This is a genomic window from Methylobacterium sp. J-067, from assembly GCF_022829465.1.
Taxonomy (GTDB): Bacteria; Pseudomonadota; Alphaproteobacteria; order Rhizobiales; family Beijerinckiaceae; genus Methylobacterium; species Methylobacterium litchii.
In genome coordinates this window covers 56139-143110 of the sequence record NZ_JAKSXZ010000144.1, presented here as the reverse complement: position 1 = coordinate 143110, position 86972 = coordinate 56139, and the positions used below count along the sequence as shown (strand labels likewise).

The window sequence follows — 86972 nt, the reverse complement described above, 5'->3', positions numbered from 1 at the left end:
TTGTTTTCGTGCGGCGCTTCAGTGAAACTCGGTTAATGACTTAACAACGCCGCCGCATCACGGCGTCGGCACACGGTTAGCGGAACGTTAACGCGGCTCTCCTACGACAGGGGCCTGCGAGGGAGGCCGCACCATGCCGCTGAAAATCGAGCTGAAGCCGGACGAGCGGCTGATCATCGGCAACGCCGCGATCCGCAACGGGCCGCGCCGGTCGAGCTTCGTGATCGAGACCAACACGAAGTTCCTGCGCGAGAGCGACATCATCACGGAGTCGGAAGCCGACACCCCGTGCAAGCGGCTCTATTTCGCGCTGACGCTGATGTACCTCGCGGACGATCCGACGCTTGCGGAGAACAGCTTCGTGGAGCAGTCGAACGCCCTGATGGAGGCGGCTCCGAGCACGCGGCCCTACATCGCCGCGATCTACGAGCAGGTGCAGGGCGGCGACCTGTATCGCGCCCTGAAGCGGGGCAAGGATCTCCTCGCCTACGAGGAGCAACTGCGCAGCCTGCTGGCGAACAAGGACGCGCCGGCCGACGCGTCCTGACGGCGCCTCACCGCCCGGCGAGGCCGGCGGCGAGGTTCAGGTTGATCGTGATGATCGGCGTCAGCTTCTCCGGCGCCGGATCGGCCATGGTCTCGATCATCTGACGAAACACGAACACGGCCAAGTTAGCCACGCCCTGCTTGACGTCGGCGGGGAGCTCGTTGGCCGGGTCCGTCGCGGAGGTCGCGAGGATCGTCCAGACCTTCTGGTTGAAGTTCAGCGCGGCAACCAACTCGCTGGATTGGTTCGCCCAATCGTCTCGCACCATCTGCAGCCGCTGCGACGCCTTGGTGAGCACGGCCGACTCCGCTTCTCGTGCCGTGAGGACGCTGCGCGAGGTCTTGGCGTAGGCGTTGGCGGCGTAGCTCATCGCGATCCTCGGTTTGCGCGGTTTGGGGTTCGTGGGTCTGTCGAACGAACCGCCTTCTCGCGCATCACCAGTTAAGACCGGGTGAGTTTGCAGGAGGACATCTGAAATCGGTTAGCACGGTGTGGAGCTGATCTGAGAAACTCGCAAATGCCATCTTTAGAGTACTGAATGGCGCTTATACCAATCACAAATCCATTATAGGCGCCGATACTTCATCTATAGGTTGCAGCTTGCGTTGAACGCTTGGCTCCCCGAAAGTCATGTGCCCACGACACTTCACAAACTGGCAAGAATCACGACCCATGCTAAGTCATGGGTTGAATCGGTGCGTCCGGTCCCGTCTGCCATCTTGCAGCCGACATATGGCGCGAGAAGGCACTAAGGCCGCAGATCGAGACCCGGCGGGTCGTAGCGCGTATGTTGAACTTTACCCTCGGCGCCATCGCAGGCGCCCTGATCGCCGGGATCCTCACCATCACGGCGGCGCGTCAGCCCGAATATCAGGCGAGGCTGGGTCTCGTGTCGGCTCCCCTGCCGATCACGCCGGCGGCGGCCTCAGGGCGTCCGCCCGAGCCGCAATGCCGTGCCGATCCGGTGTCGACCGCGTCGGTGCAAAAGGTCCAGGAAATCCTGTTCAACCGGCAGCGGTTCTGGTCTGTCGCCCCGTGAGGCGACGAGGCCCCCGGCATACCGGGGGCCGTGCTGGCCTTAGAGCGCCACGAGGAGCAGCACGAGGGCCGAGGCGGCCACCATGGAACTGACGAAGCCGCAGAGGGCGGCGACGAAGGACGGGCCGTTCGCAACGGCGATGTCGGTGCGGCTCGTGGCGTTGGACATGGTCGAACAAGCTCCCCGGCGGCGCTCAAGCCGTCCGTTGCGTCTGAATGTTAGAGAATGAACGGTCCCGCTGTGCGCGGGCACACGAATTCAGCGAATGCGGCGTATCATCAATCGCAGCGGTTAATCTTCTTTGCGATGCGGAGCTGCCGGAGTTCTCCCCGCAAATCGATCGCGACCACGCCCTCCCCGCAATCGTCGAAGGCGTCGCGGGCGTCGTTGTAGCGGTCGCCGATCTCATCGAGGGTGTCGCAGACCCGGTCGTGGTCCCCGAGCCGCATGTCCTGGCGGACCTGGAAGCGCAGAGCCGCCGCCTCATCGACCTTCTTGCGGGCCTCGATGCAGGCGGGAAGCGCCAACGCCGAGGTGGCAACGACCGAACCGGCGATGACGCCAAAGACGCAGGCCGAGAGACTGGATCTCAGGTTTCGCATGGCATCGACTGTTGCTAATCGTTAACATAAGACTCAGTGACGAATGCTTAGGCAGATCTAAAACCGCCCTCGTCTTCTGTCCGCTTCAACTGCGACGCTGCCGAAAGGGTTCCTCAATCCGCCGGCCGAGCTTTGCGCCGTCGAGAGGCGAGGATGGCCGGAAGCCCGACCGGCGCGAAGCCCATCGGATCGACCCCGACATCGTATTGCTTCGGCATCGGCGTCAGCTTGCCGTGGCTGTGTCCGTGTAGGTTCAGCGCCCCGCGCCCGATGCCGTTCCAAGTCCGGAAGGCGTAGTGGCACAGAACCAGAGCGCGACCCTCCACTGCAATTTCCGCATAGGCCCGCACCGAGGCCCATCCCGACGCGGCCAGCGTCCCCGGCCCGTCGTTGTTGCCGGTGATGAGGTGTTTCTCGCCATGGAGCCGCGCGAGGATTTCCGCGATCCGTTCGGGCGGCGGGCCGAGGGCGAAGTCACCGAGGTGCCAAACGACGTCGCCCGGTGCGACCGCCGCGTTCCAGGCCAAGATCAGCCCCTCGTCATGCGCGTCGAGGTCCGGGAAGGGCCGGTGATCGAAGCGCAGCGCCCGGGGATCGCCGAAATGTGTATCGGCGGTGAAATGCACCCTCACGCCGGACTCCTCCCTAGCCGCGGCTGGGACGGTATCCCTGCCGCGCCGCCCGCACTACCTTGCCGCCACGTCCAAGCCCCCGGCGGGGGCAACCGATCCGCCATGGAGCCCCTGCGATGACCGACAGCCCGCGCCTCACGAGCCTCGCCCACGGGGGCGGCTGCGGCTGCAAGCTCGATCCGGAGGTGCTGCGCACGTTGCTGGCCGACCAGCCGGCCGCCGCACAGTTCAAGCAGTTGCTCGTCGGCAACGAGACCGCCGACGACGCCGCCGTCTGGGAGCAGGAGGACGGCACCTGCATCATCGCCACTACGGACTTCTTCACGCCGATGGTGGACGACCCCGCCGATTTCGGCCGGATCGCCGCCACGAACGCGATCTCGGATGTCTACGCCATGGGCGGGCGGCCGATCTTCGCCCTGGCGATCCTCGGGATGCCGGTGGGCAAGATCGCGCCGGAGGTCGTCGCGAAGATCCTGCGCGGGGGCGCGGAGAAGTGCGGCGAGGCCGGCATCCCCGTGGCGGGCGGCCATTCCATCGACACGCCCGAGCCGATCTACGGGCTCGCCGTCATCGGCACCTGCCGCCGCGAGGCGGTGCGGCGCAACGCCGACGCGAAGGCCGGGGACGTGCTGATCCTCACCAAGCCCGTGGGGGTCGGCGTCTATTCCGCCGCGATCAAGCGCGAGGCCCTGAGCGCCGACGGCTATCGCGACTTCGTCGCCACCACGACGCTGCTGAACAAGGTCGGCACAGACCTCGCCGCCGACCCGGCGGTCCATGCCCTCACCGACGTGACCGGGTTCGGCATCCTCGGCCACGGGCTCGAACTCGCACGCGGCGCCGGCCTCACACTCGTGCTCGACACGGACAGGCTGCCCCTGCTCCCCCTGGCGGAGGGGCTGGCGCGGGACGGTTTCGTCACCGGAGCTTCGCACCGGAACTGGACGGCATTCGGCAGCCACGTCGACCTGCCGGCGGATCTGCCAGATTGGCGCCGCCATCTCCTGACCGATCCGCAGACCTCGGGCGGCCTCCTCGTTTCCTGCGAGGCCGACAGCGCCCATGCGATCCTCGACCGGATTCGTGCGGCCGGCTACCCGGCCGCGTCGATCATCGGTCGCATGGAGGAAGGGGCCCCACGCATCCGCGTCACGGCGTGACGCCTGTTTCGACAGGATATCTTCACGGATAGGCGATATATAGACTGCGAAACCCACGCTTTACTATGATCGAATTGGCTGCGGCCGTCACGATCCGGTGCGGCGAGGATCGTCACAGGCAAAGCACTGGTTAACCCTCTGTGATGCCGTTGCGAGCGAGTGGCAAACCGGACGTGTCGGGTTCCAGCACAGTTCCGCCTGCGGCATGCGGCATCTCGGGTTGGCCCTTCGCGGCCGCCCCGGGATGCCCCGTCCGCCCGGCGCGTCTGCCGGACGGACGGCCGTGGCCGACGATCCGCGTGCTGATCCCGGAAGACGCATCGCCCGAGACCCTGGCCTCGATCGAGCGGCAGGATTACCCCGAGCACCGCATCGAGAGTTCCACCGCGTCGACGGCACACGACGCGACCCTCGTCCTGCGCGAGGGCGACATGCTGGCGCCGGGGGGGCTGAGTGCGCTCGCCCTCGAACTCGCGCTGAGCGGGGCCTCGGCGGTCGCGGGCCTGCGCGTGCTCTATGGCGACACGGTGCATGGCCTTGACGTGCCCGGTCTCGACGCCCGGCTCGACGAGTCGGACGGCATCTTGTTCATGGCCGGTGCGGGGACCGACTGGTCGTCCCTCTCACCCGAGGCCAAGCGGCGGATCGGACGCCCCGTGATCCTGCGGCGCGGGCCGGCGCCTCTGGCCGGCGCCCCGCTCTCCATCGTCTCGGTCACGGGAACGGGCACGGTCGGCGGCGCGGGGGTCGCCCATCGCCGTCTGTCCGAGGCGCTGTCTCTCGCGCACCATCGGGTGACGCACGAGATCCTGAGCACCCGGACGGCTGCCGCCGAATGGACCGACCGCTTCCCGGAGGCCGAGGCACGCATCGCGGTGGCGCGGCCCGATTTCGTGCTGGTCGGCAACGTCCACGGCGCCACCCGCAGCCTCGACGTGGTCGGGCGTCTCGCGGGGGCCTACCCGACCGCGCTGGTCCTGCACGATCTCTTCGCCCTCACCGGGCGCTGCTGCCATCCGCGCGACTGCACCCGCGCCGAGACCGGCTGCGACGCCACCTGCCCCACCCCGGACGAATACCCGCCCCTCGCGCCGAGGCGGATCGCCGGGATGCACGCCCGCAAGCGCGCCGTGCTGGCCGCGCCGGAGGGCCCCCTGCTGCTCGCCAATTCCGCCTGGACGCAGGCGCGCAGCGAAGCCCTCGCCCCCGCCCCGGCTACGACGCGGCCCGTCAGCCTCGCCTTCCCCACGGGCATCTTCAGCCCCGGCGACAAGGCCGCGCTGCGGCGGCGCCTCGGCCTGCCCGAGGGCGACGTGCTTATCTTCGTCTCGTCGGTGATCGTGGACGGGCCGGACAAGGGCTTCGCCGATTTGCGCGATGCCCTGCGCGCGGTGGCACGGCCCGGCGTCGGCGTCGGCGTCGTTGCCATCGGCCGCCTGGACGATCCGTCCAAGTTCGGCATCGACAACCTGTTCGCGCCGGGCCTCGTCGCCAGCGAGGATGCGTTGGCGGCTTGGTATGGCGCCTGCGACCTCCACGTCACCGCGAGCCGTCACGAGACACTGGGCCAGACGCCCATCGAAGCCGGCCTGTGCGGCGTGCCGACCCTGGCCTACCGCACCTCCGGCCTGACCACCTCGGTGATCGATGGGGTGTCCGGCCGCCTCGTGGAGCCTCAGCCCGGTGCTTTGGCAGAAGCGCTCGCCGACCTCGTGGCGGACGAGGCCGTGCGTCAGGCGCTCGGTGCCTTTGCGCGGATCGCCATGGAGAACCGCTACAGCCCGGCCGCCGCCGCCCTGTCGCTCGACGCCGTGCTGCGCGAGCGCGGCCTGATCGCGGACGGGCCGGCGCGCACCGCCTTCGCCCCGATGATGCTCGGGCACTTCCCCTTCGCGGCCGAGCGCCTGCGCGGCGCCGAGGGCACCGTACAGGCCCCGTCCTCGCCCCTCGTCAGGCGGCTGCGGCGGACGAAGCAGGCTGTGCTGGGGCGGCGCATGCCGCTTATCGTGCGCCGCTGCCTCTATCTCGCCAGCACGTTGCGCGGGAGGGCGGTGTGATGCACGGCTCTCTCACCCGGCGGCAGCGGATCTACATCGACCGGACGCACCTGCGCGGGCGCGTCACCGGCATCGAGCGCGTCACGATGGACCTGTTCTCGGCGGAGGCCCTGGCCCCGCACGAGGTGCGGTCGGTGACGAGCCGATCCGTCCCGGAGATGATCCTCCGGCAGCAGGTCGATCTACCGTTGAGGGCGCTGCGCGATCCCGAAGCGCTGTTCTTGTTCCCCGGCTTTCCGCCTGGGCCCCTCTGCGCGCCGGCCGCCGGGCGCTGCCTGCTTTACATCCACGACACGTTCCTCGTGAGCCGCCCCGAGGACCTGAGCCTGCGCAGCCGGGTCTACCTCAGCCCGGCCTTCGCCCTGGCGATGCGCTGGGGCCGCAACCTGTTCGTGAACAGCCGCACGACGGGCGAGGACCTGCGCCGCTACTGCTCCCCCCAGGCGAGCGTGTTCCTGCTCCGCCCCCCGGTGCGCGACGTGTTCAAGCTCGCCAAGCGGGTCGGGCCGGGGCCGCGCCGCCCCAGCGACCCGCTGCGGCTGCTGGCCATCGGCACGGTCGAGCCGCGCAAGAATTACGCGGCCGCCCTCGCCGTCGTGGAAGCCCTGAACAGCATCGGCGTCCCGGCGGAACTGCACATCGTCGGCCGCACCGGCTGGGGGAAGCACGCCTTCCTCGATACGCCGCCGCCCTACCTGCATTGGCACGGCTACCTGCCGGATTCCGATCTGCTCGTGCTGGCGAACTCGTGCCACGCCCTGCTCTCCACCTCGAAGGCGGAAGGGCTCGGCCTGCCGCTGCTCGAAGTGCAGCACGGCGGCATCCCGGTCATCGCCCCGGATGCGCCCGTATTCCGCGAGGTGCTGGGCGAGTCCGGCCTGCTCATCCGCCCCGACGATGCCGAGCGCAGCGCGCGCGCCGTCGCGGCATGGGTCGCCTCGGACGAATTCCACCAGGGCGCCCAGGCGGCGCGGGACAATGTCGGACGCTGGAACGACCTCGCCGCGCAGGACGCGGCCCGGTTGCTGGCGCGGCTCGACGGCGACCCGCGCGCCTACGCGGCCCCCGGGTCCACGATTCCATGACCGCCCCTCTGCCAGCGACGAACGGGCGCTTTGGCAGAAGAAGCGGCACAGGTAACATTGGCCTTTGACGTATACGGTGCGGTACGCCGCTTGCGACATTGGTCTTGAGTAAGTCGTCGTAGTGGTTCAACTGTCTTGAAACGGGACACGGTGTTCCTGATCAAGACAGACGGGCGGCGAGACGGACAGTCAAGGAGCGAGGCGTATGTTCGACTTCTCGACACGCATCAGCGGCGAGCCGGTGCGTATGGTGCTGCCGGAGATGGAGCCGCGTACGGACGCGCGCACCATTGCCCGGCGGCTGTGGCGCGGCTCGCCCTTCATCGTGCTCGGTGGCCTCATCATGGTCGCCGCCGCCGTCATCGTGCTCGGGCTGCTGCCGCCGAGCTACACCTCGAACATCCAGGTGCTGGTCGATCCGACCGACCTGCGCGTGGTCGAGAACGATCTGAACGCCCGCGCCCCCCAGGCAGATAGCGGCGTCTCCATCGCCGAAAGCCAGGTGCGCGTGATCCAGTCGGACAACGTGCTGCGCCGGGTGGTCGAGAAGCTGCACCTCGACCGGGACGACGAATTCGTCCGCCCCGAGGCCAGCAACCCGTTCCTCTACTGGCTGCGCAGCGTCATGGGCACCCTGCCGCCGGACGTGAGCCGCGATCCGGTGAACATCGCCCTCGACACGCTGCAGCGGAACATCATCGTCCGCCGGCCGGAGCGCACCTTCGTCATCGACGTGGCGGTGCAGTCCCGCGATCCGGCAAAGGCCGCCAAGATCGCCAACGCCATCGGCGACGCCTACTTCGCCGAAGAGGCCGCCGCCCGCATGGATTCGGCCAAGCGCGCCTCCGATGCCCTGGCCGGGCGCCTCGCCAACCTGAAGCGCGACGTCGAGGACGCCGAGCGGCAGGTGGTGAAGTACCGCGAGGAGCATCGCCTCGTCGCGTCGAGCGGCCGTCTGTTGACCGACCAGCAGCTTGGCGACCTGAACCAGCAGCTCGTCAGCTCCGCGATCAAGACCGCCGAGTCGAAGTCGCGCCTGGAGCAGGCCCGGAAGATGCGCTCGTCGGACCCGAGCACCGCCCTGCCTGAGATGCTGCAATCCCTCGAGATGCAGGCCCTGCGGCAGCAATACGCCACGCTCTCGCGCAACACCGCCGAACTCGCCACCCGCCTCGGCGAGCGGCACCCGGCCATGGCCGAGCAATACGCCCAGCAGCGCGACCTGCAGCGCCTGATCCAGCGGGAGAAGGAGCGGATCATCGACACGCTCCAGAAGGACTACGACCGCGCTGCCGCCAGCGAGGCCGCCGTCCGCTCCAACCTCGACCGGGTGAAGACCGAAACCACCGTCAGCGACCGGGCCTATGTCGGCCTGCGCGAGCTGGAGCGGACGCTGGATGCCCGCAAGGGCGTGTACGAGGCCTATCTCCGCCGCGCCCGCGAGGCGAGCGAGCAGGAGCGGCTGAACACCACCAACGTGCGCATCATCTCGGTGGCGACCCCGGCGCTGCAGCGGACCTTCCCGCCCTCGCCGAAGATCGTGCTGCCGGTGGCGCTGCTCCTCGGCCTCGCCCTGGGTGCGGGCATCGCCCTGCTCCTCGGCGCCGATGCCGACCGCCGCCGCTCCCTGCGTCAGGCGGGGCAGCCGAACGGCCGCAGCCTGCGCGCCGCCGACGCCTGATCGCGAACGGCCGGGGCGTTCCGCGCCCCGGCCCTCACCCCTGCGGCGCGAACAGGTCCGGCCGGCGGATCTGCAGGGCGAAGAGCAGCACCAACGTCTTCATGTCGCTGAGCGCCCCGCGCCCCACCATCGCCGCGAGTTCCGCCAGCGGGATCTCGTGGACCGTGACCGCCTCGCTCTCGTCCGCCAAGCCGCCGCCGACGCCGATCCGGTCGGCCGCCGAATAGGCCCCCAGGAACAGGTCCATCCGTTCCGTCGAGATGCCGGGGGCCGACCACGCGCTCGCCACCAGATCGAGGGCGCCGAGCCGGATGCCGGTCTCCTCGCTGACCTCCCGCCGCGCTCCCTCCTCCGGGGCTTCGTCCTCCAACAGGCCGGCGGGCGCTTCGAGGATGCTCTCGGGGCCGCCGGCATAGAGGAGCGGCGCGCGCAGCTGCGAGACGAGCATCGCCACCCTGCGCTCGGGGTCGTAGGGGAAGACCGCCGTCGCCCGGCCGTGATCCTCCACCTCCCGACTGATCCGCGTGCCGTCGGGCTGGATGACTTCCGCTACGAGGTAGCGTGCCCATCCGTCATGGACGACGCGCACGCCGCCGATCTGTGCTGGCATTCTGTCGGTCCGCTCCAGGTCCTTCTCGGACCTAGCGGATCGGTCAAGAATGCGGCGGCATCGCGAAGGCGGTGATGGTGAAGCGCAGATCGCTCCCGTCCCGCTCGGCGCCATCGAGCCGTGCGCCCTCTTCCCGAACGAGGTTGGGGATGTCGATAGCCGCCATCGGATCGGTGCAGAGCACGACCAACGTGGCGCCGGCCGGCAGGGCGCGCAACGCCTTGCGCGTGCGCAGCACCGGCAGCGGGCATTTCAGCCCCGCGAGATCGAGGATCGTCGTGGCGGACCCGCTCAAACGCAAACTCCCCGCCCCGGAGCGAACCGGAGCGGGGAGTCCTACTCAACCGGACGAATACTTACCAGCCGTAGCCGTAGTAGCCGCCGCCGTACCCGCCGCCGTAGCCGTAGGCCGGGGCGTAGCCGTACCCGTAAGTCGCGGCCGGGGCGTAGCCGTAGCCATAGGCCGGGGCGTAACCGTAATCGTAGCCATAGCCGTAGCGCGGGGCGGCGCTGGCGGCGATGGCGCCACCGATCAGGCCGAGGGCGGCACCGGCGGCAAGGGCGCCGGCGGCGCGGCCGCCGTAGCCACGGCGATGACCGTAGCCGTAGCCGTACCGGTAGCCGCGGTAGCGGACGTGATCGATGCTGGCGTTCTCACCGGCGACCTTGACGGCGGTCTGGGCGGGGAGCGGGGCCGCCTGGGCGGCGGTGAGCGAGCCGGCGACGAGGGCCACCGAGGTGACGGCGCCGACGGCGAAGGTAGCGATGCGGGACATGGCCGGATCCTTCAGATTGATGTGTCCGGACCCAGAACAGCGTTCCCCGCAAAGACGTTCCACCTGAAATGACGCGGGCCGGCGCGCCACCGATGATCAGGATTAAAATACGCACTCCGTGAAGGAGGGATCGACTGACGATTCCCAGCGAGACTCGTACGCATCGAGGAGATCTTGTGCGCGGGTGCGTCCGGCGGCCACGATCATCTCCAAAGGCTGGAGATAGCCTGTCTCGTCATGGCCGTTGGCATCGCGGCGGGCGCGGGCCTTGAGGCCGGCGCGGGCGATGGCGAGGGCCTCGGCGGCGACCTCTCCAAGGGTCCGCTTGGCGACCGGCGTCGCGAGGCCGAGGCGGGGCGCCGTGGCGCGGGCGGCCTCCCGCTGCGAGGCGGTCCAGCCCTTCACGAGGTCGAGGGCGGCGTCGAGGGCGGCGTCGTCGTAAAGGAGGCCGGTCCAGAACGCCGCCTGCGCGGCGATCATGCCCGCATCGCCCACGTCGGCGCCGCGCATTTCGAGGAAGCGCTTCAGGCGCACCTCGGGGAAGGCGGTGGAGGCGTGGTTCGCCCAGTCCGAGACGGTGGCGCGCTCGCCCGGCAGTTGCGACAGGCGGCCTTCCATCAGGTCGCGGAACGAGGCGCCCGACACGTCGTGGTAGATGTCGCCGCGCTTCACGAAATACATCGGCATGTCGAGGAGCCAGTCGGCATAGGCCTCGTAGCCGAAGCCCGCGTCGAAGGCGAAGGGCAGCATCCCGGTGCGGTCGCCATCGGTGTCGCGCCAGATCTCCGAGCGGCGGGTGAGGAAGCCGTTCGGCCGCCCGTCCGTGAAGGGCGAGTTGGCGAAGAGGGCCGTCGCCACCGGCTGGAGCGCCAGGGAGGCGCGCATCTTGCGCGCCATGTCGGCCTCGGAGCTGAAATCGAGGTTCACCTGTACGGTGGCCGTGCGCAGCATCATGTCGAGGCCGAGGCTGCCGACCTTCGGCATGTAGCCAGCCATGATCTTGTAGCGGCTCTTGGGCATGACGGGCGTCTCGTCCCGCCGCCATTTCGGGCTCATGCCCAGGGTGAGGAAGCCGATGCCCATGGGCTCGGCCACACGCTTCACCGCCTCGAGATGCGTGGCAAGTTCGGCCGCCGTGGCGTGGACGTCCGGCAGGGCCGCGCCCGACAGTTCGAACTGCCCGCCCGGCTCGATCGAGATCGCCCCGCCCTCGTTTGCCGCGAGCCCGATCACGGCGCCCCGGTCGGTGATCGGCTCCCAGCCGGTGTCGCGGCCGAGACCTGCGAGCAGCGCGCCGATCCCCGTATCCCCGTCATAGGGCACGGGGCGCCGGTCGGCCCTGTAGAAGGGGATCTTCTCGTGCTCGGTGCCGATGGCGAACCGCTCGCGCGGTTTCTCGCCGGCAGCGAACCAGTCGATCAGTTCGGCACGCGTCGTCAGCGGCGTCGTGTCATCGGAGTCGCGCGCCATGCGCTGCCCACCCAGGAATTGTGATCCGTTCGGATGGCGGCGCGCCGGTCTCCCGGTCGTCCCGCCCGGTTAAAACCCCGTCCCGAGAACGGGACTTTGGACGGGCTACCGCCGCCCGCATGGAGGTCCACGCGGCCGGCGTCCTGACACGCACATAGTCGAGAGCGGACGGGGGGACAACGCGACGAAACCTGCGCGCCAAGCGTGGCTGTGGGCGAGAACGGGCCGATCGTTGCTTGAGCGGCGCGGCGTGTGCGCCGGCACACGTGCTTTCGCGGACTAGCGGCCGTCCCCCAGAACCGCCTGGACGAGCGCCAGGACCGCCACCGCCGCCGTGTCCGCCCGGAGGATGCGCGGGCCGAGGGACAGGGCCACCGTGTTCGGCCGGGCACGGATCGCCGCGCGCTCCTCCTCCGAGAAGCCGCCCTCCGGCCCGACCAGCACCGCGAGCGGCGGCGGGTTCGCCGGGTCGGCGGCCTCGGACAGGGCGCGCACCGGATCGGAGATGGGTGCGTCCTCGTCGCAGAAGACGAGGAGACGGGCCTCGTCCAGCCCGGCCAGGGCCTCGTCGAGGCGGAGCGGTGGCGCGAGTTCGGGAATCGCCAGGATGCCGCATTGCTCGGCGGCCTCGATGGCGTTGGCCTGGAGCCGGTCCATGTTGATGCGGTCGCCCTGGGTAAAGCGGGTGATGACCGGGCGGATCAGACCCGCGCCCATCTCCACGGCCTTCTGGGCGAGGTAGTCGAGCCGCGCGCTCTTTAGCGGTGCGAAGAGGTAATGGAGGTCCGAGGGCGGGTGCTGCGGGCGCGTCTGCGCCACGCAATGGAGCTGCCCGTCCTTACGGCCCGTCGCGACGAGGCGCGTGTGCCATTCGCCGTCGCGCCCGTTGAAGACGAGGACCGGATCGTCCTCCCCCCGCCGCAGCACGTTGATGAGGTAGTTCGCCTGCGCCCGTTCGAGCGGCAGCACGGTGCCGGCCGCGAGCGGCGTCTCCACGAAGAGGCGGGGGGCTTTGAAGTCGTAGGCCGGCATGGCCGGGTGGTCGCGCGTGCCCGCGCGGGTGTCAACGGACACGGCGGCGGCCGGTGTTGCAGCCCTGCGACAGCCGGTGGATTTCGCCCTCTTCCCCAGGGCCTCACACGAGATACACCCTACCGCTCGATTGACGCCACATTCCTATGGCGAAGGCGGTGGTAACGATCTCGTAACGCGTGGAGTGTGACGAGGCAGCGTGTCGAGGGGAGTCTCGGAATGACCTACAGGAGCTTCGTGCTGGGAGCGGCGTCGCTGGCGGCCGGTCTCCTGGTGTCCGGCCAGGTGAATGCCCAGAGCATGGCGACCACGATGCCGTCGTCGCCGATGCCGACGACGCCGATGTCGACCCAGCCGGCGGCCCCCGCGCCGACGGTCGCCAACGATTGCAACGGCATCCAGAAGACCCTGGCCGAGCGCAAGGCACTGGTTAGCCGGGCCAACGCGGCCTCGACCTCGAAGAAGAAGATGACCCCGGCTGAGGCGTGCAGCCTGTTCGGCCGCCTCGTGACCAACGGGTCCGAGGGCATGAAGTGGATCGCCGCCAACAAGGAATGGTGCTCGATCCCCGATTCGTTCGCCGAAGGCTTCAAGGCGGACCACACCAAGGTCTCCGGCATCCGCACGCAGATCTGCGGCGTCGCGGCCCAGGCGGCGAAGATGGAAGCGCAGGCCCGCGCCCAGGCACAGGCCGGCGGCGGTAGCAGTGGCCTCCTCGGCGGGCCCGGCCTGAGCGGATCGTTCAAGCTGCCGCAGGGCGCGCTCTGAGCACGCTGCCTCCCGCGAACGGGGCCGCCTTCCCAGACGGGCGGCCCGCCGATGCGGTCGCGGGTCATTGGGTCGATCGCCACGCTCCCCTGTCGTGGCGCCCCTACCTGCGCCTTGCCCGGATCGACCGGCCCATCGGCTGGTGGCTCCTGCTGCTCCCGTGCTGGTGGTCGGGCGCGCTGGCGGCCATCGCCGCCGACCGCACCTTCCCCGATCCGGTCGATTGCCTGCTGTTCCTGATCGGCGCCGTCGCCATGCGCGGGGCCGGCTCGACCTACAACGACATCGCCGACCGCGACCTCGACGCGAAGGTCGAGCGGACGCGGCTGCGCCCCCTCCCCTCGGGGCAGGTGCGGGTGCGCCACGCGGCCTTGTTCCTGCTGGCGCAGGCCCTCGTGGGCTTCGCGGTGCTGGTGCAGTTCAACGGCACGGCGATCCTCGTCGGGCTGTGCTCGCTGCTGCCGGTGGCGATCTATCCGTTCATGAAACGGATCATGTCCCTGCCGCAGCTCGTGCTCGGCTTCGCCTTCGGCTGGGGCGCGCTGATGGGCTGGGTCGCCGTGTTCGCGCATCTCGATGCGCCGCCGCTCCTGCTCTACGCCGCCTCCGTTGCCTGGATCGTCGGCTACGACACGATCTACGCGGTGCAGGACATCGAGGATGACGAGATGGCCGGCATCCGCTCCTCGGCGCGGCTGTTCGGCCGGCGTCTCAAGGGCGCGGTGGGGCTGTGCTACGGGCTGGCTGCGGTGCTGGTGGGGCTCGCCGCGTGGCAGGCCGGCGCGGGGCCGGTGGGCTTCCTGGGCGTCGCCGCCTTCGCCGGGCATCTGGCGTGGCAGGTCCTGCGTCTTCAGGAGCGCGACGGGGCCGGCGCTCTGCGGCTGTTCCGGTCGAACCGGGATGCGGGGCTGATTCTGTTCGCGGGCCTCACGGCCGATGCGCTGATCCGGGGCCTGTCCTAGGCCCGTCTCCCCTTACGAGCGGGCGATGATCTCGGCCTCGCCGCGGAAGATCTGCGGCCGGGCCGGCAGGCGGCCGGTCTTGCGGCGGACGAGGAAGCGCGGACGGCGGGCGCCGAGCCCGGCATGGCGGCGGCGGAAGCGGGTCTTGCCGAGCATCAGACGCCCGACCTGCTGCGACACCGGCACCAGCGCGCCGTCCTCGCGGACGATCATCCGCACAAGGCCCGCCCGGGTGGCGAGGTCGCGCCAGGTGGCCACGACGTCCTCTTCCATGAAGGGGCCGAGGCGCTGCAACGTCCGGCCCTCGGCATCCACGAGGATCAGGTGGAAGCAATCCTCGCCGCTGATGTCGGCATCGTCCTCGGCATAGGCGAGCGCCACGCCGACGGCGGGACGGGCGGCCGGGAGGCGGCCGATCAGCGGAAGGGGCGACACCGCGAAGGCGGGCATCGCCTGGATCGGGTCGTGGCTGTGGTCACGCATATCCATCGTCCGAGCCTCAGCGCCTTCCGGCGATTCTCGCAAGTGGCGGCCCGGTCAGGCCGTCCGTTATGCGCAGCAAATTCGCATCGCCCTCCCTTGTTACGCCTTAAGAGCTGCAGTTAAGCGATTCTGGACAGGGACTTCACTGATGGAATGCTCAATGCTTCCTTGAATGCTCAATGTTTTCTTGCGACGACCCTTCAACATCGATTCATCATGTGCCGGGACCACCACCATTGGCCGCGACACGGCCGCGCTTGTGGCACGGGGGCATGAGGCTTAAGCTGACCGGACGCATCTTTCCCCGAACTCGGAACCCGGCGCCCGTCGCTGCCCGCGCGACCCTTTCCGCGCTGTCGCCGGCACGTCCGAAGCAGGACCAGAATGTCGAAGCCCTTCACCGACGCGAGCGTGGCGGACATGATGCCCGAACTGCGCACGGTGATGCGCGAGGCCGCCTCGATCGCGAAGCCGTTCTTCCGGAAGGGCCAGCAGACCACGGCGCGGGTCTGGTCGAAGGCCGGCGGCTCGCCGGTCACGGAGGCCGATGTCGCCGTCGACACCTTCCTGAAGATCCGCCTCAGCGAGATGGTGCCCCAGGCGGCATGGCTGTCGGAGGAGACGGCGGACGACCACGCCCGGATCGGGCGGGACCTTGTGTGGATCGTGGATCCGATCGACGGCACCCGCGCCTTCCTCTCGGGGCATCCCGATTGGTCGATCGCCGTGGCTCTGCTCCATGCGGGCGAGCCGGTGATCGGCTTCGTGCACGCGCCGGCGCTCGGCGTCGCCTACGAGGCGGTGCGGGGCCAGGGCGCCTTTCGCGATGAGCAGAAGATCGTGGTGGACCCGCGCGAGAGCCTGCACGCGGCCCGCATCACCGGGCCGAAGCCGATGCTCGACCGGCTGACGCGGGGCGCGGGGCCGGAGCCCGATTTCGTGCGAATCGACCGGATCCCGTCGCTGGCGTTACGCCTCGTGCGGGTGGCCGAAGGCTCCGTCGATGTGGGGATGATCTCGTCGGACGCGCGGGATTGGGATCTCGCGGCGGCCGATCTGGTGTTGCGGGAAGCCGGCGGCACCGTGTGCAGCCTGCGGGGCGAGGGCGCGGTCTACAACCGCGCCGATCCCGTCCATGGCGAGCTGGTCGCCCTTTCCAACGCCTTGCGCGATCCGGTGATCGCGGCCTGGGGCGCCTGAAGCGCCCCGACCGTCAGGCGGCGATCGTCTCCCGCAGCGAGACCGCGTTCGGCGCGAGGCCGAGACGGTCGGCGAGATGCCAGTGCAGCTCGCGCGAGGAGTGGTAGTTGTAGGAGCGGTCGATCAGGTGGCTCATGTCCCGGCCGGTCTTGCCGGCATCAGCGAGGCGGCCGACCTTGAAGGTGGGCGCATCGGTGACGGGGGAGCGGACGCTGCGGCGCCGCGTGAACTCGAACTGCATTCTCGTGTCTGCTTTTCTTATCTGGACCGGCGCGTCCCTGCGCATCCGGCGTCGTTTCTCATTATGGGTCGTGCGCTGTCCCGGACGCCTCTGCGCCCGGGACGGCTGTCGATTGGGGCCGTTCAGGGTGCCCCGTCAGTCTGGCTTTGGATCAGGCGGCCTGAAGGTTGCTGGCGGCGTCCTTGCCGCTGCGCTTGTCCTGCAGGATCTCGTAGGAAATCCGTTGGCCCTCGACCAGGTTGCGCATTCCGGCGCGCTCGACTGCGGAAATGTGGACGAAGATGTCCTTGCCGCCGTCATCGGGCTGGATGAATCCATAGCCCTTGGTCTCGTTGAACCACTTTACAGTGCCGGTATTCACGTAGTGTACCTCGTTCGTCCATAGATCGTGCGCGCGGCATCATGGCCGCAAATGGCACGACGGTCTGTCTGGTGTTTTCCAGAGCGGCGGGGCGCGAGACACGTAACCTTTCGCGTGAGCGTCGGTCTCGACAGGTGTGCCCCCCGTTCACTTAGATAGGCTGACCCTGCGGCGGCAACAAGGCATCACCGGGGTCGCAACCGAGGCACGTCAGCGCCGCACCCCGCCGGCCCCTGTGTTTTCCCCGCCCGGCGGTGCATATAGAACAAAGGGAACAGCCGCTTACGGCTGGCACATCGGCCCGCCTCCGCACCGACCCTATCGGCCGGAGCGGGCGCATCGAAACGGCTTCCGGGCGGTATATGGCAGGCATCTCGGTCTCGCTGGACGGCGCGAACATCCAGCTCTCGTTCCAGAAGGACGATCAGGCGACGGCGGTGGTGATGGATGCGCGGGCCGCCCGCGCGTTGATGCGCGCGGTCGGCCAGTTGCTCACGGCCATCGACGAATCGGACGAGGGCGACGACCCGGAATCCGCCGACGCGCTGGGCGAGGACATCGCCATGCTCGACGTGACCTCGGCGGCCATCGAAGTCGGCACCGACGAGGAGGGACAGGCCGTCGTCGCCTTCCAGGCGGGCGCCCTCCCCCCGTTCCAGCTTCGCCTGACGGACGAAGAGGCCCGTCACGTGGCGACGAGCCTCTCCGAAATCCTCGCAGCGCCGAGGGACGTCCGCGCCTCGCATGGCGGGCACTGACATCCCGACGCGGATTACATCCGCGTGCCGGGGTCGGTCGGAGAGCCGGGGAACACGTCCGGCTCGGAGCCGGGACCGCCGGGTTCACCCACGCCGGGGTCGTTGACCGGGTAGGGCGTGCGCGGCCCGGTCGGCCCGATATCCGGCTCTTGATCGGGCGGCGGCGGGGGCAGCGGCAGATCGCCGGGGGTCGGATCGGGGATGCCTGGATTGGCCATGATCGGTGTCTCCTGACGCGTCCGGGTTCAGGGGGCCAACGGGTCCGGCACGGCCTTGTTCCGGGTGGAAACCCTGCTCGCCAATGGGGCGAACTGCCTCAATCGCTCAGGGAACAGGCAAGCGGTCAGGCGGTTGGGCGGGCAACTCCACGATTGGAAGATGCCCCATGACCGACATCAAGCAAGCCAAGATCCTCATCATCGCCACGGACGGTTTCGAGGAGACCGAACTCACCGTACCGCAGGCCAAGCTCTCCGAGGCCGGCGCCCAGGTCACCATCGCCGCGCCGAAGTCGCGCCAGAGCGAAGGCACCATCCGCAGCTGGGACAAGACCGACTGGGGCAAGGACGTGAAGGTCGATGCCGACATCGAGAGCCTCGATGCCTCCAGCTTCGATGCCCTCGTCCTGCCGGGTGGCCAGATCAACCCCGACAAGCTGCGCCTGGAGCCGAAAGCCCTTGAGATCATCAAGAGCTTCCTGACGAGCGGCAAGGTCGTCGCCGCGATCTGCCACGGCCCGTGGCTGCTGATCGAGGCCGGGGCGGTGAAGGGCCGTGACCTGACCTCGTTCCCGTCGATCAAAACCGACGTGATCAATGCGGGCGGCAACTGGCACGACAAGGACGTCGTGACGGATCAGGGCATCGTCACCAGCCGCAAGCCCGATGACCTCGACGCCTTCTGCAAGAAGATCATCGAGGAGATCGGCGAGGGCAATCACGGCCAGCGGCAGCTCGCCGCCTGAGGCGCCTCACACGCCACGGGTGATTTCCAGCACCGTGGCGGATCGGAAGGGGCGGCCGTACTCGTCGCTCCCTTCCACGGTGATCCGGTGCGCTCCCGGCGGCAGGTCCGCCGGGAGACGCGCCGTCCAGACATGGCTCGATGGGATCGCCTGGACCCAGGATTTCTTGGCCTCGGGATAGCGCGCGAAGAGTTCGGTGACGAACGGGTCCGGCCGGCGGGTGCGGACCATCGGTTCGGCCGAGCCATCGCCCACGCGCCACGTCACCGCCGTCTTCGGGCCGCCGTCGAAGACGTTGACCACCAGAGTGCTGTCGGCGAGCGCGTCCTGCGGGATCGGCGGGCGCAGGGCCTCCATCGGCCGGAGCGCGCGCACGACCTCCGGGGCGCCGCTCCGGATCTGGCTTTCGAAGGCGATGCGCATCGTGCCGTCCGGCTCGCCCTGCGCCGGGACGTAGCGGGTGGTGTAGTCGGTTCCCCGCACGGAGAGGACGTGGAAGCCGTTCGGCGTCCCGTCACGGCTGTCGGCCGAGGGGATGCCCGTGCGGGTGTCCGGCCCGCTCCACCATGAGCCCGAGACGGCCGTCAGAACGTGGTGGTGCAGCCCCTCCGCGAGGTAATGGTGCTCGGTCGTGTGGGTGTGGCCGCAGATGGCCAGCACCTTCCGTCCGCGCAGGATGTCGAGCAGCGCCGCGCGGTCGGCGGTGTTGTTGTGCGGCCCGCTCGGCGTGGCGTCCGTCTGCAGCGGGATATGGGTCGCGAGGACGATCAGCGTATCGGCGGGCACCTCCGCGAGGAGGTTGCGCAGGAGGGCGAGGTTCCGCTCACCGAGCCGCCCCTCGTAGGTGTTGCCGCCGACCGGAACCGGCGGCCCGAGCCAGACCACGTTGTCGAGCAGCACGAACAGCGCCCGCCCGTGCTGGAAGGCGAAGGACGGAGCGCCGAAGACGCGCTTCCACGTCTCGCGGCTGTAGCGGGCGTCGGGCGCCTGCATGTTCAGGTCGTGATTGCCGGGGAGATTGTACCAGGGGATCCCGATGCGCCCGACGATGGCGTTCGACCGCCCGTAGAGGGAAAGGTCATCGAACAGCACGTCACCCGTCGTGAGGCCGAAGGCCGCCGGGATGCCCATCGCCCGCGCGACCGCCGTATCGCGAACGTGGTCGAGTTCGTGTCGCGTCTCCGGCTGTGGATCGGTGAAGAGCAGGACGTCGAAATCCTCCGGCTCGTCCTGCTTCGTCAGGCTGAAGTCGATGGAGGTGGGCAGCGGGCCGGTCGGCGCGACGCCCCGGTAGCGCAGGCCGATCTCATGCGGCGTGCCCTCCGGCTGATGGATGTAGCTGTGCCGGACGACGTTGTCGGCATCGCGCGGCAGGGCGTAGCCCGGCGGCTTGACCACGAAGACCGTGCCGTCGCCCGGCATCGGCAGCCGGTAGCGCCCCTGGGCATCGGTGCGCACCACCTCCTGCCCGTTGGAGACGAGGACGTTCGGCAGCGGCGCGCGGGCGGCGCCGTCGAGGCCGAACACGATGCCGGTGGCCTCCTTCGCCTCGGCTTCGGCGCGTCCGGCGGCGAGCGTCAGGACGGCGGCGCCGGCGAGGGTCTCGCGGCGGGTCAGAGGCGGCATGGGTGGCTCCATTCTGGCCCGGCCGATGCAGCAGATTTCAGCGACCGGCGCATGACAGCTGCGCCCCATACGAGAAAGGCCCGCGCCTGGGGAGACGCGGGCCTTCGGATCGCGGTGCGTGTCGCGCTTAGTTGGCGTCTTCGTCGCCCGGCTCGAAGGTCTGCGGCATGGTCGACTCGGCGCTCGCCACCGGGGTCGGGGCGCTGATGGTCGAGGGAACGTTCACGCCGTCACGCTTGTAGATATCGTCGCGGAACTGCACGACGCCGTCCGGGGTCGCCCAGGCGGTGATGTAGGTCCAGTAGACCGGCACCGGCTGCGTGAGGGTGGCATCGACGCGCTTGCCGCTCTCGATGGCCTGCTCGACCTGCTCGCGGCCCCAACCGGGCGTGTCCTTCAGCAGCCACGTGATGTACTCGCGCACGTTCTGCACGCGGACGCAGCCCGAGGAGATGAAACGGAAATCGTCGCCGAACACGCCCTTGGTGTTCGTGTCGTGCATAAACACGCCGTAGGGGTTCGGGATGTTGATGCGGACGATGCCCATCGAGTTGAAGTCGGCGCCCGAATCCTGCCGGTAGGTGTAGCGGGTGCCCTCGTCGGAGTTCCAGTTCACCGCCTTCGGCGAGACTTCCTGGCCGTTCGACAGGATGCGGATCCGGTTATCCGTGAGGTAGTTCGGATCCTTCTGCATCTTCGGGATCAGGTCCTTCTTCACGATGGAAGCCGGGACCGTCCAGGTCGGGTTGAAATTGATCTGCGTCGCCTTGGTGTTCATGATCGGCGACTGCCGGTCGATCTTGCCGACGCCGGCCGCGTGCAGGGTGACGATGCGGCCGTCCTCGACGGTCTGCACCAGGGCCGCCGGGATGTTGGTGATGACGAAGCGGCGGCCGAGGTCGCCCGAGTAGGAGCGCAGGCGCAGCACGTTGGTCTCGAGCTGGCGCAGGCGGATCTCGGCGGGCACGTTCATCGCCTGCTCGGTCGCCGCGCTCATGGCGCCGGTCTGGCTCAGGCCGTGGCGGGCCTGGAAGCGCTTCACGCCGGCCGCGACGTAGGAATCGTACACGCCCGTGTTCGCAGAGGCCGGGTCGAGGTCGCCGGTCACGATCAGGCGCTGGCGCACGGCCGCCACGGCCGGGCCCTTCGAGCCGATGCGCAGGCGCTCGGCGCCGTTCACCGGACGCCAGCCGCCGCGCGAGACGATCTCGCGGTACTTCTCGGCCATCTGCTCGGTGGCCGCGACGGTCTGCGGCGAGAGGATCGGCACCGTCTCACGCTGGACCTGCATGGCGGCCGGCGCCGCGTAATCCTGCGCCCACTCGGCCTGCGCGTAGCCGGCCTGATCGCGGGCCGGGGCCGCCATCGCCACGCCGACGAGGGCGGTGCTCAGCGCAAGGCCAAGCACGGCCGTGGAGCGGAGGGGGGTGTACCGGTGATGTGCCTGTCTGCGCATGTGTCGCTGGCTCTGGTCCGGATGTCGTTTGGCCCGGGCGGCCTTCGGAGTGGTGGGCCGCACCGTGTCGTGATGGCGTTTAACACTCCCTATCGAAGGGGCCGGAATGTGGCGTCGCCGTGCGCCGCCGCACCTGAGGCGCGGCTTGATCGCCCCTGCGGCCTGCGCGCCACAGTCGATAAGGCCCATTCTCACCACCGGAGGTCGTCCACAGCGAGGGCGGCGCGGATCGGCGATCGCTCAAATTTGCAGGCGGACTCGGCGATCGGCGCTTCTGGCGGTTTAAGGTTAACGAGAGGTAACTTCGCCACGCCGCGCCCGAGGCGCTAGGATTGCCCCGCCACCGCAGAATCCGCTGGGCGATGGTCCGGCCTGGGACAGACGGGGCCGCTCTGCGGCACAGGAGGCAGGATGAACGGGTACGACGTCACGTTTCGGGACAACCGGGAGTGGGTGGAGTTCGGAGCCAGCTACGTTCACTCGGACGCGTTCAAGGCCCTGTTCCGCGACGGGATGGCCCTCGTGGAGGAGACGGCGGGCTATCTCGACGGCGACGGACGGGACGAATCGCGCCTCGTCTCGCGGGACGCGACCCTAAGCTACGCCGCCGAGAGCATGCGCCTGACGACGCTGCTCATGCAGATCGCGTCCTGGCTTCTGGTCCAGCGCGCCGTAGCCGAGGGCGAGATGACCCCCGCCCAGGCGACGGAGGAGAAGCACCGGGTGAAGCTCGGCGCCACGGAGCCGCCGAAGGCCGAGGCCTTCGCGCTTCTGCCGATGCGCCTGCAGCAACTGATCCTGCGCACGCGGCGGCTGCACTCGCGCATCCTGCACCTCGACGGGCTGATCACCGAGGACCGGCCGACGCCGCGCCCGGTGGCGAGCCCGGTCGCGGCCCAGCAGGGCCTGCTCCACGCGGTGTTCGGCCGGCGGGAGGGCTGACCTAGACCATCCCGTCGATGGCGACGGGAAGGTGCTGCGGCCCGCGCAGGGCCGCACCGGACCGGTAGGGCGGCGGGTCTTCCACGAGGCGCGGGTTCTTCAGCCGGCGCGTCAGGGCGGTCAGCGCCGATTCGGCCTCGAACCGCGCGAGGGGCGCGCCGACGCAGTAGTGCAGCGACCCGCCGAAGCCGAGATGGCGACTTCCGACCCGGTCGGGGTTGAACGTGTCGGGATCGGGGAAGACCGAGGCGTCGCGGTTGCCGGCGGCCAGCAGCAGCACGAGGTCCGCTCCTTTAGGAATCGTGACCCCGGCGATGTCGATGGGGCTGAGGGTCGTGCGGGTCCGGAACTGCACCGGGGGCTCGTAGCGCAGCAACTCCTCGATGACGCGGGGCGCCCGCGACGGATCAGCCTTTAGCTTCTCGAACTCGTCCGGGTGGCGCAGCAGCGTCAGGAGGCCGTTGGTGATGAGGTTCACCGTGGTCTCGTGCCCGGCCACCAGCATCAGCACGGAGGTGGCGATCAAGTCGTAATCGCCCATCTTCACGCCCTCCGGCGTCGCCTCGTTGGCGAGCCCCGAGAGCATGTCGTCCTTCGGGTGGCGGCGCTTGTCCTTGATGAGACCGGACATGTAATCGGCGATGGCGTCGAAGGTCCGGCTGTTCTCCGCGCGGTTCTCGTCGTCCGCGAGGCTGTCGGGCTCCAGGGCTGTGGCGAGCTGCGTCGCCCAGGAATGAAACTGCGCCTCGTCCTCGCGGGGCACGCCGAATAATTCGCAGATCACCGTCACCGGCAGGGGATAGGCGAGGTCGTCCACCGCGTCGAAGCGGTGCGCGTCGCGCTTGGCGTCCAGCAACTCCTCGACCAGCCGGTCGGAGCGGGCGCGCATCCCCTGCACCCGCTCGCGGGTGAACTGGTGCATCACCGCCGCCCGCAGGGAATCGTGGTCCGGCGGGTCGCGGAAGATGAAAGGGCGGTGCTGGTTGGTGATCCGGTCCTTGATCGGCTTGATCAGGAAGTCCTTTACCGGGTTGCCGGTCTTCGGCCGGTCGGCCGGCGGCAGAGTCTCTGAACTCACCCTCGGATCGCCGAGCAGGCTCGCGATGGCGCCATGCGTGGAGGCCACCCAGGTGCCCTCCGGCGAGCCGTCGTCCTGGTGCGAGACCGGGTTCTGCCGCAGCTTGGCGTAGATCGGGTACGGATCCGCCCGGTTGGCGAAGTCCTTGACTTGGTTGAGAAGAGTGGCGTCGGCCATAATGTCGGCTCCGTTGCCGGTCTGTCAGGCGAAGCCCGGATCCTGGATCTCGAGGTCGCGCAGGGGACGGTCGGTGGCCGTCTCGGTCGGGGGGAAGGGCGCGGCGGTGGCGACCTTTTCGGCGTAGATCGGCAGCCAGCGGGCGCTGTCGACGGCGACCGCCGCGACGCACCGCCCGGCCCGGCCGTAGACGGCGACGAAGCGGCGCTCGGCCGGATCGCCCTGCACGATGGCGACCGCGTCGGCGCCGTCCGTGAGGCCCGCCGACTTCACCACCATGGTGCCCTGGGTGGACCAGAAGTTCGGCACCGCCGCGTAGGGCGCGGCGGGTTCGAGCCCCGCGAGCAGCCGCCCGGCATACTCGGCCTGCGCGACCGCGTGACCCCAATGTTCCAGCGCTACCCGACGCCCGCCGTAGAGCGGGTGGGGAAAGCGCGCGACATCCCCCGCCGCCGTGATGGCGTGGTCGGGGCGGCTCTGATCGTCGAGGACGAAGCCGTGCTCGTCGCAATCGAGCCCGCCCGGATCGGCCGAGAGGCCGGAGCCGTCGAGCCATTCGATGTTGCGCACGGCCCCGAGGGCGACGACCACGACGTCGGCCTTGAGATGCTTGCCGTCGGCGAGCCGCACGCCGGTGACACGGCCGTTCTTGTGTTCGAGATGCTCGACCTCGCTGCCGAAGCGCATCTCGACGCCCGCCTTGCGATGCACCTCGCCGATCATCCCACCCACCGTGGTGCCGAGCACCCGCGAGAGCGTGGTGGCTGCGGGATCGATGAGGCTGACCTTCAGGTCGAGTTCGCGGCAGACGGCGGCGACCTCGCAGCCGATGAAGCCGGCGCCGATCACGACGACGCGCTTCGGCCGCGCGGCCAGGACCTCGCGAAGCGCGGCGGAATCGTCACGGGTGCGGATGGTGAAGACATTGGCGAGCTTCGCCTCGTCCTCGTGCACCCAGGGCCGCGCCCGCGTGCCGGTGGCGATGAGCAGGCGGTCGTAGGGAAGGCTGTCACCGTCGGTGAGGTGGACGATCCGCGCCTCCCGGTCGAGGGCGCGCGCGCCGACGCCGAGGCGCCACGTCACGTCGTCCGTCAGGTCCGAGGGCAAGCGGCTGGCATCGGCCGGCAGATGCCCGAGAAGGACATGCTTCGACAGGGGCGGCCGGTCGTAGGGGCGGTGCGGCTCGTCGCCGACGAGGGTGAGCTGGCCGCGATAGCCCGACGCGCGCAGGGCTTCGGCCCCGCGCAGGCCCGCGAGCCCGGCCCCGACCACGACAATGCGCTCCGGCGGAGGACGATCGGCCATGTCAGGCTTGGCTGTCTTCGACGCGGATCGCTTGGACCGGGCAGGCCAAGCGGGCGCGCTCGATGTCAACGCGGTCGGCCGCCGAGGGCGCCGGATCGTAGAACAGCGCCTCCCGCCCATCGATGCGGAAATGTCGCGGTGCCGCGTAGCAGCACTGCGCGTAAGCTTGGCAGAGGTTGAGATCGACGCTGACCCGCAAGGGAGCCGCGTCACGGGTCATGTCGGATGGCATCGGCTCGCAAACCGCTCCGGCGGGGTGGAGTTCCGTCGAAGGTCTTCGCGTCGCATCGAAAAACCGAACATCCGGTTTGCGCGTCCGCCTGTGCGCCGAAACAGCTCAATAATCCTCACAGAGCGGAATTAACTCACTTTCGTGTTCGATAGCGATTTGAGTTGTAGAAGTTTGCCGCTCATTGCGGCGCGCCATATCTCGAATCGTGTTGTTGCTGTATAGTCCTTGGCAATCCTGCCCCGCCTTCGTGGCAGCATCTTTCGGGAGGTCCCCATGCCGTACGGCGTGCGCAGCAGCCTCATCGCCGCCTTTCTCTGTACCGGTTTCGCCGCCCATGCGGCGGGTGGCTCGACTTGGACCGATCCGCCGGCCCGCCAGCCGGAGGCGGCCAAGCCCGCTCCCCAGGCTGCCAAGCCGGAGACGCCGGCCGCCGTCTCGGCGCCTGTGCGGAAGGAAGCGCGGGTGAAACGCCAGTCGGTCGAGGCGCCCCGCCGGGTCGCCGTGCGGAATCGCCGCGTCCGCGTCGCTCACGAGGCGCCCCCGCCCCGCATGGTCCATGCGCACGCGCCCCGGATCGTGGCGATGGCCCCGCCGCGTCGCTACGTCTACCGCACCTACAGCGAGGCCGGCTTCCCGCCCTCCTACGAGGATCAGCGCCTCGACCGGCTGAGCACGGCGGTGGGCTCGGGCTACCTCGTGATGCGCCGGCGCACCGTGGAATACCCGGATGGGCGGGTGATCCGCTATTACAGGCCGGTCGAGGATGACGGGATGGAGTGAGGCGCGAGCCTCACTGCGACGTCCGGAGCTTCACCGCCGCAGGACCGGTGAAGCGGTCGCCGAGCAGGGCGCCGTCGGGCACCTCCCGCGCGAAGCGGGTGGTGACGCGGGACGGCGCGTCGACCGGCAGGGCCGGGGCGACGGGTTGAGGCTTCGCGGTGGCCACGCGCACTGGCACGTTGCGGCCCGCCGGGGCGGCCACCGGCCCCATCGCCACCGCCTCGAACAGCGAACGCAATTGCATCTTCGAATCCGCATCCGGCCCCACGAGGGTCGCGTGCGGCGTCGGCGCGGGAGCCGCGGGAATCGCCGCGCGGAGCGGCAACGCCATCCCGCCGTCGAGGGCGGCAAGCTGCACCGGGCGCGGTGGCGGGAGCGGCATGGTGATCGCGGCGGCGGCGATGATGGACGCTTCGCTCGGGCGACGCGGCGGAAGGGGCGCCACGACGGAGGGCAGCGCGGATTCGGTGTCCGGCACGGCGGCGCGTTCGGCGGTCAGCATCGCTTTCGCGTCGGTCTGCGGCGCGGCGGCGGGCGCCGCGTAGGCCATGGCCGCCTTCGCCCCGCTCGTGTCCTCGGGATCGGCGCTCGCGACGGCGACGACCGGCGGCGCCTTGCCCCGGCGCGCGGCGACGACGGGCGCGGGCGGCGCGACGGGCTCCGGCTTCGAGCCACCGAACAGGCCGGCGAGGAAGCTCATCAGGCTCGGCCCGTCCTCCTCCTCGCCCCCGGCCAACTGGGTGGTGATGCCGGCGACCGTGCCGCCACGCGCCAGGATCTCGGCTTTCGCCTCCTCGTAGCGGGCCATCGGGTGGCCGTCGGCGGGCAGGTGGACGGTCTTCCCGTCCGGGAACAGGCGGGCCAACTGGTCGTGCGTCATGCGCGGCCACGAGCGCACCGAACCGACATCCATGTGGATGAACGGCGTGTTGGCGCGGGGATACCAGCCCACGCCGCCACGCGACATCAGAAACCCGACCTCGCGGATCCGGTCGATCGTCACGTCGGGCAGGTAGAAGTCCATTGCCTTGCCGAGCATGTGCTGGCTGTATTCGGCCACCGCCTTCGAGCGCCGCCGGAGCATGGCGTTGGTGCCGGGGGAGCGATAGGCCGAGACGATGTTGATCGGCTGGCTGGAGCCGACCTGCCGGTAGGCCTCCCACACCGTATCGAACAGGCGCGGATCCATCTTGGTGGGCTCGTTGACCCGCCAGTCGCGCAACAGCCAGTTCAATTGGTCGAGGGCGGCGCGGTCGTAGCGGCCGTCCCGCTTGAAGGTGACGGTCAGGCTCTCTTGCGTGTGGGTGTGATAGATCGAGAGGGTGCGGGTGTCGCCGTTGGCGACCGCGTTCTCCGTCTCCACCGTGCCTGCGACTATCGCCGCCAGGATGCCCGATGCGGCGACGACCCACCGGCGGATCGATCGGGTGGAGACGCGACTGGTCGGCACGGCACTCTCCTCCCGGAGCCCGCCCGAGGCGGGACGATCCGTGGCCGTACCTGGAGTCACTCCGCGCGGCCATCACGGCCGAACGGCTAAGCCTGGACCATGGCGAAATCGTGCCCGGCCGTGCGGGCGCGCACGCGTCGCTGGGGAGAAAGGCCTGCGCCTACCAGAAGGAGCGCGAGACCGGCGCGGGTGCGGGGGTCCAGAGCCCCGGCTCGCCGTATTCCGGCCGACCGGCGCGACCGCCCCGGGGCGAATCGAACACGTCCATCTCCGGCTCCGCGTAACGGCGGGGATGCGGGCGGGCATGGGTCGCGTGCCGCGTCGGCGCCGCCTGGCGGGGGCTGCCCTCCGCGACCTTGCGGGCGGGCTCCTTCGCCAGCTTCGCGATGGCAGGGCCGCCGCCCCCCGGCAAGCCGAGGGCGGCGCGCATCGGCGCGTCGTAGCCGTAGAGGTCGGGCGCCCGGCGCAGGGAGCCGAGGTCGTCCACCCAGGTGGTGAAGTAGGCGAGATGGACCGGCAGCTTCTGCGGCAGGCGGATCGTCCGCTCGCCCTTGCCGATCAGCTTCTTCAGGCGCTCCTCGCTCCAATCCGGCAGCACCGTGTCGGCGAAGCGGAACGGGTCGTCCACCCGCACGCAGCCATGGCTGAAGGCCCGCGTCGAGGCGGAGAACAGCGAGCGGTTCGGCGTGTCGTGCAGGTACACCGCGTGCTGGTTCGGGAACATGAACTTGATGAAACCAAGGGCATTCTTCTCGCCCGGCGGCTGCCGCAGGGAGATGTGGCCGCCCCGGCGGACGATCTCGTAACCGCCCCAGGTCTTGCCGCCATAGCTCGCGAGCTTGGGCGCCATCGTCTTCAGGATGGAGGGCGGCACGTACCAGGACGGGTTGACGACGGCGTATTCCATCATCCCCGAAAAGGTCGGCGTAGGCGATTCCGCCTTGCCGACGATCACGCGGGTCTCGTCACGGAGCTTGCTGTCCCGGAAGATGCGCAGGCGGAATTCCGGGATGTTCACCAGCACGTAATCCGGCCCGAGGGTTGGGGGCAGCCAGCGCCAGCGCTCCATGTTCACGAGCAATTCGGCCCCGTCGCCGGACTTCGTCGGGCGGCCGAGATTGGCCAGCGCCGCGAGCGTGCGCTTGTTCAGCGCGCCATCCCCCGGCAGGCCGCGCTCGCGCTGGAACCGCGTCACCGCGTCCGCGACGGAGGCATCGTAGAGGTCGGCCTCGCCCGGCCGGCTCTCCAGGCCGAAATGCGTCCGCAGGGCGGGCACGCGCGGGTCACGCATCCCCGTCTTGAGGGTCGGGCCCGGCGGCAGGGTCAGGGGCTTGGCCGCCGGCACCTTCGGGCCGCGCAGGCTCGCGAGCTGCGCCTTCAGGGCGCGGTAGCCCTCGGTGGCGGGGTTGTAGGAGGCGAGCGTGTCGCCAGCCTGCGGTCCCGCCTCGGCGAGCTTGGACAACACCGCGTCGGCGGCGGGCAGATCGAGGGTCGGGGTGATGAGCCGCGAGATCGAGGATGGGTTGATCCGCCCGCCCCGCGCATCCCGCGCATAGAGCACCGCCGCCGCCGAGAGGCGCAGGTCGGCATCGGCGACGGCCTTGTCGTCGGGCTTCTCGGCGAGGGTCGGCACGGGATAGGCGCGCGGATCGAGCCCGTCCTCGTCGGCCGCCCCGAGGCGCGCGGCGATGGCCTTGGCGGCCGGCGTCCAGGCCCCGTCCACGATCCAGACCGGCTTGTCGGCGCGGGCATCGTAGAAGGTCTTGATCGCCGCGCGCTCCTTCGAACCCAAGCGGGTGAGGAGCGGCGCGGGATCGTTCAGCCGCGCGAAGACGGACGCCGGAAGCGGCTCGGTCGGCTCGGCGGGGGCGGTGGCCGTGGGGGCCGGCGCGGGGGCGCTGTCCGGCGCCGGCTCCGGCGGCTTGTAATCGGAGACGGGGTTGGCGGGGGCGTCCTTGCCGTCGTCGCCCTTGGGCTCGGGGGTGGCGGCCACGGAGGGCTTGGCCGCCGCATCGACGGAGGTGGGGCTCGGCTCGGGAGAGGCGGCACGGACCGGTCCGCCGGCCATCAGCCCGGCGAGAAGGGCAGCCAGCGCGGCCTGGTTGGAGCGCGAGACGCGCATCGGATTCTCCACCGGCGGCCGAACTGCCGCGACCCAACGGGTAGCTGTATCCCCTTAAGCCAAGCTTTAAGCAACGCCGCCTGCGCGGAAAGCGTCCAGCCGGAGGTTGTCAGGGGCCGGTCACGGACCAGTATCCGATGGTTTCTGCTCCCGGAATGCGGCGAAGATCGGGGCCGAGCCACCGGCAACTGCAGTGAATGCTATCGCCGGCACGGGTATACTGTCCCGGCGGCGGCGTGCGGTGGCGCACGCCGTCCCCGGCTCAGACCGGGCGGGCGAGTCCGGCCGCGTCGAGGGCCTGCCCCTGGCGCACGGTGAGGGCTTCCGTGGAGAAGTGCTCGATCTCCGCCTCGAACAACTGATGGTAGTTCAGCTCGGAGCGCAGGTGCAGGAACACCGCGCCGAGGCCGACCGCCGCCCGGTCCATGAAGACGAATTCCTGCGGTACCGTCACCGGCCCCCGCTCCTTCAGCGCCTGATGGACCTCAAAGGCCTGCCGCCGCCCGTATTCGCCGGGCTTCACCCCGTCGGCGACGGTGCGGACCCGGTCCTCCAACAGCGGCCCATAGATGAACCGCGCCCAGATGTTAAGGATCTCGATCTTCTCCTTGTCGAGATCGCGGAAACCCCAGACCTCGTAGGCGTGGACGACACGGGCTTCGTCGTTCTCCAGGAGGCCACGATAGAGATCGACCACGCCGCCGACGAAGCGCGGGTGGAAGATGCGGACACAGCCGTAATCGAGCAGGTTGATGCCCGCCGGCTCACCGCCGTCGCGGAAGATCGTGTAATTGCCGAGGTGGGGATCGCCATGGATCACCGCTGCGCGGCTGAACGGGTGCCACCACGCCTTGAACATCGCCTGAGCGATGCGGTTGCGGGTCTCCACCGACCCCTCGGTGAAGCCGAGGATCTTCTCGCCGTCGAGCCAGCTGAGACTCAGGAGGCGGCCGGTGGAGAGTTCCGGGTACACCTCCGGGACGCGCACGGCGTCGATGTCGCGCAGCACGGCACCGTAGAGCTTCGCGTGCTTGGCCTCGCGCTCGTAATCCAGCTCCTCGCGCACCCGTTCGCCGATCTCCTTGGCGATCTCGCGGGTGTCGAGCCAGGAATTCATCCGGCGGTGCAGGGCGAAGGCGACTTCGAGCTGCTTGAGGTCGGCCTCCACGGCCGATTGCATGTCCGGGTATTGGAGCTTGCACGCGAGTTTCTGGCCATCCTTCGTGGTGGCGCGGTGCACCTGCCCCAGCGAGGCGGCGGCGGCGGGCTTCAGGTCGAAGCTGCCGAAGCGGTTCGACCAATCGGGCCCGAGTTCGGCCTGCATCCGGCGCTTCACGAAGGCCGCGCCCATGGGCGGCGCGTCGGCCTGGAGCTTCTGCAACTCGGCCGCGTATTCCGGCGGAAGCAGATCCGGCACGGTGGCAAGAAGCTGCGCCACCTTCATGATCGGCCCCTTCAGGCCGCCCAGGGCCTCCGCGAGGGCGGCGGCGTTGGTGGTGCCTTCCTTTCCGAACAGGCGCGACATGGCCATGCGCGCGGCAACGCCGCCGACATTGGCACCGACGCTGGCGTAGCGCCCGGCGCGGGCGGTGAAGCGGTTGGCTTCGCGGTCTCTGTAGGGGCTCGGCATCGGCTCGACATCTCGACTGCGTTTGACAACGAGATAAGCCTCACTCCCACCCACAGAAAGGCACCGGGACGCCGTAACGCGGGCGCTAGTCTTTCGTCCAGTTGTCCCGGATCCAGCGCGTGAGGCCCGCTTCGTCGATCTCGCCTGCGGCGAGGCTGCGAATCATCACCACGGCTTGCGCCTCGTCGGCCACGAACTCGATGTTGTTGAGTCCGAGGAACGTGACGAGGGCGAGTAGAGAAGCCCGCTTATTCCCGTCCACGAAGGGATGATTCTTGGCGATGCCGAAGGCGTAGGCTGCTGCCAACTCAGCGAGATCGGGCTCACCGTAGGCCGCCCGGTTGACCGGACGGCCGAGAGCGGATTCGAGTGCTCCTTCGTCGCGCAGGCCGGTCGGCCCGCCGAACAGACGAAGCTGCCGGCCGTGGATGGCTTGAACAAGTTCGCTTGTCAGCCAGACGATTCCACTCATCGTCGTCGTTCGCGAGTTGGCCTACTTGGCGAGTTCGGAGAGGGCGTTGCGGTAAGTCTTCATCGCCTTCTCGGCGATCTCCATGCCCTTCTCGAAAGTCGGGTCATAGGGCGACAGCCGCACAGACCCATCCGCGTTCTCGGTCACGTGCAGCCAATCCCCCTGCGAAAGGTTCAGCCGGCTCACGAATTCCTTTGGCAGGATCAGGCCCGTCGAGTTGCCAATCTTCTTCACCTCGATCTTCACGGCATCCTCCGCGATCCACGTTCAACTAACGTATAACGCCGCTGGAGAGACCCTGTCACCACCGAAAACGGGCGGCCCCGAAGGACCGCCCGCTGCCAGAACACTCGTAAGTCGAAGACAGCCTTAGCGGCGCGCGCCGAGGTTGCCGAAGCGCGAGGTGAAGCGCGAGACGCGGCCACCGCGGTCGAGCATCTTCTGCTCGCCGCCGGTCCAGGCCGGGTGCGTCAGCGGGTCGATGTCGAGGTTGAGCGTGTCGCCCTCGGCACCCCAGGTGGAGCGGGTCTGGTAGACCGTGCCGTCCGTCATCGCCACCTTGATGAAGTGGTAATCCGGGTGCTCCGTCGGCGCCGACGAGCGCTTCACCTTCTCGACGCTTCTCCCCGGAGCAATCGCCGGGGCCTTGTTCACCGGTGCCTTCGCCATGACTCGTGATCCCTATTGTTCTCGCAGCCGGCGGGAGGCACGAAGGGCGCCGCCCGACCCGGATGCCACTTTAAAACGGGTCTACGCTGTTGCGTCGAACGAGGCGTTCATGGCAACCGCGCGTCGGAAGCCGACCGAGTGACGGCCCGCGGCCATTGAACACACGCAATCGGATAAGGGGCGGCGTATACCCCAGCCGTCCCGCCGGAACAAGCGTCGGGGGAGTGAACGATGAGGCGTGATGGCCCGCAAAGGTAGAGCCGCCGCAGGCACCGCGGGTCCCGCGCGGCCGAAGGCGCCGATCAAGGCGCTGCGCCCGCTCATTCCCTTCGCCCTGCGCTATCGGGGCCGCATCGCCCTCGGCATCGCGGCTTTGGTCTGCGCCTCGGGCTCGACCCTCGTCGTGCCCATCGCCATGCGGCGGGTGATCGACCATGGCTTCACCGAGGATGGCAGCGGCGTCATCGACGCCTACTTCCTCGCCCTGCTCGGCGTGGTGCTGTGCTTCGCCCTGTCGAGCGCGGCGCGGGTCTACACCGTCGTCACCCTCGGCGAGCGCGTGGTGGCGGACCTGCGCTCCGCGGTGTTCGCCCGGCTGACGATCCTCGACCCCGCCTTCTTCGACAAGGCGCAATCCGGCGAGATCGTCTCGCGGCTCACCGCCGACGCCACGCAGATCAAGGCCGCCTTCGGTGTCTCGATCTCGATCCTGCTGCGCAACCTGTTCCTGTTCGTCGGCGCCATCGCGATGATGGTGATCACCAGCCCGAGCCTGTCCGTGCTGGTGCTCGCGGCGATCCCGGTGATCGTCTTTCCGCTCATCTTCTCGGGGCGGGGGGTGCGGCGGCGCTCGCGGGCGGCGCAGGACCGCCTCGCGGAGGCCTCGGCCTACGCGGCGGAAGCGGTCGGCGCGGTGCGCACCATGCAGGCCTTCGGGCGCTCGGCCGAGACGGCGGCACGCTTCCGCGCCGCGTCGGAAGAGGCCTACGGGGCCGCACAGGCCTCGATCCGGGCACGGGCCATCCTGACAGGCGTCGCGATCTTCCTCATCTCCGCCTCCGTCGTCGGGGTGATGTGGTACGGCGCGCAGGGCGTGCTGGCCCACACGATCACCGGCGGCCAGCTCTCGCAATTCGTGCTCTACGCGGTGTTCGGCGCCGGGGCGCTGGGCCAGCTCTCCGAGGTCTACGGCGACCTCGCCATGTCGGCCGGCGCCGCCGAACGGCTCACCGAGATCCTCTCCGCCGAGCCGGCGGTGAAGGCCCCCGTGCCCGCCCTGCCCCTGCCGGAGCCGGCGCGCGGCGGGGTGGAGTTCGACGCGGTGCGCTTCTCCTACCCGACGCGGCCGGACCATCTCGCCCTCGACAGGCTGAGCTTTACGGCGGCGCCCGGCGAGCGGATCGCCCTGGTCGGCCCCTCGGGGGCGGGCAAGTCGACGGTGCTGCAATTGCTCCTGCGCTTCTACGATCCGCAAGGCGGGCAAGTCCGCGTCGATGGTCTCGACATCGCGACGGTCGATCCGGAGGCCCTGCGCGCCCGCATCGCCCTGGTGCCGCAGGACCCGGTGGTGTTCTCGGGCACCGTCGCGGAGAACATCCGCTACGGTCGCGCCGCCGCCTCGGACGTACAGGTGCGCCGGGCGGCGGACCTCGCCAACGCCCACGCCTTCATCGAGGCCCTGCCGCAGGGCTACGACACCCAGGTGGGCGAGCGCGGTGTGACCCTCTCCGGCGGGCAGCGGCAGCGCATCGCCATCGCCCGCGCGATCCTGAAGGACGCGCCGATCCTGCTCCTCGACGAGGCGACCTCGGCGCTCGATGCCGAGTCCGAGCGCGCGGTGCAGGCGGCGCTGGGCACGCTCATGCGCGGGCGCACGACCATCGTGATCGCCCACCGCCTCGCGACGATCCGCGCGGCCGACCGCATCCTCGTCATCGATGACGGGCGGATCGTGGAATCGGGGACGCACGAGAGCCTGCTCGCCTACGGCGCGCTGTACGCGCAGCTGGCGAGCCTCCAGTTCACCGATGCCCTCGACGAGACGGCGCGGGGCCGGGAATCGGGGCGGAACCGCACGGTGCCAAGCGAGGCGGCGCAGTAGCGCGCCGCCTACCGCTCGGTCAGCTTCAGTTCGATCCGGCGGTTGCGGGCATAGGCCTCGTCCGTCGTCCCCGGGTCGAGGGGCTGGAACTCTCCGAAGGCGCCCGCCAGCAGGTTCTGCGGCGGGATGCCCTTGCTGGCGAGGTATTGCACCACCGCGATGGCGCGGGCGGCCGAGAGTGCCCAGTTCGACGGGAATTGCGAGGTCGCGATGGGCCGGGCATCCGTGTGCCCATCGACGCGCAGCACCCAGGGCAGGTCCGCCGGGATCTGCTTGGCGAGGTCGGCGATGGCGGCGGCGATCCGGTCGAGTTCCGGCGCGGCCTCGGGCTTCAGCGTCGCCGAGCCGCCGGGGAACAGCACCTCCGATTGCAGGACGAAGCGATCGCCCACCACGCGGATGTCGGAGCGGCTCCCCAGGATCTGCCGCAGGCGGCCGAAGAAGTCGGAGCGGTAGCGGGCGAGTTCCTGAACCTTCTGGGCCAGGGCCACGTTCAGGCGGCTGCCGAGTTCGGCGATGCGCGCTTGGCTCTCCCGGTCGCGGCTCTCCGAGGCGGCGAGCGCATCCTCCAGCGCCGCGAGCTGGCGGCGCATCGCGGCGATCTGCTCGTTCAGGAGATCGACCTGCGTCAGCGCCCGCTTGGTGGCGCCGCGCTCGGCTTCCAGTTGCTTGTCGAGGGTGCCGGCCGCGCCCTGGCTGACCGTGGCAGCCTCGGCCTGCGTCTTGGCCTGATCGCGCTCGGCCTGCACGGCGGCGAGCGTCGAGCGCAGGTCGCGCATCTCGGCCTCGTCGCCCTGCTTCTTGGAGCGTTCGAGGGCCAGGAGGTCGGTGAGGTCCGCGAGCTGGCGGTTCAGGCGGGCGAGCGTCGCGTCGCGCCCGGTCAACTCTTGCGACAGGAAGAACTGGCCGACCACGAAGACGGTCAGCAGGAAGACCACCGACAGCAGCAGCGTCGCCAGGGCGTCGACATAGCCCGGCCAGACGTTAAGGCTGCGCCGGCTGCGGGCGGCGGTGGACGCCATCAGACGCGCTCCCGGCCGAGCCGGTCGAGCACCTGCTTCAGTTCACGCTCGCGGCTGGCCTGGGCCTCCACCCAGTCGCGGATCATCTGCTGCTCGGCCCGCATGTGCTGGACGAGGCCTTGGATACCCTCGGCGAGGTTCGTCATGGCGAGCGTCGTCGCGCGGTTGCCGCCGCTCTCGGCCATGATCGCCGCGAGGTGATCCACCGCCTCCTTCAACTCCCGCGTCGAGGGGCCGGCATAGGCAGGCGCGGCGGCGACGGGGACGGTGAGGGTCGGCTCGGTGGCGACGCCGACGGCCATCAGCCAATCCTGCAATTCGTTGTGGAAACGTGCATGGGCCTGCCCCGCCTGCAACTCCAGGAACCCGGTGATCAAGGACGAGGCGAGGCCGAACAGCGAGGCGGAGAAGGCGAGGCCGATGCCCGAGAGCGGCACGGCGAGGCCGGATTTCAGTTCATCGAACATCACGCCGGCATCGCCGCCGCCGCGCATGCCCTTGATGACGCCGCCCACGGCCGACAGCGTGTCGATGAGGCCCCAGAAGGTACCGAGAAGGCCGAGCAGGATGAGGATGCCGGCGATGTAGCGCAGCATCTCACGCCCCTCGTCGAGGCGGGCGGCGATGGTGTCGAGCACGAGTCCCGTGCCGGGGACGGGGTTGCCGCCAGTGCGGGCGGCGATGGCACGGGAGAGCGGCTTGAGCAGGAGCGCGGGCTTGCGCGCGGTCTCCCCCGCCGCCGCCGCGTTGACGAAGGCCACCTCCCGCGAGAGCCGCATCACCTGCCCGAAGGCGATGATCACCGCGATGAGCAGCACGCCGAGGATTAGGCCGTTCAGGCCGGGATTGGCGAGGAAGGCCGGCGTGATCTGTTTGAACAGGATGAAGGCGAGAAATCCGACGAGGGCGAGGAAGATCACCATCCGCGCCAGGTAGATTCCGGGCTTAGAGAGCGGCCTGTACTGGGTTTCGCGGGTATCACGCGCAGCCATCGGTCGGTCTTGCTCAGGGAGTAAAAGTGCCGGTCGCGGATTGCCGGGCTCGTGGGCACTCTGGCGACATGCCGATGCCCAATCAAGTCGCGCTCTTTGCCCCGGTGCCCGCGTTCAACCCGTAGCCCCGGAAGCGTTCGACCGTCTCGGTGATCTCCGCGTCCGACAGAACCTGCGGCGCCCCGATCTGGAGGGCTACCGCGTATTGCTGGCACAGGGTCTCGAGTTCCTGCGCCAGCCACAGGGCACGGCGGAGATCCGAGCCGGCGGCGATCATGCCGTGGTTCGCGAGAAGGCAACAGGAGCGGCCCTCCAGTGCCTGAAGGGCGAGCCGCGACAGGGCCTCGGTGCCGTAGGGGGCGTAGGGCGCGCAGCGCACGTCCGGCCCGCCGAAGGCCGCGATCATGTAATGCACCGCCGGGATCGCCTTCCCGCACAGGGCGAAGGCGGTAGAATAGATCGGGTGCGCATGGACCACGGCGCCGACCTCCGGCCGCGCGGCGAGGATGTCGCGGTGGAAGCGCCATTCCGAAGAGGGCTTCATGCCCTCCGGATAGGACCCGTCGAGCCCCATCGGCACGATGCCCTCCGGGGTGAGATCGGCGGTCGGCACGCCCGACGGGGTGATGAGCAGCCCCCCGCCGAAGCGGCACGAGACGTTGCCCGACGTGCCCCGGTTGAGCCCCATCGCGTCGAGGTCCCGCGCGGCCGCGACCACGCCCTCCCGTGCCTGCCGCTCCTGCGCGTCCATTCCGATCCTCCGGTGCGCGGCGGCTCGCGCGGGAAGTGCTGCCGCCCGGCCACTACCTGTGAAACTTTGTGCTTTCGCCTATTCCCAAGGGCGCCTTTGGTCTAGGCCGGTCTTGGTCTCATGGAACACGTGACCTGATCGCAGGACGGCCGGACGAGGCATGGCGAATTCTGAACCGCTGAGCGTGAAGCCGATCGTCGTCAGTTCGAGCCTTCGGACCCTCGCCTACGAGGCGCTGAAGGCGGCGATCACCAACATGGACATCTACGGGCGGTCGGACGAGATCCGCCTGGACGAGCGCAAGCTCTCGCAAGACCTTGGTGTCAGCCGGACCCCCGTGCGGGAGGCCCTGACCGTGCTGGAACAGGAGGGCTTCGTGCGCTCCGAGGCGCGGCGCGGCGTCTTCGTCATCCGCAAGAGCAAGCGCGAGATCGTGGGGATGATCCAGGCCTGGGCGGCCCTGGAGAGCATGGCCGCGCGCCTCGCCTGCGCGCGGGCCAGCGACACGCAGCTGCAGGACCTGCGGGACGGCTTCCCGGAATTCTATTCCGGCAAGCCGGCCGAACACATCGACGAATACTCGGATGCGAACATCCGCTTCCACCAGACCATCATCCGCCTCGGCCATTGCGAGGCGATCACCGAACTAACGGGCAACCTGCTGATGCACGTGCGGGCGATCCGCAACGCCGCGCTGCGCCAGGGCGAGCGGGCCGAAAGCTCGATCCGAGAGCATCAGGCAATCATCGCCGCCCTGCAGGCGCGGGACACGGAACGGGCCGAGCGGCTGGTGCGCGACCACGGCCTCGGTCTCGCCCACCACGTGGACCTGTACGGCGACTATCTCGGCTAGGCCGAAAGCCGCACCGGCAGTCAAGCGCCTCCAACCCGCAGCAGAAATCGGCAACCACCACACGCGAAAGCTGTGCAGCTTCTCCGTGCGGCGGTAACGCGCAACCTCCTCCCAAATAAGCGGCCGCCGTAAGATAACTCCTCGGCTGGCGGGGGGAGTAGGCTATGAGCACATCGTCACATTCCTCGAAGCGACATACTTCCCATCCGCGCGAAAGAGGAAGATGGTTAATGTGTCGATAAGGCAAGCGTGCTAATGCCAAAGAACCGGCGGCCACCTTCAGACTCACGAGGTTCGCGTGTCTCCGTCTCCGGACAGACCGCTTCCTCTAGCGAGTGATGCGTTCGTCCTGCTGGTCTCCGACCGGCCCACCGAGCGAGCCGCGTTGGCCCGAGCCATCGCGTTCGTCACCGCCTGCCGCGCGCACGCCCCAGGGGAATCCCCCACGCGGGGTCGTCCGGTCCTGGCGGTGCTCGACCTCGCTCCCCCCGCCCTGGCGGACTGGACCCGCCGGCTCGACGTCTTCACCCCCGCCGTACCCCGCATCGTGCTCGCCCGTGGCGAGGGCGTGAAGCGGGATGCCAACACCATCGTCCTGCCGGCCGGCGCCTCGCGGGAGGTGATCCTCACCAAGACCTTCGCGCTGATCGAGGCCGCCAGCCGGGCGGCGGCGGCGCGGGCACGGCGCCTGAACGAGCGCGCACAGGCAGCCAGGAGCATCGTCACCGACCTGTTCGACAGTGCCGCCCTCGGCGGGACGCTGGCACCGGCCGATGTCGACAGGGGCACCGAAACGGTGCTCGCGGCCGTCTCGGAGGCCGGCATCTCGGCTTGGCTCGCGGAGCTGTGGCGCCACGATGCGGGCGTCTACGAGCATACGTTGAGCGTCGCGGGCCTCTGCGCGGCCTTCGGCGGGCGGATCGGCCTGTCGCGCACCGACCTCGCCCGGCTGGCGCGGGCGAGCCTGCTGCATGACCTCGGCAAGGCGCGCATCCCGAAGGAGATCCTCGACAAGCCGGGGCGCCTCGACAGCAACGAGTTGCGTCTGATGCGCCGCCACCCGGAGATCGGCGCCTCGCTCCTCATCGCGCAGGGCGGCTTCGATGCCGAGGTGATCGACGTCGTCCGCCACCATCACGAGCGGATCGACGGCACCGGCTATCCCGACCGGCTGAAGGGCAAGCAGATCAGCGATCTCGTGCGCATCGTCGCCATCTGCGACGTCTTCTCCGCCCTCACCGAGCGACGTGCCTACCGCCAGCCAGCGAGACCCGCCGAAGCGCTGGCCATCATGGTCGAGACGCCCGGCCATCTCGATCAGGCGCTGCTCTCGGCCTTCGCGCCGTCGATGCTGGCCTGCGAGCCCTACGTCACCTGAACCGGCGTGGCCCCCGCGCCACGGCCGGGCGGCGCGCGCCACCGTCGCTCCGTTCCGCCGTGCTTTCGCCGCAAGGGACCGAGAGGGACGCGCATCGCATTCGCTCAGCAGCCGATCCCGTGACGCCCACCCGCCTCCTGACCCTCGCCCTCACCCTATTGCCCCTCGCCGGCTGCGGAAGCCTTTCCCCCACGGAGGAGCCCTCCGCGCGCTATCCCACCAAGACGACGGTGCTCGATGAGGTCGCCGCCGCCGCCGCGATCTCGGCCTACCGCGTGCAGCACGGCCTGAGCCCGGTGATCGTCGATTCCGGTCTCGTGAAGGCCGCCGCCTTCCAGGCCGGGAACAACGCCCGCCACGGGCAGCTCAGCCACGATGTCGGCGGCAGCTTCACCTCGCGCATGGGCGCGGCGGGTCTCGCACGGTCCTATGCCGCCGAGAACCTGAGCGCCGGCTCGGAGACCTTCGAGCAGGTCTTCGCCCGCTGGAAGAACTCGCCAGAGCATAACAAGAACATGCTGATCCCGCAGATCCGCCGGATCGGCATCGCCCGCGTGGACGCGCCGGACACCCGCTACAAGCGGTTCTGGGCGCTGGTGATGGCGGGCGGCTAGCCCGTCACTCCGTCCGGTTCGGCTCCACGACGTTGCCGGTGCCGTTGTCCCGGTTGTCGAGGCTGCTGCCGAACGGGTAGCCGGCATCGGCCCCGCAATGGATGTCCCAGCCGTTGCGGGAGTTCACGACGATCGGCGCGGCGAAGAAGCCCGCGCCGCTGAAGGTGTTGCCGGTGACGACGTTGTCGGACGGCGTCTGGTGGCGCACCGTGCCGCCCTCCCCGCAATTGCGGTAGAGGCGCACCCCGCCCTCCCCGTGCAGGGCGAAACGGTTTCCGGTGATCCGGTTGCGGGCCGAGCCATCGACCGCGACGATCTCGCGACCGGTGCGGATGTCGAAGGTGTTGTCAGCAATCACGTTGTCCGCGCTCTCGGCATCGAGATAGACCGCCGTCGCGGATGACGTGCCGGTGATCGTGGAGCCCCGCAGGGTGAAGCCCGTCACCCCCGGCCCGAGATAGACCGGGATACGGCCGAAGGCGGTGATCGCCGCGTCGAGGATGCTCACGTGGGTCGGAGCGGCGGCCTGGGCCCGCTCGGTGTGGCCGAGGCTGTGCGAGGAATCCCGCACCCGCTCGCCCTGCCCGTTCATGCCCATGCCCCAGATGCGGACATGGCCGAGGATGGCGCAGCCCCGGAGGGTGATGCCCTCCGGCCGGTCCCAGCGGGTGGAGCCCGGCGCGGGCGGGCGGGAGCGGATCTCCACCGCGAAGTCGAGGAGGCCGGTCCCCGCCTCCCCCGGCCCGATGGTGCCGCCGTCGCAGGCGACGGTGACGCCCGAGGCCGCAGAGCCTTCGAGGAGCAGGCGCTTCGTCACATGCTCGCCCGGCCCAAGGCGCAGGGAGCAGGTGAGGGTCGCCACGTCGTCCCCCGGCCGGCGGGGGGCGAGGATGCGGGCGCGGCTCGCCGCGTCGCACTCCGGTGCCGGGCGTACGAGGGCAGGCGGCGGGGTCGCGTCCATGGGAGGGGTCAATCCGCCGGAGCGAGATCGACGATACGGACCTGCGCCCGCTCGGCGCCGCGCCACTGGTCCCGCGAAAGCGTGCCCGCGACGTGGACCTCGCGGCCAATGCTGTCGAGGATCGCCCGGCCGAGGGGGCGCTCGGCGGCGCGGAAGCAGATGGCGCCCACCGCCTGCCCGTCGCGGCTGCGCAGCCGGGCGCGGACATGGCCCGTCCCGACGATGCCGGCATCCACGATCCGGTGCCGCGCCAAAGCGAAGAGCGGCTCCGGCGCGCCTTGCCCGAAGGGCCCCGCCCGCTGGAGCAGCCGCACGGTCTCGGCCGTGGCGCCGCCGGCGCTGAGGGTGCCGTCGATGAGCAGGGCATCCGCCGCGCGGACCTTCTCCACCGCCGCCCCGAGATGGGTCGAGAGGTGTCGGCCGAAGGCGGTGATCGCGTCGCCGTCGAGGGTGACGCCCGCCGCCATAGCGTGGCCCCCGCCCTTGCGGGCCGTGCCGGCCTCGACGCAGGCGCGCACCGCATGGCCCAGATCGACCCCCGGCACCGAGCGCCCTGACCCCGTGGCGCTGCCGTCCGGCCGGATCGCGAAGGCGAAGGCCGGGCGGCCGAACCGCTCCTTGAGCCGCGCCGCCACCAAGCCGACGATGCCGGGGTGCCACTCGCTCTTGCCGATGACGAGGACCGGCAGGGCTGGATCCTCCGTCAGCGCCCGGTCCATCTCGGCCTCCGCCTCGGCGACGGCTTGCGCCTCGATGGCCTGCCGCTCGCGGTTCAGCCGGTCGAGATCGACCGCGATCCGCGCCGCCTCGGCCGCGTCGCGGGTGGAGAGCAGCCGCGCGCCGAGCCCGGCATCGCCGATCCGCCCGCCCGCGTTGATGCGCGGCCCCAGGACGAAGCCGAGATGCCACGCCTCCGGCGGCTCAGACAGCGACGACGCATCGAGGAGCGCCGCGAGGCCGGTGCGCCCGCGATGGCGCATCACCGACAGGCCCTGCACCACGAAGGCGCGGTTCAGGTCGCGCAGGGGCACCACGTCGGCTACCGTGGCCAGGGCCACGAGGTCGAGGCAATCGGTCAGGCGCGGCTCCGGCCGCTCGGATGTGAAGAAGCCCTCGATCCGCAGGAGGCGGTTGAGGGCCACGAGGGTGAGGAACACCACCCCCGCCGCGCAGAGATGGCCGAGGCCGGACAGGTCGTCCTGCCGGTTCGGGTTCACCACCGCATGGACCTGCGGCAGGATCTCCGAGGCGGCGTGGTGGTCGAGGACGATCACGTCGAGCCCGTTGCGCGCCGCCTGTTCCAGGGGCCCGTGGCCGCTCGTGCCGCAATCGACGCAGACGAGCACCCGCGCACCCTCGGTGGCCAGCGCCGCGATGGCGCCCTCGTTCGGGCCGTAGCCCTCGGCGATCCGGTCGGGGATATGGACGGGCACGGTCAGGCCGAGGCCGCGCAGGTATTCCGCGAGCATCGCCGCGCTCGCCGCGCCGTCCACGTCGTAATCGCCGAACACCGCGACGCGCTCGCCCTCGCGCACGGCGCGGGCGAGGCGGCGCACCGCCGGCTGCATGTCGAGGAGGGTGTCGGGGTCCGGCATCAGGTCGCGCAGGCGGGGCGCCAGGAAGGCGTCGGCCGCGTCGGGGCGCACGCCGCGCCCGGCCAGCACGCGGGCCAGGAGTTCCGGCAGCGCGTGGGCCTGGACCATGCGCGCGATGGCGAGATCGCTGTCGAGGCCCGCGCAACGCGTCGCCCAGCGCCGCCCCGTGACGGAGCAGTCGACGCCGAGGAGGGAGGCGGGTTCGATCAGGGCTGAGGCGGCAGACACGGGCGCATCCTACACCGCCGGCCGGGGCAATGCTGTGGCACCCTCACACGAAAAAGGGGCGGGCTCATCGCCCGCCCCCCGGTTCCGTCCATGCCGGGCGATCAGAACGCCTTGAGGATCTGATCGACCACCTTCTTGGCGTCGCCGAACAGCATCATCGTGTTGTCGCGGAAGAACACCTCGTTCTCCACGCCCGCGTAGCCCGAGCCCATGCCGCGCTTGATGAACAGCACGGTCTTGGCCCTCTCCACGTCGAGGATCGGCATGCCGTAGATCGGCGAGGCCTTGTCCGTCTTGGCGGCCGGGTTGGTGACGTCGTTGGCGCCGATCACGAAGGCCACGTCTGCCTGCGGGAACTCGCCGTTGATGTCCTCCAGCTCGAACACCTCGTCATAGGGCACGTTCGCCTCGGCGAGCAGCACGTTCATGTGGCCCGGCATGCGGCCCGCCACCGGATGGATGGCGTATTTCACGTCGACGCCTTCCTTCTTCAGCATGTCGGCCATCTCGCGCAGGCTGTGCTGCGCCTGGGCGACCGCCATGCCGTAGCCGGGGACGATGATGACGCGCTCGGCGTTCTTCATGATGTAGGCTGCGTCGTCCGACGAGCCCTGCTTCACGGGGCGCGTCTCGACCTGCCCACCGCCGGCCGCCGCGGCGGCATCACCGCCGAAGCCGCCGAGGATGACCGAGATGAACGAGCGGTTCATCGCGTGGCACATGATGTACGACAGGATCGCGCCCGAGGAGCCGACCAGCGAGCCCGTGATGATGAGCGCGAGGTTGCCCAGGGTGAAGCCGATGCCGGCCGCCGCCCAACCCGAGTAGGAGTTGAGCATCGACACGACGACGGGCATGTCGGCGCCGCCGATCGGGATGATGATCAGGCCGCCGAGCACCAGCGAGGCGAGGATGATCAGCCAGAAGATGGCCTTCGACTCGGTGCCGATGAACAGGGCGATCAGCAGCACGAGGCCGGCGGCGAGCAGCGCGTTGATGAGGTGGCGCTGCGGCAGCATGATCGGCTTGCCGGACATCCGGCCGTCGAGCTTCGCGAAGGCGATGACCGAGCCGGTGAAGGTGATGGCGCCGATGGCGACACCCAGGCCCATCTCGAACAGCGACTGCTTGTGGAAGTGGCCGTTCTCAATGATGCCGAAGGCCTGCGGGGCGTAGAGGGCGCCCGCCGCCACGAACACCGCCGCGAGGCCGACCAGCGAGTGGAAGGCCGCGACGAGCTGCGGCATGGCGGTCATCGGCACGCGCTTGGCGATCACCGCACCCGCGCCGCCGCCGAGGCCGAGGCCCAGCAGAACGAGGATCCAGGCGCCGAAGCCGGCCGGCGGATGGCCGACCAGGGTGGTCAGGATGGCCAGCCCCATGCCGACCATGCCGTACATGTTGCCCTGGCGGGACGTGGTCGGGTGCGAGAGCCCCCGCAGCGCCATGATGAACAGGACGCCGGCGACGATGTAGAGGAGTGAGGAGACGTTCTCGGACACCGGCTCAGCCCTTCTTCTTGTACATGCCGAGCATGCGCTGCGTGACGAGGAAGCCCCCGAAGATGTTCACGCTGGCCAACACGATGCCGATGAAGCCGAAGAAGCGGGCGACGCCCGTGCCCTTCTCGATGAGCGGCACGCCCACGGCGAGGAGCGCGCCGACGATGATCACCGACGAGATCGCGTTGGTGACGGACATCAGCGGCGTGTGGAGCGCCGGGGTCACCGACCACACGACGTAGTAGCCGACGAAGATCGCCAGCACGAAGATCGCGAGCCGGAACACGGTGGGATCGACAGCACCGCCGGTGGCGGCGGCCATGCCGTGGCCCATGCCGTCGGCGATGACCTGCGCCTGATCGGCGGCGTTACGGGCGACGGCGGCGGCGGCCCGGGCCGCATCGGCCAGGACGCGGGCCTGATCGGCCGCCTGGTCGGGAGGAACGACGACAACGTTTGCCATGACAGGAATCCCCTCGACGGATCAGGCGGCGCCGGTAGCCGGGGACTTGCCCGGCTCCGACTTGGCCAGGCCGACCGCGCCGGCCTCGGAGGCGGCGCCGTCGGTCTTCGGCTGGAAGGAGGCGTGAACGACGGACCCGTCGCGGGTGAGGTTGGTGGCCTTCACCAGTTCATCGTCCCACTTGATCGCCAGAGCCTTGGACTCCTTGTCGACCAGGGTCTCGATGAAGGCGTAAAGGTTGCGGGCGTAGAGGCTCGACGCCGTGGCGGCGAGGCGACCCGGCACGTTGAGGTGCCCGACGATCTTCACGCCCTTGTCCGTGACGACGATCTCGCCCGGCTTCGCGCCGACGACGTTGCCGCCGCGCTCCACCGCGAGGTCGACCAACACCGAGCCCGGCTTCATCGAGGCGACCATCTCTTCGGAGACGAGCTTCGGCGCCGGGCGGCCCGGGATGAGGGCCGTGGTGATGACGATGTCCTGCTTGGCGATGTGGCCCTTCACCAGCTCGGCCTGCTTCTTCTGGTAATCGGCCGACATCTCCTTGGCGTAGCCGCCGGAGGTCTCCGCCTGCTTGAACTCCTCGTCCTCGACGGCGACGAACTTCGCGCCGAGCGATTCGACCTGCTCCTTCGTGGCGGGGCGCACGTCGGTGGCGGTCACGACCGCGCCCATGCGGCGGGCGGTGGCGATGGCCTGGAGGCCGGCGACACCCACGCCCATCACGAAGACGCGGGCCGCCGGCACGGTGCCGGCCGCCGTCATCATCATCGGCATGGCGCGGCCGTATTCGGAAGCGCCGTCAACCACGGCGCGGTAGCCGGCGAGGTTCGCCTGCGAGGACAGCACGTCCATCACTTGCGCGCGGGTGATGCGGGGCATCAGCTCCATCGCGAAGGCATCGACGCCTGCGTCGGCGATGTCCTTCAGGGCCGCCTCGTTGCCGTAGGGGTCCATGATGGCGACCACGGTGGCGCCGCGCCGGAGATGCGGAAGCTCCTCCTTGGCGGGGCGGCGGACCTTCAGGACGAGGTCGGCGTCACGGGCGGCCTCCTCGGCGCTGGACGCGACGGTGGCGCCGGCGGCCTCGAACTCGCTGTCCGGGATGCCGGCGCGGGTGCCGGCCCCGGACTCGACCACCACGTCGGCGCCGAGCGCCTTGAATTTCTTGACCGTCTCCGGCACCGCCGCGACCCGCGGTTCCGCGGAGTCCCTTTCGGACAGCACAGCGATGCGCATGCGTCGACCCTCAGACAAAAGCGTGTGACTCCCCGCATGCGCCAAGCTCGGCGACATTTCGAGGGATCATGTCAGGTTGCGATAGGAGTTTCGGAGCGGTTGTAACCCGACGGCATTCCTGCCGCCGAGCGCTTCCGCTGAACCGACCGGGACCCGTTCGCCCGGCCGCGTGATGCGAACTAGGCGAACGCGAGGTACAGAGCGAGAAGTACGCCGACTACGAGCGGAGCCCGCCAACCGATGGCCGGGGCGAGCGCGCCGACAGCGCCGGCCGCGCCCGAGGCGACCACACCGAGGATGGCCATCAGCCACGCCTCGCGGATGCCGCCCACGGCGAGGGCGAGGACCCAGCAGATGACGACGCCGGTTCCGATTTCCACGAAGCGGACGAAGCCGCGATAGGTCTGCTCGTGAGTGGACCCATCCATAGCCGGGCTATAGGCGTGCCCTGAGACGGTTTGACTCTCGGCCATTTGAAGCGGATCCCTTGGGCGCAACTGTTTTTTCGTTGGTAGCGTATCTAGCCGACGGGCTCAATCGTCGCAATCGCCGGAACCCCCCTCCGCAGGGGTCTTCGACAGGCCCGTTCCCGTACCAAAGTGCAGTTGCGCCTGATGGTCCGGCCGATTCGCCCGGTCAGGCGGCGTCGTCGGCCTTCTCCTCGCCTTCGAGGCCGAGATCCTTCAGCTTGCGGTAGAGCGTCGAGCGGCCGATCCCGAGCCGCCGGGACACCTCGGACATCCGCCCCCGGTAGAATTGCAGGGCGAAGCGGATGATGTCCGTCTCCAGGGTCTCCATCGTCTTGATCTCGCCGGTCTCCTCCGTGACCAGCGAGAGGGCGTGCGGATCGCGCACCTCCACCCGGACGATCTCGCGCACCGGCTCCGGCACGTAGGATGGCATCACCGGCTGGTTCGGCGCCGGGGGAATGCGCACGTCGAAGCCCTCGACCTGCGCCGCGATCTGCGGAAACTCGGCCAGAGTGAGCTCGTCGCCATCGGCCAGCACCACGGCGCGGAACAGGGCGTTCTCCAATTGGCGGACATTGCCGGGCCAGGGATAGCGGGTGAGCAGCGCCATCGCCTCCTGGCTGATACCCCGGACGCGCTTGCCTTCTTCGGCGGCAAACCGCGCACAGAATGAGCGCGCCAACTCGGCGACGTCCTCGCGGCGTGCCCGCAGGGGCGGCAGCGTCATCGGGAACACGTTCAGCCTGTAGAACAGGTCCTCGCGGAACTTGCCCTGCTTCACGAGATCGAGGAGCGAGCGGTTTGTCGCCGAGATCAGGCGGATGTCCACGCGGACCGCGCGCTTGCCGCCCACCGGATCGACCTCGCCCTCCTGCAGGGCGCGCAGGAGCTTTACCTGCGCGTCGAGGGGCAACTCGCCGATCTCGTCCAGGAACAGCGTCCCGCCCGAGGCTTCCACGAACTTGCCGGCATGCTTCTCGGTGGCACCCGTGAAGGCGCCCTTCTCGTGCCCGAACAGGGTCGATTCCACGAGGTTCTCGGGAATCGCGCCGCAATTGACGGTGACGAAGGGCTTGCCCTTGCGGTCGCCGGAACCCTGGATCGCGCGGGCCAGCACCTCCTTGCCGACCCCCGATTCGCCCTCGATCAGGACGGGGATGGTGGATTTGGCGGCCCGCTCGGCGAGGCGGATCACCCGCTCCATATCCGGGCTGCGGGAGGTGAGGTCCTTGAAGCTCAGCGCCCCGGAGGCCCGGCGGCGCATCCGGCGCACCTCCTCTTCGAGGTGATCGACCCGCAGGGCGTTCTTGATCGAGACCTGAAGGCGTTCCGCGCCGGCCGGCTTCACCACGAAATCCACCGCGCCCGCCCGCATGGCGTTCACGACGGCGTCGATGGAGCCGTTCGAGGTCTGCACGATGACCGGCGTGTCGAGGCCGCTGCGGCGCATCTCGGCCAAGACGCCGAGCCCGTCGAGCCCCGGCATCACCATGTCGAGGAGCACCACGTCCGCGCCCTCGGCCCGCAGCATGGCGAGCCCGTCGATGCCCGTTTCGGCCACCCGCGCCTCAAAGCCGAACCGGCGGACGGCGGCCTCGGTCAGGCGGCGCTGCACGGGATCGTCGTCGACGATGAGGACGGCGGTCGACATGGCGGCACCCTTGAGGCCGCACCCTGCGGCTCGGCGCCGGGAGTCCGGCGCGCGTCCGATTCGGCGGCTGTTTCGTTTCGAGCCGTACCCTCGCCCAGATCCGTAAAGTCGCGCTTAACGACGTTTTGTCTTCCCGGCGGAACATGCTCTGGAGCATGACATCGACGCTTGCGTTGAACCGCAACGGGCTTCGCTCGATATCCCCCCTGAGCGCACGCTGCCCCAACGCGCCCGAGGACTGAAGAACCGATGAGAGTGAGCCCCGCCGCCCCGCTGCCCGCCGTGATGGCAGAAGGAGCCGATGCCGCACGCGCCGCCGCGAAGGCGGCCGATCTCGGCCAGATTCTCGGCCCGCTGCCGGAATGGGACCTGACCGACCTCTATGGCGGGCTGGACGATCCGAACTTCTCGACGGACCTCACCCGCGCCGAGGAGGAATGCCGCCAGTTCAGTGAATCGTATGCCGGCAAGATCACCGGCCTCGCCACGGGGCCGGACGCCTCCGCGCGCCTCGCGGATGCCGTCGCCGCCTACGAGCGGATCGAGGACCTGCTCGGCAAGCTGATGTCCTATGCCGGGCTCGTCTATTCCGGCGACACCACCGACGAGACCCGCGCCAAGTTCTACGGCGACACCCGCGAGCGGCTGACCAACGCCTCCGGCGACCTGCTGTTCTTCGGCCTCGAACTGAACCGCGTGGACGACGCGACCCTCGACGCCGCCAAGGCGCGGGAGCCGCTCTCGCGCTACGCCCCCTGGATCGACGACCTCCGCCGGGAGAAGCCGTTCCAGCTCGAGGACCGGATCGAGAAGCTGTTCCTCGAAAAGTCGGTGACGGCCAACGCCGCCTGGGACCGGCTGTTCGACGAGACCATCGCCAGCCTGCGCTTCACCGTGCAGGGCGAGCGCTTGTCCCTGGAGCCGACCCTCAACAAGCTGCAGGACCCGGACGGGACCGTGCGCAAGGAGGCGGCGGGGGCGATCAGCGAGGTGCTGCGCACCAACCTGCGCGTCTTCACGCTCATCACCAACACGCTGGCCAAGGATAAGGAGATCTCCGACCGCTGGCGCGGCTTCCGGGACGTCGCCGATGCCCGCCACCTGTCGAACCGGGTCGAGCCGGAGGTCGTGGCGGCGCTGGTCGATGCCGTGCAGGCCGCCTATCCGCGCCTGTCGCACCGCTATTACAAGCTGAAGGCCAAGTGGTTCGGGCAGGAGACCCTGCCCTATTGGGACCGCAACGCGCCCCTGCCGAAGGTCGATCAGCGCACGATCCCCTGGACCGAGGCGCGGGACACGGTGCTGACCGCCTACGAGGCGTTCTCGCCGGACATGGCCAGCATCGCCAAGCGCTTCTTCGACCGCAACTGGATCGACGCGCCGACCCGTCCGGGCAAGGCGCCGGGCGCCTTCGCACACCCAACCGTGCCCTCGGTGCACCCCTACGTGCTGGTGAACTACCAGGGCAAGCCACGGGACGTGATGACGCTCGCCCACGAACTCGGGCACGGGGTGCATCAGGTGCTGGCGGGCCCGAACGGCGCGCTCATGGCGCCGACCCCGCTGACGCTCGCCGAGACGGCCAGCGTGTTCGGCGAGATGCTGACCTTCCGCAAGCTCCTTGCCGCGACCCAGAACACGACCCAGCGCCGGGCGATGCTCGCGGCGAAGGTCGAGGACATGATCAACACGGTGGTGCGCCAGATCGCGTTCTACCTGTTCGAGCGGAAGGTCCACCTCGCCCGCGCCAAGGGTGAGTTGACCACCGAGCAGATCAACGCCCTGTGGCTCTCGGTGCAGGCGGAATCCCTCGGCCCGGCGATCACCCTGGACGCAGGGTATGAGCCCTTCTGGGCCTACATCCCGCACTTCATCCACTCGCCGTTCTACGTCTACGCCTACGCGTTCGGCGATTGCCTCGTGAACTCGCTCTACGGCGTCTATCAGAAGTCCGGCGATGACTTCGCGGAGCGCTACATGGCGCTGCTCTCAGCGGGCGGGGCCAAGCCCTATGGCGAATTGCTGGCGCCGTTCGGGCTCGACGCGCGCGATCCCGGCTTCTGGCAGGTCGGCCTCGGGATGATCGAGGGCATGATCGCCGAGTTGGAAGCGATGGAAGGCCAGGATTGAGGTTTGGGGGGCGGTTCGCCGCCCCCTCCCCTCGGGGTGCTCAGCGCAGGGGCTTGGCGAGGTTCACGGCCAAGGCCGAGACCAGCGTGAGCGTGTAGCCGTCGGATCGCGTATCGGCGATGCGCTCGGCTTCGCCGCCGCTGTTGGCCGCAACCGACATCATCAGCATCAAGCCGGTGCCGATCGCGCCGATACCGGCGGTGAGGGCCAGATAGGCGCGCAAGGCGGCGCGTGGAACGATGGTCTCGTCGGCACAGGGGCCGAGGGCCAGCGGGGTCGGGCTGCTGTCGCTCATGGCAGTTAGCTTCACCCGCGACGCCATCGGCCGGACGATCCGGCCACGCTCATGCGGACGCTATGGCTCGCTATCATGCAACGTGCCGTAACGGCAAAGGTTCAAGCGTAACAATTGCCGGTTGCGTACTTTTTTGCACCGCTATGCTTGTCGAAAGCTTGGCGGCGCCCCCCTCCCGGCGACGGGGGGCGCCGGGAGGGCGCTAGCCCTCGCCCGCGTGGGCCTTGCCCAGGGCCGCCTGGGCGGCGGCGAGACGGGCGATCGGCACGCGGTAGGGCGAGCACGAGACGTAATCGAGCCCGACCTCCTGGCAGAAGGCGATGGAGGCGGGATCGCCGCCATGCTCACCGCAGATGCCGAGCTTGATGTTCGCGCGGGTGGCCCGGCCGCGCTCGCAGCCGATCCGCACCAGTTCGCCCACGCCTTCCTGGTCGATGGTGATGAACGGGTCGGCCGGCAGGATGCCCTTCTGGGTGTAGGGCCCGAGGAAGGTCGCCGCGTCGTCGCGGGAGATGCCGAGCGCCGTCTGGGTCAGGTCGTTCGTGCCGAAGGAGAAGAACTCCGCCGTCTCGGCGATCTGGCCCGCCATCAGGGCGGCGCGGGGCAGCTCGATCATCGTGCCGACCTGATAGTCGAGCTTGGCCGACTTCTCCTGCTCGACGGCCTTCGCCGTGGCGTCGATGCGGGCCTTCACGAGGTCGAACTCGGCGCGGGTGAAGACCAGCGGCACCATCACCTCTGACGTCACCGGCTTGCCGGTCTCCTCGGCGGCCTGGATGGCAGCCTCGAAGATGGCGCGGGCCTGCATCTCGGCGATCTCCGGGAAGGCGATGGCGAGGCGGCAGCCGCGGAATCCGAGCATCGGGTTGTGCTCGGAAAGCTCGCGCATCCGCTGGCGGATCTTGTCCTCCGACACGCCCGTCGCCTTCACGACCTCCTGCACCTCCGAATCGGTGTGCGGCAGGAACTCGTGCAGCGGCGGATCGAGCAGGCGGATCGTCACCGGCAGGCCGGACATGATCTTGAACAGCTCGATGAAGTCCTGCCGCTGATAGGGCAGGATCTTCGCCAGCGCCGCCTTCCGGCCCTCGGCGTCGTCGGCCAGGATCATCTCGCGCACGGCGATGATCCGGTCACCCTCAAAGAACATGTGCTCGGTGCGGCAGAGGCCGATGCCCTCGGCGCCGAAGTTGCGCGCGGTGCGGGCGTCGGTAGGCGTGTCGGCGTTGGTGCGCACCTTCATGGTGCGGATGCCGTCGGCCCATTCCATCAGCGTCGCAAAGTCGCCGGAGAGCTCCGGCTCCAGCATCGCCACCTCGCCGAGGATCACCTGTCCGGTCGAGCCGTCGATGGTGATCTTGTCGCCCGCCTTCAGCATCTGGCCGCCGACGGTCATCGTCTGCGCCTTGTAGTCGATGCGGATCGTGCCGACGCCGGAGACGCAGGGCTTGCCCATGCCGCGCGCCACCACCGCCGCGTGGCTGGTCATGCCGCCGCGCGTGGTGAGGATGCCCTCGGCCGCGTGCATGCCGTGGATGTCCTCAGGCGAGGTCTCGACGCGCACGAGGATGCACTTCTTCTCGGCCTTGCGATGCGCCTCGGCATCCTCCGAGTTGAACACGATCTGGCCCGTGGCCGCGCCCGGCGAGGCCGGCAGGCCGTTGGCGATCACCTTGCGCTCGGCCTTCGGGTCGATGGTCGGGTGCAGCAGCTGGTCGAGGGCGGAGGGCTCCACGCGGCCGATGGCCTCGTTGCGGGAGATCAGCCCCTCGGCCGCCAGATCCACGGCGATGCGTAGGGCCGCCTTGGCGGTGCGCTTGCCGTTGCGGGTCTGGAGCATCCAGAGCTTCCCCTTCTCGATGGTGAACTCCATGTCCTGCATGTCGCGGTAATGGCCTTCCAGGATCCCGTAGATCCGGGTCAGCTCCGCGAAGCTCTCGGGCATGGCCTTCTCCATCGAAGGCTTGTCGCTGCCGGCCTCTTCCCTGGCCTTCTCGGTGATGTTCTGCGGGGTGCGGATGCCCGCCACCACGTCCTCGCCCTGGGCGTTGATCAGGAACTCGCCGTAGAGCGCCCGCTCACCGGTGGAGGGGTTCCGGGTGAAGGCCACGCCGGTGGCCGACGTGTCGCCCATGTTGCCGAACACCATCGCCTGCACGTTGACGGCGGTGCCCCAGCTCTCCGGAATGCTGTTCAGCTCGCGGTACTTTTTCGCGCGCGGAATCATCCAGGAATTGAACACGGCGCCGATGGCGCCCCAGAGCTGGTCGTCGGCGCCCTGCGGGAAGTCCGAGCCGTGCTGCTCGCGGACGATCTTCTTGTAGGTCTGGATCAGGGTCTTCCAGTCCTCGGCGCCGAGTTCGGTGTCGAGGTCGAAGCCCTTCGTCTCCTTGTACTGCTCCAGCGCCTCCTCGAAGGCGTGGTGCTCCACGTCGAGCACGACGTTCGAGTACATGGTGATGAAGCGGCGGTAGGAATCGTAGGCGAAGCGCTCGTCGTCGGCCTCCTTGGCCAGCGCCGTCACGGTCTCGTCGTTGAGGCCGAGGTTCAGCACCGTGTCCATCATGCCGGGCATGGAGGCGCGGGCGCCGGAGCGGACGGACACGAGGAGCGGGGCCTTCGCGTCGCCGAAGGCGCGGCCGGTGTGCTTGCCGACCTGCGCCAGGGCGGCGGTGACCTGGTCCCTCAGTTCCGGCGGGTAGCTCTTCCCGTGGTCGTAGTAATACGTACAGACCTCGGTGGTGATGGTGAAGCCGGGAGGCACCGGGAGGCCGAGATTCGACATCTCGGCCAGATTCGCGCCCTTGCCGCCGAGCAGATCGCGCATCTGCGATTTACCCTCGGCCTTGCCATCACCGAAAGCGTAGACCCACTTCGCGTCGCCAGCCATCTCGATACCGCTCGTCGCTCGCCGTTGGGCCGTGAATGCCCTTCACGGCGGGGTGAACCATTCGGCACTGCAACGCAAGATGAACGGGCAGTGCGAAACGGCAGCCTCATGTGACGAAATCCCGCCCGTGACGTCCATCCACCGAAAGGGGGGCCATGGACGCGCGGACGGGCCTCGCCGAAACCGGATCAGGAGAGGCCGCGGAACAGGCCGAGGCCGATCACGCCGACCGCGATCAGGTAGATCGCGACGATGAAATTCAGCAGCCGGGGCATCACGAGGATCAGGATGCCCGCCACGATGGCGATGATCGGCTGCAGGTGCGAGATCGTGATCGTCATGGTCCGTCCTCCGGCCAAGCTCGGCCGTGAGGAGGAGACGTCCGGGCGGCCTGAAGGGTTCCTCGACGCACGATGTCGGCCGCTCCCCTCACGCGGGGAGCGGCCGGGCGCGGACTACATCGGCGGGGGCTTGGGCGTCGGCGTGTTCGTGCCGGGGATCGGATCCTTGGCCTCGCCGACGGGCAGGCTGACCTCTGTCGTCGGCTTGGCCAGTTCCGGGTACGGCGAGATCACGTTCGCCCCGTTCAGCGGCTTGTTCGCGCCGTTGTGACATGTGGCGCAGCTGATCTTGGCGACGTCGTCGGTCGGACCGAGGCGGGCCGCCGGGAACGTCGTCGTCAGCGGGTGCATGTAGTCCTGGTTCAGGTCGCGGACCATCTGCACGCCGTACCACGCATGGACCCGGTTCGGGGTGCTGGTGTCCCACTGCGCCACCGAGCGGGTGTTGTGGCAGAAGGTGCAGTTCACCCCCAGCGCCTGGGACATGGTGATCATGATCGCGAAGGTGCGCTCCGCGTCCTGGATCGGCTTGCTCTTCGATTCGGGGAGAGCGGTCGTGGCGTTCACCCGCACGAAGGATTCCGGCACGTCCTTCTTGCCGTAGTACTCGTCGAAGACGGCATAGGGCAGCGAGGTCAGGCCGACATTCGCCGAGGCGCGGTTCTGGCCGTTGTTGCGCGGGATGAACTTCGAACCGGCCGAGGGCGGGGGCGTGTCGAACCAGACGTTGGCCGGCACGGGATTGCCCCGGTGGCAGGTGTAGCAGGTCACGCCGGCCTCGTGGACGTGCTTCTCCTTCCAGGTCGAGTTGATGTGCTGGGTCATCTGGAACATGCGGCGGGCGACGCGCTTCTGGTACAGCTCGTCGGAGGCCATGTTCTCGGTGCTGTGGCAGTAGGTGCAGCCCTGCTGCGGCGCGACCCATTCCGTGATCGACACCATCACGCGGTTGAACTGCTCGGCGGAGAGATCGCCCAGCACCTGCACGTTCTCGTAGACGGCCGAGGCCTTGTCGCCTGAGGCGTCGGCGGGGTCCGCCGGGGCCGGCGCCCGGTTGGCGTCGGACAGTTCCTCGTTGCCCGCACGGGTGCGGATGAGGTCCATGCCGGTGCCCCGGAAACCGGTCTGCTTGTTGGCCATGGGCGGGTGGGTCCAGCCCGCCCCGCCGAACATCGCGATGGTGAGGAAGAGGGCCAGGGCGGCCCCCGCCACGGAGAGAACGGTCTTCATTGCGCCCTCCTCACGGCTTCACGACAGGGCTGAGATGGGCCGGATCGACGATCGGCCCGTAGACCTGCGGGTAGGACGGCGCGACGCCGTGCTTGACCGCCCAGAGGTACCAATTGTCCACCACCGTGCCGGTGAGGAGGATGCCGATGCCGCCGGTCAGCGTCGTCAGCACCGCGAACCACCACGCCCAGCGGTGGATCGATTCCATCGTGGCGTTGAAGCCCATGGTCCAGCGCCAGAACAGGGCGGCGCGCTCGGTGGCCGTGCCGCGATCCACGATCTGGTCGATCTCGCGATCCGCCCCGTAGCGCGAGCAGGCGAGGATGGTCCCGCCATGCATCGCGAAGAGCAGCACCGACCCGTAGAGGAAGGTGATCGAGAGCATGTGGAACGGGTTGTAGAACAGGTTGCCGTAGCGCAGCGAGAACGCCGCCGTCCAATCGAGGTGCGGGAAGATGCCGAAGGGCACCGCCTCGGACCACGAGCCCATCATGATCGGCCGGATGAAGCCGAGGACGAGGTAGAGCCAGATGGCGCTGGCGAAGGCCCACGGCACATGCGTGCCGAGTCCCAGCGCCTTGGCGCGGCGGTAGAGGTGAACCCACCACAGCAGGATCGAGGCGGTGAGGAAGAAGCCAGCGATCAGCCACCAGCCGCCCTCCGCCAGCGGCGGCAGGATGCGCAGACCGTATTTCGGCAGCGGCGGTTCCAGGGCGAGCCAGGGAAGCTGGCGCACGAACTGCACCGGATCCCAGTTCACCGACGCCCACATGTTGAGGCCGATGATCTCGAAGGCGATCAGCCCGCAGACCATCGACAGGGCCGCGATGTAGCCGATGTAGATCGGCCCGACCTGGCTGTTACCGATGAGGCCGAACAGATAACTGTTGAACGGCTTGCCGATGCGGTCGTTGACCGCGACCGGCACGCCCATCTCCGGCTCAAGCGGCCGGACCTGAACCTGGGTGAAGAAATTCTGGTAGTAGGCCATCGTCCGATCCCCCCGAGGCCGGTCGGCTGACCCGACCCGGCTCGCAGCGTCCGCGACATGCCCCGCGCGGACTGCGGGAAATTTGCGGGATACCCGTCAGCGCCACACGGGCAGGTTGAGCCACCAGCCCCACCATTCGGGCCAGCCCTGGGTCCAGAACGGGCCGCTGATCACGATGCAGACGGCGCTCCAGAAGCCCGCCGCCAGCGCGAGGTACCAGCCGAGCCTGTGAACCCCGAGGGTGCCGATCGAATAGCCGATCGTGTCGCGGAAAAAGGTATCCTCGTGCTCGGGGGTCTTCACCGTCTCGCCCTTCTTGGGATTGGTGGCCGAGAGGATCAGGCCGCCATGCATCGCCAGGGCGAGGGTGGTGGTGAAGAAGAACGTCACCGCCAGCATGTGCGCCGGATTATAGTGGAAGTGGAGATACTGGTATCCGGTGTTCGACACCCAATCGAGGTGCGAGAGGATGCCGTAGGGGAAGCCGTAGCCCCAGGCGCCCATCAGGAACGGGCGGACCACCACCAGAGTGAAATAGGCGAAGATCGCCATGCCGAAGGCAATCGGCACATGGTAGCCGATGCCGAGCTTGCGGCAGATCTCGACCTCGCGCAGCGCCCAGGACACGAACGAGCCCAGCGCGCACATGGTGATGATCTGCCAGAGCCCGCCCTCCTTCAGGGGCGCGAGCTTGAGGCCGTAGCTGATGTCCGGCGGGGCGATGTTGATCTGCCAGATGTTCCAGGTCGGCCCGAGGGCCGCGCCGTAGATCACCAGGGCGGTACCCAGCACGGTGAAGAAGATCCCCGTCACGCCGAAGAATCCGACGAAGTAGGGGCCGATCCAGAAGTCGAAGAGGTCGCCGCCGAGCAAGGTGCCGCCGCGGACCCGGTATTTGCGCTCGTAGCTCAGCATCGCCATGGCGAAGACCTCCCGTTCGTCGTTCGGAGGGGCGGGCGGCGACGTCCGCCCCTCCGCTCAGTGATGTCAGGCCGGCATTTCCGGCAGCGCGAGCGTGATGGCGTTCGCGGCCTTGTTCGCCTTCGGACCTTCCAGCCAGTTGAACCGGTCGGTCGAGAGCAGGATGAAGTGGATCAGCAGCGCGAGGATGAAGAGGAAGGTGAACAGAGCCACCAGCGTGCGCCGCGGATCGAAAAGCAACCAAACCTTGTGCATCCGATCCTCCTCAGCCGATCATCGAAACGAGGGCGCGGGCCGTGTCGGTCACGCCTTCGAGGGAGGCGTAGCCCTGCGGTCCGGGAAGCCACGGGCGCCACAGCCAGACGAGGATGTGGGCGACCACGGCAATCGCCGTGAAGATGAGGAAGCTCGTCAGGAAGATCGCGTGGAACTCCTTGGCCTCCGGTTCCGTCAGCCCGGACAGGCTGCTCGGTCTCTCAGTCGTGATGGGTCCACCAGCCATGGTTTAAGACCTCCGTGTGTTGGCCGCGCCTCTTGCGAAGCGCGACGGGTGCTGCCGCGTGTGGCGCGGCCTCACTTCCCCCGCGTGACCGGACGGAAGCGTCTCGTGTCTGGGCTGAAGCGCGAACGCTCAGCCCATGAAGGCGAAGGGAATGGCCTGCACGGCCATCGCCCGGGCCTCGCCGAAGACCGAACGGTGCGGCGCCGGCAGGCCCGCATGGGCGGGCTTGCGGGCGGGCGACATCCGGGCGAGGGCGGCGGCGGCGAGGAAGAAGGGGTAAGTCGCGGCCAGGATCAGCCGGAACTGGAGTTCCTCCTGATGCAGGCGCGCGGTCGGGGCCATCGTACGCATCCTCAGGTCTCCTCTCGTGAAAGGCGGCTCATGCGGGGATCCCCGCGCTGAGTGTGGTGCGCGCGCCGGTCACATGACCGGCGGCAACGGTGTCGGCGCCGGCCGTGCGGGCGGCGCGCTCGGCCGCGTCGCGCAGGCGCTTGGCGGCGGAGATTCGGGCAAGGACGGGCTGCGCCTCGACGGCGCGGTCGAGGGCGGACAGCGCCTCGGCGTCCCAGGGCAGCTCGCGGTGGGTGCGGGCCGGCGTCGGCTCGACCTTGTCCATGTCGCGGGCGAGCGGCAGGATGTGAAAGAGCGTGTCGAACAGGGCGTTGCAGACCTCCTGCACGAGGTAGGTCGCGCCCGCGTAGCCCATGAACGGCGTGCCGGTGTGCCGCCGGATGATCGCCCCGGGGAACGAGGCCGGCACGTAGGTCGCCCGGCCGCCGGCCTCCGCGAGGTACATCCGCTCGTTGAACGAGCCGAACAGGACCAGCGGCGGGTTCTTGGCGATGGCGTCCCGCACCTTGGCGTTGTCGGGCTTGAGCCCGGCGGAACGGCCGAAGGCGAAGTGGCAGGGCAAGCCCATCTCGTCTTCGAGGAAGTGGCGAACGCCCCGTGCGTAGGTCTCTGTGGCGACGATGCCGAAGCTCGCCGTGCCGAAGAAGTCCTGCGTCACCGACCGCCACAGGTCCCAGACCGGCTTGATCGTGGTGTGGCGCTCGCGCTCGATGAACGGCTCGGGATCGACGCCCAGGATCTCGCCCAGCGCCCGCAGGAACTTGGTGGTCGAGAGCACGCCGATGGGCGCCTGAAGATACGGGCGCTCCAGCGCCTCGCAGAGGCCCCGGCCGAACTCCCGGTAGAGGCAGATGTTGGCATCCGCATTGACGAGTTTCGGCACGTCCGCGAGGTGCGAGCCGAGCGGGAAGGTGAGGTTCACCTCCGCGCCGATGCCCTCCACGAGGCGGCGGATTTCGGCGAGGTCGCTCGGCATGTTGAACGTGCCGTAGGCCGGGCCGATCAGGTTGACGCGGGGCTTCTCGCCCTCCTTGCGGGCGGGGCGGGCCGGGATGCCCTTCTTGGCGAACTTGCGCGCCCCGTATTCCTGCCAGAGCCAGGTGATCGCCCGGTCGGCGGCCTGCCACTGGTCCTCGTCGATGGTGCGCGGCAGGAAGCGCTGGAGGCCGGTGCCCTCCGGGGTGACGCCGCCGCCGATCATCTCGGCGATGGAGCCGGTGACGACGACGCTGGGCAGACCCGGATCGAGGGTCGAATGGGCGCGCTTCATCGCGCCCTCGGTGCCGTGGCGGCCGAGTTCTTCCTCGGCCAGCCCCGTGACGACGATGGGAAGCTCGTGCGGCGGCAGGGCATCGGTGTAGTGCAGCACCGAGGTGACGGGCAGGTTCTCGCAGCCCACCGGACCGTCGATGACGACCTGAAGGCCCTTGATCGCCGTGAAGACGTAGACCGCGCCCCAGTATCCGCCGGCCCTGTCGTGATCGAGGATCAGCATTACGCCATCTCCCCAATCGGTTTTTTGGGACCTTCCGCCTTTGGTGACTGTTTGCGTTGGGGCAACTCCTGCCATACGCCAGCGGCGTGGCCGGTGCCGACGCCCTCGAAGAAGTCGCGCATTGCATCGAAGCGCGGCTTGTTGCGGAGCGCCGCGTTCACCACCGTCGCCAGAGAGCCGGCGCCGGCCGCGCCCATCAGCGGGCGGGCCGAAATCAGGTTCGTGAAGTAGAGGGCCGGGGTCGCGGCCTCTTTGGCCTTCTGCACCACCGGCGTCGTGCCGATGGCGAGATCCGGCCGGAAGTGGTGGAAGGCGTAGAGGTCGTCTTCGAGGGAGGCCCGGTAGCGGACCTCGCAGCCATGGGCTTCGAGCCAATCGCGATCCGCCTCGGACCACGGCGTGCGCGGGCAGGCGGTCCCGACGTAGGGCACCTCGGCGCCGCTCTCGATGAGCAGGCGGGCGACCAGAAGCTCCGAGCCCTCGTAGCCGGACAGTGTGATCCGGCCCTTGATCGGCGAGGCCGAGAGCGCGCCGCGAATTCCGGCGAGGATGCCGGCCTTCGCCGCGTCGATGGTCTCGGCTGAGACGTTGCAGGCGGTGCCGATCCGCTCCAGCCATGCGGCCGTGCCTTCGACGCCCACGGGGGCCGAGCCGACGATGGGCCGCCCGGCCGCCTCGAACTCGCGGATGCTCGCCGTGTAGAACGGGTGGATCGCGGCCACGACCGAGCAGTCGAGGGCGCCGTACAATTCGCGCCATTCCCGCGTCGGCACCACCGGCCCGGCGGCGAGGCCGAGCGGCGCCAGCAGGCCGCCGATCACCATCGGGTCGGCCGGGAACATCTCGCCGAGCAGCGCCACGGTCGGGCGCTCGGAGCGACCGCCCTTCGGCGCCTGGACCGGGCCTTGTTCGGCCTCGGCGCGGGCGACCTTCAGCATCGCGCCAGCCAGCACGTCCTTCGCCTCGGCATGGGTCGGCACGCCGAAGCCCGGCACGTCGATGCCGATGACGCGGACCCCGTCGATCTCCTTCGGCAGGAGCCGCAGCGGCACGCCCGACGCCGTGGGAACGCAGAGATTGATGACGACGACGGCGTCGTAATCCTCAGGCTTCGCGGTGGCGTGGACCGCCTCGCGGATGTCCTCGAACAGCTTGCCGGTGACGAGCGTCTCGGAGTTGAAAGGCACGTAGCCAACACTCCGGCGGGCGCCGTAGAAATGCGAGGTGAAGGTCAGTCCGTAGACGCAGCAGGCCGAGCCCGAGAGGATCGTCGCGGTGCGGCGCATCCGCAGGCCGACGCGCAGCGACCCGAAGGCCGGGCACATGCTCTGCGGCTGGTCGTGCGGACCCTGCGGATAATCCTCGCGCAGCTGCGCCAGGGTCTCGGACATTCCGGCCGCCTCGGCGGCCTCCCGCATCGCGTCTTTGCCGGCGTGGCAGCCGAGCCCGTCGCCCTTGGTGGCGGCGAGGTCGATGGCGGGGGCCGCCTTGCGGGCCCGCAGTTCGGCGATGTCGAGGGAGACGGCCATGCGCGTCAGACCTCGTCGTACACGACTTCGAGGGACGGCTTGATCACCTCGGCGACCCCGCACATGTCCTCTTGCGTCGCCGGGACGAGCACCACGTCGCGGCCCGTCGTCTCGCTGGAGAACAAGCCGAGCAGCCCGTCCTGGGTCAGCGGCGTCGGGCGGTGCGGGGCGGCGCCGGCCACGTTGGCGGCGAGTTCGGAGAACAGGTCGCCCCAGCGCCCGTCCGGCTTGCCGATGATCTCGTAGTTCGCGCTCTTCTTGCGGATGTCGTCGTCGGCCGGGATCGAGGCGAGCACCGGGATGCCGGCGGCCTCCGCGAAGGCCTGCGCCTCGCCGGTGCCATCGTCCTTGTTGATGACGAGCCCGCCGACGCCGACGTTGCCGCCCATCTTGCGGAAGTATTCGACCGCCGAGCAGACGTTGTTGGCGACGTAGAGCGATTGCAGGTCGTTCGAGCCGACGACGATGACCTTCTGGCACATGTCGCGGGCGATCGGCAGGCCGAAGCCGCCGCAGACCACGTCGCCGAGGAAGTCGAGCAGGACGAAATCGAAGCCCCACTCGTGGAAGCCGAGCTTCTCCAGAAGCTCGAAGCCGTGGATGATCCCGCGCCCGCCGCAGCCGCGCCCGACCTCCGGCCCGCCGAGCTCCATGGCGTAGACGCCGTCGCGCTTGAAGCAGACGTCGCCGATGGCAACCTGCTCGCCCGCGAGCTTCTTCTTCGTGGAGGTCTCGATGATGGTCGGGCAGGCCTTGCCGCCGAACAGCAGCGAGGTGGTGTCGCTCTTCGGATCGCAGCCGATCAGCAGCACCTTCTTGCCCTGCTGGGCCATCATGTAACTGAGGTTCGCCAGCGTGAACGACTTGCCGATGCCGCCCTTGCCGTAGATCGCGATGATCTGCGTCTCCTTCTTTACCGGGGCGGTGGAGACGGGATCGGGCTCGATGGCGGCTTCGTCGCGCAGCTGCGTCGCCTGGGCCAGGGCCGCCTTGTTCAGTTGAACGTTCATGCGGCGTCCCTCCAATCCAGGACCATCTTGAGGCAGGCCGGATCGGCGAAGGCCGTCCGGTAAGCCTCCTCGGCCCGCGTGGCGGGCACGCGGTGGGTGATCAGGCCGTCGAGAGACAGGCGCCCCACCTCGATGAGGCGGGTGACGGCGGCGAGGTCGCCCGGCCGGAACTCGGCGGAGATGCGCAGGCGCGCCTCCCGCATGAAGGCGGGCGGGAAAGCGAAGGAGAGCGGCGCCTCGTAGAAGCCCGCGAGCACGATCTCACCGCCGGGAGCGAGGCGTGCGATCAGCCCGTCGAGGCCGGCGGAATCGCCGCTCACGTCGAGGATGCGGGTGTAGTCGCGGCGGGCATCGTCCTCGGGCGCCAGGATGGCATAGCCCTCCGCGCCGTCTCGGCGGGCGGCGTTCGTCTCCCACACGGTCGGCTCGGCCCCCATCGCCACGGCGACGCGGGCCAGCAGCCGGCCGAGCACGCCGTGCCCGACGATCAGGGGACGTTCGCCCTCCGCGATGCCGCCGGCCGCGCGGTGGGCGGTGGCGGCCAGTGCCAGAAGGCAGGCGCGCTCGCCCAGCGTCCCATCGACGGGAAGAAGCTTGTCGGCGGGGGCGACGAGGCGGGAGGCCGCGCCGCCGAACAGCCCGCGCACCGGGCCGAAGCAGCGGGCGCCGGGCACGAACACCCATTGACCCATGCGGACGGGGGCGTCGGCGGCGGCCTCGGCGACTTGGCCCACGGTCTCATAACCTGGCACCAGCGGATACCCCATGCCCGGAAAGGCCGGCATCCGGCCGGACCAGAGCAGGCGCTCGGTGCCGGTGCTGATGCCGCTCCAGGCGACATCCACCACCGCGTCGCCCACACCCGCGCCGGTGAGGGTCAGGCGCCGCAGGGCCAGCCTTTCCGGTTGTTCGAGGATGACGGCGAGAGCGTCCATGACTGGAATTTCCGCCCGACTCAAAGGCGACACCGCAGGGGCGGGTCTCCTGAGTGTCATTCTAGATAGACACTTTTGCGCGTCAACCTGTCTTAACAGTCATCTGCCGGTTTTGTGTGCGACGAGCACACGGGCGAGCAGGGGACGACGGGTTTTGCGCTCTTTCGTCGCCGCGAATCCGGCCTCGTGGGCCAGGCGTGACAGTTCGTCTGCCGTCCGGGGACGGCCGGAGCCCATCGCCAGCAGGTAGAAGCCGAAATAGGCGTCCCCCACCGGCTCCGCGCCGGGCGTTCCCGCCATCGGTTCGGCGATGACGAGGCGTCCGCCGGGGGCCAGCGCCGCATAGGCCGCGCGCAGCAGCGCCCGGACCGGTGCGTCGTCGTGGTCGTGCAGGACGCGCACGAGGGAGATCGCGTCGGCGCCCTCCGGCAAGCCGGTATGGAAATCGCCGCCAATGCATGCGATCCGGTCGCCGAGCCCGACGCGGCCGAGGCGCGCGCCGGCCCGTTCCGCCACGGCGGGCAGGTCGAACAGGGTGAGCCGGCGCCCCGGCAGGTGCGGCGCGGCGGCTTCGAGGAAGGCCCCCTCCCCGCCCCCGACATCCATCCAGTGGCGGATGCCGCGCAGGTCGCAGGCCTCGATGATGTCCTGCGCGATCATCGCCTGGGACGTGCCCATCAGCGCGCCGTAGGGGGCGGCCTCGCCCGGCGCGACGGCGCCGCCCTCGGCATAGGGCCAGTAAGAGGAGAGCCGCGTGCGCTCCGTGCGGCCCTGCAACAGGGCGACCGGATCCGCGAGGTCGGCGTAGAGCAGGGCGTGGTGCTCGACCATCGCCGCGATGCCGGGATTGCCGGTGACGGCGGCGCCTAGGTCGGCCAGGGCGAAGCGCCCGTCCGGCAGAGCGCGAATCAGGTCGAGGGAGCGGGCAGCGAGGAGCAGCGTCCGCGCCTTCTCCGGTGGCAGGCCGAGGCGCACGGCCAGGGCCTCAATCGTCATCGGCCCCTCCGCCAGGATCGAGAACAGGTCGAGGCGGATGCAGGCCGTCAGCACCTGCGCGTAGACGAAGCCGGCGCAGAGATCGAACAGCGCGCGTGTGTTCCCTCGCGCGATGCGCCGCGTCAGCGGGAAACCCGCCGCCCAGCGCTGGAAGCGCGGGCTCGCCACGAGGCGGTTGCGCAGCGCCAGCCAGCGCTCGGAGAGCGGACGCGGGCGCGCCGCCGGGGGATCCGACAGGGCCGCGCCCCGGCTCAGGCCGACACCGCCCGCAGGCTCGCCGGCAGGAACAGCCGGGCCTGCGCCTCGATTTCCACCGTCAGCCCCTTCGCGCCGGGGCAATCCGGCACCGCCGCGATGGCCTCGCGGGTGAGGCGCTTCAGTCTGTCGAGGGCGCCGCCCGTGCCGAGCAGCGCCGCCGCGTTGGGCCGCCCGAGGGTCGCGTCGCGCCCGGCGGGCTTGCCGATCTCCTCCTGGCGACAGGCGACGTCGCGCAGGTCGTCGGCCACCTGATAGGCCTCGCCCAGGGCCTCGCCGAGGCGCCGCCACGGCTCCGGCTCGGCCCCCGCCGCCGCCGCACCGGCCACCGTCGCCGCCGCGAAGAGCGCGCCGGTCTTGGCCTGCTGGTAGGCGCTGAGGTCGACATGCGCCTCGGATTCCCAGGCCTGCCCCGCCGCGATGCCGGAGGGCGAGCCCGCCGCCCGGCCGAGAAGCCCGACGAGCCGCGCGAGCCGGCGCGGATGCCGCCACGATCCCCGCGCCAGGGTCTCGAAGGCGAGCACGATCAGCGCATCCCCTGTGAGGACGGCGATGGGCGTGCCGAAGGCGATGTGGACCGTGTCCTTCTGGCGGCGCGTCGGCGCGTCGTCGAAGCAGGGCAGGTCGTCGTGGACGAGGGAGGCGCAATGCAGAAGCTCGATCGCCGCCGCAGCCGAGTCGGCGCCGAGGGGATCGTCGTCGCCGCAGGCCCGCGCCACGGAGAGGCAGAGCCGGGGCCGGATGCGGTGCCCGCCGGGGAAGACGGCGTAGCGCATCGCTTCCGCCAGAAGGGGTGGCGCGCCGGGCGCCTCCGAGTAGGCGACAGCCCTGTCGAGGGCCGATTCGATCCGCGCGCCGGGCTCCATGCCGCCCTCCCTGTCATGGCGGGTTGCCATCGCCATGTGTCACTTATAATTGACACTCACGGACCACAAGATCAATCCCGACCTGGGAGGCTCCGCAACCGTGTCGGCCACGCGCGTCGTCGTGATCGGAGCCGGGATCGGCGGGCTCGCCGCCGCCCTGAGGCTCGCCCGTGCCGGCCTGTCGGTCACGGTGGTGGAGCGCGCCGAGGCGCCGGGCGGCAAGATGCGCGCGGTGCCCGTGGACGGCACGCGCATCGAGGCGGGGCCGACCGTCTTCACCATGCGCTGGGTGTTCGAGGAGCTTCTGGCCGAGTGCGGCGCGCGCCTCGCCGAGCGCGTGACCCTGCGGGATGCGAGCCTGCTGGCCCGCCACGCCTGGAGCCCCGACGAACGCCTCGACCTCTTCGCCGACATCGACGCCTCGGCGGCGGCGATCCACGCCTTCGCGGGAGCGGGCGAGGCGGAGGGCTACCGGCGGTTCTGCGCCCGCGCGGCGGAGGTCTACCGCACCCTGGAGGGGCCCTTCATCCGCTCCGGCCAGACGGGACCGACGGGGCTCGCCAAGCGGGTCGGCATTTCCGGGATCGGCGACCTGTGGCGCATCCAGCCCTTCGCGACGCTCTGGTCGGCGCTGAAGGAGTATTTCCACGATCCGCGCCTGCTGCAGCTGTTCGGGCGCTACGCCACCTATTGCGGCGCCTCGCCCTTCACCACCCCGGCGACGCTGATGCTGGTGGCGCATGTGGAGCAGGCGGGCGTCTGGACCGTGCAGGGGGGCTTGAGCGCGCTCGCCGCCTCCATCGCCGGCCTCGCGGTCGAGATCGGGGCGGAGTTCCGCTACGGCACCCATGTCCAGGAGATCGAGGTCTCCGGGGGCAAGGTCACGGGCGTGCGGCTCGCGGGCGGCGGGCGCATCCCGGCGGATGTCGTGGTCTGCAACGGCGACGTGGCGGCTCTGGGCGCGGGGCTGCTGGGCCGCGCGGCGGCGCCGGCCGGGGACCGGATCGGGCGGGCCGAGCGCTCGCTCTCGGCGGTGACGTACTGCGTACGGGCCGAGACGGCGGGCTTTCCGCTGGCCCACCACACGGTGTTCTTCTCCCGCGACTACCGCGCCGAATTCGACACGATCCTGCGCGACCGCCGCCTGCCCACCGACCCCACGGTCTACGTCTGCGCCCAGGACCGCAGCGCCGAGGGCGCATTTCCCGGCGGGCCGGAGCGCCTGCTGATGCTCGTCAACGCCCCGGCCGACGGCACGGAGCGCCCCTTGCCTGCCACGGAGATCGCCCGATGCGAGACCAACCTGAAGGCGCGGCTGCACGCCTGCGGCTTGTCCCTGACGCGGGAATCAGCGGCCACGGTCACGACGCCGGAGGCGTTCGCGGGCCTGTTCCCGGGGAGCCAGGGCGCCCTGTACGGGCGGGCCTCGCAGGGCTGGGCGGCGACCTTCAAGCGCCCGGGGGCACGGACCAAGGTGGCGGGGCTCTACCTCGCGGGGGGCTCAGTCCATCCGGGGCCGGGCGTGCCGATGGCGGCGCAATCGGGGAGGCTCGCGGCGGCGGCGATCCTCGCCGACCTCGGTTCGACGGGCAGGTCGGGCACAACGGCTATGTCTGGTGGTACGTCGATGCGGTGAGCGACGACGGCACCCAGGGCCTCACCATCATCGCCTTCATCGGCAGCGTGTTCTCGCCGTATTACGGCTGGAGCCGGGACAAGAACCCCTTCGACCATTGCGCGATGAACGTCGTGCTCTACGGCCGCCCGAGCCGCTTCGCCATGACCGAGCGGAAGCAGAGCACCCTCTCCCGCGGGGCGGACCACATCGCCATCGGCCCGAGCGCAATGGAGTGGGACGGCACCGAACTCACCGTGCGGATCGACGAGCGCGGGGCGCCGCTGCCCCGGCGCATCCGGGGCACGGTGCGACTGCGGCCCTCCGGCATCACGGCGGGGCCATTTCACCTAGACCCGGCCGGGCGGCACCGCTGGTGGCCGATGGCCCCGGCCTCGCGGGTGGAGGTCTCCTTGAGCGAGCCCGGCCTGTCCTGGCAGGGCAGCGGCTATTTCGACACCAACGACGGCGACGAGCCCCTGGCCGACGCCTTCACCCGCTGGACATGGTGCAGGGCCGAACTGCCGGACGGGGCGGCGATCCTCTACGACGTGGCCCACCGGGACGGCGGCGGGCGCAACCTGTCGCTGGGCTTCGCCTTCGACGGCACGAGGCGGGACATCCGCCCGCCGCTCTCGGCCAAGCTGCCGCCCACAGGATTCTGGCGGATGCCCCGCGAGACCCGCAGCGACGACGGCAAGGCGCGGGTCATCACCACCTTCGAGGATACGCCGTTCTATTCGCGCTCGCTGCTGGCCTCGACGCTGGCGGGCGAGCCGGTGCGGGCGGTCCACGAGAGCCTGTCCCTCGACCGGTTCCGCAACCCGCTGGTGCAGCTGATGCTGCCCTTCAGGATCCCGCGACCGCTCGGCGGCTGAGGCTGAAGCCGCCCTGCGGCAGCAGCGCCGTCAGGCCGACGCGCCATGCGACGCAGGCGAAGGTCGCCAGCGCCAGAGCGAGGCCGAAGGAGAAGCCGGTCTCGCCGGCCGCGACCCGCACGAGGGCGGTGAACGGGCTGAGCGCGATCAGCATCCGCTCATGGGCGACGAGCCCGCCCTGCTTCACGGCGGCGAGCCCGAGGAACAGGGTCGCGGGCAGCAGGGGCACGAGGTCGTACACCGGCACGTAGGGCGAGAGCAGCGGCGTGACGCACAGGCACGCGGCGGCCCGCAACTCGGGCGAGGCCCCGGAGCGCCAGACCCGGAGCACGAAGACCAGGGCCGTGAGCGCCACCGCGATCTGGAACGCCCAGGCCAGGGCCACCGAGCCGCCAAGGAGGCGCACCGCCCCGAAGGCGCTGGCGTTGAGATCGAGCCCCGACGCGGCCTCCTGCAGGATGATCCGGTTGGTGCTCGACAGCGAGCGCAGGAAGCCGATCCACGGCTCGATGCCGAACAGCGCCACCGACGCGAGGCTGGCGGCGAGCACCGTCGCGGCGCAGCTGAGGAGCGCGGTCCACCGCCCGGTGGCGAGCAGCAGCAGCGGCGCCAGCAGCGCGAAATGCGGCTTGAAGGCGAGGAACCCGAAGCACAGGCCGGCGAGGCGCGGGCGCCTGTCGAGGAGGACGAGGCCCAGCGTCATCAGCCCGGCGGTGAACAGCCCATTCTGCCCATAGGACAGGTTGCAGAACACCAGGGGGTGGGCGAACGCGATGAAGGCGATGTCCATGCGCCCCGCCGCGCGCTGCAGCACGAACAGGAAGAACGCGGCCGAGAGGGCGCACCACGCGAGGTAGCCGGCCTGCGGGTCCATCCACGCCAACGCCGCCGAGGGGATCAGGAAGATCGGCGGGTAGTGCCACGCGAAGCGGCAATCCGGCCCAAACGCCTCGCGCAGGTTCGCGAGGTGGCGGGCGAGGTCGTAGGGCTCGGCGGCCCGGCCCTCCAGGGCGGCGCGGCCGGCGACCCAGATCTGCGAGAAGTCGCTGCCCAGGATCTCGCCGTACCAGTTCCGGCGGGGCTCCGGGCCGGTGCCGAACAGCACGATGATGATCGCGGCGGTGATCGGCAGCAGGAACACCGCCGCCAGCCGCCCAAAGGCCAGGAAGCGCGCATCGTTGAAGACGATGTCCGCGAGGTCCGCGCGCAGGCCGGCGAGGAACGTCCGGCCGGTCTGCGGAGCGGAAGCGTGCATGGTCTGTCCCGGCATCGGGCCATCGGAAAGGGCCCGGCCGAGCCTAGGAGAGAACGGTTCCGAGCCCGTTAACGATGGGATTCGAAGCACCGTCACACTTGTGCAGCACGGATGTGGCTGCGATGGTCCGACGCATCGCGGGATGGGGCGCGTGTCGCCGGGCTGGGGAATGGAATCGTCGTCCGCCTTGCGCGTCCTGATCTACAGCCACGACACGTTCGGCCTCGGCCACCTGCGGCGCTCCCGGGCGATCGCCCACGCCTTCGTCGCGTCCTGCCCCGATGCGCGGGTGGTGATCGTGTCGGGGTCGCCGGTGGTGGACCGCTTCGCCTTCGCGCCGGGCGTGCGCACGGTGCGCCTTCCGCCGGTGACGAAGCTCTCCGACGGCAGCTATGCCAGCGCGGGCCCCGCGACCCTCGCCCGCACGGTGGAGGACCGCACGGCGGCGCTGATGCGCACGGCCGAAGCCTTCCGCCCCCATGTGGTGATCGTGGACAAGGAGCCCGCCGGCTTCCACGGCGAGATGCTGCCCGTGCTGGAACGGGAGGCGGCGCGCGGTACCAAGCTGGTGCTCGGCCTGCGCGATGTCCTCGACGAGGCCGACCGCCTCGCCCCCGAATGGGAGCGCAAGGGCGCCGTCGAGGCGATGGACCGCTTCTACGACGAGATCTGGGTCTATGGGCTCGGGCGCATCCATGAGCCCCTGGCCGGGCTCGCCCTGGCGCCCGACCTCGCGCGGCGGATCGGGAACCGGCTCGTCTACACGGGCTACCTGCGCCGCGAACTGCCGGAGGCGCGGGCCGACCGCCGGGAGCCGGCGGTGGCGGCGGGGCCGTTCCTCCTCGTCACGCCGGGCGGCGGGGGCGACGGCGCGGGGCTGATCGACTGGGTGATCGCGGCCTACGAGGCCGATCCCGGCATCCCGCTGCCCTGCCTCGTGGCGTTCGGGCCGTTCCTCGACGCCGCGATCCGGGAGGGGTTCGACCGGCGCATTGCGGCGCTCGGCGGCCGGGTCTCGGCCATCACCTTCGACAGCGAGATCGAGGTGCTGATGCGCAAGGCGGCGGGCATCGTCGCCATGGGCGGCTACAACACCTTCTGCGAGATCCTGTCCTTCGACCGCCCGGCCGTGCTGGTGCCGCGCACCGAGCCCCGGCGGGAACAGGCGATCCGGGCGCTGGCCGCCGAACGGCTCGGCCTCGTGCGGGTGCTGATGGAGGAGGACGGGCGCGACCCGCTCCGCATGGCGGCGGCGTTGCGCGCGGTGCCGGGCCAGCCCGAACCCTCGCGGGTGGTGGTGCCGGGCCTCCTCGACGGGCTCGACGCGGTGGTGCGCCGCCTGCACCACCTCGTGCCGGAGGATGCCGACGCGCCGTGCCGGGCGATGTCATGAGCGGCCCACGCATCGCGGTGGTGCTGAAGGGTTATCCGCGCCTCTCCGAAACCTTCATCGCGCAGGAGATCCTGGCCCTCGAGAAGCGGGGCCTCGCCCTCGACATCTGGTCCCTGCGCAAGCCGACCGACCGGTTCCGCCACCCGATGCACGCGGCGATCCGCGCGCCCGTCGCCTACCTGCCCGAATACCTGCGCGACGACCCCGCCCGGGTGATGCGCGGGCTCCTCTGGGGATTCCGGCAACGGGCGTTCCCGGCGCTCGTGAGAACCGTCCTGCGCGACCTGCGGCGGGACCCCACCGCCTCGCGGCTGCGGCGGCTCGGGCAGGCGTTGGTGCTCGCCCGCGAGGCCGGGCCGTCGGTCGCCCATCTCCACGTTCACTTCCTGCACACGCCCGGCAGCGTGACCCGCTACGCCGCCCTGCTGACGGGCCGGCGCTGGAGCTTTTCCGCCCACGCCAAGGACATCTGGACCACGCCCGAATGGGAGCTGTCCGAGAAGCTCGCCGACGCCGCATGGGGCGTGACCTGCACCCGCGACGGGCTCGCGCGCCTCGACGCCCTCGGGCCGGGCCGCACGCGGCTCGCCTATCACGGGCTCGACCTCACGCGCTTTCCCGCGCCGCCCCCGGCCCGCCCCGCCCGCGACGGGCGCGACCCGGAGGCGCCGCTGCAGCTGCTCTGCGTCGGGCGGCTCGTGGCGAAGAAGGGGCATGACGACCTGTTCGCGGCCCTCGCCGCCCTTCCCGCCGACCTGCACTGGCGGCTCGACCTGATCGGCGGCGGTGAGTTGCGCGGCGCGCTGGAACGGCTCGCCCTGGAGCGCGGATTGCAGGGGCGCGTCGCCTTCCGGGGCGCCCTGCCCCAGCCGGCGATCATCGACGCGATGCGCGAGGCGGACCTGTTCGTGCTGCCGACCAAGCCGGCCGCCGGGGGCGACCGCGACGGGCTGCCGAACGTCCTGATGGAGGCCGCGAGCCAGGAGTTGCCGATTCTGGCCACCGCCTTCGCCGGCACGCCCGAGTTCCTGACCGATGGTGTCCACGGGATCCTCGTTCCACCGGGCGAGCCCGACGCCCTGGCGCAGGCGCTGCGCACCCTGTTCGGCGATTCCGAGCGGCGCAGTCGCCTCGGCCGCGCGGCGCGGGCGCACCTCGTGCAGGACTTCTCCGAGGAGGCGGGCATCGCCCTTATCGCCGGAGCGCTCGCCCACTCGGCCGGGATGGCGTCGCCCGTCCGCGAGGAGGCCGCGTGAGGATCCTCATCGCGGTCACGCATCTCCTCGGGGCGGGGCATCTCACCCGCGCTGCCGCCCTCGCCCGCGCCTTCGCCGCCGCCGGGCACGAGACCGTGCTGGTCTCCGGCGGAAGCCCGGCGCCGCTGGTGCGCCTCGACGGCGTGCGCCTCGTGCAACTGCCGCCCCTGCGGATCGAGGGCTTCGACTTCGCCCGGCTGATCGGACCCGATGGCGAGCCGGCCGGGGAAACGCTCCTCGCCGAGCGGCGCGAAATCCTCCTCGCGACACTGCGCGAGACCGCGCCGGATGCCGTCATCACCGAACTCTTCCCCTTCGGCCGGCGGGGGCTCGCATCAGAATACCTCGCCCTGGTGGAGGCGGCCCGCGCCCTCGACCCCGCGCCGCTGATCCTGTCTTCAGTGCGCGACATCCTCGTGCCGCCCGACCGCCCGGCCAAGGTCGCGCAGGCCCATGCCCGCCTGGCCGCGCTCTACGACGCTGTGCTCGTCCACGGCGACGAAGCCCTCGCGCCCCTCGACGCCTCCTGGCCGGTCGATGACGCGGTACGGCCGAAGCTCCGCTACACCGGATACGTGGACGAGGGCGCCGCGATCCCGCCGCCGGGCGAGCGCGCGGGCATCCTCGTCGCCGCCGGATCGAGCGCGGCCGGGCTCGGCCTGTTCCGCGCGGCCGTCGGCGCGGCGCGGCTGCGGCCTGATCTCGGCTGGCGGCTCCTCGTCGGGCACGGCATCCCGGACGCGACCCTCGACGCCCTGTCGGAGGGCCTGCCCGCCGGCACGGTGATGCGGGCGCGGGCCGATTACCGGGCGCTGCTGGCAGGCGCCCGCGTCTCGGTGAGCCAATGCGGCTACAATACCGCCGTGGACCTGCTGGTGACGGACACGCCCGCCGTGCTCGTGCCCTTCGAGGCGGGCCGCGAGACCGAGCAGCGCCTGCGCGCCGAACGCCTCGCCGCCATGGGCCGCGCGCGGATCGTGCCGGAGGAGGCGCTCTCGCCCGACACGCTGCTGGCGGCCGTGCTCGACGCGCCGCCCCTCCCCAATGGCCCGCGCCCCGCCCTCGACGGCGCGGCCCGCACCGTCGCCCTGGTCGAGCGGATGCGCCGCGAGCGCGCCTTCGCCCGCCTGCGCGGCGCCCTCGACCGGGCGGGCGAGATCCGCCTGTGGTGGCGGGACGACGATGCGGTGGCCGCGACCCCCGCCCTCGACCGCCTGCTGGCCCTCGCGGGTCCCCGCCCGATCCTGATTGCCGCCATCCCGGCGCGGATCGAACCGTCCCTCGCGCACCGTCTCCGCGGGGCGCGTACCATCTGTGTCGGCGTGCACGGCCTCGCGCACGACAACCACGCCCCGCCCGATGCGAAGCCCGCCGAGTTCGGCCCGCACCGGCCATTGGCCACCCTCCGCGAGGAGGCGGCCCGCGCGCTCGCCCTCGCGCAGGACAGGCTGCCGCGCGAGACGCTGCTGCCGGTCTTCGTGCCGCCTTGGAACCGGATCGACCCCGATCTCGCCGCCGACCTGCCATCCCTCGGCTATGCCGGCCTCTCGGCGGCCAAGGGACCGGGAGGTGCCGCCCTCGACGTGATCGACTGGCGCGGCACCCGCTCGCTGCGCGACCCCGCCGCCCTACTCGCGACCCTCACCGCCCATGCGGAGAGCCGGAGCGGGGCGCCGCTCGGCCTCCTCACCCACCACCTCGCCCATGACGAGGCGGTGTGGGCCTTCCTCGCCGAGTTGCTGACCGTCCTCGATCACCCGGCCGTGCGCTGGTGCGATCCTTGCGACCTGTTCCCGTCGCCTGTGGACGCGGGAGTCCCGGCGCCTATGTCCACGGCGGACGAATGGCCGAGGGCCGGGTGAGCGCGCTCCTGTCGATCCGCGACCTCGCTGTCGCCTTCCGTACCGAAACCGGCCGGTTCGAGGCCCTTCACGGGCTGTCGCTCGATATCCCGCGGGGCAAGACCCTCGCGCTGGTGGGCGAATCCGGCTCCGGCAAGTCGGTGACGGCGCAGGCGATCCTGCGCATCCTCCCGCGATCCGCCGAGATCAGCCGGGGCCAGATGCTGTTCGAAGGGCCCGACGGGACGGTCGACCTCGCCCGCCTGCCGGAGGACGGCCCGGCCATCCGCGACATCCGGGGCCGGCGGATCGCGATGATCTTCCAGGAGCCGATGACCTGCCTGTCGCCGCTCCACACGATCGGCGATCAGATCGGCGAGGCGTTGCGCGTCCATACCGGCGCCGACCGGCGGGAATCGGATGCGCGCACGCAGGAGGCCCTGGCGAAGGTCGGCTTCCCCGATCCGAAGCGAGCGCTGAAGACCTACCCGTTCGAACTCTCCGGCGGCCTGCGCCAGCGGGCGATGATCGCCATGGCGCTCATCATGCGCCCGGCGCTCCTCGTGGCGGACGAGCCGACCACCGCGCTCGATGTCACCACCCAGGCCCAGATCCTCGCCCTGCTCGGCAAGTTGCAGGACGAGACCGGCATGGCGATCCTGCTCATCACCCACGATCTCGGGGTGGTGGCCAACATCGCCCACGACGTGGCGGTGCTCTACCGGGGCCGCTTGGTGGAGGCCGGCCCGAAGGACGAGGTGATGCGCCGGCCGGGCCACGCCTACCTCCAGGCGCTGATCGAGGCGGTGCCGCGCTTCGACATGGCGCCGGGCGAGCGCCTGACGCCGATCCGCCCCGCCCGCGCGACGATCCCGCCGACGCGGGAGGCACCACCCCTCGCCGGCCCGATCCTGCAGGTGGAGAAGGTCAGCAAGACCTTCACCCTCCGCGCCGGGCGGCTCTTCGCCAGCCCGCGCACGGTGCGGGCGGTGGCGGACGTGTCCCTCACCCTGCGAGGCGGACGCACCCTCGGGCTCGTGGGCGAATCGGGCTCGGGCAAGACCACCGTGTCCAAGATGGTCATGCGGGCCATGCCGCCCGATGGCGGGCGCATCCTGTTCGATGCCGGCGACGGCCCGAAGGACGTGCACGCGCTGAAGGGCGATGCCCTGTTCGCCTACCGCCGCAACGTCCAGTTCGTGTTCCAGGACCCCTACGCCTCCCTCGATCCGCGCATGACCGTGCGGCAGATCCTGTCGGAGCCGATGGAGATCCACGGCGTGCCGCAGCCGAAGCGGCGCGAGCGGTGCCGCGAGCTGATGGCGATGGTCGGCCTGGAGGAATCCGCCCTTGGCCGCTACCCCCACGCCTTCTCCGGCGGCCAGCGCCAGCGCATCGGGATCGCCCGTGCGCTCAGCCTCGAACCGCGCCTCCTCGTGCTGGACGAGCCCGTCTCGGCCCTGGACGTGTCGGTGCAGGCGCAGATCCTGAACCTGCTCAAGGACCTGCAGCAGGCGCTGGGCCTGTCCTACCTGATCGTGTCCCACAACCTCGCGGTGGTGGACTACATGGCCGACACGATCAGCGTCATGTGCCGGGGGCGCATCGTGGAGGAGGCCGACCGGGCCACCCTGTTCCGCGATCCGGTCCACCCCTACACCAAGGCGCTGCTTGCCGCCGTGCCGGACCCGAGCCTCGACCATCCCCTCGATTTCGCGAAGGTGACGGGCGAGGCTTCGGACCCCGCGCGCTGGCCGAAGGGTTTCGCCCTCGCGCCCCACGAATCCGGGATCATGATGCAAGTCGAGCCGGGGCATTGGGCCCGCTACCGATCCGAAGCCGAGCGGAACGCCGCCTGATGCAGCCGCGCCCGCCCATCGTCCTCGAACGCCTGCGCCGGAAGGTGCTCGGGCCGCTCTTCGACCGCCTCGGCTACGACCTCGTGCCCGCAGCGCCGGATTGGACCCACCGCCCCACCTCCCCGCGCGAAGTCGGGCGCCTGCTCGATGCCGCCGCCGAGAGCCTGCACGCCGACCTGCGCGCCTCCAGCCTGACACCGGAGGAGGATGTCCGCGCCCTCGTCGAGCGATTCTGGCACCTCATCCCCGAGGCGCCCGTGCGCCAGCGGCGCGGCGGCAGCGGCTTCAACGGCGCGCTGCAACTCTACGTGGCGATGCGGGTGCTGCGACCGGAATTCGTGATCGAATCCGGCGTGTTCCGGGGCCTGACTACCTGGGTGATCCGGCAGGCCTGCCCCGGGGCGCGGATCTTCTGCCACGACCCCGATTTGTCGAGCCTGCAATACCGCGACGCCGGGGCGCGCTATAGCCGCGAGGATTGGTCCCGCGCGGATTGGTCGATTCTCGATCCGGCGCGGACGGTGGCCTTCTTCGACGACCACGTCTCCCAGGCCCGCCGGGTGGTGGAGGCGCATGTGCGCGGCTTGACCCGCCTGCTCTTCGATGACGACGTGGCGGCGCACCGCATCCACGCCCACGGCGGCCCGGCGCATCCGACCATCGCGATGATCACCGCCCTGGATGCGAGCCCCGAGCCGATCCGCTGGACCCGCAACGGCCGCCCCTTCGAGCAGCCCGCCGGGGACGCGGAGGCGCGGCAGGCCGGCGACCTGATCCGCCGCGCCCACGCCTTCGACGACATGCACCGCGCCACCGGCTACTCGCCGGCCCGGCTGACCTACGTGGAGCTGCACGGAGGTGGGCCGTGAGCACCACCGGATTCTCCCGCCGCACGCTCCTCGCCGCCCTCGTGGCCACGACCGCCCTCCCCCGCCGGGCCCTCGCCGACGACGCCCCCGCGCCGCCTGGCACGCCCCTCGTCGCGGACCTCGCCGCCGGGGGCAGGCGCCTCGGCAAGCAGGGCGGGACGATCCGCACCCTGATCGCGAAGGCGCGGGATGTCCGCTACCTCTCGGTCTACGGATACACCCGCCTCGTCGGCTACGATGCCGGCCTGACGCTCCAGCCCGACGTGCTGGAGCGGATCGACGTCGAGGGCGGGCGCTTCACCTTCACCCTGCGGGACGGGCACCGCTGGTCGGACGGGCAGCCCTTCACCAGCGAGGACTTTCGTTATTACTGGGAGGACGTGGCCAACCAGCAGGAGCTGAGCCCCGAGGGGCCGCCCACCTTCTTCATGGTGGATGGCAAGCCGCCGCAGGTCGAGTTTCCGGATGCGCGGACCATCCGCTACACCTGGCCCCGGCCGAACCCGATGTTCCTGCCGGCGTTGGCCGCCCCCCGCGATCCGCTGATCTACCGGCCGGCGCATTACCTGAAGCCGTATCACCCGCGCTACGTCGGCAAGGAGGCTGCCGAGGCCAAGGCGAAGGCCCTGAAGCTGCGGGGCTGGGCCGCCCTGCACAACCGGCTCGACGACAATTACGAGCTGATGAACCCGGATTGCCCGACGCTACAGGCGTGGGTGCCGCGCACCCGCTCCCCGGCGACGCGCTTCGCCTTCGAGCGGAACCGCTCCTATCACCGGGTCGACGCCGCCGGGACGCAACTGCCCTACGTCGACCGCATCGTGATGGACGTGGCCTCCTCCGGACTGCTCGTCGCCAAGACCAACGCGGGCGAGGCCGACCTGATGTTCCGGGGCCTGACGATGCCGGACATCCCGAGCCTCAAAGAGGGCGAGAAGGCCCACCATTACCGCACCAACCTCTGGCCGGTGGCCCGGGGCTCGGAGATCGCCCTCTACCCGAACCTGACGACGGTCGATCCCGTCTGGCGCGCCCTGAACCGGGACATCCGCTACCGGCACGCGCTCTCGCTGGCGACCGACCGGCGCACACTCAACAACACCCTGCTCTTCGGCCTCGGCACCGAGGGCAACGACACGATCATCCCCGAATCGCCCCTCTACGCGCCGGAGATGCGGACCCTGAACGCGGGCTACGACCCGGCGCAGGCGAACCGGCTTCTGGACGAGGCCGGGCTCGACCGCCGCGATGGCTCGGGCATCCGCCTCCTGCCGGACGGGCGCCCGCTGGAGATCGTGGTGGAGAGCGACGGCGAGGCCGGCGAGATCCTCGATGCCCTCACCCTCATCGCGGAGTTCTGGCGTGAGGTCGGCATCCGCCTCGTCACCAAGCCGCAGGAGCGCACCAACCTGCGCCGCCGCTCCATCGGCGGGCTGACGGTGATGGTGGCGGCGCAGGGGCTCGACCTCGCGGTGCCGACCGCCATCATGCCGCCGACCGAACTGAGCCCCGCCCAGCCCGACCATTATGCCTGGCCGCGCTGGTCGATGAACGTCGAGAGCCGGGGCCGGAGCGGCGAGGCCTGCGACGTGCCGGAGGTGCAGCGGCTGATCGCCCTCGACCGGGAATGGCGCCAGACGGACGACGCGGCCCGGCAGGGGGCGATCTGGCGCGAGATGCTGATGAACCACGCGCGCAACACCTGGGTGATCGGTACGGTGGCGGGGGCGTTGCAGCCGGTCGTCACCGCCGACCGGCTCGTGAACCTGCCGGCCAAGGCGCTCTATTCCTGGGAGCCCACGGCGATGATCGGCGTGCAGCGGGTGGACGAACTGTTCTGGGACGAGGCCATGGACAAGCGGGCCGAGGGGCGATGATCGGCCTGATCCTCCGGCGTCTCCTCACCATGGCGGTGACGCTGCTCATCATCTCCGCCCTGGTCTTCTTCGTCATCAAGCTCCCGCCGGGGGATTACCTGACGAACCGCATCATGGAACTCCGCGCCACCGGCGAGGCTGGCTCCGTGGCCAAGGCGGAACTGTTGATCCGTCAATACGGGCTCGACCGGCCGGTCTGGGAGCAATACCTGATCTGGGTCGGGCTGATGCCGGGGCCCGCCGGCTTCTCCGGTCTGCTGCAGGGCGATTGGGGCTGGTCGTTCGAATACGACAAGCCGGTGGCCGACGTGGTCGGCGACGCCCTGTGGCTGACGCTGCTCGTGAACGTCACCGCCGTGATCTTCGTCCACCTCGTGGCGATCCCGGCGGCGATCTATTCGGCCACGCGACGCTACACCTGGGGCGATTCCGTCGTGACCGTGCTCGGCTATGTCGGCCTCGCGATGCCGGGCTTCCTGCTGGCGCTGATCCTGCTGTTCTATGCCAACCGCTGGTTCGGCCTCTCCATCGGCGGGCTCTACGACGCCTCCCTCACCAACCGGCCCTGGGACGGGGAGAAGATCCGTTCGCTCGCCGCCCATCTCATCGTGCCGACCCTGGTGATCGGCCTCGGCGGCACGGCGGCGATGATCCGCCGGATGCGGGCGAACCTGCTCGATGAACTCGCCAAGCCCTACACGGTGACGGCCCGCGCCAAGGGCATGGCGCCGACGCGGGCGCTGTTGAAATATCCGTTCCGCATGTCCCTGAACCCGTTCGTGGCGGATATCGGCAACCTGCTGCCGCATCTCGTCTCGGGCTCGGTGCTGGTTTCGCTGGTGCTGAGCCTGCCGACCGTCGGGCCGCTGCTGCTGGAGAGCCTGCGCAACCAGGACCAGTTCATGGCGGGCTTCATCCTGATGTTCGTCGCCGCGCTGACCCTGGTCGGAATGCTGATCTCGGACCTCGCCCTGGTCTGGCTCGACCCACGCATCCGCATGGGCCTGCGATGACCGACGCGCTGCAACGGACGCACTTCGTCGATCCGGCGCCCTTCGCCCCGGACGACCGGGCCGAGGCGCCCGCCGGCTCGGCCTCGGCGTGGCGGCTCATCGCGCGCAAGTTCCTGCGCCACCGGCTGGCGGTGTTCTTCGCGCTGGTCCTGCTCCTGCTCTACGCGCTCATCCCCTTCGTGGAGATGATCGCCCCCTACGGGCAGGCGCGGCGGGACGGCGACTTCCTCTACGCGCCGCCGCAGGGGGTGCATCTGATCCACGACGGCCGGTTCGTCGGACCCTTCGTCTACCCGTACCGCTCCCAGCTCGACCTCGACACGTTCCGCCGGGACTACGTGACCGACACGGGCACACCCCAGCCCCTGCGCTTCCTCTGCCGGGGCGACGGCTACGATTGGCTCGGCCTTGTCCGCTCCGACTTCCACCTCGTCTGCGCGCCGGAGGGCGGGACCCTGTTCCTGTTCGGCACCGACCGCCTCGGGCGGGACCTATTCTCGCGGATCGTGTACGGCACCCGCGTCTCGCTCACGATCGGCCTCGTGGGCGTGGCGATCTCGTTCGTGCTCGGCCTCCTCTTCGGGGGCATCGCCGGCTATTTCGGCGGCCTCGCGGACGCCGCCGTGCAACGGCTGATTGAGATCGTCCGCTCGATCCCCGAACTGCCGCTCTGGCTCGCCCTCTCGGCGGCGCTCCCCGCGAACTGGAGCCCGCTGCTCATCTTCTTCGGCATCACGGTGATCCTCGGCCTGCTCGACTGGCCGGGCCTCGCCCGTGCGGTGCGCGGCAAGCTGCTGGCCCTGCGCGAGGAGGATTTCGTCCAAGCGGCCGAACTGATGGGCGCCTCGCCCGCGCGGCTCATCGGGCGGCACCTGATCCCGAACTTCATGAGCCACCTCATCGCCTCGGCGACCCTGTCGATCCCGACGATGATCCTCGGCGAGACGGCCCTGTCGTTCCTCGGCCTCGGCCTGCGCCCGCCCGTGACGAGCTGGGGCGTGCTCCTCAACGAGGCGCAGAATCTCGCGGCGGTGCAGCTCTATCCGTGGCTGCTCCTGCCGGTGGTACCGGTGCTGGTGACGGTGCTGGCCTTCAATTTCGTGGGCGACGGCCTGCGCGACGCCGCCGACCCCTACAACTGACCCCTCACCCGGCGAGCGGCAGCGGGGCGATGCGGGCCGGCGCGGCGACGGTCTTGCGCTCCAGCAAGCCCGGCGGCGGGACCGGCGCCTCGATGGTGCAGACGACGCCCCCCGGCTCGTAGGAGAGGTTGACCTCGCCCGCGAGCTCCCGGGCGAGGCTGCGCTCGATGAGCCGCGAGCCGAAGCCGGTGCGGGTGGGCTTCTTGACGGGCGGACCGCCGCTCTCGCGCCAGCGGAGGAGGAGCATGATCTCGTCCCCGCGCCGCACGGCCCATTCGATGTCGATGGTGCCGGCATCGTTGGAGAGCGCGCCGTACTTCACGGCGTTGGTCCCGAGTTCGTGCAGGGCCATGGCAATGGACAGGGCGAGCCGCGGCGGCAGGCGCAGGGGCGGCCCCTGGACACGGAAGCGAGACGCCCCGGTGCCGCCGCCGTCGAGGGGGCGGATCGCGTCGGCCACCACCGCAGACAATTCCGCGCCGTCCCAGCTTTCCTTGGTGAGCACGTCGTGGACGCGGGCCAGCGCCAGGAGCCGCGCCTCGAAGGCGGCGCGGGCGATCTCGGCCTCCGGCCCGTCGAGGCCGCGCAGGGATTGCGTCGCGATGGATTGCACCGTCGCCAGGGTGTTCTTCACCCGGTGGTTCAACTCGTGGATCAGCAGGAGCAGATGCTCCTCCGCGAGCTTGGCATCGGTGATATCGACGTTGCAGCCGGTATAGCCGAGGAAGCGCTGACCATCGTCGAGGCGCGGCACGCCCTCGCAGCGCAGCCAGCGCACGGCGCCGGTGCGGTCGATGATGCGGGTCTCCATGCGGAACGGCCCGCGCGCGGCGAAGGCGTCCTGGAAGGCCCCCCGGAACATGTCGAGATCGTCCGGGTGGATGATCCGCTCCCAGCCGGCATCGGCCAAGGCCTCGGCAGGCATCCCGAACAAGTGGTCGAAATGCAGGTTGGCGAAGCTGACCTCGCCGGTCTCGTCGGTCATCCAGATCAGGGCCGGGGCGGAATCCGCCATGTGGCGGAAGCGCGCCTCGCTCTCCTTGAGGGCCGAGAGGCCGCGCCGCGTGTCCTCGAGGGCGCGGTCGCGCTCCTCCTCACGGGTGCGGATCCGTAGAGAGGCGTCCGAGAGGACGGTGGCGAGGCGCTGGATCTCGTGGACCGGCGAGGCCACGCGCGGGATCGCCTCGCCCCGCGCAAGCGCCGGCCCGGAGGCTGCGAGATGGCGCAGCGGACGCGTCACCCGCGACCACAGGCTCACCGCCAGCACCGAGGAGGTCGCGAGCACCAGAAGCCCGAACCCGGCGAAGGCCCAGACCCAGCGCCGCACCCGCGCATCCACGATGGTCTGCGGGATGCTCGTGCCGACGGTCCAGCCGGTGAGGCGCGAGCGCGCCTCGATCACCACGACCGGGCGCCGCTGCCGGTCCTGCCCCTCCCAGACGCCGGACGTGCTGGTCTGGTTCTGGCGCAGGGTCGAGAGGCGCGGCTTGCCCACCACCGCGGTCGGATCGGGCAGCCGCGCCAGCACGGTGCCGTTGCGATCCGAGATGCCGGTCGTCCAGCCCTGCACCACCTCCCGCGCCAGGATGCCCTGCAGCCGCGACAGGGGGACGGTAAAGCTCAGGATGTAGACGACCTCGCCGTCCACGGTGACGGGGACGCCGACCGCGTAGCTCGCATCTTCCGCGCTCACCGCCGGCACGTAGCCGCTGACCAGGGCGCGGACCTGTCCCTTGGCGAGTTCCGCGTCGATCGGCAGGGGCGCCACCGGCAGGGGGGCGCCGCGCGGCACGCCGGTGTTCACCACCTCCTGCCCGTTGGGCCGGCGCAGGAGCACGTCGAGATCGAGGGAGCCGCGCACGAGGCGGGCCTGCGAGTCGAAGGCCGAGAAATCCCCGTCCTTCAGGCGCGGCGAGGTTGCGAGCGTCTGCAGCACGGAGACGAGGCCCGCCACGTCCCTGTCGAGGGACAGGCTGATGCCGCGCACGTTCTCGCGGGCATCCTGCTCGAACCTTGCCCGCTCGGCGGAGGCGTAGCGCATCAGCAGGATCGCGGTGAACAGCAGGCCGGGGCCGATCAGCGCGACGACGAGGGCCACGAGATAGACCTGGGTCGAGAACCCGTTCCGGCCGAAGCGGTGGAGGCGGCGGGACAGCCAGGAGCCGCGCCGCTGGGGCGGGCTCTGCGGCGCGGCAAGTTCCCGATCGAGGCGCGGGCTCACAGGCTGCGTGCTCCCGGCCTCCGGCGCCGCCAGCGCCCCTGCGCATTCGGAGCCATCATCACCGGTCGATATGGCCGAGATCGCGGGCCGGGTCGAGCCGGTCGCGCACTCGCTGCTTGAGGGCCTTCACGTCCGGGAAGCCACCGTCCTGCACACGTTCCCACAGGAGATCGCCATCGACCTCGATGCGGAACACGCCGCCCTTGCCGGGCCGGAGGGCGACCTCGGACAGATCGTCCTTGAAGGTGGAGAGAAGTTCCTGCGCCATCCAGGCCGAGCGGAGGAGCCAGTTGCACTGGACGCAATAGGTGATGGCCACGCGCGGCCGACGCGTCGCAACCTCGGCAGTGCCCTCCCCCGGCACCGGACCCGTTCCACCCTGATCCATGGTTCCACAGCGCACCCGACGGCGACGAAAGTCAACCGGGGCCGCCAATCGGCGGATCCCGGCTTGACGGGGCGGGGGCGAGGGCCCTAGAAGCCGCTCATCCGGTCGCGGGCGGCTCCGAGCCCCCGCCTCCGCGCGGCGTCCGTGTTGCACGACACGCGGAACGGACGGTTAGCACAGCGGTAGTGCGTTCCCTTCACACGGGAAAGGTCGCAGGTTCGATCCCTGCACCGTCCACCACTTTCCTCCCCCCGTAAGACCGATTTCAGATCTGTTTGCCACGCCGTAGGCGCGTGCTAGAGCCGGCTCGACAGCAAACGCTCGAGATCGATCCGGGACTACCGGGCGGCTGGGCAAGCCAGGGGCGGACGACGACCATGAAGGACATCCTCGACAAACTCGCCGAGCGCCGGGACCAGGCGCGGCTCGGCGGTGGCGAGAAGCGTGTCGAGGCGCAGCACAACCGCGGCAAGCTAACGGCGCGCGAGCGCATCGAACTCCTGCTCGACCACGGGTCGTTCGAAGAGTTCGACATGTTCGTCCAGCACCGCTCCACCGATTTCGGCATGGAGAAGCAGAAGGTCCCCGGCGACGGCGTCGTCACCGGCTGGGGCACCATCAACGGCCGCACGGTCTTCCTGTTCTCGAAAGACTTCACCGTCTTCGGCGGCTCCCTCTCGGAGACGCACGCCGCCAAGATCGTGAAGGTACAGGACATGGCGCTGAAGATGCGCGCCCCGATCATCGGCATCTTCGATGCCGGCGGCGCCCGCATCCAGGAGGGCGTGGCCGCGCTCGGCGGCTACGGCGAGGTGTTCCGCCGCAACGTCATGGCGTCCGGCGTGATCCCGCAGATCTCGGTCATCATGGGGCCCTGCGCAGGCGGCGACGTCTACTCGCCGGCCATGACCGACTTCATCTTCATGGTCCGCGACACGAGCTACATGTTCGTGACCGGCCCGGACGTGGTGAAGACCGTGACCAACGAGGTCGTCACCGCCGAGGAGCTCGGCGGTGCCAAAGTCCACACCACCAAGTCGTCCATCGCGGATGGCGCGTTCGAGAACGACGTCGAGGCGATCCTCCAGATCCGCCGCCTGCTCGACTATCTCCCGGCCAACAACACCGACGGCGTGCCGGAAATCGAGTCCTTCGACGACGTGAACCGTCTCGACATGTCGCTCGACACGCTGATCCCCGACAACCCGAACAAGCCCTACGACATGGGCGAGCTGATCCGCCGGGTGGTCGATGAGGGCGACTTCTTCGAGATCCAGGCGGCCTATGCCCGCAACATCATCACCGGCTTCGGCCGCGTGGAGGGCCGCACGGTCGGCTTCGTGGCGAACCAGCCCCTGGTGCTGGCCGGCGTGCTCGATTCGGACGCCTCGCGGAAGGCCGCGCGCTTCGTGCGCTACTGCAACGCCTTCTCGATCCCGATCGTGACCTTCGTGGACGTGCCGGGCTTCCTGCCGGGCACCGCGCAGGAATATGGCGGCCTCATCAAGCATGGTGCCAAGCTGCTCTTTGCCTACAACCAGGCGACGGTGCCGCTCGTCACCATCATCACCCGCAAGGCCTTCGGCGGCGCCTACGACGTCATGGCCTCGAAGCATGTCGGCGCGGACGTGAACTACGCGTGGCCGACGGCGCAGATCGCGGTGATGGGCGCCAAGGGCGCGGTGGAGATCATCTTTCGCAACGAGATCGGCGACCCGGACAAGATCGCCGAGCGCACCAAGGAATACGAGGACCGCTTCCTCTCGCCGTTCGTGGCCGCCGAGCGCGGCTACATCGACGAGGTGATCATGCCCCATTCCACCCGTCGCCGGATCGCCCGCGCGCTGGGTATGCTCCGCACCAAGAAAATGGAGCAGCCGTGGAAGAAGCACGACAACATCCCGCTCTGAGGGCGGTTCTCTTCGGCCTGCTCCTCTGGCTCGCCGCATGCGAGGGTACAGCCTTGGCTCAGGACGTCTCACCGGACCTGGTCCGCGCCATCGCCCCGACGGGGACGCTGCGGGCCGCGATCAACTACGGCAACATCGTCCTTGCCCAGAAGGGGCCGGACGGTGAGCCGGCTGGCGTCTCGGCCGACCTCGCCCGGGAAATGGCGCGGCGGCTGAAGGTGCCGGTCGCCTTCACGACCTACGACACGGCCGGAAAGGTCGTGGACGCGGTCGGCGGCCCGGACCCCTGGGACATGGCCTTCCTGGCCATCGACCCGCAGCGGGCGAAGACCATCGCCTACACGCCGCCCTACGTGACCATCGAGGGGGCCTATATGGTCCCGGCGGATTCGCCGATCACCGCGAACGAGCAGGTCGACCGCGCCGGGGTGAAGGTCGCCGTCGGCCGGAACACCGCCTACGACCTCTACCTGAGCCGCCATCTCAAGGAAGCTGAGCGCGTCTTCGCGCCGACATCGGCCGAGGCGCTGGAGGTCTTCCGGCGCGACCGCGTGGACGTCGTGGCCTCGGTTCGCCAGCCGCTCGAAGCCTATGCGCGGGCCAACGCGGACGTGCGCCTCCTGCCGAGCCGGTTCATGGTGATCGAGCAGGCCGTCGCCCTGCCGACACGACGGCCGGAGGCCCAGGCCTATCTCAGCCGCTTCGTCGAGGAGATGAAGGCGTCGGGGTTCGTCGCGGACTCCCTCGCGCGGAGCGGGCAGCACGACGCCTCCGTCGCCCCCAAGGCCGCGCTGCCCTGACGGAGGGACGCGGCCCGGAAATCTAGCTCTTGTCGCTGTGCTCGATCACCGCACACAGCGTCAGCGGCCCCTTGTCGGGCGAGACCATCGACGAGCAGGTGACGAGCGCCCCGCCGAGATCGATGTTGCTGTGGCGCATCCGGCTCGCAGTCTCCTTGGCCTTGTGCGCGGCCTCGACGATCGTCTTGGCGTCGATGCCGGTGACGGCGTGGCCCGCCTTGCCGAAGGTGTCGTAATACGCCTCGGGCGGGTTCGCCCCCCGGTACTGCGCCCCCACCGACGAGAGCGCCGGAGCCCCGCAGGCGAGCGACATCGTCATGTCGGGGTTGACCGTGAAGGTCGCGTAATCGGACCGCTGCTGGTCGGTCTTCGCCCCGGTCTCGGCCGTGACCTTGGCGACCAGGGTTTCGCATTCGTCCGCCCGTGCGGATCCGGCCGCGAACAGGAGGATCGGGAGGAGGAGAAGCGCGCGCATCCCACCCATCTAGCGCGCGTGGCCGGAAAGGGGATCGTCGGCGAGGCCTTAAGCGGTGCCCGGCTCCGGCGCGGATTGTCCCAGTTCGATCATCACGATCTCCGGCGGCACGCCGATCCGCACGGGGATGCGGCTGACGCCGAACCCGCCCGAGACGACGATGTGGCGCCCGTCCACGATGCGGTGGCCATAGGCCAGATCGTGCCCGTTCACCCGGCGGATGGCCGGCGAGCGGCCGAACAGGCGGATCTGCCCGCCATGGGTGTGCCCCGACAGGGTGAGCGCCACCCGCGACGGCACCCGGGGGAAGATGTTCGGCTCGTGGGCCATCAGCAGGACCGGCGAGTCGTCCGTGACCTTGGCGAGGGTGCCGGGCAGGTCGGCGAGGGTCATGTGGAAATGGCCCTCGAACGGCTCCTGATCGCCGAGGCCCGCGAGCCAGAACGGCTTGCCGTCCTTGGTGAGGCGCAGCACGTCGTTCTCCAGCACGGGGATGCCCCGCGCTTCCAGGAGCTTGCGGATGCGCGGCGTGCCGCCGAATGCCGACTGCGTTGCCGGATCGTCCCACCAATCGTGGTTGCCGAGGATCGAGTAGGTGCCGAGCGGCGCGCGCAGGCCCTCCACGAGCTTGGCGAAATCGGACAGGGGGAGCTTCTGCCACGCCACCTTCCCGGCCGGGTAATCGCCCAGCATCAGGATGAGGTCGGGGCGCAGGGCGTTGGTGGCGTCCACGATCTCCGCCACCCGGTCGAACGGCATGAATGGCTCGCAGACGTGGAAATCCGCCAGCACCGCGATGCGCAGAGCCGGGCCGTCCTTCCACTTGGGCAGGATCGGCGCGTAGCGCGTCACCACGAGGCGGTGCAGGGGCTCGATACCGAACCCGTAGACGCCCGTCGCCCCCATGATGCCGGCGGTCGCACCGAGCCCGGTGAGGACCTGACGCCGGCTCGGCAGGATCAGCATGGTTCCCGTTCGTCCTGTCCCATGGCACAGATGGCCCCGCCGGAGCCTATACGCGACCTTCGGTTGACGACGGCTGAACCGGATCGCTCAAGGTGATGGAAGCGTGGCTTAGCCTTCTGTAAGGTCTCGCCGCCGCCCCGTCCGTGAGAAGCGACACATCAGACCCATGCTGAACCGCCCCCTGCGCATCGGCACCCGTGGCAGCCCGATGGCCCTGGCCCAGACGGGCATGGTCCGCGACCGCATCGTCGCCGCCAATCCCGGCCTGGAGACCGAACTCGTCGTCG

85 protein-coding genes and 1 tRNA gene (1 of these 86 only partly in view) are annotated in these 86972 nt (G+C 70.0%); 32 read left to right on the top strand and 54 right to left on the bottom strand.

Going from position 1 to position 86972, the window contains the following annotated elements; all coding sequences use genetic code 11:
* Positions 1-133: 133 nt before the first annotated feature.
* Entirely contained in the window at positions 134-547 is a 414-nt protein-coding gene (locus MKK52_RS23370; protein ID WP_243958405.1) for a flagellar biosynthesis repressor FlbT, read from the top strand.
* Between the two features lie 7 nt (positions 548-554).
* Here the strand turns inward: MKK52_RS23370 and flaF are convergent, their stop codons facing one another.
* Positions 555-917 carry a flagellar biosynthesis regulator FlaF gene (gene flaF, locus MKK52_RS23365; RefSeq protein ID WP_243958396.1) on the bottom strand — a complete coding sequence of 121 codons (363 nt, stop codon included), beginning with the start codon at positions 915-917 and terminating at the stop codon, positions 555-557.
* 417 nt (positions 918-1334) lie between these two features.
* On the opposite strand from flaF, the gene MKK52_RS23360 reads away from it, so the two are divergent.
* Complete coding sequence (locus tag MKK52_RS23360) at positions 1335-1586, top strand: hypothetical protein (protein ID WP_243958394.1); 252 nt, start codon at positions 1335-1337, stop codon at positions 1584-1586.
* 39 nt (positions 1587-1625) lie between these two features.
* Here the strand turns inward: MKK52_RS23360 and MKK52_RS27025 are convergent, their stop codons facing one another.
* The 3 genes from MKK52_RS27025 to MKK52_RS23350 all read right to left on the bottom strand — a co-directional run bounded on the left by MKK52_RS27025 (position 1626) and on the right by MKK52_RS23350 (position 2820).
* A complete protein-coding gene (locus MKK52_RS27025) occupies positions 1626-1754 on the bottom strand; it encodes a hypothetical protein (protein WP_279598002.1) in 129 nt (42 codons plus the stop codon).
* A 110-nt stretch (positions 1755-1864) separates the two neighbouring features.
* The gene (locus MKK52_RS23355) at positions 1865-2188 is read right to left on the bottom strand and encodes a hypothetical protein (protein ID WP_243958392.1); all 324 of its coding nucleotides are present in this window, start codon (positions 2186-2188) and stop codon (positions 1865-1867) included.
* Positions 2189-2301: 113 nt separating this feature from the next.
* The gene (locus MKK52_RS23350) at positions 2302-2820 is read right to left on the bottom strand and encodes a metallophosphoesterase (protein ID WP_243958390.1); all 519 of its coding nucleotides are present in this window, start codon (positions 2818-2820) and stop codon (positions 2302-2304) included.
* A 116-nt stretch (positions 2821-2936) separates the two neighbouring features.
* On the opposite strand from MKK52_RS23350, the gene selD reads away from it, so the two are divergent.
* The 4 genes from selD to MKK52_RS23330 all read left to right on the top strand — a co-directional run bounded on the left by selD (position 2937) and on the right by MKK52_RS23330 (position 8806).
* Positions 2937-3983 carry a selenide, water dikinase SelD gene (selD, locus tag MKK52_RS23345; protein WP_243958381.1) on the top strand — a complete coding sequence of 349 codons (1047 nt, stop codon included), beginning with the start codon at positions 2937-2939 and terminating at the stop codon, positions 3981-3983.
* A 299-nt stretch (positions 3984-4282) separates the two neighbouring features.
* Complete coding sequence (locus tag MKK52_RS23340) at positions 4283-6040, top strand: glycosyltransferase (protein WP_243958379.1); 1758 nt, start codon at positions 4283-4285, stop codon at positions 6038-6040.
* On the top strand, positions 6040-7125 hold the full coding sequence (locus tag MKK52_RS23335; protein WP_243958377.1) for a glycosyltransferase: 1086 nt from the start codon (positions 6040-6042) through the stop codon (positions 7123-7125). Before MKK52_RS23340 ends, MKK52_RS23335 begins: the two co-directional genes overlap by 1 nt.
* A 205-nt stretch (positions 7126-7330) precedes the next feature.
* Positions 7331-8806: a GumC family protein gene (locus MKK52_RS23330; protein ID WP_243958376.1), complete on the top strand. Its 1476-nt coding sequence runs from the start codon at positions 7331-7333 to the stop codon at positions 8804-8806.
* Between the two features lie 34 nt (positions 8807-8840).
* Here MKK52_RS23330 and MKK52_RS23325 read toward each other — a convergent pair whose 3' ends face one another.
* From MKK52_RS23325 to MKK52_RS23305, 5 genes are all read right to left on the bottom strand, one after another.
* Entirely contained in the window at positions 8841-9416 is a 576-nt protein-coding gene (locus tag MKK52_RS23325) for an NUDIX domain-containing protein (RefSeq protein WP_243958374.1), read from the bottom strand.
* Between the two features lie 43 nt (positions 9417-9459).
* Positions 9460-9711: a sulfurtransferase TusA family protein gene (locus tag MKK52_RS23320; protein ID WP_243958372.1), complete on the bottom strand. Its 252-nt coding sequence runs from the start codon at positions 9709-9711 to the stop codon at positions 9460-9462.
* 61 nt (positions 9712-9772) lie between these two features.
* Positions 9773-10192 (bottom strand): hypothetical protein, encoded by a 420-nt coding sequence (locus MKK52_RS23315; RefSeq protein WP_243958370.1) that lies wholly within the window; start codon positions 10190-10192, stop codon positions 9773-9775.
* A 102-nt stretch (positions 10193-10294) separates the two neighbouring features.
* Positions 10295-11662: a glutamate--cysteine ligase gene (locus MKK52_RS23310; protein WP_243958367.1), complete on the bottom strand. Its 1368-nt coding sequence runs from the start codon at positions 11660-11662 to the stop codon at positions 10295-10297.
* A 279-nt stretch (positions 11663-11941) separates the two neighbouring features.
* Positions 11942-12694, bottom strand: coding sequence for a 16S rRNA (uracil(1498)-N(3))-methyltransferase (locus MKK52_RS23305; RefSeq protein WP_243958428.1), 753 nt, complete (start codon positions 12692-12694; stop codon positions 11942-11944).
* Between the two features lie 219 nt (positions 12695-12913).
* Between MKK52_RS23305 and MKK52_RS23300 the strand changes: the two genes are divergently transcribed.
* Positions 12914-13462, top strand: a complete 549-nt coding sequence (locus MKK52_RS23300) for a hypothetical protein (protein WP_409564728.1) — start codon at positions 12914-12916, stop codon at positions 13460-13462.
* Positions 13459-14424, top strand: a complete 966-nt coding sequence (ubiA, locus tag MKK52_RS23295) for a 4-hydroxybenzoate octaprenyltransferase (RefSeq protein WP_409564730.1) — start codon at positions 13459-13461, stop codon at positions 14422-14424. The genes MKK52_RS23300 and ubiA overlap by 4 nt, the downstream gene beginning before the upstream one ends.
* A 12-nt stretch (positions 14425-14436) precedes the next feature.
* On the opposite strand, the gene MKK52_RS23290 is transcribed toward ubiA, so the two are convergent.
* Positions 14437-14907: a DUF6101 family protein gene (locus tag MKK52_RS23290; RefSeq protein ID WP_243958365.1), complete on the bottom strand. Its 471-nt coding sequence runs from the start codon at positions 14905-14907 to the stop codon at positions 14437-14439.
* A gap of 384 nt (positions 14908-15291) precedes the next feature.
* On the opposite strand from MKK52_RS23290, the gene MKK52_RS23285 reads away from it, so the two are divergent.
* Positions 15292-16107: an inositol monophosphatase family protein gene (locus tag MKK52_RS23285; protein ID WP_243958363.1), complete on the top strand. Its 816-nt coding sequence runs from the start codon at positions 15292-15294 to the stop codon at positions 16105-16107.
* A gap of 13 nt (positions 16108-16120) precedes the next feature.
* On the opposite strand, the gene MKK52_RS23280 is transcribed toward MKK52_RS23285, so the two are convergent.
* Both MKK52_RS23280 and MKK52_RS23275 read right to left on the bottom strand, forming a co-directional pair.
* A complete protein-coding gene (locus MKK52_RS23280) occupies positions 16121-16348 on the bottom strand; it encodes an AsnC family transcriptional regulator (protein WP_243958361.1) in 228 nt (75 codons plus the stop codon).
* A 151-nt stretch (positions 16349-16499) separates the two neighbouring features.
* Entirely contained in the window at positions 16500-16709 is a 210-nt protein-coding gene (locus MKK52_RS23275) for a cold-shock protein (RefSeq protein ID WP_243958359.1), read from the bottom strand.
* A gap of 362 nt (positions 16710-17071) precedes the next feature.
* Here MKK52_RS23275 and MKK52_RS23270 point away from each other — a divergent pair, with 362 nt between their 5' ends.
* Positions 17072-17467: a hypothetical protein gene (locus MKK52_RS23270; protein WP_243958357.1), complete on the top strand. Its 396-nt coding sequence runs from the start codon at positions 17072-17074 to the stop codon at positions 17465-17467.
* Between the two features lie 14 nt (positions 17468-17481).
* Here the strand turns inward: MKK52_RS23270 and MKK52_RS23265 are convergent, their stop codons facing one another.
* Positions 17482-17685 carry a hypothetical protein gene (locus tag MKK52_RS23265; protein ID WP_243958355.1) on the bottom strand — a complete coding sequence of 68 codons (204 nt, stop codon included), beginning with the start codon at positions 17683-17685 and terminating at the stop codon, positions 17482-17484.
* A 167-nt stretch (positions 17686-17852) separates the two neighbouring features.
* Here MKK52_RS23265 and MKK52_RS23260 point away from each other — a divergent pair, with 167 nt between their 5' ends.
* A complete protein-coding gene (locus MKK52_RS23260; RefSeq protein ID WP_243958353.1) occupies positions 17853-18431 on the top strand; it encodes a type 1 glutamine amidotransferase domain-containing protein in 579 nt (192 codons plus the stop codon).
* 6 nt (positions 18432-18437) lie between these two features.
* Here the strand turns inward: MKK52_RS23260 and MKK52_RS23255 are convergent, their stop codons facing one another.
* Together MKK52_RS23255 and MKK52_RS23250 are read right to left on the bottom strand one after the other, a co-directional pair.
* Positions 18438-20057, bottom strand: a complete 1620-nt coding sequence (locus tag MKK52_RS23255) for a calcineurin-like phosphoesterase C-terminal domain-containing protein (RefSeq protein WP_243958351.1) — start codon at positions 20055-20057, stop codon at positions 18438-18440.
* 127 nt (positions 20058-20184) lie between these two features.
* Entirely contained in the window at positions 20185-21513 is a 1329-nt protein-coding gene (locus tag MKK52_RS23250) for a murein L,D-transpeptidase (RefSeq protein WP_243958349.1), read from the bottom strand.
* A 411-nt stretch (positions 21514-21924) separates the two neighbouring features.
* Here MKK52_RS23250 and MKK52_RS23245 point away from each other — a divergent pair, with 411 nt between their 5' ends.
* Positions 21925-22455 carry a DUF1465 family protein gene (locus MKK52_RS23245; RefSeq protein ID WP_243958347.1) on the top strand — a complete coding sequence of 177 codons (531 nt, stop codon included), beginning with the start codon at positions 21925-21927 and terminating at the stop codon, positions 22453-22455.
* 1 nt (position 22456) lies between these two features.
* Here MKK52_RS23245 and MKK52_RS23240 read toward each other — a convergent pair whose 3' ends face one another.
* Genes MKK52_RS23240 through MKK52_RS23230 form a run of 3 tightly spaced genes read right to left on the bottom strand, consistent with a single transcriptional unit; the run spans position 22457 to position 25235 of the window.
* On the bottom strand, positions 22457-23710 hold the full coding sequence (locus tag MKK52_RS23240) for a cytochrome P450 (protein WP_243958345.1): 1254 nt from the start codon (positions 23708-23710) through the stop codon (positions 22457-22459).
* A gap of 24 nt (positions 23711-23734) precedes the next feature.
* Positions 23735-25015 (bottom strand): NAD(P)/FAD-dependent oxidoreductase, encoded by a 1281-nt coding sequence (locus tag MKK52_RS23235; protein WP_243958343.1) that lies wholly within the window; start codon positions 25013-25015, stop codon positions 23735-23737.
* A gap of 1 nt (position 25016) precedes the next feature.
* Positions 25017-25235, bottom strand: a complete 219-nt coding sequence (locus MKK52_RS23230; protein ID WP_243958341.1) for a ferredoxin — start codon at positions 25233-25235, stop codon at positions 25017-25019.
* A gap of 285 nt (positions 25236-25520) precedes the next feature.
* Here MKK52_RS23230 and MKK52_RS23225 point away from each other — a divergent pair, with 285 nt between their 5' ends.
* The gene (locus MKK52_RS23225; protein WP_243958340.1) at positions 25521-26027 is read left to right on the top strand and encodes a hypothetical protein; all 507 of its coding nucleotides are present in this window, start codon (positions 25521-25523) and stop codon (positions 26025-26027) included.
* A 10-nt stretch (positions 26028-26037) separates the two neighbouring features.
* Here the strand turns inward: MKK52_RS23225 and MKK52_RS23220 are convergent, their stop codons facing one another.
* From MKK52_RS23220 to rpmE, 6 genes are all read right to left on the bottom strand, one after another.
* Complete coding sequence (locus MKK52_RS23220) at positions 26038-27477, bottom strand: DUF882 domain-containing protein (protein ID WP_243958338.1); 1440 nt, start codon at positions 27475-27477, stop codon at positions 26038-26040.
* Positions 27478-27637: 160 nt separating this feature from the next.
* On the bottom strand, positions 27638-29599 hold the full coding sequence (locus MKK52_RS23215; RefSeq protein ID WP_243958336.1) for a murein L,D-transpeptidase: 1962 nt from the start codon (positions 29597-29599) through the stop codon (positions 27638-27640).
* 262 nt (positions 29600-29861) lie between these two features.
* Entirely contained in the window at positions 29862-31229 is a 1368-nt protein-coding gene (locus tag MKK52_RS23210; protein WP_243958334.1) for an ABC1 kinase family protein, read from the bottom strand.
* An 85-nt stretch (positions 31230-31314) separates the two neighbouring features.
* Complete coding sequence (locus tag MKK52_RS23205) at positions 31315-31701, bottom strand: type II toxin-antitoxin system death-on-curing family toxin (RefSeq protein WP_243958332.1); 387 nt, start codon at positions 31699-31701, stop codon at positions 31315-31317.
* Between the two features lie 21 nt (positions 31702-31722).
* Positions 31723-31947: an AbrB/MazE/SpoVT family DNA-binding domain-containing protein gene (locus MKK52_RS23200; RefSeq protein ID WP_243958330.1), complete on the bottom strand. Its 225-nt coding sequence runs from the start codon at positions 31945-31947 to the stop codon at positions 31723-31725.
* Positions 31948-32070: 123 nt separating this feature from the next.
* Positions 32071-32310 carry a 50S ribosomal protein L31 gene (gene rpmE / locus MKK52_RS27020; RefSeq protein ID WP_313898773.1) on the bottom strand — a complete coding sequence of 80 codons (240 nt, stop codon included), beginning with the start codon at positions 32308-32310 and terminating at the stop codon, positions 32071-32073.
* Positions 32311-32611: 301 nt separating this feature from the next.
* On the opposite strand from rpmE, the gene MKK52_RS23190 reads away from it, so the two are divergent.
* Positions 32612-34471 (top strand): ABC transporter transmembrane domain-containing protein, encoded by a 1860-nt coding sequence (locus tag MKK52_RS23190; protein WP_243958328.1) that lies wholly within the window; start codon positions 32612-32614, stop codon positions 34469-34471.
* An 8-nt stretch (positions 34472-34479) separates the two neighbouring features.
* Here MKK52_RS23190 and MKK52_RS23185 read toward each other — a convergent pair whose 3' ends face one another.
* The 3 genes from MKK52_RS23185 to MKK52_RS23175 all read right to left on the bottom strand — a co-directional run bounded on the left by MKK52_RS23185 (position 34480) and on the right by MKK52_RS23175 (position 37236).
* Entirely contained in the window at positions 34480-35493 is a 1014-nt protein-coding gene (locus MKK52_RS23185; RefSeq protein WP_243958326.1) for a peptidoglycan -binding protein, read from the bottom strand.
* Positions 35493-36485, bottom strand: a complete 993-nt coding sequence (locus tag MKK52_RS23180; RefSeq protein ID WP_243958324.1) for a MotA/TolQ/ExbB proton channel family protein — start codon at positions 36483-36485, stop codon at positions 35493-35495. The genes MKK52_RS23185 and MKK52_RS23180 overlap by 1 nt, the downstream gene beginning before the upstream one ends.
* 82 nt (positions 36486-36567) lie before the next feature.
* Positions 36568-37236 carry a class II aldolase/adducin family protein gene (locus tag MKK52_RS23175; protein ID WP_243958322.1) on the bottom strand — a complete coding sequence of 223 codons (669 nt, stop codon included), beginning with the start codon at positions 37234-37236 and terminating at the stop codon, positions 36568-36570.
* A gap of 160 nt (positions 37237-37396) precedes the next feature.
* Here MKK52_RS23175 and MKK52_RS23170 point away from each other — a divergent pair, with 160 nt between their 5' ends.
* The 3 genes from MKK52_RS23170 (at position 37397) to MKK52_RS23160 (ending at position 40081) form a co-directional block, all read left to right on the top strand.
* Complete coding sequence (locus MKK52_RS23170) at positions 37397-38089, top strand: GntR family transcriptional regulator (protein WP_243958320.1); 693 nt, start codon at positions 37397-37399, stop codon at positions 38087-38089.
* A gap of 385 nt (positions 38090-38474) precedes the next feature.
* A complete protein-coding gene (locus MKK52_RS23165) occupies positions 38475-39467 on the top strand; it encodes an HD-GYP domain-containing protein (protein WP_243958317.1) in 993 nt (330 codons plus the stop codon).
* A gap of 119 nt (positions 39468-39586) precedes the next feature.
* Complete coding sequence (locus tag MKK52_RS23160) at positions 39587-40081, top strand: CAP domain-containing protein (RefSeq protein ID WP_243958316.1); 495 nt, start codon at positions 39587-39589, stop codon at positions 40079-40081.
* A gap of 4 nt (positions 40082-40085) precedes the next feature.
* Here the strand turns inward: MKK52_RS23160 and MKK52_RS23155 are convergent, their stop codons facing one another.
* From MKK52_RS23155 to MKK52_RS23125, 7 genes are all read right to left on the bottom strand, one after another.
* On the bottom strand, positions 40086-41042 hold the full coding sequence (locus MKK52_RS23155) for a right-handed parallel beta-helix repeat-containing protein (protein ID WP_243958314.1): 957 nt from the start codon (positions 41040-41042) through the stop codon (positions 40086-40088).
* A gap of 8 nt (positions 41043-41050) precedes the next feature.
* On the bottom strand, positions 41051-42865 hold the full coding sequence (recJ, locus tag MKK52_RS23150) for a single-stranded-DNA-specific exonuclease RecJ (RefSeq protein ID WP_409564727.1): 1815 nt from the start codon (positions 42863-42865) through the stop codon (positions 41051-41053).
* Between the two features lie 101 nt (positions 42866-42966).
* Positions 42967-44367, bottom strand: coding sequence for an NAD(P)(+) transhydrogenase (Re/Si-specific) subunit beta (locus tag MKK52_RS23145; RefSeq protein ID WP_243958312.1), 1401 nt, complete (start codon positions 44365-44367; stop codon positions 42967-42969).
* 4 nt (positions 44368-44371) lie between these two features.
* Complete coding sequence (locus MKK52_RS23140) at positions 44372-44830, bottom strand: proton-translocating transhydrogenase family protein (RefSeq protein ID WP_243958310.1); 459 nt, start codon at positions 44828-44830, stop codon at positions 44372-44374.
* A gap of 21 nt (positions 44831-44851) precedes the next feature.
* Positions 44852-46069, bottom strand: coding sequence for a Re/Si-specific NAD(P)(+) transhydrogenase subunit alpha (locus tag MKK52_RS23135; protein ID WP_243958308.1), 1218 nt, complete (start codon positions 46067-46069; stop codon positions 44852-44854).
* A 179-nt stretch (positions 46070-46248) separates the two neighbouring features.
* Entirely contained in the window at positions 46249-46542 is a 294-nt protein-coding gene (locus MKK52_RS23130) for an aa3-type cytochrome c oxidase subunit IV (RefSeq protein WP_243958306.1), read from the bottom strand.
* A 163-nt stretch (positions 46543-46705) separates the two neighbouring features.
* Positions 46706-48190, bottom strand: a complete 1485-nt coding sequence (locus MKK52_RS23125; RefSeq protein WP_243958304.1) for a sigma-54-dependent transcriptional regulator — start codon at positions 48188-48190, stop codon at positions 46706-46708.
* Between the two features lie 249 nt (positions 48191-48439).
* On the opposite strand from MKK52_RS23125, the gene MKK52_RS23120 reads away from it, so the two are divergent.
* Positions 48440-50320, top strand: coding sequence for a M3 family oligoendopeptidase (locus tag MKK52_RS23120; protein WP_243958302.1), 1881 nt, complete (start codon positions 48440-48442; stop codon positions 50318-50320).
* Positions 50321-50360: 40 nt separating this feature from the next.
* On the opposite strand, the gene MKK52_RS23115 is transcribed toward MKK52_RS23120, so the two are convergent.
* The 15 genes from MKK52_RS23115 to MKK52_RS23045 all read right to left on the bottom strand — a co-directional run bounded on the left by MKK52_RS23115 (position 50361) and on the right by MKK52_RS23045 (position 64927).
* Positions 50361-50615 carry a hypothetical protein gene (locus tag MKK52_RS23115; protein ID WP_243958300.1) on the bottom strand — a complete coding sequence of 85 codons (255 nt, stop codon included), beginning with the start codon at positions 50613-50615 and terminating at the stop codon, positions 50361-50363.
* 202 nt (positions 50616-50817) lie between these two features.
* Positions 50818-53505 carry a pyruvate, phosphate dikinase gene (ppdK, locus tag MKK52_RS23110; RefSeq protein WP_243958298.1) on the bottom strand — a complete coding sequence of 896 codons (2688 nt, stop codon included), beginning with the start codon at positions 53503-53505 and terminating at the stop codon, positions 50818-50820.
* Positions 53506-53693: 188 nt separating this feature from the next.
* A complete protein-coding gene (locus MKK52_RS23105; RefSeq protein ID WP_243958296.1) occupies positions 53694-53846 on the bottom strand; it encodes a DUF3096 domain-containing protein in 153 nt (50 codons plus the stop codon).
* Between the two features lie 114 nt (positions 53847-53960).
* The gene (pufC, locus tag MKK52_RS23100; RefSeq protein WP_243958294.1) at positions 53961-55076 is read right to left on the bottom strand and encodes a photosynthetic reaction center cytochrome PufC; all 1116 of its coding nucleotides are present in this window, start codon (positions 55074-55076) and stop codon (positions 53961-53963) included.
* 10 nt (positions 55077-55086) lie between these two features.
* On the bottom strand, positions 55087-56067 hold the full coding sequence (gene pufM / locus MKK52_RS23095) for a photosynthetic reaction center subunit M (protein ID WP_243958293.1): 981 nt from the start codon (positions 56065-56067) through the stop codon (positions 55087-55089).
* 96 nt (positions 56068-56163) lie between these two features.
* Positions 56164-56988, bottom strand: a complete 825-nt coding sequence (gene pufL / locus MKK52_RS23090; protein ID WP_243958291.1) for a photosynthetic reaction center subunit L — start codon at positions 56986-56988, stop codon at positions 56164-56166.
* A 66-nt stretch (positions 56989-57054) separates the two neighbouring features.
* Positions 57055-57243, bottom strand: a complete 189-nt coding sequence (gene pufA / locus MKK52_RS23085) for a light-harvesting antenna LH1, alpha subunit (protein WP_243958276.1) — start codon at positions 57241-57243, stop codon at positions 57055-57057.
* Between the two features lie 10 nt (positions 57244-57253).
* Positions 57254-57490, bottom strand: a complete 237-nt coding sequence (gene pufB / locus MKK52_RS23080; RefSeq protein ID WP_238204760.1) for a light-harvesting antenna LH1, beta subunit — start codon at positions 57488-57490, stop codon at positions 57254-57256.
* 129 nt (positions 57491-57619) lie between these two features.
* Positions 57620-57841, bottom strand: coding sequence for a hypothetical protein (locus MKK52_RS23075; RefSeq protein ID WP_243958274.1), 222 nt, complete (start codon positions 57839-57841; stop codon positions 57620-57622).
* A 28-nt stretch (positions 57842-57869) separates the two neighbouring features.
* Positions 57870-59336, bottom strand: coding sequence for a chlorophyllide a reductase subunit Z (bchZ, locus tag MKK52_RS23070; RefSeq protein ID WP_243958272.1), 1467 nt, complete (start codon positions 59334-59336; stop codon positions 57870-57872).
* Positions 59336-60865, bottom strand: a complete 1530-nt coding sequence (gene bchY / locus MKK52_RS23065) for a chlorophyllide a reductase subunit Y (protein WP_243958264.1) — start codon at positions 60863-60865, stop codon at positions 59336-59338. Before bchY ends, bchZ begins: the two co-directional genes overlap by 1 nt.
* Before the next feature lie 5 nt (positions 60866-60870).
* Positions 60871-61875: a chlorophyllide a reductase iron protein subunit X gene (locus MKK52_RS23060; RefSeq protein WP_243958256.1), complete on the bottom strand. Its 1005-nt coding sequence runs from the start codon at positions 61873-61875 to the stop codon at positions 60871-60873.
* Positions 61872-62810: a chlorophyll synthesis pathway protein BchC gene (bchC, locus tag MKK52_RS23055; RefSeq protein WP_243958254.1), complete on the bottom strand. Its 939-nt coding sequence runs from the start codon at positions 62808-62810 to the stop codon at positions 61872-61874. Before bchC ends, MKK52_RS23060 begins: the two co-directional genes overlap by 4 nt.
* A gap of 99 nt (positions 62811-62909) precedes the next feature.
* Positions 62910-64043 carry an acetylserotonin O-methyltransferase gene (locus tag MKK52_RS23050; RefSeq protein WP_243958418.1) on the bottom strand — a complete coding sequence of 378 codons (1134 nt, stop codon included), beginning with the start codon at positions 64041-64043 and terminating at the stop codon, positions 62910-62912.
* 14 nt (positions 64044-64057) lie between these two features.
* Positions 64058-64927, bottom strand: coding sequence for a polyprenyl synthetase family protein (locus MKK52_RS23045; protein WP_243958416.1), 870 nt, complete (start codon positions 64925-64927; stop codon positions 64058-64060).
* Between the two features lie 100 nt (positions 64928-65027).
* On the opposite strand from MKK52_RS23045, the gene crtD reads away from it, so the two are divergent.
* Both crtD and MKK52_RS23035 read left to right on the top strand, forming a co-directional pair.
* On the top strand, positions 65028-66563 hold the full coding sequence (gene crtD / locus MKK52_RS23040; RefSeq protein WP_243958252.1) for a 1-hydroxycarotenoid 3,4-desaturase CrtD: 1536 nt from the start codon (positions 65028-65030) through the stop codon (positions 66561-66563).
* Positions 66560-67420: a carotenoid 1,2-hydratase gene (locus MKK52_RS23035; protein ID WP_243958250.1), complete on the top strand. Its 861-nt coding sequence runs from the start codon at positions 66560-66562 to the stop codon at positions 67418-67420. The genes crtD and MKK52_RS23035 overlap by 4 nt, the downstream gene beginning before the upstream one ends.
* Here MKK52_RS23035 and MKK52_RS23030 read toward each other — a convergent pair.
* Positions 67392-68675 (bottom strand): glycosyltransferase family 87 protein, encoded by a 1284-nt coding sequence (locus MKK52_RS23030; RefSeq protein WP_243958248.1) that lies wholly within the window; start codon positions 68673-68675, stop codon positions 67392-67394. The two genes, MKK52_RS23035 and MKK52_RS23030, sit on opposite strands and share 29 nt — an antisense overlap.
* Before the next feature lie 169 nt (positions 68676-68844).
* Here MKK52_RS23030 and MKK52_RS23025 point away from each other — a divergent pair, with 169 nt between their 5' ends.
* Genes MKK52_RS23025 through MKK52_RS22990 form a run of 8 tightly spaced genes read left to right on the top strand, consistent with a single transcriptional unit; the run spans position 68845 to position 79925 of the window.
* Positions 68845-70068 carry a glycosyltransferase family protein gene (locus tag MKK52_RS23025; protein ID WP_243958246.1) on the top strand — a complete coding sequence of 408 codons (1224 nt, stop codon included), beginning with the start codon at positions 68845-68847 and terminating at the stop codon, positions 70066-70068.
* Entirely contained in the window at positions 70065-71324 is a 1260-nt protein-coding gene (locus MKK52_RS23020; protein ID WP_243958244.1) for a glycosyltransferase family 4 protein, read from the top strand. Before MKK52_RS23025 ends, MKK52_RS23020 begins: the two co-directional genes overlap by 4 nt.
* Positions 71321-73186 (top strand): glycosyltransferase, encoded by a 1866-nt coding sequence (locus MKK52_RS27150; RefSeq protein ID WP_243958239.1) that lies wholly within the window; start codon positions 71321-71323, stop codon positions 73184-73186. Before MKK52_RS23020 ends, MKK52_RS27150 begins: the two co-directional genes overlap by 4 nt.
* Positions 73168-75024, top strand: coding sequence for an ABC transporter ATP-binding protein (locus tag MKK52_RS23010; protein ID WP_243958237.1), 1857 nt, complete (start codon positions 73168-73170; stop codon positions 75022-75024). Before MKK52_RS27150 ends, MKK52_RS23010 begins: the two co-directional genes overlap by 19 nt.
* Entirely contained in the window at positions 75024-75893 is an 870-nt protein-coding gene (locus MKK52_RS23005; protein ID WP_243958235.1) for a hypothetical protein, read from the top strand. The genes MKK52_RS23010 and MKK52_RS23005 overlap by 1 nt, the downstream gene beginning before the upstream one ends.
* A complete protein-coding gene (locus tag MKK52_RS23000; RefSeq protein WP_243958233.1) occupies positions 75890-77770 on the top strand; it encodes an ABC transporter substrate-binding protein in 1881 nt (626 codons plus the stop codon). The genes MKK52_RS23005 and MKK52_RS23000 overlap by 4 nt, the downstream gene beginning before the upstream one ends.
* The gene (locus MKK52_RS22995; RefSeq protein WP_243958231.1) at positions 77767-78783 is read left to right on the top strand and encodes an ABC transporter permease; all 1017 of its coding nucleotides are present in this window, start codon (positions 77767-77769) and stop codon (positions 78781-78783) included. Before MKK52_RS23000 ends, MKK52_RS22995 begins: the two co-directional genes overlap by 4 nt.
* Entirely contained in the window at positions 78780-79925 is a 1146-nt protein-coding gene (locus MKK52_RS22990; RefSeq protein ID WP_243958230.1) for an ABC transporter permease, read from the top strand. Before MKK52_RS22995 ends, MKK52_RS22990 begins: the two co-directional genes overlap by 4 nt.
* A 4-nt stretch (positions 79926-79929) precedes the next feature.
* On the opposite strand, the gene MKK52_RS22985 is transcribed toward MKK52_RS22990, so the two are convergent.
* Positions 79930-82080, bottom strand: coding sequence for a sensor histidine kinase (locus MKK52_RS22985; protein ID WP_243958413.1), 2151 nt, complete (start codon positions 82078-82080; stop codon positions 79930-79932).
* A 124-nt stretch (positions 82081-82204) separates the two neighbouring features.
* Positions 82205-82534 (bottom strand): SelT/SelW/SelH family protein, encoded by a 330-nt coding sequence (locus tag MKK52_RS22980; protein WP_243958228.1) that lies wholly within the window; start codon positions 82532-82534, stop codon positions 82205-82207.
* Between the two features lie 165 nt (positions 82535-82699).
* Between MKK52_RS22980 and MKK52_RS22975 the strand changes: the two genes are divergently transcribed.
* The 3 genes from MKK52_RS22975 to MKK52_RS22965 all read left to right on the top strand — a co-directional run bounded on the left by MKK52_RS22975 (position 82700) and on the right by MKK52_RS22965 (position 85244).
* Positions 82700-82774: transfer RNA gene (locus MKK52_RS22975), tRNA-Val, on the top strand.
* Positions 82775-82911: 137 nt separating this feature from the next.
* Complete coding sequence (locus MKK52_RS22970; RefSeq protein ID WP_243958226.1) at positions 82912-84444, top strand: acyl-CoA carboxylase subunit beta; 1533 nt, start codon at positions 82912-82914, stop codon at positions 84442-84444.
* 53 nt (positions 84445-84497) lie between these two features.
* The gene (locus tag MKK52_RS22965; RefSeq protein ID WP_243958224.1) at positions 84498-85244 is read left to right on the top strand and encodes an ABC transporter substrate-binding protein; all 747 of its coding nucleotides are present in this window, start codon (positions 84498-84500) and stop codon (positions 85242-85244) included.
* A gap of 22 nt (positions 85245-85266) precedes the next feature.
* On the opposite strand, the gene MKK52_RS22960 is transcribed toward MKK52_RS22965, so the two are convergent.
* Together MKK52_RS22960 and MKK52_RS22955 are read right to left on the bottom strand one after the other, a co-directional pair.
* Complete coding sequence (locus MKK52_RS22960) at positions 85267-85719, bottom strand: ABC transporter ATPase (RefSeq protein ID WP_243958222.1); 453 nt, start codon at positions 85717-85719, stop codon at positions 85267-85269.
* 48 nt (positions 85720-85767) lie between these two features.
* Positions 85768-86685, bottom strand: coding sequence for a metallophosphoesterase (locus tag MKK52_RS22955; RefSeq protein ID WP_243958220.1), 918 nt, complete (start codon positions 86683-86685; stop codon positions 85768-85770).
* A 166-nt stretch (positions 86686-86851) separates the two neighbouring features.
* On the opposite strand from MKK52_RS22955, the gene hemC reads away from it, so the two are divergent.
* On the top strand, positions 86852-86972 hold the 5' end (the start) of the coding sequence (gene hemC / locus MKK52_RS22950; RefSeq protein WP_243958218.1) for a hydroxymethylbilane synthase. The gene runs 803 nt beyond the window's last position; only the first 121 of its 924 coding nucleotides appear in the window; the start codon lies at positions 86852-86854; its stop codon lies beyond the right edge, outside the window.

What these genes read in the sequence shown, in the direction of transcription:
- MKK52_RS23240 (WP_243958345.1), bottom strand. Translation starts at nt 23,710, where the DNA reads ATGGCCGACGCCACTCTTCTCAACCAAGTCAAGGACTTCGCCAACCGG.
- pufA (WP_243958276.1), bottom strand. Translation starts at nt 57,243, where the DNA reads ATGCACAAGGTTTGGTTGCTTTTCGATCCGCGGCGCACGCTGGTGGCT.
- MKK52_RS23190 (WP_243958328.1), top strand. Translation starts at nt 32,612, where the DNA reads ATGGCCCGCAAAGGTAGAGCCGCCGCAGGCACCGCGGGTCCCGCGCGG.
- MKK52_RS23105 (WP_243958296.1), bottom strand. Translation starts at nt 53,846, where the DNA reads ATGACGATCACGATCTCGCACCTGCAGCCGATCATCGCCATCGTGGCG.
- MKK52_RS23135 (WP_243958308.1), bottom strand. Translation starts at nt 46,069, where the DNA reads ATGCGCATCGCTGTGCTGTCCGAAAGGGACTCCGCGGAACCGCGGGTC.
- MKK52_RS23060 (WP_243958256.1), bottom strand. Translation starts at nt 61,875, where the DNA reads ATGAACGTTCAACTGAACAAGGCGGCCCTGGCCCAGGCGACGCAGCTG.
- MKK52_RS23300 (WP_409564728.1), top strand. Translation starts at nt 12,914, where the DNA reads ATGACCTACAGGAGCTTCGTGCTGGGAGCGGCGTCGCTGGCGGCCGGT.
- MKK52_RS22980 (WP_243958228.1), bottom strand. Translation starts at nt 82,534, where the DNA reads ATGGATCAGGGTGGAACGGGTCCGGTGCCGGGGGAGGGCACTGCCGAG.
- pufL (WP_243958291.1), bottom strand. Translation starts at nt 56,988, where the DNA reads ATGGCGATGCTGAGCTACGAGCGCAAATACCGGGTCCGCGGCGGCACC.
- MKK52_RS22955 (WP_243958220.1), bottom strand. Translation starts at nt 86,685, where the DNA reads ATGCTGATCCTGCCGAGCCGGCGTCAGGTCCTCACCGGGCTCGGTGCG.
- MKK52_RS23205 (WP_243958332.1), bottom strand. Translation starts at nt 31,701, where the DNA reads ATGAGTGGAATCGTCTGGCTGACAAGCGAACTTGTTCAAGCCATCCAC.
- MKK52_RS23120 (WP_243958302.1), top strand. Translation starts at nt 48,440, where the DNA reads ATGAGAGTGAGCCCCGCCGCCCCGCTGCCCGCCGTGATGGCAGAAGGA.
- MKK52_RS23180 (WP_243958324.1), bottom strand. Translation starts at nt 36,485, where the DNA reads ATGGCTGCGCGTGATACCCGCGAAACCCAGTACAGGCCGCTCTCTAAG.
- MKK52_RS23335 (WP_243958377.1), top strand. Translation starts at nt 6,040, where the DNA reads ATGCACGGCTCTCTCACCCGGCGGCAGCGGATCTACATCGACCGGACG.
- MKK52_RS23285 (WP_243958363.1), top strand. Translation starts at nt 15,292, where the DNA reads ATGTCGAAGCCCTTCACCGACGCGAGCGTGGCGGACATGATGCCCGAA.
- MKK52_RS23355 (WP_243958392.1), bottom strand. Translation starts at nt 2,188, where the DNA reads ATGCGAAACCTGAGATCCAGTCTCTCGGCCTGCGTCTTTGGCGTCATC.
- bchC (WP_243958254.1), bottom strand. Translation starts at nt 62,810, where the DNA reads ATGGACGCTCTCGCCGTCATCCTCGAACAACCGGAAAGGCTGGCCCTG.
- MKK52_RS23250 (WP_243958349.1), bottom strand. Translation starts at nt 21,513, where the DNA reads ATGCGCAGACAGGCACATCACCGGTACACCCCCCTCCGCTCCACGGCC.
- MKK52_RS23370 (WP_243958405.1), top strand. Translation starts at nt 134, where the DNA reads ATGCCGCTGAAAATCGAGCTGAAGCCGGACGAGCGGCTGATCATCGGC.
- MKK52_RS23115 (WP_243958300.1), bottom strand. Translation starts at nt 50,615, where the DNA reads ATGAGCGACAGCAGCCCGACCCCGCTGGCCCTCGGCCCCTGTGCCGAC.
- MKK52_RS23075 (WP_243958274.1), bottom strand. Translation starts at nt 57,841, where the DNA reads ATGCGTACGATGGCCCCGACCGCGCGCCTGCATCAGGAGGAACTCCAG.
- MKK52_RS23155 (WP_243958314.1), bottom strand. Translation starts at nt 41,042, where the DNA reads ATGGACGCGACCCCGCCGCCTGCCCTCGTACGCCCGGCACCGGAGTGC.
- MKK52_RS23260 (WP_243958353.1), top strand. Translation starts at nt 17,853, where the DNA reads ATGACCGACATCAAGCAAGCCAAGATCCTCATCATCGCCACGGACGGT.
- MKK52_RS23325 (WP_243958374.1), bottom strand. Translation starts at nt 9,416, where the DNA reads ATGCCAGCACAGATCGGCGGCGTGCGCGTCGTCCATGACGGATGGGCA.
- MKK52_RS22995 (WP_243958231.1), top strand. Translation starts at nt 77,767, where the DNA reads ATGATCGGCCTGATCCTCCGGCGTCTCCTCACCATGGCGGTGACGCTG.
- MKK52_RS22970 (WP_243958226.1), top strand. Translation starts at nt 82,912, where the DNA reads ATGAAGGACATCCTCGACAAACTCGCCGAGCGCCGGGACCAGGCGCGG.
- MKK52_RS23315 (WP_243958370.1), bottom strand. Translation starts at nt 10,192, where the DNA reads ATGTCCCGCATCGCTACCTTCGCCGTCGGCGCCGTCACCTCGGTGGCC.
- MKK52_RS23360 (WP_243958394.1), top strand. Translation starts at nt 1,335, where the DNA reads ATGTTGAACTTTACCCTCGGCGCCATCGCAGGCGCCCTGATCGCCGGG.
- ppdK (WP_243958298.1), bottom strand. Translation starts at nt 53,505, where the DNA reads ATGGCTGGCGACGCGAAGTGGGTCTACGCTTTCGGTGATGGCAAGGCC.
- MKK52_RS23010 (WP_243958237.1), top strand. Translation starts at nt 73,168, where the DNA reads ATGGCCGAGGGCCGGGTGAGCGCGCTCCTGTCGATCCGCGACCTCGCT.
- MKK52_RS23185 (WP_243958326.1), bottom strand. Translation starts at nt 35,493, where the DNA reads ATGGCGTCCACCGCCGCCCGCAGCCGGCGCAGCCTTAACGTCTGGCCG.
- bchZ (WP_243958272.1), bottom strand. Translation starts at nt 59,336, where the DNA reads ATGCTGATCCTCGATCACGACAGGGCCGGCGGATACTGGGGCGCGGTC.
- MKK52_RS23280 (WP_243958361.1), bottom strand. Translation starts at nt 16,348, where the DNA reads ATGCAGTTCGAGTTCACGCGGCGCCGCAGCGTCCGCTCCCCCGTCACC.
- MKK52_RS23290 (WP_243958365.1), bottom strand. Translation starts at nt 14,907, where the DNA reads ATGCGTGACCACAGCCACGACCCGATCCAGGCGATGCCCGCCTTCGCG.
- selD (WP_243958381.1), top strand. Translation starts at nt 2,937, where the DNA reads ATGACCGACAGCCCGCGCCTCACGAGCCTCGCCCACGGGGGCGGCTGC.
- MKK52_RS23020 (WP_243958244.1), top strand. Translation starts at nt 70,065, where the DNA reads ATGAGCGGCCCACGCATCGCGGTGGTGCTGAAGGGTTATCCGCGCCTC.
- MKK52_RS23225 (WP_243958340.1), top strand. Translation starts at nt 25,521, where the DNA reads ATGCCGTACGGCGTGCGCAGCAGCCTCATCGCCGCCTTTCTCTGTACC.
- MKK52_RS22990 (WP_243958230.1), top strand. Translation starts at nt 78,780, where the DNA reads ATGACCGACGCGCTGCAACGGACGCACTTCGTCGATCCGGCGCCCTTC.
- MKK52_RS27025 (WP_279598002.1), bottom strand. Translation starts at nt 1,754, where the DNA reads ATGTCCAACGCCACGAGCCGCACCGACATCGCCGTTGCGAACGGCCCG.
- MKK52_RS23265 (WP_243958355.1), bottom strand. Translation starts at nt 17,685, where the DNA reads ATGGCCAATCCAGGCATCCCCGATCCGACCCCCGGCGATCTGCCGCTG.
- MKK52_RS23140 (WP_243958310.1), bottom strand. Translation starts at nt 44,830, where the DNA reads ATGGCAAACGTTGTCGTCGTTCCTCCCGACCAGGCGGCCGATCAGGCC.
- MKK52_RS23270 (WP_243958357.1), top strand. Translation starts at nt 17,072, where the DNA reads ATGGCAGGCATCTCGGTCTCGCTGGACGGCGCGAACATCCAGCTCTCG.
- MKK52_RS23005 (WP_243958235.1), top strand. Translation starts at nt 75,024, where the DNA reads ATGCAGCCGCGCCCGCCCATCGTCCTCGAACGCCTGCGCCGGAAGGTG.
- MKK52_RS23125 (WP_243958304.1), bottom strand. Translation starts at nt 48,190, where the DNA reads ATGTCGACCGCCGTCCTCATCGTCGACGACGATCCCGTGCAGCGCCGC.
- MKK52_RS23235 (WP_243958343.1), bottom strand. Translation starts at nt 25,015, where the DNA reads ATGGCCGATCGTCCTCCGCCGGAGCGCATTGTCGTGGTCGGGGCCGGG.
- MKK52_RS23255 (WP_243958351.1), bottom strand. Translation starts at nt 20,057, where the DNA reads ATGCCGCCTCTGACCCGCCGCGAGACCCTCGCCGGCGCCGCCGTCCTG.
- MKK52_RS23030 (WP_243958248.1), bottom strand. Translation starts at nt 68,675, where the DNA reads ATGCACGCTTCCGCTCCGCAGACCGGCCGGACGTTCCTCGCCGGCCTG.
- MKK52_RS23230 (WP_243958341.1), bottom strand. Translation starts at nt 25,235, where the DNA reads ATGACCCGTGACGCGGCTCCCTTGCGGGTCAGCGTCGATCTCAACCTC.
- pufB (WP_238204760.1), bottom strand. Translation starts at nt 57,490, where the DNA reads ATGGCTGGTGGACCCATCACGACTGAGAGACCGAGCAGCCTGTCCGGG.
- pufC (WP_243958294.1), bottom strand. Translation starts at nt 55,076, where the DNA reads ATGAAGACCGTTCTCTCCGTGGCGGGGGCCGCCCTGGCCCTCTTCCTC.
- MKK52_RS23170 (WP_243958320.1), top strand. Translation starts at nt 37,397, where the DNA reads ATGGCGAATTCTGAACCGCTGAGCGTGAAGCCGATCGTCGTCAGTTCG.
- MKK52_RS23210 (WP_243958334.1), bottom strand. Translation starts at nt 31,229, where the DNA reads ATGCCGAGCCCCTACAGAGACCGCGAAGCCAACCGCTTCACCGCCCGC.
- MKK52_RS23215 (WP_243958336.1), bottom strand. Translation starts at nt 29,599, where the DNA reads ATGCGCGTCTCGCGCTCCAACCAGGCCGCGCTGGCTGCCCTTCTCGCC.
- MKK52_RS23025 (WP_243958246.1), top strand. Translation starts at nt 68,845, where the DNA reads ATGGAATCGTCGTCCGCCTTGCGCGTCCTGATCTACAGCCACGACACG.
- MKK52_RS23305 (WP_243958428.1), bottom strand. Translation starts at nt 12,694, where the DNA reads ATGCCGGCCTACGACTTCAAAGCCCCCCGCCTCTTCGTGGAGACGCCG.
- MKK52_RS23310 (WP_243958367.1), bottom strand. Translation starts at nt 11,662, where the DNA reads ATGGCGCGCGACTCCGATGACACGACGCCGCTGACGACGCGTGCCGAA.
- MKK52_RS23175 (WP_243958322.1), bottom strand. Translation starts at nt 37,236, where the DNA reads ATGGACGCGCAGGAGCGGCAGGCACGGGAGGGCGTGGTCGCGGCCGCG.
- MKK52_RS23330 (WP_243958376.1), top strand. Translation starts at nt 7,331, where the DNA reads ATGTTCGACTTCTCGACACGCATCAGCGGCGAGCCGGTGCGTATGGTG.
- MKK52_RS23045 (WP_243958416.1), bottom strand. Translation starts at nt 64,927, where the DNA reads ATGGAGCCCGGCGCGCGGATCGAATCGGCCCTCGACAGGGCTGTCGCC.
- bchY (WP_243958264.1), bottom strand. Translation starts at nt 60,865, where the DNA reads ATGGCCGTCTCCCTCGACATCGCCGAACTGCGGGCCCGCAAGGCGGCC.
- MKK52_RS23245 (WP_243958347.1), top strand. Translation starts at nt 21,925, where the DNA reads ATGAACGGGTACGACGTCACGTTTCGGGACAACCGGGAGTGGGTGGAG.
- flaF (WP_243958396.1), bottom strand. Translation starts at nt 917, where the DNA reads ATGAGCTACGCCGCCAACGCCTACGCCAAGACCTCGCGCAGCGTCCTC.
- MKK52_RS23130 (WP_243958306.1), bottom strand. Translation starts at nt 46,542, where the DNA reads ATGGCCGAGAGTCAAACCGTCTCAGGGCACGCCTATAGCCCGGCTATG.
- MKK52_RS22960 (WP_243958222.1), bottom strand. Translation starts at nt 85,719, where the DNA reads ATGCGCGCGCTTCTCCTCCTCCCGATCCTCCTGTTCGCGGCCGGATCC.
- pufM (WP_243958293.1), bottom strand. Translation starts at nt 56,067, where the DNA reads ATGGCCTACTACCAGAATTTCTTCACCCAGGTTCAGGTCCGGCCGCTT.